General features: G+C 37.9%; 108 protein-coding genes and 1 riboswitch (1 of these 109 cut by a window edge). Of the genes, 49 read left to right on the top strand and 59 right to left on the bottom strand.

Features of this window, described 5'->3' with window-relative positions; translation table 11 throughout:
* Positions 1-30: 30 nt before the first annotated feature.
* Both P0077_RS19280 and P0077_RS19275 read left to right on the top strand, forming a co-directional pair.
* Positions 31-1542: a DEAD/DEAH box helicase gene (locus tag P0077_RS19280; RefSeq protein ID WP_276166828.1), complete on the top strand. Its 1512-nt coding sequence runs from the start codon at positions 31-33 to the stop codon at positions 1540-1542.
* Positions 1543-1583: 41 nt separating this feature from the next.
* Complete coding sequence (locus tag P0077_RS19275) at positions 1584-2834, top strand: glycosyltransferase (RefSeq protein ID WP_276166827.1); 1251 nt, start codon at positions 1584-1586, stop codon at positions 2832-2834.
* Positions 2835-2839: 5 nt separating this feature from the next.
* On the opposite strand, the gene P0077_RS19270 is transcribed toward P0077_RS19275, so the two are convergent.
* From P0077_RS19270 to P0077_RS19255, 4 genes are all read right to left on the bottom strand, one after another.
* Complete coding sequence (locus P0077_RS19270) at positions 2840-3250, bottom strand: response regulator (RefSeq protein ID WP_276166826.1); 411 nt, start codon at positions 3248-3250, stop codon at positions 2840-2842.
* Positions 3251-3256: 6 nt separating this feature from the next.
* Positions 3257-5881 carry a PAS domain S-box protein gene (locus tag P0077_RS19265; RefSeq protein WP_276166825.1) on the bottom strand — a complete coding sequence of 875 codons (2625 nt, stop codon included), beginning with the start codon at positions 5879-5881 and terminating at the stop codon, positions 3257-3259.
* A gap of 104 nt (positions 5882-5985) precedes the next feature.
* Positions 5986-6393: a response regulator gene (locus tag P0077_RS19260; RefSeq protein ID WP_276166824.1), complete on the bottom strand. Its 408-nt coding sequence runs from the start codon at positions 6391-6393 to the stop codon at positions 5986-5988.
* Positions 6394-6400: 7 nt separating this feature from the next.
* Positions 6401-9022: a PAS domain-containing sensor histidine kinase gene (locus P0077_RS19255; protein ID WP_276166823.1), complete on the bottom strand. Its 2622-nt coding sequence runs from the start codon at positions 9020-9022 to the stop codon at positions 6401-6403.
* Between the two features lie 330 nt (positions 9023-9352).
* Here P0077_RS19255 and P0077_RS19250 point away from each other — a divergent pair, with 330 nt between their 5' ends.
* Positions 9353-10195, top strand: a complete 843-nt coding sequence (locus tag P0077_RS19250; RefSeq protein WP_276166822.1) for a 1,4-dihydroxy-2-naphthoyl-CoA synthase — start codon at positions 9353-9355, stop codon at positions 10193-10195.
* Positions 10196-10445: 250 nt separating this feature from the next.
* Here the strand turns inward: P0077_RS19250 and P0077_RS19245 are convergent, their stop codons facing one another.
* Positions 10446-11774, bottom strand: coding sequence for a serine hydrolase domain-containing protein (locus P0077_RS19245; RefSeq protein ID WP_276166821.1), 1329 nt, complete (start codon positions 11772-11774; stop codon positions 10446-10448).
* A gap of 97 nt (positions 11775-11871) precedes the next feature.
* Here P0077_RS19245 and P0077_RS19240 point away from each other — a divergent pair, with 97 nt between their 5' ends.
* From P0077_RS19240 to P0077_RS19225, 4 genes are read left to right on the top strand one after another with little or no spacing between them, the layout of a single operon-like run.
* Entirely contained in the window at positions 11872-12831 is a 960-nt protein-coding gene (locus tag P0077_RS19240) for a 2-hydroxyacid dehydrogenase (protein WP_276166820.1), read from the top strand.
* A 32-nt stretch (positions 12832-12863) separates the two neighbouring features.
* Positions 12864-13277 (top strand): 3D domain-containing protein, encoded by a 414-nt coding sequence (locus tag P0077_RS19235; RefSeq protein WP_276166819.1) that lies wholly within the window; start codon positions 12864-12866, stop codon positions 13275-13277.
* Positions 13274-13972, top strand: coding sequence for an N-acetylmuramoyl-L-alanine amidase (locus tag P0077_RS19230; protein ID WP_276166818.1), 699 nt, complete (start codon positions 13274-13276; stop codon positions 13970-13972). Before P0077_RS19235 ends, P0077_RS19230 begins: the two co-directional genes overlap by 4 nt.
* Entirely contained in the window at positions 13969-15435 is a 1467-nt protein-coding gene (locus P0077_RS19225) for a M14 family metallopeptidase (RefSeq protein ID WP_276166817.1), read from the top strand. The genes P0077_RS19230 and P0077_RS19225 overlap by 4 nt, the downstream gene beginning before the upstream one ends.
* A 12-nt stretch (positions 15436-15447) precedes the next feature.
* Here P0077_RS19225 and P0077_RS19220 read toward each other — a convergent pair whose 3' ends face one another.
* From P0077_RS19220 to P0077_RS19210, 3 genes are all read right to left on the bottom strand, one after another.
* Positions 15448-15624 carry a hypothetical protein gene (locus tag P0077_RS19220; RefSeq protein ID WP_276166816.1) on the bottom strand — a complete coding sequence of 59 codons (177 nt, stop codon included), beginning with the start codon at positions 15622-15624 and terminating at the stop codon, positions 15448-15450.
* 218 nt (positions 15625-15842) lie between these two features.
* Entirely contained in the window at positions 15843-16670 is an 828-nt protein-coding gene (locus tag P0077_RS19215) for an OmpA/MotB family protein (RefSeq protein ID WP_194527385.1), read from the bottom strand.
* Between the two features lie 220 nt (positions 16671-16890).
* Positions 16891-17976, bottom strand: coding sequence for a vWA domain-containing protein (locus P0077_RS19210; RefSeq protein ID WP_276166815.1), 1086 nt, complete (start codon positions 17974-17976; stop codon positions 16891-16893).
* 323 nt (positions 17977-18299) lie between these two features.
* Here P0077_RS19210 and P0077_RS19205 point away from each other — a divergent pair, with 323 nt between their 5' ends.
* The 7 genes from P0077_RS19205 (at position 18300) to P0077_RS19175 (ending at position 24999) form a co-directional block, all read left to right on the top strand.
* Complete coding sequence (locus P0077_RS19205) at positions 18300-18761, top strand: (2Fe-2S)-binding protein (protein ID WP_276166814.1); 462 nt, start codon at positions 18300-18302, stop codon at positions 18759-18761.
* Positions 18762-18819: 58 nt separating this feature from the next.
* Positions 18820-21048, top strand: coding sequence for a xanthine dehydrogenase family protein molybdopterin-binding subunit (locus P0077_RS19200; protein ID WP_276166813.1), 2229 nt, complete (start codon positions 18820-18822; stop codon positions 21046-21048).
* A 50-nt stretch (positions 21049-21098) separates the two neighbouring features.
* Positions 21099-22109, top strand: coding sequence for an XdhC family protein (locus tag P0077_RS19195; RefSeq protein WP_276166812.1), 1011 nt, complete (start codon positions 21099-21101; stop codon positions 22107-22109).
* Positions 22109-22723, top strand: coding sequence for a nucleotidyltransferase family protein (locus tag P0077_RS19190; RefSeq protein WP_276166811.1), 615 nt, complete (start codon positions 22109-22111; stop codon positions 22721-22723). Before P0077_RS19195 ends, P0077_RS19190 begins: the two co-directional genes overlap by 1 nt.
* 297 nt (positions 22724-23020) lie before the next feature.
* Entirely contained in the window at positions 23021-24037 is a 1017-nt protein-coding gene (locus tag P0077_RS19185) for a M4 family metallopeptidase (RefSeq protein WP_276166810.1), read from the top strand.
* On the top strand, positions 24037-24303 hold the full coding sequence (locus tag P0077_RS19180) for a protealysin inhibitor emfourin (protein WP_276166809.1): 267 nt from the start codon (positions 24037-24039) through the stop codon (positions 24301-24303). The genes P0077_RS19185 and P0077_RS19180 overlap by 1 nt, the downstream gene beginning before the upstream one ends.
* Positions 24304-24327: 24 nt before the next feature.
* The gene (locus tag P0077_RS19175; RefSeq protein WP_276166808.1) at positions 24328-24999 is read left to right on the top strand and encodes a haloacid dehalogenase type II; all 672 of its coding nucleotides are present in this window, start codon (positions 24328-24330) and stop codon (positions 24997-24999) included.
* On the opposite strand, the gene P0077_RS19170 is transcribed toward P0077_RS19175, so the two are convergent.
* Positions 24996-25139 (bottom strand): hypothetical protein, encoded by a 144-nt coding sequence (locus P0077_RS19170; protein WP_276166807.1) that lies wholly within the window; start codon positions 25137-25139, stop codon positions 24996-24998. The two genes, P0077_RS19175 and P0077_RS19170, sit on opposite strands and share 4 nt — an antisense overlap.
* Positions 25140-25409: 270 nt before the next feature.
* Positions 25410-26036 (bottom strand): GntR family transcriptional regulator, encoded by a 627-nt coding sequence (locus P0077_RS19165; RefSeq protein WP_276166806.1) that lies wholly within the window; start codon positions 26034-26036, stop codon positions 25410-25412.
* 185 nt (positions 26037-26221) lie between these two features.
* Between P0077_RS19165 and P0077_RS19160 the strand changes: the two genes are divergently transcribed.
* A complete protein-coding gene (locus P0077_RS19160; protein WP_276166805.1) occupies positions 26222-27019 on the top strand; it encodes a hypothetical protein in 798 nt (265 codons plus the stop codon).
* A 72-nt stretch (positions 27020-27091) separates the two neighbouring features.
* Here P0077_RS19160 and P0077_RS19155 read toward each other — a convergent pair whose 3' ends face one another.
* Together P0077_RS19155 and P0077_RS19150 are read right to left on the bottom strand one after the other, a co-directional pair.
* Positions 27092-28210 carry a TlpA disulfide reductase family protein gene (locus P0077_RS19155; protein WP_276166804.1) on the bottom strand — a complete coding sequence of 373 codons (1119 nt, stop codon included), beginning with the start codon at positions 28208-28210 and terminating at the stop codon, positions 27092-27094.
* Positions 28211-28313: 103 nt separating this feature from the next.
* Positions 28314-28832, bottom strand: coding sequence for a hypothetical protein (locus P0077_RS19150; RefSeq protein ID WP_276166803.1), 519 nt, complete (start codon positions 28830-28832; stop codon positions 28314-28316).
* 87 nt (positions 28833-28919) lie between these two features.
* On the opposite strand from P0077_RS19150, the gene P0077_RS19145 reads away from it, so the two are divergent.
* Positions 28920-31829, top strand: coding sequence for an FAD-binding and (Fe-S)-binding domain-containing protein (locus P0077_RS19145; RefSeq protein ID WP_276166802.1), 2910 nt, complete (start codon positions 28920-28922; stop codon positions 31827-31829).
* 1 nt (position 31830) lies between these two features.
* Here the strand turns inward: P0077_RS19145 and P0077_RS19140 are convergent, their stop codons facing one another.
* Positions 31831-32694: a UDP-2,3-diacylglucosamine diphosphatase gene (locus P0077_RS19140; RefSeq protein WP_276166801.1), complete on the bottom strand. Its 864-nt coding sequence runs from the start codon at positions 32692-32694 to the stop codon at positions 31831-31833.
* Positions 32695-33063: 369 nt separating this feature from the next.
* On the opposite strand from P0077_RS19140, the gene aroC reads away from it, so the two are divergent.
* Both aroC and P0077_RS19130 read left to right on the top strand, forming a co-directional pair.
* A complete protein-coding gene (gene aroC / locus P0077_RS19135; protein ID WP_276166800.1) occupies positions 33064-34134 on the top strand; it encodes a chorismate synthase in 1071 nt (356 codons plus the stop codon).
* Between the two features lie 98 nt (positions 34135-34232).
* Complete coding sequence (locus tag P0077_RS19130) at positions 34233-35558, top strand: dicarboxylate/amino acid:cation symporter (RefSeq protein ID WP_276166799.1); 1326 nt, start codon at positions 34233-34235, stop codon at positions 35556-35558.
* A gap of 77 nt (positions 35559-35635) precedes the next feature.
* Here the strand turns inward: P0077_RS19130 and P0077_RS19125 are convergent, their stop codons facing one another.
* The 5 genes from P0077_RS19125 to P0077_RS19105 all read right to left on the bottom strand — a co-directional run bounded on the left by P0077_RS19125 (position 35636) and on the right by P0077_RS19105 (position 41161).
* Positions 35636-36748 carry a DUF748 domain-containing protein gene (locus tag P0077_RS19125; RefSeq protein ID WP_276166798.1) on the bottom strand — a complete coding sequence of 371 codons (1113 nt, stop codon included), beginning with the start codon at positions 36746-36748 and terminating at the stop codon, positions 35636-35638.
* 293 nt (positions 36749-37041) lie between these two features.
* The gene (locus P0077_RS19120; protein WP_276166797.1) at positions 37042-37827 is read right to left on the bottom strand and encodes a DUF1206 domain-containing protein; all 786 of its coding nucleotides are present in this window, start codon (positions 37825-37827) and stop codon (positions 37042-37044) included.
* 99 nt (positions 37828-37926) lie between these two features.
* Positions 37927-38334: a thiol-disulfide oxidoreductase DCC family protein gene (locus tag P0077_RS19115; protein WP_276166796.1), complete on the bottom strand. Its 408-nt coding sequence runs from the start codon at positions 38332-38334 to the stop codon at positions 37927-37929.
* Positions 38335-38395: 61 nt separating this feature from the next.
* A complete protein-coding gene (locus tag P0077_RS19110) occupies positions 38396-40570 on the bottom strand; it encodes an endonuclease MutS2 (protein WP_276166795.1) in 2175 nt (724 codons plus the stop codon).
* Positions 40571-40648: 78 nt separating this feature from the next.
* Positions 40649-41161, bottom strand: a complete 513-nt coding sequence (locus tag P0077_RS19105; RefSeq protein WP_276166794.1) for a DUF3124 domain-containing protein — start codon at positions 41159-41161, stop codon at positions 40649-40651.
* 159 nt (positions 41162-41320) lie between these two features.
* On the opposite strand from P0077_RS19105, the gene P0077_RS19100 reads away from it, so the two are divergent.
* A complete protein-coding gene (locus P0077_RS19100; protein ID WP_276166793.1) occupies positions 41321-41986 on the top strand; it encodes a uracil-DNA glycosylase in 666 nt (221 codons plus the stop codon).
* 189 nt (positions 41987-42175) lie between these two features.
* A complete protein-coding gene (locus P0077_RS19095; RefSeq protein WP_276166792.1) occupies positions 42176-42604 on the top strand; it encodes a response regulator in 429 nt (142 codons plus the stop codon).
* 1 nt (position 42605) lies between these two features.
* On the opposite strand, the gene P0077_RS19090 is transcribed toward P0077_RS19095, so the two are convergent.
* The 6 genes from P0077_RS19090 to P0077_RS19065 all read right to left on the bottom strand — a co-directional run bounded on the left by P0077_RS19090 (position 42606) and on the right by P0077_RS19065 (position 48851).
* Positions 42606-43451, bottom strand: coding sequence for a substrate-binding domain-containing protein (locus P0077_RS19090; RefSeq protein ID WP_276166791.1), 846 nt, complete (start codon positions 43449-43451; stop codon positions 42606-42608).
* Between the two features lie 73 nt (positions 43452-43524).
* Positions 43525-45582, bottom strand: coding sequence for a polyphosphate kinase 1 (ppk1, locus tag P0077_RS19085; protein WP_276166790.1), 2058 nt, complete (start codon positions 45580-45582; stop codon positions 43525-43527).
* A gap of 56 nt (positions 45583-45638) precedes the next feature.
* Entirely contained in the window at positions 45639-46511 is an 873-nt protein-coding gene (locus P0077_RS19080) for a nucleoside phosphorylase (protein ID WP_276166789.1), read from the bottom strand.
* Positions 46512-46515: 4 nt separating this feature from the next.
* Positions 46516-47448, bottom strand: coding sequence for a DUF1835 domain-containing protein (locus P0077_RS19075; protein ID WP_276166788.1), 933 nt, complete (start codon positions 47446-47448; stop codon positions 46516-46518).
* A 120-nt stretch (positions 47449-47568) separates the two neighbouring features.
* Positions 47569-47898 (bottom strand): translation initiation factor, encoded by a 330-nt coding sequence (locus tag P0077_RS19070; protein ID WP_276166787.1) that lies wholly within the window; start codon positions 47896-47898, stop codon positions 47569-47571.
* A gap of 2 nt (positions 47899-47900) precedes the next feature.
* Entirely contained in the window at positions 47901-48851 is a 951-nt protein-coding gene (locus P0077_RS19065; RefSeq protein ID WP_276166786.1) for an isopenicillin N synthase family dioxygenase, read from the bottom strand.
* Between the two features lie 129 nt (positions 48852-48980).
* Here P0077_RS19065 and P0077_RS19060 point away from each other — a divergent pair, with 129 nt between their 5' ends.
* The 11 genes from P0077_RS19060 (at position 48981) to P0077_RS19010 (ending at position 58661) form a co-directional block, all read left to right on the top strand.
* Positions 48981-50957 carry an alpha-ketoacid dehydrogenase subunit alpha/beta gene (locus P0077_RS19060; protein ID WP_276166785.1) on the top strand — a complete coding sequence of 659 codons (1977 nt, stop codon included), beginning with the start codon at positions 48981-48983 and terminating at the stop codon, positions 50955-50957.
* 142 nt (positions 50958-51099) lie between these two features.
* A complete protein-coding gene (locus P0077_RS19055) occupies positions 51100-51582 on the top strand; it encodes a lipocalin family protein (RefSeq protein WP_276166784.1) in 483 nt (160 codons plus the stop codon).
* Between the two features lie 11 nt (positions 51583-51593).
* Positions 51594-52289, top strand: coding sequence for a YiaD family glycine zipper/OmpA-like lipoprotein (locus P0077_RS19050; protein WP_276166783.1), 696 nt, complete (start codon positions 51594-51596; stop codon positions 52287-52289).
* Between the two features lie 86 nt (positions 52290-52375).
* A complete protein-coding gene (locus P0077_RS19045) occupies positions 52376-53503 on the top strand; it encodes an NAD(P)/FAD-dependent oxidoreductase (RefSeq protein ID WP_276166782.1) in 1128 nt (375 codons plus the stop codon).
* Positions 53500-54216 carry a methyltransferase domain-containing protein gene (locus P0077_RS19040; RefSeq protein ID WP_276166781.1) on the top strand — a complete coding sequence of 239 codons (717 nt, stop codon included), beginning with the start codon at positions 53500-53502 and terminating at the stop codon, positions 54214-54216. Before P0077_RS19045 ends, P0077_RS19040 begins: the two co-directional genes overlap by 4 nt.
* Before the next feature lie 4 nt (positions 54217-54220).
* The gene (locus tag P0077_RS19035; protein ID WP_276166780.1) at positions 54221-55276 is read left to right on the top strand and encodes a type III polyketide synthase; all 1056 of its coding nucleotides are present in this window, start codon (positions 54221-54223) and stop codon (positions 55274-55276) included.
* 22 nt (positions 55277-55298) lie between these two features.
* On the top strand, positions 55299-56078 hold the full coding sequence (locus tag P0077_RS19030) for an SDR family oxidoreductase (protein WP_276166779.1): 780 nt from the start codon (positions 55299-55301) through the stop codon (positions 56076-56078).
* Positions 56079-56235: 157 nt separating this feature from the next.
* Entirely contained in the window at positions 56236-56688 is a 453-nt protein-coding gene (locus P0077_RS19025) for a 3-hydroxyacyl-ACP dehydratase FabZ family protein (RefSeq protein ID WP_276166778.1), read from the top strand.
* Entirely contained in the window at positions 56681-57955 is a 1275-nt protein-coding gene (locus tag P0077_RS19020; RefSeq protein ID WP_276166777.1) for a beta-ketoacyl-[acyl-carrier-protein] synthase family protein, read from the top strand. Before P0077_RS19025 ends, P0077_RS19020 begins: the two co-directional genes overlap by 8 nt.
* Before the next feature lie 17 nt (positions 57956-57972).
* Positions 57973-58227 (top strand): acyl carrier protein, encoded by a 255-nt coding sequence (locus P0077_RS19015; RefSeq protein ID WP_276166776.1) that lies wholly within the window; start codon positions 57973-57975, stop codon positions 58225-58227.
* Positions 58227-58661, top strand: a complete 435-nt coding sequence (locus P0077_RS19010; RefSeq protein WP_276166775.1) for a hypothetical protein — start codon at positions 58227-58229, stop codon at positions 58659-58661. The genes P0077_RS19015 and P0077_RS19010 overlap by 1 nt, the downstream gene beginning before the upstream one ends.
* A gap of 8 nt (positions 58662-58669) precedes the next feature.
* On the opposite strand, the gene P0077_RS19005 is transcribed toward P0077_RS19010, so the two are convergent.
* Entirely contained in the window at positions 58670-59641 is a 972-nt protein-coding gene (locus P0077_RS19005) for a TerC family protein (protein ID WP_276166774.1), read from the bottom strand.
* Positions 59642-59740: 99 nt separating this feature from the next.
* On the bottom strand, positions 59741-60265 hold the full coding sequence (locus P0077_RS19000) for a YceI family protein (RefSeq protein ID WP_276166773.1): 525 nt from the start codon (positions 60263-60265) through the stop codon (positions 59741-59743).
* Between the two features lie 153 nt (positions 60266-60418).
* On the opposite strand from P0077_RS19000, the gene P0077_RS18995 reads away from it, so the two are divergent.
* The 3 genes from P0077_RS18995 to P0077_RS18985 all read left to right on the top strand — a co-directional run bounded on the left by P0077_RS18995 (position 60419) and on the right by P0077_RS18985 (position 61962).
* On the top strand, positions 60419-60745 hold the full coding sequence (locus tag P0077_RS18995) for a hypothetical protein (RefSeq protein ID WP_276166772.1): 327 nt from the start codon (positions 60419-60421) through the stop codon (positions 60743-60745).
* A 408-nt stretch (positions 60746-61153) separates the two neighbouring features.
* Complete coding sequence (locus tag P0077_RS18990; RefSeq protein WP_276166771.1) at positions 61154-61492, top strand: hypothetical protein; 339 nt, start codon at positions 61154-61156, stop codon at positions 61490-61492.
* Positions 61493-61626: 134 nt separating this feature from the next.
* Positions 61627-61962: a hypothetical protein gene (locus P0077_RS18985; RefSeq protein WP_276166770.1), complete on the top strand. Its 336-nt coding sequence runs from the start codon at positions 61627-61629 to the stop codon at positions 61960-61962.
* A gap of 15 nt (positions 61963-61977) precedes the next feature.
* On the opposite strand, the gene P0077_RS18980 is transcribed toward P0077_RS18985, so the two are convergent.
* Complete coding sequence (locus tag P0077_RS18980; RefSeq protein ID WP_276166769.1) at positions 61978-63357, bottom strand: glycoside hydrolase family 99 protein; 1380 nt, start codon at positions 63355-63357, stop codon at positions 61978-61980.
* A gap of 239 nt (positions 63358-63596) precedes the next feature.
* Here P0077_RS18980 and P0077_RS18975 point away from each other — a divergent pair, with 239 nt between their 5' ends.
* Entirely contained in the window at positions 63597-64067 is a 471-nt protein-coding gene (locus tag P0077_RS18975; RefSeq protein WP_276166768.1) for a lipocalin-like domain-containing protein, read from the top strand.
* A 711-nt stretch (positions 64068-64778) separates the two neighbouring features.
* Here the strand turns inward: P0077_RS18975 and P0077_RS18970 are convergent.
* The 4 genes from P0077_RS18970 to P0077_RS18955 form a co-directional block, all read right to left on the bottom strand.
* Positions 64779-65240, bottom strand: coding sequence for an RES family NAD+ phosphorylase (locus tag P0077_RS18970; RefSeq protein WP_276166767.1), 462 nt, complete (start codon positions 65238-65240; stop codon positions 64779-64781).
* On the bottom strand, positions 65237-65800 hold the full coding sequence (locus P0077_RS18965) for an Xre family toxin-antitoxin system antitoxin (protein WP_276166766.1): 564 nt from the start codon (positions 65798-65800) through the stop codon (positions 65237-65239). The genes P0077_RS18970 and P0077_RS18965 overlap by 4 nt, the downstream gene beginning before the upstream one ends.
* A 427-nt stretch (positions 65801-66227) precedes the next feature.
* The gene (locus tag P0077_RS18960; protein WP_276166765.1) at positions 66228-70598 is read right to left on the bottom strand and encodes a DUF7619 domain-containing protein; all 4371 of its coding nucleotides are present in this window, start codon (positions 70596-70598) and stop codon (positions 66228-66230) included.
* Positions 70599-70977: 379 nt separating this feature from the next.
* Positions 70978-71577, bottom strand: coding sequence for a DUF6642 family protein (locus tag P0077_RS18955; protein WP_276166764.1), 600 nt, complete (start codon positions 71575-71577; stop codon positions 70978-70980).
* Between the two features lie 362 nt (positions 71578-71939).
* On the opposite strand from P0077_RS18955, the gene P0077_RS18950 reads away from it, so the two are divergent.
* Complete coding sequence (locus P0077_RS18950; RefSeq protein ID WP_276166763.1) at positions 71940-75323, top strand: receptor L domain-containing protein; 3384 nt, start codon at positions 71940-71942, stop codon at positions 75321-75323.
* Between the two features lie 130 nt (positions 75324-75453).
* Here P0077_RS18950 and P0077_RS18945 read toward each other — a convergent pair whose 3' ends face one another.
* Together P0077_RS18945 and P0077_RS18940 are read right to left on the bottom strand one after the other, a co-directional pair.
* Complete coding sequence (locus tag P0077_RS18945) at positions 75454-75903, bottom strand: phage tail protein (protein ID WP_276166762.1); 450 nt, start codon at positions 75901-75903, stop codon at positions 75454-75456.
* Entirely contained in the window at positions 75903-76334 is a 432-nt protein-coding gene (locus P0077_RS18940) for a phage tail protein (protein ID WP_276166761.1), read from the bottom strand. Before P0077_RS18940 ends, P0077_RS18945 begins: the two co-directional genes overlap by 1 nt.
* Positions 76335-76988: 654 nt before the next feature.
* Between P0077_RS18940 and P0077_RS18935 the strand changes: the two genes are divergently transcribed.
* The 6 genes from P0077_RS18935 (at position 76989) to P0077_RS18910 (ending at position 83858) form a co-directional block, all read left to right on the top strand.
* Positions 76989-77849: a porin family protein gene (locus P0077_RS18935; protein ID WP_276166760.1), complete on the top strand. Its 861-nt coding sequence runs from the start codon at positions 76989-76991 to the stop codon at positions 77847-77849.
* 334 nt (positions 77850-78183) lie between these two features.
* A riboswitch (SAM-I-IV-variant riboswitch) is annotated at positions 78184-78279 on the top strand.
* A gap of 51 nt (positions 78280-78330) precedes the next feature.
* On the top strand, positions 78331-79650 hold the full coding sequence (locus P0077_RS18930; protein ID WP_276166758.1) for a Na+/H+ antiporter NhaC family protein: 1320 nt from the start codon (positions 78331-78333) through the stop codon (positions 79648-79650).
* Between the two features lie 152 nt (positions 79651-79802).
* A complete protein-coding gene (locus tag P0077_RS18925) occupies positions 79803-80180 on the top strand; it encodes a response regulator (protein WP_276166757.1) in 378 nt (125 codons plus the stop codon).
* A 275-nt stretch (positions 80181-80455) separates the two neighbouring features.
* Positions 80456-81019, top strand: a complete 564-nt coding sequence (locus P0077_RS18920; RefSeq protein ID WP_194527275.1) for a DUF4494 domain-containing protein — start codon at positions 80456-80458, stop codon at positions 81017-81019.
* Between the two features lie 262 nt (positions 81020-81281).
* Positions 81282-82142 (top strand): sigma-70 family RNA polymerase sigma factor, encoded by an 861-nt coding sequence (locus P0077_RS18915; protein WP_194527276.1) that lies wholly within the window; start codon positions 81282-81284, stop codon positions 82140-82142.
* A 192-nt stretch (positions 82143-82334) separates the two neighbouring features.
* On the top strand, positions 82335-83858 hold the full coding sequence (locus tag P0077_RS18910; protein WP_276166756.1) for a sulfatase family protein: 1524 nt from the start codon (positions 82335-82337) through the stop codon (positions 83856-83858).
* 139 nt (positions 83859-83997) lie between these two features.
* Here P0077_RS18910 and P0077_RS18905 read toward each other — a convergent pair whose 3' ends face one another.
* The gene (locus tag P0077_RS18905) at positions 83998-84798 is read right to left on the bottom strand and encodes a DUF6503 family protein (RefSeq protein WP_276166755.1); all 801 of its coding nucleotides are present in this window, start codon (positions 84796-84798) and stop codon (positions 83998-84000) included.
* A 239-nt stretch (positions 84799-85037) separates the two neighbouring features.
* Here P0077_RS18905 and P0077_RS18900 point away from each other — a divergent pair, with 239 nt between their 5' ends.
* Together P0077_RS18900 and P0077_RS18895 are read left to right on the top strand one after the other, a co-directional pair.
* The gene (locus P0077_RS18900; protein WP_276166754.1) at positions 85038-85730 is read left to right on the top strand and encodes a nitroreductase family protein; all 693 of its coding nucleotides are present in this window, start codon (positions 85038-85040) and stop codon (positions 85728-85730) included.
* A gap of 227 nt (positions 85731-85957) precedes the next feature.
* Positions 85958-86320, top strand: a complete 363-nt coding sequence (locus P0077_RS18895) for a hypothetical protein (RefSeq protein WP_276166753.1) — start codon at positions 85958-85960, stop codon at positions 86318-86320.
* 67 nt (positions 86321-86387) lie between these two features.
* On the opposite strand, the gene P0077_RS18890 is transcribed toward P0077_RS18895, so the two are convergent.
* The 6 genes from P0077_RS18890 to P0077_RS18865 form a co-directional block, all read right to left on the bottom strand.
* Entirely contained in the window at positions 86388-87644 is a 1257-nt protein-coding gene (locus P0077_RS18890) for an aryl-sulfate sulfotransferase (protein ID WP_276166752.1), read from the bottom strand.
* Positions 87645-87952: 308 nt separating this feature from the next.
* On the bottom strand, positions 87953-89428 hold the full coding sequence (locus P0077_RS18885; RefSeq protein WP_276166751.1) for a T9SS type A sorting domain-containing protein: 1476 nt from the start codon (positions 89426-89428) through the stop codon (positions 87953-87955).
* A 411-nt stretch (positions 89429-89839) separates the two neighbouring features.
* Entirely contained in the window at positions 89840-90490 is a 651-nt protein-coding gene (locus P0077_RS18880) for a dual OB domain-containing protein (RefSeq protein ID WP_276166750.1), read from the bottom strand.
* 6 nt (positions 90491-90496) lie between these two features.
* Complete coding sequence (locus tag P0077_RS18875) at positions 90497-90976, bottom strand: DUF488 domain-containing protein (protein WP_276166749.1); 480 nt, start codon at positions 90974-90976, stop codon at positions 90497-90499.
* A gap of 4 nt (positions 90977-90980) precedes the next feature.
* Positions 90981-91526, bottom strand: a complete 546-nt coding sequence (locus P0077_RS18870; RefSeq protein ID WP_276166748.1) for a DUF488 domain-containing protein — start codon at positions 91524-91526, stop codon at positions 90981-90983.
* A 194-nt stretch (positions 91527-91720) separates the two neighbouring features.
* Complete coding sequence (locus P0077_RS18865) at positions 91721-92935, bottom strand: patatin-like phospholipase family protein (protein ID WP_276166747.1); 1215 nt, start codon at positions 92933-92935, stop codon at positions 91721-91723.
* A gap of 312 nt (positions 92936-93247) precedes the next feature.
* On the opposite strand from P0077_RS18865, the gene P0077_RS18860 reads away from it, so the two are divergent.
* Together P0077_RS18860 and P0077_RS18855 are read left to right on the top strand one after the other, a co-directional pair.
* The gene (locus P0077_RS18860) at positions 93248-94150 is read left to right on the top strand and encodes a DMT family transporter (protein WP_276166746.1); all 903 of its coding nucleotides are present in this window, start codon (positions 93248-93250) and stop codon (positions 94148-94150) included.
* A gap of 171 nt (positions 94151-94321) precedes the next feature.
* Positions 94322-95359 (top strand): alpha/beta hydrolase family protein, encoded by a 1038-nt coding sequence (locus P0077_RS18855; protein ID WP_276166745.1) that lies wholly within the window; start codon positions 94322-94324, stop codon positions 95357-95359.
* 122 nt (positions 95360-95481) lie between these two features.
* On the opposite strand, the gene P0077_RS18850 is transcribed toward P0077_RS18855, so the two are convergent.
* The gene (locus tag P0077_RS18850; RefSeq protein WP_276166744.1) at positions 95482-96045 is read right to left on the bottom strand and encodes a PIN domain-containing protein; all 564 of its coding nucleotides are present in this window, start codon (positions 96043-96045) and stop codon (positions 95482-95484) included.
* Positions 96035-96490 carry a helix-turn-helix domain-containing protein gene (locus P0077_RS18845; protein ID WP_276166743.1) on the bottom strand — a complete coding sequence of 152 codons (456 nt, stop codon included), beginning with the start codon at positions 96488-96490 and terminating at the stop codon, positions 96035-96037. The genes P0077_RS18850 and P0077_RS18845 overlap by 11 nt, the downstream gene beginning before the upstream one ends.
* A 225-nt stretch (positions 96491-96715) precedes the next feature.
* Here P0077_RS18845 and P0077_RS18840 point away from each other — a divergent pair, with 225 nt between their 5' ends.
* Positions 96716-97327, top strand: coding sequence for a DEAD/DEAH box helicase (locus tag P0077_RS18840; protein WP_276166742.1), 612 nt, complete (start codon positions 96716-96718; stop codon positions 97325-97327).
* Positions 97328-97338: 11 nt separating this feature from the next.
* On the opposite strand, the gene P0077_RS18835 is transcribed toward P0077_RS18840, so the two are convergent.
* From P0077_RS18835 to P0077_RS18800, 8 genes are all read right to left on the bottom strand, one after another.
* Positions 97339-98889 (bottom strand): SDR family oxidoreductase, encoded by a 1551-nt coding sequence (locus tag P0077_RS18835; protein ID WP_276166741.1) that lies wholly within the window; start codon positions 98887-98889, stop codon positions 97339-97341.
* 217 nt (positions 98890-99106) lie between these two features.
* Complete coding sequence (locus tag P0077_RS18830) at positions 99107-99694, bottom strand: DUF6515 family protein (protein WP_276166740.1); 588 nt, start codon at positions 99692-99694, stop codon at positions 99107-99109.
* 235 nt (positions 99695-99929) lie between these two features.
* Positions 99930-100229: an EF-hand domain-containing protein gene (locus P0077_RS18825; protein ID WP_276166739.1), complete on the bottom strand. Its 300-nt coding sequence runs from the start codon at positions 100227-100229 to the stop codon at positions 99930-99932.
* Between the two features lie 223 nt (positions 100230-100452).
* Entirely contained in the window at positions 100453-100644 is a 192-nt protein-coding gene (locus P0077_RS18820; RefSeq protein WP_194527301.1) for a cold-shock protein, read from the bottom strand.
* A gap of 98 nt (positions 100645-100742) precedes the next feature.
* Entirely contained in the window at positions 100743-102056 is a 1314-nt protein-coding gene (locus P0077_RS18815) for a DEAD/DEAH box helicase (protein WP_276166738.1), read from the bottom strand.
* Between the two features lie 3 nt (positions 102057-102059).
* Positions 102060-103391: a DEAD/DEAH box helicase gene (locus P0077_RS18810; RefSeq protein ID WP_276166737.1), complete on the bottom strand. Its 1332-nt coding sequence runs from the start codon at positions 103389-103391 to the stop codon at positions 102060-102062.
* Between the two features lie 122 nt (positions 103392-103513).
* The gene (locus P0077_RS18805) at positions 103514-103963 is read right to left on the bottom strand and encodes a KTSC domain-containing protein (RefSeq protein WP_194530542.1); all 450 of its coding nucleotides are present in this window, start codon (positions 103961-103963) and stop codon (positions 103514-103516) included.
* Between the two features lie 83 nt (positions 103964-104046).
* The gene (locus P0077_RS18800) at positions 104047-104583 is read right to left on the bottom strand and encodes a GreA/GreB family elongation factor (protein ID WP_276166736.1); all 537 of its coding nucleotides are present in this window, start codon (positions 104581-104583) and stop codon (positions 104047-104049) included.
* 182 nt (positions 104584-104765) lie between these two features.
* Between P0077_RS18800 and P0077_RS18795 the strand changes: the two genes are divergently transcribed.
* On the top strand, positions 104766-105872 hold the full coding sequence (locus P0077_RS18795) for a Gfo/Idh/MocA family protein (RefSeq protein WP_276166735.1): 1107 nt from the start codon (positions 104766-104768) through the stop codon (positions 105870-105872).
* A gap of 22 nt (positions 105873-105894) precedes the next feature.
* On the opposite strand, the gene P0077_RS18790 is transcribed toward P0077_RS18795, so the two are convergent.
* The 7 genes from P0077_RS18790 to P0077_RS18760 all read right to left on the bottom strand — a co-directional run bounded on the left by P0077_RS18790 (position 105895) and on the right by P0077_RS18760 (position 113116).
* Complete coding sequence (locus tag P0077_RS18790; RefSeq protein ID WP_276166734.1) at positions 105895-106722, bottom strand: 3-keto-disaccharide hydrolase; 828 nt, start codon at positions 106720-106722, stop codon at positions 105895-105897.
* 78 nt (positions 106723-106800) lie between these two features.
* Complete coding sequence (locus P0077_RS18785; protein WP_276166733.1) at positions 106801-107544, bottom strand: LytR/AlgR family response regulator transcription factor; 744 nt, start codon at positions 107542-107544, stop codon at positions 106801-106803.
* A 1-nt stretch (position 107545) separates the two neighbouring features.
* Entirely contained in the window at positions 107546-108580 is a 1035-nt protein-coding gene (locus tag P0077_RS18780) for a sensor histidine kinase (protein ID WP_276166732.1), read from the bottom strand.
* Between the two features lie 6 nt (positions 108581-108586).
* Entirely contained in the window at positions 108587-109807 is a 1221-nt protein-coding gene (locus tag P0077_RS18775; RefSeq protein WP_276166731.1) for an ABC transporter permease, read from the bottom strand.
* A gap of 2 nt (positions 109808-109809) precedes the next feature.
* Positions 109810-110553 (bottom strand): ABC transporter ATP-binding protein, encoded by a 744-nt coding sequence (locus P0077_RS18770; protein WP_276166730.1) that lies wholly within the window; start codon positions 110551-110553, stop codon positions 109810-109812.
* A 5-nt stretch (positions 110554-110558) separates the two neighbouring features.
* A complete protein-coding gene (locus tag P0077_RS18765) occupies positions 110559-111776 on the bottom strand; it encodes an efflux RND transporter periplasmic adaptor subunit (protein WP_276166729.1) in 1218 nt (405 codons plus the stop codon).
* 5 nt (positions 111777-111781) lie between these two features.
* Complete coding sequence (locus P0077_RS18760; protein ID WP_276166728.1) at positions 111782-113116, bottom strand: TolC family protein; 1335 nt, start codon at positions 113114-113116, stop codon at positions 111782-111784.
* Between the two features lie 305 nt (positions 113117-113421).
* On the opposite strand from P0077_RS18760, the gene P0077_RS18755 reads away from it, so the two are divergent.
* The gene (locus tag P0077_RS18755; RefSeq protein WP_276166727.1) at positions 113422-113919 is read left to right on the top strand and encodes a hypothetical protein; all 498 of its coding nucleotides are present in this window, start codon (positions 113422-113424) and stop codon (positions 113917-113919) included.
* 163 nt (positions 113920-114082) lie between these two features.
* Here the strand turns inward: P0077_RS18755 and P0077_RS18750 are convergent, their stop codons facing one another.
* A complete protein-coding gene (locus P0077_RS18750; protein WP_276166726.1) occupies positions 114083-114763 on the bottom strand; it encodes a metal-dependent hydrolase in 681 nt (226 codons plus the stop codon).
* 139 nt (positions 114764-114902) lie between these two features.
* Positions 114903-115343, bottom strand: the end of a protein-coding gene (locus P0077_RS18745) for an NAD-dependent succinate-semialdehyde dehydrogenase (protein WP_276166725.1). Its footprint extends 954 nt past the window's final position; 441 of the gene's 1395 nt are visible here — the last part of the coding sequence; its start codon lies off the right edge, out of view — the gene reads right to left on this strand; its stop codon occupies positions 114903-114905.

The raw sequence follows: 115343 nt of genomic DNA, 5'->3' as shown, positions 1-115343 counted from the left end.
AATAATCGAACACTAAATTTTAGACCCTACTTGGAGTTAAAAAAAAATACTACCGAAAAGCAGCTGTACGACTATCAGATTGAAGATCTGAATACCATTTTTAAGCATCTTGAGGATCCTGAAGAGAAAGGAAACTTACTCTATCAATTACCTACGGGAGGCGGAAAAACGGTTGTTTTTTCTGAGATTGCCCGTCGTTATATTGAGAAAACGGGTAAAAAAGTGGTTGTACTTACACACCGTATAGAGCTAAGTACACAGACATCTAGAATGCTGAAAAGCTTTGGTGTTAAGAATAAGATCATTAATAGTGAGGTAAAGGAACTTACCGATCAAGATGAGTTCATGTGCTTTGTAGCCATGGTAGAAACCCTTAACAACAGGCTGCAAGAAGAGAAAGTAGAGATAAATGACATAGGCTTGGTTATTATAGATGAAGCCCATTACAATTCGTTTAGAAAGCTATTTAAGTTTTTTAAAAAATCTACGATTTTAGGAGTTACCGCCACACCTTTAAGTTCCAATATAAAACTACCCATGAAGGACAACTATCAAAAGTTGATCGTGGGGGAATCCATTGGAGCTTTGATCAAGAGAAATTTCTTGGCCAAGGGCAACATGTACAATTATGATGTAAGTCTGCAAAGTCTTAAATTGGGTATTAGTGGGGATTATACCGTTAAATCATCAGATGAGCTGTATAGCAACCAAAGTATGTTGGGCAAGCTGCTATCGGCATACAAGGAAATAGCTGAGGGTACAAAAACGTTAATATTTAACAATGGTATCAATACCTCCCGTTATGTGTATGAAACGTTTAAGAAGGCCGGTTATAATGTGCGTCATCTAGACAATAAAAATACCGCTTCTGAACGTAAAGAAATATTAGAGTGGTTTTCCAATACGCCAGATGCTATTTTAACTTCGGTTAGTATTCTTACTACGGGTTTTGATGAACCGTCCGTAGAGACCATTATTTTGAACAGGGCTACGCGTTCACTTACCTTGTATTTTCAGATGATTGGTCGTGGATCCCGTATTTTGGAGAATAAAAGTGAATTCACGGTTGTAGATCTAGGAAACAATGTGGCACGCTTTGGCCTGTGGGACGCTCCAATAGATTGGCAAGAAATTTTTCATTTTCCAGATTTCTATCTTGAGAACATTAAGAATGATGAAGAAATTGAGAAAGAGTTTGTTTATGAAATGCCAGCTGCACTTCGTGAAAAGTTTAAAAATTCTACCAATATTGAGTTTAATATAAAAGAGGAGTATAAAAAAGTTTTTGCACAAGGATTACGGTCTAAAATAGTACTAGAACGTAGTATTGACCAACATGCCCAAATTTGTGTAGAAAATTCCGAAGATGTTTTTGATGCACGTATTCTGGCGAAAGAACTCAAAGAAGAGATCAAGTATAGGGTGCGTCAATATTCGTATTGCATCATGAACAATACCAAGAATTACAAAGAGTGGCTAGAGGAGGATTATGAGCGTAAATTGCGGTCAAGTATTTCTCGTATGTTCGCTGCCAAGATGTAGTTAAAATTATTTTGGATAACCTAAACGTTTAAATAGGTCTAGTGAAGCAAAACGTACTTTTAGTTATTGGTTTTACTTGGCCGGAACCTGCTTCTACAGCTGCAGGAAACCGGATGCTCCAACTCCTGGTTTTTTTTAAAGTTGAAGGGTACCGTATAGTGTTTGCTAGTACAGCCTCGGAAACAGAACTTTCATTAAATCTTGATGCACTTCAGATAGAATCAAAGTCCATTGCATTGAACGATTCTGGTTTTGATACTTTACTAAAGAAAATAAACCCTGATGTTATCCTGTACGATCGTTTCTTGACCGAAGAACAATTTGGATGGCGAGTTACGGAGAATGCTCCACAGGCCATTAAAATATTGGACACGGAAGATTTACATTCTTTACGGAAAATAAGGGAGCAATCCCATAAAAAAGGAATTCCTTTCTCAGTGGAGGATTGGCTAACACATGACATCACCAAACGCGAAACTGCAAGTATCCTCCGTTGTGACCTTTCTTTAATGGTTTCAACATTTGAAATGCAATTGCTGACCCAAACGCTTAAGTTAGATGAAAACCTATTTTTACATCTTCCTTTTCTTTTGGATGAATTGACCGAGGAAGCTCAACAAAACTGGCCTAGTTTTATTGAAAGGGCAAATTTTGTGTGTATCGGGAACGGAAAGCATGCCCCTAATGTTGATGCCGTACTATGGTTGTATCAAGAAATCTGGCCATTGATTAGAAAAGCTGTGCCAGATGCCCAAGTTTCCGTTTACGGAGCATATTTGCCGCAACAAGTGACGCAGCTTCATAAACCAGAAATTGGATTTTTAATAAAAGGTTGGGCCCAAGATGCGAATGAGGTAATGGCAAGTGCACGTATAAACCTTGCTCCGTTGCGTTTTGGTGCAGGCATTAAGGGAAAACTTACCACAGCCATGCAAAATGGAACCCCAAGCGTTACTACACCTATAGGCGTAGAAGGAATGCAAGAAGGTTTACCGTGGAGTGGAGCCATTGCCCAAAAAGCACAGGATTTTGCACAAGAAGCCGTTCAATTGTACAGCGACGAAAAAGGTTGGTATGAAGCACAACAAAACGGTGTAGTTCTTATTAATGAGTTGTACAATGCGCAAAATTTAAAGGAACGATTATCCAAAAAAATAAAACACTTACATCTCAATCTTAAAGACTGTCGTGCTCAAAATTTTATTGGAAGTGTATTGCAACACCAAACCATGCAGAGTACAAAGTACCTTTCAAAATGGATAGAAGAAAAGAACAAAAAAAATGAGTGCTAATGGGTTTATGAACTCTCTTTTGTCTTTTCTATTAGCATTTGAAGCTTATCACTTTTTAAAGGCTTGGAAATGTAATCTACAACCGAAGGATAATTTTTTGCACGTTCAATGTCCTCTGGGTCTACGGATGAGGATACCATGTAAATAGCAATCTGTTTAGCTAGTGAAGCTTCAATCTTGCTATATTCTTTTAAAAATTGAAACCCGTCCATTATGGGCATATCAATATCCAACAAAATAAGATGGGGTAGTGCATCCGCATTGTTTTGGTTCTCGGTGATGAAGGTTAGGGCTTCTTCTCCATTAGGGAAGACAGAAGTTTTGTGCTCTATTTTTAAGAATTTTGCCGATTGAATAATAGTAAACCTATAAATATCATCGTCATCAACAATACAAAGGTGAAAGGGGTTTTTCATAATTTTCTAAATAAATTGAATACTAAAAGTAGTGCCTTCATTGACCTTACTTGATACTGATATGGTTCCTCCCATGGCTACTATCTGGGTTTTGGTCATGAATAGACCAATTCCTTTTGCTTCTGGGTGATTATGGAAAACTTTGTTTAATCCAAATATTTTATGACCGTGTCTTTTTAGGTCTATGCCCAAGCCGTTGTCTTTAAATTTTAAAATCACTTCGCCATTTTTCATTTCTGAAGTAACCTCTATTTGAGGGTTACGTTCCTCAGACCTATATTTTAAAGCGTTGCCTATAAGGTTTTGAAAAATACTTTCCATGTAAATTTTGTGGCAGATCATAGAATCTACCTGAGAGAAATCACTTTTGATTTCAGCCTTTGTCTGCAGAATTTCAGCAGCGAATATTTCCTCGGTTTTTGATAGCACTTCACTGAAGGATACTAAATTCTGTTCTTTTGAGGTGTCCGACTTTGTTGTAAGTGATTCTATAAGTGTATTGAGTGTAAGGGTAAGGTTGCCTATAACACTTTCAAATTTTTTGAAAAGTTCGCGACGCTCTTCTTCATCATCCGTCATATTGAAAATTTCGAGCAACGAGTTTAGGTTACTTACCGGGGCGCGTAAATTATGTGAGGTAATTTGCGTAAAATCTGCAAGTTGTTGATTCTGTTCTGTTAATTCTTGGGTAAGTACCTCAAGCTCTTCTTTAGCTTTTAAGATTTTAGTTTGGTAATCTTTTTCGGCAGTTATATCCCTAACTACTACGGATAAAAGAAAGCCTCCCTCTAACTGCAGTGGGCCAAGAGTCACCTCAACGGGAATTTCACTTTTCTGTTTATCGTACATATATAAATCCTCGCTGAAATTATATGTTTTAATTTCAGGATTGGCATAAAAGGAATCTCTTAAGGGAGCTCGTTTTTCATCATACCTGGAAGGAATTAAAAGGTCGATAGATTCACCTACTAGTTCTTGTGTAGTATAGCCAAACAGGCGTTCTGCCTGCAAATTGATCATTTGTATAATATTGTCCTTATCCAGAATAAGAGTAGCGTTAGGAGCGGTTTCCAGTAATGCTTTAAATTTCATTTCCTCTGCCCGTTGCTCACTAATATCCTGTAATGTGCCCAGCATTTCAATAGCCCTTCCAAATTCGTCAACAATAACGGTGCCTAACAATTCAACCGTTTTTATGGTACCATCTTTAAGGACAATGCGGTGCACAAGTCTTTCAAAAGATTTGTCTTTTAACAGAATTTCTACTTTTTCTGTAACCTTTGGTTTATCTTCTTCGTGAATGTAATCAAAATAAGTTTGAAAGGTTATTGGGGCATTTTCTTCATGCTCATAAATTCGGTACAGATTGGCAGACCATTTCACGTTGTTTGTACTTAGGTCCCACTGCCAATTTCCCATCTTGGTTATTTCCTCTGCATAGTCCAGTAATTTATTTTTGTTCAGCAGTTCATTTTGGGCTAGCTTGGACTTAGTGATATCTTGGCAAGTACCCATCATCATTTGTACTTCCCCTGTTTCGTTAAAAACGATTTCGGCCAAAAGTTGAATCCATTTAATGGAATTATCTTCAAGAACAATTCGATGGGTAATACTGTCAAAAGATTTTTTCTTAATTGAATCTTCAATATGTAACTTTACTATAGGTTGATCTTCAGGATGAACGCTATTAAAATAGGAACTAAATTGTAAATTTGAGTTGGGCTCTTTTTCAAAAATATGATACAGATGATCTGACCAGAATACCTGATCTGTAATGGTATTCCACTGCCAATGCCCAATTTGAGCTTTTTGTTCGGCAAAAGCCAAAAGCTCGTTCTTTTTTATTAATTCTGCTTGTATATTCTTGTAATTGCTAACATCTTGTGAAATGCCAATAATGTGGGTGATATTACCATTACTATCGGTATAGATATCACCAATGACTTCCGCTATGCGTTCCGAACCATCTGCACATATTATCCGATGGTAAAAGCTCTCAAAAGTCTTGTTGTTTATATTGGTTTCTATCTGCTCTTTTACGTACGCTAAATTATCAGAAGGTATATCCTTTAGTAAAGTTTCCAGGTTAAACTTGGCTCCTTCAGGAATACCAAGAACCTCACATAAAAATTTCGAACCGAGAAAATGGTTGTTTTGAAAATCCCAATACCAATGGGCAAGCTTCGCCTTTTGTCCGGCAAGATCAAACAATCTATTCTGGTGAAGTATGGCTTCTTGGGCACTTTTTTTATCTGAAATATCTTGAATAACCCCTAGGATTTCAGTGCACTTACCGTCTTTAAATTGACTGTTGCCCAAAACGTGTAGCCATATCGTATTTCCTTTTTCCGTGACAAATTCCAGTTCATGGTCAAAGGGCACGCCTTGTTCAATTGTCTTTTTCAGACCTGTTTCAACTTTTAGAACGGTATCTTCGGTTCTCTTAAAAGGCATTTTTTTTCCTCGCTGTAATACTGTAGTATGAGGTATTTGTAGTATGTCACAAGTAACGTTATCTATTGTGTATACACCGGTTTCAACGTTCAATTTCCACGAACCTATCTTTAGCCTTTCATGAATGGAATTCATGATACTTGGGCCAATAATATTTTTATTGTCTTTTGAACTCATTTTGTGCGCTTGAAACTAGTCTACCGTATAATTTGAATAAGTTAAGTATATGTATCTATATTTATACGGTAACAACAGCGTTTTTGTTTTTCATGATTCTAATTTTAGTTGGGTATTATCGTGTCGATTATAGTTTTAAGCTGCTCGCTTTTCAAGGGTTTTGAGATGTAATCTTTTACAGAGCTATAACTTTTAGCTAATTCAATATCTTTTGGGTCTACAGATGATGAAACCATATAAATAGTGATGTTTTTTGTTAAAGTGGGCTCTATATCATCGTAACTCTGTAGGAATTGAAAACCATCCATAACCGGCATATCAATATCTAACAAGATAAAGTGGGGTAGGGTTTCGGGATTATTTTGATTTGCCTGAATGTATTCTAGGGCATCTTGACCATTGGAAAAAACGGTTGTTCTATATTCCATATTCAATGTTTTTGCCGTTTGAAGGACTGTAAATCTGTATATATCATCATCGTCAACAATACAGAGGTGAAAGGGAGGTTTCATAATTTAATTAATTAAAATGAATACTAAAAGTTGTGCCTTCGTTGATTTTACTAGAAACAAATATTTTGCCGCCCATAGCCTCTATTTGAGTTTTTGTCATAAAAAGACCAATACCTTTTGCTTCGGGGTGGTTATGAAACACTTTGTTTAAACCGAATATTTTATGACCGTGTTTTTTGAGATCTATACCTAAACCATTATCCTTAAATTTTAAAATTACTTTGTTATCACTCATTTCTGAGGTAACCTCAATTTGAGGCGTTCGTTCCTTGGCTTTGTATTTTAAAGAGTTGCCAATCAAATTTTGAAAAATACTATCTAAATATATTTTGTGATATTTTAAAGTGTCTATTTGAGAAAAATCGCTTTTTATTACCGCCTTGGTTTTTGTGATTTCAGCAGTGAATATTTCCTGAGTTTTCATAAGGACTTCGCTAAAAGAAACTTCACTACGCTCTACCGAAGCATCATTTTTTGCACTCAATGCTTCTATGAGCGTATTAAGCGTTAGGGTAAGGTGAGAGATTACCGTTTCGAATTTTTCGAACAACGCATTACGTTCTTGTTCATCATCCATCATTTTATAGATGTCTACAAGCGAATTCAAATTACTTACAGGGGCACGTAAGTTGTGGGACGTTATCTGGGTAAAGTCCGCCAGTTGTAGATTTTGGGCTGTTAATTCCTCCGTAAGTACCTCTAGTTCTTCTTTAGCTTTTAAAATTTTATGCTGGTAGTTTTTTTCTGCAGTTATATCCCTTACAACTACGGATAAAAGAAAGCCTCCCTCTAGCTGTAGAGGGCCAAGAGTCACCTCAACAGGAATTTCATTCCTCTGTTTATCATACATATAAAAATCCTTACCAATATCATAGGTCTTAACTTCAGGATTGGCGTAAAAAGCATCTCTTAGTGGAGCTCGTATTTCATCATATCTGGAAGGAATAATAAGATCAATAGATTGGCCTACCAGTTCTTGGGAGGTATAGCCAAACAGGTGTTCTGCCTGTAAATTAATCATTTGTATAATGTTATCCTTACCAAGAATAAGAGTTGCGTTAGGGGCGGATTCCAATAAAGCTTTAAATTTCATTTCATCTGCCCGTTGCTCGCTTACGTCCTGCAGGGTACCCAACATTTCAATTATGTTGGCAGACCGATCAAGATTCACGGTTGCCAATAATTCTACTGTTTTTATCTTTCCGTTCTTTAATACAATCCGGTGTATGACTCCCTCAAAATTTTTGTGTTTTGATAGCGCATCAATTTTGGCAGTAACTCTTTCTGCATCATCTGGGTGTATAAAGTTGAAATAAGTATCAAATTTGATTGGCGTTCCTTCTTCAACTTCAAAAATGCGGTAAAGGTTGGTAGACCATTTTATATAGTTAGTGGAAAAATCCCATTGCCAGTGACCTATTTTTGAAATCTTTTCAGCAAATCCCAATAATTGATTGTTGCTTCTAAGCTCATTTTCAATAATTTTTTGATCGGTCACATCTTGGGAGACTCCAAGAATATTTACAATTTCCCCGTCAGAATCTGTTATGACCTTCCCTTGTACTTTAACATATATAAGTTGATTATCTATAACAACGCGATGCGAAAAACTGTTAAAATACTTCTGCTTAATAATTTGTTCCAAACTTGCTCGCACGTGGCTTACATCTTCTGGATGTACATCCTTTATTAATGTGTTTAGGGGAAATTCAACGTTTTCTTCCACTTTAAGGAGTTGGGCCATGTTTTGGGAACATATTACTGTATCCGTGTCAACTTCCCACTGCCAATACCCAAATTTTGCTCTCTGCTGAGCAACCTTAAAGAGTTGGTTTTTTTTCAACAGTTCCTCTTCAAATTGCTTTATTTTTGTAATATCCTGAGAGCTGCATATAAAACCTTTTAAAGTAGAATCTTCGTCTATGATGGGCTCTCCCAAAACTTGAATTATCCTTTCGGACCCGTCTTCTAATCGGAATCTGTGAAAAAGCGTTTCAAAAGTTTTAGTTTTAACCGCATTATTTAAATGCGATCTAACGTCTTCAATATCTTCTGGGTGTACGGAACCTGTTAACTTATGAACCGATATGCGTTTGCCATAGGGTACTTTAATGATGCGAGATATGTTTTTGGAACAGGTAACTAAATTAGTGCTAATGTCCCATTTCCAATGCCCTAAAGCAGCCTTGTTCTCCGTAAAATTTAAAAGTTCGTTCTTTTCGATTAGTTCGTTTTCCGATTCTTTTCGAGCGGTAATGTCCTGTATCATCCCTGACACTTTTATTCGCTGTTCTGTGGATGTAATACACTTGCCAATTAGCAACACCCAAATAGAATTTCCGCTTGGAACCTCTAATTCAACTTCATGGTTAAATGAAGAGTTCTGCTCAACCGCATTGTGTATAAGCTTTTTAATAAAGGTCCACTTCGTTTCATTTCTACAATAGGCAGTGCTCTTTTTGTCATGTAAATCGGTTCCATCCGGTAATTGTAGTATTTCATAGCTTACCCGATCTAGCTTGTATTCGCCTGTTTGAACATTGAAAATCCAATAACCTATTCTGGCTATAGCATTTAAATCTGCTATAACTTCATCTAAATCTTCAATTTGATAGTTTTCAATGTTCATTTGCTAAACTTATTGCCGCATTTTAACTAGGAAATAAAGGTTGTCTGTTTGATGGAATCTTAACTTTGAGATACTTGGTTTAGGAGTATCACAGTGTATCATAAAGCTAAATTAAGTTAATTTGAAATAATTTATTGCAAACTATTATAGTTATTCTCCTACAATTAATGAATTTTTTATCACTTCTTCTTACTTTTTATACGCTTTCTTAATCCTACAAGCTGAAAATGTATTTTACAGCACAATATCCTCCTTGTAATTTAGAAGAGCCTACAATGATAATTTGTTTTTTCAAATTGCTTTACTTTGCAAAAGTTTAAAAATTACCTCATGCAGAAACCAGATTGGAAAACGGCCAAAGAATTTGAAGATATTACCTATAAAAAAAGTAACGGGGTAGCTCGTATTGCTTTTAACCGTCCTAACGTACGAAATGCGTTTAGACCTAAAACTACAAGTGAATTGTATCAAGCTTTTTATGATGCCCAAGAAGACACTTCCATTGGTGTAGTATTACTTTCTGCTGAAGGCCCTTCTACGAAAGACGGAATATATTCATTCTGTAGCGGAGGAGACCAGAAGGCTAGGGGAGAGCAGGGCTATGTAGGTGAAGATGGGATGCACCGTTTGAATATTCTTGAAGTGCAACGCCAGATCCGTTTCATGCCAAAAGCGGTTATTGCGGTAGTACCTGGCTGGGCCGTTGGTGGCGGTCATAGTTTGCATGTGGTTTGTGATTTGACGCTAGCTAGTAAAGAACATGCTATTTTTAAACAGACCGATGCAGATGTAACGAGTTTTGATGCCGGTTACGGTTCTGCTTATCTTGCTAAAATGGTAGGGCAGAAAAAGGCACGTGAAATCTTTTTCTTGGGAAGAAACTATTCCGCACAAGAGGCTTATGAAATGGGCATGGTGAATGCCGTAATTCCACATGATGAATTGGAGGATACAGCCTACCAATGGGCGCAAGAGATTCTTGAAAAATCGCCAACCTCTATAAAAATGCTAAAATTCGCAATGAACCTTACGGATGATGGAATGGTAGGTCAACAGGTGTTTGCGGGTGAAGCTACACGTTTGGCATACGGTACGGAAGAAGCCAAGGAGGGTAGAAATGCATTTTTGGAAAAAAGGAAGCCCGATTTTGGTAAGAACAAGTGGATACCGTAAATGGTTTTAAGTTTAGCTACTTCTTAAAACCAGAAAAAGCCTTCCCTGTCCGGAAAAGGCTCTTTCATCGAGAACACTATATGAAAATGAAAAAATTTACTTTTTGTTTTTTTATTACACTGTAAACTTACATTGAAGCTTCATTTCCGCATAACTATTGTTGCGAGCTAAGCCAGAATTGTTGTGTAACTACAATAAAAAGATATTTAAGCTTTTTCTTACGTATTTCGCGAGCCTTAAAACGGCATACTTATTTGATTGCCGCAAGTATATTTTTCAAGAATTCATTAATATCAAAATCAGGAGCTTCGGCAAGACCGGTCCGTACTACCACTAAATCTTTAGAGGGAATTATAAAAACACGTTGCCCTTGGTAACCATTTGCAGAATAAAGGTCTCTGGGTACATCTGGGTATTTTCCGTTGGCATTAAGCCAAAAATGACCCCCATAAGTGCCATCGGAATGTAAAGTTGGTTCCGAAACATAGTCAACCCAAGATTCGTCAAAAAGTTGTTCTCCGTTCCAATTTCCTTTGTTAAGATATAACAGGCCGAATTTAGCCCAATCCCTTGTTGTGGCCCAAGCATAAGAGGAACCCACAAAATTCCCTTTCATATCGGTTTCAATGAGCATACTGTTCATTCCTATTTTATCGATCAGTTCTTCATATGGAAAGTTGATATAATCCTGGTGAGTTTCAAATTGTTTCCTTAGAACACCAGATAATAAATTAGTTGTTCCCGAAGAGTAGTTCCAAACTTCGGTGGGCGCAGCAATGGCCTCTTTTTTACCTTGCGACTTGGTCATATCGGCATCCATAAAGAGCATACGTGTTACATCTGAAATAGAGGTGTAATCTTCGTCCCATGCAAGTCCGCTTTGCATCCGTAGCAGATGGTTTAAAGTAATTTTTTTGCGATCGTCCTTATCCCAATCGTTTAAAAGTACAGGTTTATCAAGGTCTATTTTTCCTTGGTATTCTAGAATGCCATACAAAGTAGCCAGTACGCTTTTTGTCATACTCCATCCTAAAATAGGGGTGTCTTTAGTAAAGCCTTCCAAATATTTTTCGCCAATAATATGGTTTTTATGGGCAACTAAAACGGTTCGTGTCTTTTGAACTTCATTATTGGTGAAAGCGCTATGGATTCCTTTTTTCAATATATCATAATCCACATTGCTAAAAATAGTGTCTTTGGCTTCATTATCCCCGTAAGGGAAAACTAAATCATTGTTACTTTTAACACGCTGGGGTACGGGTATAGTAACATTTGGGTCATAATCCTTATTTACCAATGTGCAGCCCAGCCCCTCATGACATATTGCTTTTCGCTCCATGAGTCCGAATACCGATGCGGAAGCACTATTTCCGTCGGTCTCAACATCGGCAAGATTAATAAGGGGTACATCGTTATCATTTAATTTAACGGACTCAGCGCTACGGTCTGTTATAAAAACGGTAGAGGCCATATTTTTGGAAGCGTAACCAGAAATGAAATTGAGTTTGGGGAAATTAAAATAGACGGCCACGATGAGAATTACGAATAAAATTAAAAGTATGCGTTTGAGGATTTTCATGTAAATGGTGGGGTTTGAAAATGAAATATGCACCAAAAGATGCGTAAAAGTAAACCAATTTGTAAAACCGTAAGTAAGATTTTATAAATTGCTTGCTATGAAAGTACTCGTACCGCTAAACATACCGGACATTGGAATAGAAATGTTGAAAAAGGAGGGCCTTGAAGTCACCAAATGGACCAAGGGTCTACCCATGACCAAAGAAGAGCTTTATGAAGCAGCCGCTAAACACGATGCGCTTTTAAGTACAAGTAATTATAAGTTTGATGCTGAATTTTTAAACGCGAACAAGCATCTTAAGATTATTTCTCAATATGCAGCGGGTTACGATAATATAGATTTGTCCGAAGCTAAAAAGTTGGGTATTCCTATTGCGAACGCTCCCAATTCTATGACGGATGCCACGGCGGATATGGCTTTCATATTGATGTTAGCAGTATCAAGAAGAATGTTATACATGCACAAAACTATTGCCAAGGGCGAATGGAAACATTTTCGGCCACAAGCTCATTTGGGTATGGAATTAAAGAATAAGACCGTCGGCATTTTTGGTTTAGGGCGAATAGGGTTTGAATTTGCCCGTCGTTGTAAGGGGGCTTACGGAATGAATGTTCTCTACTGTAATCGCTCCAACAACCAAGAAGCAGAAGAGGAATTACAGGCTAAAAAGGTGAGCTTTGATGAGCTGTTGGCGCAGAGCGATGTAATTTCGGCTCATTGTGCGCTTACCGAAGACACAAAGTATACGTTTGATGCCGAAGCATTTCAAAAAATGAAACCGACCTCCATCTTTGTAAATACAGCGCGCGGTCAGGTTCATAAGGAGGCGGACTTGATTACTGCTTTACAAAATAAAGAAATATGGGGCGCAGGTCTTGATGTTACCGACCCAGAGCCTATGAAAAGTGACAATCCCTTACTCGCTATGGAGCAAGTAGCGGTTACGCCACATATTGGCTCGGCTACCATTGAGGCACGGAATCAAATGTCCGTATTTGCGGCAAGAAATATCATTGCCCTGCATAGGGGAGAACCCCTACCATATCTAGTTTCTTAAAATTATGTAGCTTTAAGGGAAACTCTTCAGTTATGTTCAATAAGATAACCGCATTTTTGTTGCTGGCTTTGTTTTATAATGCCTGTGCCAAAAAAAACGACTACGTCTGGAAAACAAAGGAGGTAAACGTTTCTGCATACAACTCCGTTCATTGGCAAACAGATGGTGAGCCTAGTGTAGCTGCCTGGGGCGATACCCTGAAGCCTGGGATGAAGATTATTGCTATTTCTCGAGATTTAATGAAACTAGGGTTTGAGCCGGGTACTCAAGTAAAAATACATGGGTTGGAAGGTATTTATGAAGTAAGGGATAAAATGCACAGTAGGTGGAGAAATAAAATTGATGTCTATATGGGCTCAGATGTGCAGAAAGCTAGGGAGTGGGGAATGAAAAAAGTAAAAATCGAATACCGCGTGAAGCGAGAAGATAATACTCAGAGTGAATGAATAACAATTTTAAAATACTCATAGTTCTTATTTGCTGCGCTGCCAATGTGAACTGTAAACCGGTAAAGGAAACCGTAAAACCCCCTGAAATAATTGATAAACCTATAGTTTTTGACATAACCCGAAAAGAACTTACTTTAGAATATCTCAAAAATAGATATGGAATTGAAAAACAATCACCTACCATAGATCCAAAAATGATTGTTTTGCATTGGACGGTCATCCCTACGATGGAGGAAACTTTTGATGCCTTCAACCCGGCTACCTTACCTAATTGGCGGCCAGATATTAAAGATATAAGCGGATTAAATGTTTCTTCACAATTTTTGGTGGACCGGGATGGAACCATTTACAGGTTATTACCTGAAACTACAATGGCGAGACATGTGATTGGATTGAACCATTGTGCCATTGGTATAGAAAATGTAGGAGGAACGGATGCTTTACCCTTAACGGATGAACAAGTAAAATCAAATATAGCATTGGTAAAATACTTGGCAAATAAGTATGCTATTGACTATCTAATTGGTCATTATGAGTATACGCTTTTTGATAACCATCCGCTTTGGTTAGAAAAAGACCAAGGCTACCGCACAACTAAAACAGATCCCGGTGAAGATTTTATGAAGAAGGTTAGACAAGCCACCAAAAATCTTAATTTTGAATCCTTACCCAATAAACCGATTACCCCATGAAAATACAGATTACCGCATTGTTTCTAGTTGCCAGTCTTTTTTGTGCCGCTCAGGAGAAAGATTTAACCACTATGCTTTACGATACCTATGAAACCTATAAAGAACCGGTGCTAAAGAAGAGGCGTATTAAACATGCCGATTTGCAACCGCTGGTTGAAGAATACCGTAAAAACGACAAGTTTAAGGTAAGGCAGGTAGGTACTTCAATAGAAGGGCGATCATTATCGTTAATGAGTATTGGTGAAGGCGAAACCGATGTTTTTTTATGGTCTCAAATGCACGGTGATGAACCTACGGCAACCCAAGCTATTTTTGATATTTTCAATTTTTTTGATAGTAGCGATTTTGCTTCTGAGAAACAGGAGATACTGGAAAACTGCACCCTGCATTTCTTACCTATGTTAAATCCAGATGGTGCGGAAGTATATCAGCGTAGGAACCGTTTGGGCGTTGATATTAACCGGGATGCCCTACGATTGCAATCCCCCGAAGGGCAAACATTGAAAAAAGTCCGTGATAGTCTAGATGCTGATTTTGGATTTAATTTACACGACCAAAGTACGTATTACAATTCGGAAAGAACCGGGAAGCCGGCTACCATCTCGTATTTGGCACCAGCGTACAATTACGAAAAGGAGATAAACGACCAACGGGGTAATGCCATGAAGGTCATTGTTTTTATGAATAGTATCATCCAAAAATATGCACCCGGACAAGTAGGGCGTTATAATGATGATTTTGAACCTAGAGCTTTTGGCGATAATATTCAAAAGTGGGGTACAAGCACTATTTTAATTGAGTCGGGTGGGAATTACAATGATGTAGAAAAACAGGAAATCAGAAAACTGAATTATGTTTCCATTTTATCCGCAATTTATTCCATTGCTACGGAAAACTATAAAGAAATTGCTCTGGAAGACTATGAAAATATACCTGAAAACGACCGAAAACTTTTCGATTTAAAAATAGAAAATGCCAATTATCCGCTACTGGGAAATAACTATATTTTAGATATAGGAATGAACCGTCTGGAAGTGGATAAAAAAGGCCATAACGATTTTTGGTACAGTAGTCGTATTCTTGATCAAGGAGACCTTTCTACATATTACGGGTACGAGACTTTGGATGCTGCCGGATATACGATTGCCCCGGGCAAGGTTTATCCAAAGCTGCTCACATCCATAGATGCGGCAGCTGCATTGGATATTAAATCTTTGTTGAAATCTGGGTATACCTATGTTCGTTTGGAAAATATTCCTTCAACAAAATTGGCTTCTCCATTGCCCATCCATATTATAGGGAAGCGCTATGAAGTGCCGGAGTTTTCTGTGGAAATAGGACTCAATCCAACCTTCCTTCTAAAAAAAGATGGGAATTTTACTCATGCAGTAATTAATGGTTTTCTTATCGACTTGAACAGTGAAAAGAAAACTAATTTTAAGAATGCGATGATCTATAGGTAACGGATTATGTTCCTAGTAACCGAATCTCATAGCCATTTCTGACATTTCAGAGGCGTGAATTGCGATTCTAAAATACATTGTAATTGCCACTATTGCTATGATAGTGAATAACGAAAGGGTTAAAGCCTGGTACCATTTAGGCATTCCGTTTAAAGCGGTGTTCTGAATAATAACTGTTAATACATCCATGTGTTCTAATTTTGCCATTTAGCATAGCATTTGTTCTCAGGATGTAGGTGTTCATTTTCGAATATGGGGTACTCGTGTTCTTTAGACAACGAAGTAGTGGAAAACCCTACTTAATATTATTTTAATTCGTTGAACGGTATAAAAAAAGGGAGAACGGTATGTTCTCCCTTTTTTCAATTGCTAAATTGATGTATTTAGCAGTTATTAGGTATTCATTCTTAAAGTGACTCGGCATCTAGAAGTGCAAAGAACTTGTTTAAGTTAGGAATGATGACGATTTTAGTACGTCTGTTCGTAGCTCTGTTCTCTCTTGTGTCATTATCTACCAAAGGTAAGTAGCTACTTCTTCCGGCAGCAATCATCTTAGTAGGATCAACATTGTATTTGTTCTGAAGAATATCTACAACGCTAGTAGCACGTTTAACACTCAAATCCCAGTTGTTACGGAACATTTCCGTGCTTATAGTTTTAGAATCTGTGTGACCTTCAACCATAACTTCCATACTTGGCTCAGAATTGATTACTTGTGCCAATTTTTCAAGAATTTTGTTGGCTTTGCTGCTTACACGGTAGCTACCACTGTTAAAAAGAAGCTTATCGGAAATATTGATCATAACAACAGTCTTGTCAATATTTACATCAACATCATCTTCATCATCAGAGATAGATTTTTTTAAGTTGTAGGATATAGCCAAGTTCATTGAATCTTGTAAAGTCTTAGCCTCAGCCAATTTGGTAGGGTCAACATTTGCAAGAGTAGCTCTCATTTTATCTTTAGTGTTGTTGCTCATTACGGCAACATCATCCACAGATGTCATTTGGCTATCGTTAATTTCTTTTAAAGAATTGATTTTAGAATTGTACTCAGCTACACGAGCCTCTATCTTCGTCATTTTTCCTTCAAGCTCTTCCTTTTCAACTTGTGTCTTGGTCAATGCGCTTTGAGTTTCAGATAAATTGTTCTCAAGAGCAACATATTTTTTCTTCGAAACACAAGATGCCATAAGGGTTACGGCAAGCGTACTTAGGATAATAGATTTTTTCATTTTTAAACGTTTTGTTATAAAGTATTTGATTACTAGTAATACGAGGTAGGTTTAATATTGGATGTTAAGGTCCTACTAACATTATCGATTAAGAGAGTGGTAAATACGATGAAAAAATATATAATCAATTGATTTTAAGAAGGTAATGAGGTGTAGTGCGATATAAAAAAAGACACCCAAAATAGGTGTCTTTTTTTTCTTTTTTTATGGGTTTTGCTAGCTATTCGCAGCCTCCGGTGAATCCGTCAGCATTAAATTTGGTCTGAACAGCGCCCTGTAAACTTCCTTTTTGAACTTGAATGGCCAAGTTATTATCACCACTCCTTTTAGGGCTGCAGTATTCAAAAAGATAAAAACTACTTGCTCTTTCAGAAACCAGATCAGAAATTTTATTAAATGTGTCTTCCAATTCTTCTTTGTTTGCAGCAAACTCACTAGAGGTTTTTCCAATAGCAGTTAATGCCTCTGTATCTATCTCAGATCCTAAACCAATTGTAAAAAAGGAGATGTTCGGGTCTGCAGTATCTACCTTTTTCTGAGCTGCATCTTTTGAATAACGAGAAGCTTGGTCTTTACCATCTGTAAATATAACAACGGACGCAGCGCCTATTTTTTCGCCTTGCGTACTTTCGTTTAATAGGTCGGTAGCTATATCGGTAGATTTTATGACGGCCCCATAAAGATCAGTAGAAACATCACCACTAATATCATTATCAATACTTGCAATAGCTTCGGTCAATTCTGATTTCACGGAAGTCAGCGGATTCAGTTCATGCAGCACATCCTCGCCATCAAACCAATAAATGGCCATTTTATAGGAATCTTGAGTAGTAGCCGGCATGACAGTATTAACAAAACTTGTACTAGCGGTCTTTAATTCCTCTAAGCTACTTTGTAAAACACTGTTACTTAAATCCAGTATTAGTAAGGTGTTACTTGAGAATATTTGCTCATTAGGCGAAATCCTTGCGTTAGATTCCGAGGTTGAGATGGTATTGAAGCAATCATCATTTCTACCTTGTTCATAAATGGTAAACTGGTCCGCAGTTAACCCTGATACCGGTGTGCCATCGCTATTGGAAACTTTAAAGAAAACAGAAACTTTTCCTGGGTCTTTGGTGAATTGGTCTTGTATGGATAGGGTCAAGTCATTTTCTCCAAGGTCAAGGCAGTCATCAACAACTTGTCCTTGCCCAAGTCCATCGCCTGTATTTAAAGCATAGTTTACATCGTCATCTGCATTTCCACAGGAAACGAATAAAGCAATAGATAGAAAAAACAAAATAAGTTTAAAGGAGGAATTCATTTTCGAGATTTTTACGTTCAACCATCACAACGTTGATTTTCGTTTTAAAGTATGAATGCATTAAAAAAATATGTTAATTATTGTTAAGGCCATAAAACAGGCAGTTTAATCCATTTAGTGAAAAGCATATTTCTTTTTTATAAATCAGGACGTTTTAAAGGAGTTTTATGCGAATTGTGTTTAGCCTATATGGATCGCAAGCTATTTTGGTGAAGCAAGAGTATGTTGTATTCAACTAAAGAAATTGTTAAATTGATATATAAAGGTGATAATTTTAATATCTTGTAATATTCTAACAGACAATCAAAACTAAAACGATATTTATGCCAACCTATCAACTAACGGTAAACGGAAAAGCTCATACGGTAGAAGCTAGTGAAGACACCCCATTATTATGGGTTTTACGAGATCATTTAGATATGGTCGGTACAAAATTTGGTTGTGGTATTGCACAATGTGGGGCCTGTACGGTTCATGTTGAAGGTAATGCTACTAGAAGTTGTTCCTTACCGGTAGCATCGGCGGAAGGAATGTCCATTACCACCATAGAAGGATTGTCCGAAGATGGCTCTCATCCGGTACAACAGGCGTGGAAAGAAGTAGATGTTCCACAGTGTGGGTATTGCCAAGCGGGCCAAATGATGACCGCATCTGCGTTTCTGGCTCAAAATCCAAATCCTTCAGAAGATGAGATTAAGAATGCAATGAACGGTAACATCTGTAGATGTGCCGCATACAACCGTATTAGAAAAGCGGTAAGCGTAGCTGCTGATATAATGGCTTAAAACATACTACTACGCTTTTAAAAAAAACTAAAAGCTGCAATTCTATAAAATACTGCTCATGTCAACACCATCCATACAATTTAGTAGAAGAAACTTTTTGCGCACGTCATCTTTGGCGAGCGGAGGCCTTTTGATAGGCTTTAACCTTTTTACCGCTTGTAAGTCGGACGTAAAGCTGCCTGTAGATTTAGCGGATTTGAATTATAACGACTTTAATGCCTTTATTAAAATAGCCAAAAACGGAGCGGTGACTATCTTTTCACCAAATCCGGAAATCGGTCAAGGTGTAAAAACCTCAATGCCCATGATTATCGCCGAAGAGCTAGATGTTTCTTGGGATAATGTATATGTGCAACAAGGGGTGCTAGATACCAAAAACTATACAAGACAAATCGCCGGTGGTAGCCAGTCCATTCGTTTTGGTTGGGACGCCCTTCGTCAAACAGGTGCCACGGCAAAACAAATGTTGGTAAATGCAGCAGCAGCTCGTTGGGGTGTAGAGGCATCCGAACTTTCGGTTAGTGATGGTGTAATTACGAACAAGGCAGGTGAAACTTTAAGTTATGGAGATGTTGTGGATGAGGCCGCTGTTTTGGAAGTGCCTGAAAACGTTACCCTAAAAGAACCTAAGGATTATAAGATTATTGGTACGGATAGGCGTAATGTAGATATTGATAAAATTGTAACAGGTCAACCGCTATTTGGTATTGATTATAAAGAGGAAGGAATGCTTTATGCTTCCGTACTTAGGCCCCCTGCTTTTGGTCAGGAATTGGTTTCATTTGATGCTACAGAGGCGAAAGCGATACCAGGCGTAGTTGATGTGATTCAAATTGGTGACATGGCCAAGGCGCTGTTGGGTGAAGAGAAAGTCAACTGGACGGCACAATTAAGTGGTAGCGGAAAAGTAGTGGTTTTGGCAAAGTCTACCTGGGAAGCTTTTAAAGGTAAAAAAGCGATTAAAGCGGTCTGGTCTGATGCTACTCCTTTGGAAAGTACTGAGTTTCATGATGAAAAGCTAAACGGACTATTGAATGGTAAGGATTTTGTTACCATGCGTAAAGATGGTGATGTAAATAAAGCGTTCGCACAAGCGGATAAAGTTTTGGAGCGCACCTATGAATCCCCTTTCTTGCCCCATAATTGTATGGAGCCCATGAATTTCTTCGCGAACGTTAGCGATGAAAAAATTCACTTGGTTGGTCCGGTCCAGACTCCGGAGGATGCTGCCAATACGGTTGCGGCACTTTTAGGGCGTGATGTTGAAGACATTCATTTAGAAATGACCCGTATGGGTGGTGGGTTCGGCAGAAGGCTTTATGGCGATTTTGTATACGAAGCAGCTGAGATTAGCGCCACAATTAAAAAACCGATAAAAATGGTCTCTTCTCGAGAGGATGATATGTCCACGGGGGTTTATAGACCAGCAATTAAATATAGGATTAAGGCAGCTATAAAGGATGGTCAGTTAACTGGTTATCAATTGAAAGAAGCAGCTATTAATAGTAATATGTACGGATTGATACCTAACTTTTTTCCAGCTGGCACTGTAGAAAACTATCAGGTTGATGTTGCTAATTACAAGAGTAATATTACCACAGGGGCATGGCGTGCTCCATATACCAACTTCTTGGCGTACGCAGAACAAAGTTTCTTTGATGAGCTTGCCGAGGAAATGGATGTGGATAAGATTAAAATGCGTTTAGACCTTTTGGAAAAAGTAAAAGGCACGGAGGATGAACGAATTCAGTATTCTCCAGAACGCATGCAAGAGGTTATAAAAATGGCCGTTGATAAGTCCGGTTGGGGCAATCAGCCAAAAGGTACGTATCAAGGATTTGTAGCGTATTACTGTCATAATACCCATGTTGCCGAAGTAGCGGATGTGCAAATTGAAAATGGTTTGCCTGTAGTTAAAAAGGTGACTTGCGTTGTGGATTGTGGTATTGTAATAAACCCAATGGGAGCCTTAAACCAAATTGAAGGCGGTGTTGTTGATGGTATTGGCCATAGTATGTATGGAAGTTTTGGGTTTGAAGATGGAAAACCAACAGCCAATAATTATGATAAATATCGTTTGGGCCGTATGAAAGAGGCAGCAATAGTCGAAACACATTTGGTGCAGAACGAACTTTCTCCAACAGGATTGGGAGAACCTACTTTGCCACCGGCCGGTGGAGCGGTAGCAAATGCGTTAAAGGCGGCTACGGGTAAAAGAGCATACAAGCAACCTTTTATTCAGCAAGAAGAGCTCTGGAAAGTTAAAGAAGAGGAAATATTGGGGTAATAGAGCAAAACCCTTCATTACATCATTTTCTTAATCGATTCCGATTGTATATGACGCATGAATTAAAAAACATAGTTAAGGCCTTTCAAGTCGCAAACGAAAAGAAGCAAAAGACCGTCCTCGCGACGGTCGTTGCTTTAGAGGGCTCTTCGTACCGTCGTCCGGGAGTCCGTATGCTTATTCGCGAAGACGGAAAAAGGGTAGGAGCGGTAAGTGGAGGTTGCGTAGAAAAAGAAATCGTTAGGCAGGCGCAAACCGTATTTTCCAATGATGTGCCCAAAATGATGATTTATGATGGTAGATATCGATTGGGTTGTGAAGGTATTTTATATATTTTGATAGAACCCTTTATTCCAAACCCGGCTTTTCTTGAGGCTTTTGATGAGATATTAAAAAACAGAGCTCAATTTGAGATAATTTCTTCATTTACAAAGCAAGAAGGCCCACATGCTGACCTAGTTTCTTTTTTAGTTTTTAAAGGCAAAAAATTTGCGGTACGACCTGATGTTGGATTGAGTCATGAAAGACTGTTATTTCAACAGCAAATGAAGCCATGTTTTAAGTTGATAATCATTGGTGCGGAGCATGACGCGGTACAGTTATCTTCTTTTGCTTCCCTAGCAGGTTGGGAAGTAACTATCGTAGCCGCGGCTGCAGAAGAAAAGAGTATAAATGACTTCCCTGGAGCGAGTCTTTTTCTAACGGAAGAACCAGAAATGTTATCCATAGATTCAATCGACAATCAGACTGCAATTGTTTTAATGACACATAGTTACGTTCGCGACTTAAAGTATTTGTTGGCCATAAAAGAGTCTCGCCCCGTGTATTTGGGATTATTGGGTCCTGCGCAACGCAGGGAGAAACTTTTAAACGAGTTTATGGAGCTTTACCCAGAAGTTTCAGATGCTTTTTTTGATGTTGTCCATGGTCCTGCAGGCTTGGATATTGGTGCTGAAACCGCTCAGGAAATCGCTTTAGCTATTCTTTCTGAAATACTTTCGGTCACAAGAAATAAAGAGCCCATAATGCTTAAAAATAAACAAGGGAGAATCCACACCTAATGAGAGATACACAGCACCGTATCGCTATTATAATATTGGCAGCGGGAGCTTCTTCAAGAATGGGGGAGCCAAAACAACTCCTTCCATGGAAGAACTCTACCTTGTTGGGGCATGTAGTTCAAACTGCACAATCTTCAAAAGCAATAGAAGTAGTAGCTATTTTAGGGGCTAACGCGGGCCGTATTAAAACCACTGTTAAGGAAGATGTGGTTTTTGTAGAAAACGCCCATTGGTCATCTGGGTTGGGGACTTCCATCGTTACGGGAGTGGAGTGGTTGTTAAATTCTGATATTGAATGGGAGGGTATATTGGTTATGCTTGCGGACCAGCCACTAATAGATGTAATGTATCTGAATAGTTTAATGGATATATCTGAAAATAATACTGAAAAGATTGTTGCATCGGCCTATAAGAATGCAGTAGGAGTACCGGCAATTTTTCCTAGGACTTATGTAAGTTCACTTTTAAAGTTAAATGAGGATTTTGGAGCGAAACACCTATTGCAACAAGAGCAGGATAACGTTATTACTGTTACTGCTGACCATCGCATAAGTGATATTGATACTAAAGAAGATTATGAACAGCTAATGTCTGGTCTTAAAATTGATAATTAAACCTGATTTTCTATTCAATTTGCGAATAGTCGTTACGCTATCTAAAAATGTATTTTTGAGAACGCTCTATGGTTAGTTTACTCGATAATCGAGATTAAATGCTCAGAGGCTTGCCTCGAAATCAAAGTGTATTTCTTTTAATGCCTCTTGGGCTTGCCCCGAGGTAGTTTACGTTGAAAAAAAATTCTTTAGCACGGATATTTCCATCCTAATTTTTAGTAAAAAGCTTAACGCTTTATTTTTGCAGGTAAGATGAAAACGTACGAAATTACATCGTGAACCCTAAATTTTGAACTTATGTGTACAAAAGCCCAATGTTATATCATCCCTCCATACTTACTTGAAAAACTCGCTAAACACGGTAATAGCAGTTGTAAGAGAGCTTTAAACGATACAGGGCGTATTGCCGAACGTAGACGCAGTAGTCTTAATAATTTGCTGCTCCGTAATGAGCCAGAAGGGAGCGGGAAACGTTTCGTATACGATTCTAAAAACCAATTTGAGCAGCGATTGGAGTTGGCAAGAGAAGAAGGACAAGATGCTACGGAGGATGAAACCGTTAATAATGCGTATGATACTTCGGGTTTTGTGCGGGATTATTTTCAAGAAACTTTTAATTTAAATTCTATTGATGGAAATGGTCTGGATATAATTTCCAATGTACATTATGGGGAGGCGTATAATAATGCATATTGGGACGGTGATGAAATGACCTACGGAGACGGAGATGGTAAAGAATTTAAGGATTTTGCTAGTGCCATTGATGTTGTTGCGCATGAATTGGCTCATGGTGTAACCCAGTTTTTCGCCAATTTAGAATATCAGAGTCAGCCTGGGGCACTTAATGAGCACTTTTCAGATGTTTTTGGTACTGTAATCAAGCAGAAATACTTACAACAAGATATTTCGGAAGCAGATTGGCTTATAGGAGATAGCGTTGTTACCGAAGAATTTCCTGGAGTGGCCATCCGTTCCATGAAAGCTCCCGGTACAGCAAACGATTTTGATACACAGCCCGATCATATGGATAATTATTTCAATGGTATGGGAGATAATCAAGGGGTGCATATCAATTCGGGTATTCCTAACAAGGCTTTTTATCTCTGTTGTCTTGAAATTGGTATTGATAATTGTGCATTAATATGGTTCGAAACATTAAAAGCACTTTGGCGTACGGCAGATTTTAATGATATGGTCGAAACTTTGGTGGGAACGGCCCAACGTTTAATTTCGGAAGGAAAAGTGTCCGATAAAGCGGTAGAAGCGATAAGTAGTAGCTTTTCGCAGGTAGGATTAACCCCAATTGTTGTATAATGAAATATGAAATTAATATAGAGGGTGGCTTTACAGGTATTTCCAAGAGATTTGAGGGAGAAGTAAAGCTGAACAAAAATGAAGAACAAGAGATGCTAGATGCGGTAAGTGTCAAGCAGGAAGATCATAGTCATTTGCGCGATGGTTTTACCTACACGGTAAAGCTAACCGATGAGGAAGGTGTTTATGAATCACAATTCAATGAATCTAATTTGCCTAAGAAAATCAGACATTTTATTACTGATATTCAAAAAGGAGGCAACTGAACTGCAATCAAAAAACAAGATAGAATGAAGAAACCCGAGTTGCTAATTTTTGATATCAACGAAACACTTTTAAACTTGGAACCGTTGACCCGTGCTATAAACGATGCATTAGGTTCAGAACATGCTTTTTCGCTGTGGTTCAGGACTTTATTGCACTATTCTTTAGCTGAAACTTTAACAGGTAATTATGAGGATTTTAGTGCAGTAGGTAAAGCTACCTTAAAAATGACTATGCAGAAGTTTGGGAAAAATCTGTCGGATGATACCTTGGATTCTATTTTAGGAAATATCAAAAAATTGCCAGCGCACGATGATGTAGAGGAAGGTTTGAAGATTTTGAAAGAAGCTGGTATTAAGTTGGTAGCACTTTCTAATAGCAATGCTAAACTATTGAACGAACAACTGCAATTTGCGGGTATCGCTTCTTATTTTGATGCTATCGTTTCCGTGGAAGAGGTGGCTAGTTATAAACCGGAAGCGGCTCCTTATAAAGCTGTTCTTGCCAAAATGAGCGTATCACCAGAAAGCACCATGATGGTTGCCGCTCATGGGTGGGATATTTTAGGGGCCAAGCGCGCAGGTTTACGGACTGCATTTGTTGCGCGTACTGGTCACGCCATTTATCCGTTAAACGGAACGCCGGACATGGAGGGCAAAACTATCCTAGAAGTAGCCCGAACAATTTTGGAAAACTAGCTATTAGCTTGTCCTTCCTTCTCGTTCAAATCACCATAATCTTGAAAAATACCACATGAGTATTCTTTCTTGATCAAAGATTTCTCTTCTTGTTTTCTTTTTTTGGCTAGAACTTCTATTTGAGGAGATAAGTAACCCATGTTTTCTATTTTTTTAGGTACCGTTAAAACGTCCTTGGTTAAAAATTGTTGTCTTTATTTTCGGTTTTTAGTCGAAATACAAGTCAAATGTAAATCCGTAATTTGAAACCGAATATAATTTTACAAAAACTTTGTGATTTGTTTACCTATAAGTTGAAAATGAGTTAGATAGAAGTGTTCAATGGTTTGGGTAATAACCGTGATAATAATGTTGAAGAAGGTTGAAAACGGTTAAAAAACAGAAAGGAATTAAGATATTCGTTGCAGAATCTATAATACTACAAGTTGCTTTTCTATGTAGCTTTTTACGAGCATTAAATTCATTTTAAGAACTAGTGCTGCAGAGGGAATATTATCGTCCTCAATGGCCGACACAATGGCATCATGTTGATCATTGGAATTGTAATGAAAGGAATCATTGGACATAAAAGCTCTTTCATAGAAAAAAACGCGGGTTTTTAAGTCTTTTAATATCTGTTGAAAAACCGGGTTTTTGTAGTTGCACGTCAGTAGTCTATGAAACTCCATATATGCGTTTACACGCTCCAATGCATTTACTGCATTGGCAATATCATTTCTTTGTTTTTTGAGTTTGGCTATTGCAGCTTCGCTAAAGGTAGATTCTTCTAGGGCCAGGACTTCTAAATGGGCGACCAATTCATAAAGGTTTTTAGCTTCTTCGGGATTTACAGCGGCAATTACAAATCCTCGGTTGGGTATCGCTCTAACTATATGGGCTTGTTGCAATTGGGTTAAAGCCTCTCTGATAGGGGTTACGCTTACTTTTAATTTTCTAGATAATGCAGCAAGATTAATACCTTGTCCGGGTTGTAAATCTCCCTTTTGCATTTGTCTCAAAAGATGTTCGCGTACCTTGTCTCGTAATATGATGCTCATTCCCATAGGGTAAATATAGTAATCGTATACGATTATACAATGTCTTTTTGGTAATAGTAAGCAATGATTTGTTTAAAAAATGGACCTCTGTTGAGCTAAAAAAAGTGTATTTCACCTGAAAAAAGGTGTGAACTATACTAAAAACCAGGGGCGGACGTTTTAGAGGAAAATCCAAAAATTTGATTATGAGCTACTTATTTAAAAAAATCAGTCCTTACTCTTTAGTTGTTTCCGCTGCACTTTTGACGTTCAGTTGTTCCAATGACGCTGAAGATGCTTTAAATAATGAACAAGACCAGAAAGTTGACCAAACTGAAATTAAAACTATTTTGGAAACAGATCAAATGTCAAGTTCTGCAGATATGGTCGTTCAGGATTTATTCAGTAATAGGGAGGCGGGTAAAACAGCCAAGGATACTTCTTGCTATACGGCGGAATATTCGGATACTGGTTTTACGGTTAGTTTTGATGATTGCTCCGCTGAAGAGAACGGAGAAATACTAAACGGTTCTTTAAGTGTAGTTTATGGTACGGATAATGATTCATTTGCTTACACAGTAATTTATGATGATTTAAAAGTAGGAGGGATAGGCTTAGATGGAACAAGGTCTTTTACATATAGTCAAAGCGAAAGTGGTTCCTTGCTTTTTGATGTAACTATTGATATGACCTTGACTTTAGAAGATGATAAGAAAATATCCGAAAAAGGGTCTAAAACTTTTGGGTTCGTATTTGAAGAGGAAAAGAATATGTTCACTATTGATGGTGATTGGGTACTTAAATCAGGGGATGATACGTATGAAGTAGATATTACTTCAGATTTAGAAACTGAATTTGCATGTGAGTACATTGGCAAAGGTACAATGGACTTATCTAAAAACGGTTTGGAAGTATCTGTAGATTTTGGAGATGGCACATGTGATGATACCGCTACCCTTATTTATCCGGATAGTACCGTTGAAACTATTTCTTTAAAAGAGTAATCTTTCATTGATATAAAATTGAAAAGCCCCGAACGGAAATCCGTTCGGGGCTTTTTTATTAGGTCGAGAACTCTATTGAAGAAGTTCGGCAACTTTTTGCTCCAAAGCTGGACCTCTAAGATTTTTAGCAATGATAATACCATTTTCATCTAATAAGAAAGCAGCAGGGATAGCATCTACATTATATAGCTTAGCAATAGGATCGTTAAAATAGGCCAAGTTGGAAACTTGGTTCCAAGTTAAGCCATCATCCGCAATTGCTTTCTTCCAGGCATCTCCCGTTTTATCCAAAGAAACACCAATGATGTTTAAACCTTTGTCATGGTACTTGTTATAAACATTTACAACATTAGGATTCTCCGCACGACAAGGCTTACACCAAGCAGCCCAAAAATCGATCAAAGTAACCTTGCCCAATGCATCGGCAAGAGCTAATTCTTTTCCGTCAGGAGTAGGAGCGGTAAAAGCAGGAGCTTTAGCACCTATAGCCGTACTCTTTTGGCTCTCTTCGGCTTTTTTCTGTGCCTCTAATTTTTCAAGAACAGATGTAGCAGCTTTGGTCTTCTGGATTTCAGGAGAAAGTCCGTCGTAAATAGCCTGGGCTTCTTCTCCAGTTACGGCGCGAGCTCCAATAGCCCTATCGATCAATAGAACAGATATAAGTGCGTCTGGATGCTCCTTTATATAAGTAAGCTCAAAGTTCTTGTATTCTTCTTGAAGTTCCATCATCTCATCACGAAGTGAATTTGCCGTAGCCTCATCGGCTCTTTGCATATCTTCCTGTATGGACTGTGCCTGTGCAGTAATTTTTTTGGACTGGTCCATATAATCCATGAACACTTCATTCTGCTTAGAACCTTTTACGGTAGCAAAACCTAAGCTGTCTTTCTGTGCTTTAAGTTCAATATCACCATTTTCCAAGATCACAGCAGTGTAGCCCATTAGCTTATCAACAAAAACATAATGCATTTCTGGGGTATCGGCAACACCGGTAAAAGTGAAGGTTCCGTTTTCTACAGTAGTTGTGTCCACATCTACAGGTTGGCCATTTTCGCCCATTGCCCTAAGAAATACTTTTGTTCCGTTTTCAACTTCGCCGGTAATATTTCCTTTAAAGTTATACCCTTCGGGCTTTTGGTTACAGGCAACTAAGCCTATTAAGATACAGATTGACAATACTATTTTTTTCATTCTTTATATTTAAGATTGAACAAATGTAGGTATATATCGGTACAAAAAAAAGCCCTTAACATTCTGAGTCAAGAGCTTAGGATTATATGGTTATTTAAAGGTTTTAGAACTGATAACGGATGCCCAAGGCAATATCAAAATTGAATTTATTATCAAAATTCTTAAAACCGATCAGACCTAGTTCCGGTCTAAAATCCAATGATACAACTATCGGTAGATCAGGATTGTACTCTACACCTACATCTCCTGCTAAAAATACAAATAGGCCGCCATCTGGGTCTTCAATAATGCTGGGGTTGTTTCTATTGGGGACCGGAGCAAAATCCACGCTTCCTAATCCGCCTCCTGCTCCATAGAACCAGTTGAACCCTTGATCAATTTCATATACCCATTGGTACACACCTGTAAGTTTAACGGCATCAAACTCACGGCTGTCTCGGTAGCCAAGGTCCAATTCCGCTCTAGTATAACGTCCAATAGATTTTTGATAGGATATTTCGGCTCCAAAACCATCACTGTCACCAAGGCGTAAACCTAATGCGTTGTCCGCTATTTCTTGGGCTTGCAGTGAAAGTGCAGTAAAGCAAAAGCAAATTAAAAATAAAACTTTCCATTTTTTCATATTCTTGTGATTTTTGATTCTAAAAAGGCATTTTTCACTCGCCTTTCAACCATAAAAACTTAATTTAGCAATCTAAATTGTTTACCGTTGAATAAAAATTTACTGCAAGAATTAGCTAATTCTCTACAAGGCCGCGTTTTATCGGATAGTTTAACAAAAACCCTATACGCCACGGATGCTTCGGTGTATAGAAAAATTCCTACAGCTGTTACTTTGCCTGAGACAATCCAAGATTTAAAAACTTTAGTTCATTTTGCCAATACACATAAAATTGGACTTATTCCACGTACCGCTGGCACCTCTTTGGCAGGACAAGTTGTTGGTGAGGGAATTGTTGTGGATACATCCAAGCACTTTACAAAAATCGTTAGTGTGGATGAAAAAAACAAACAGGTTACGGTTCAACCTGGGGTTATTCGCGATGAGCTAAATCAGTATCTTGAGCCTTATGGGCTATTTTTTGGTCCTAATACATCTACTGCAAATCGTTGTATGGTAGGGGGAATGGTGGGTAACAATTCATCCGGGACTACATCCATAAAATACGGGATTACCCGAGAAAAAATTATTTCGCTTAGAACGGTATTGTCCGATGGAAATGAAGTGGAATTCAAAGCGCTTACTACAAGTGAATTTGAAGAAAAAATGAGCTTAAACACTTTAGAGGGTACTATTTATAGGGAAATCTATAAAGAACTGTCCCCTAAAGAAGTGCAACAACACATTCTTGAGGAGTTTCCAAAACCGCAAATACATAGAAGAAACACAGGTTATGCAGTAGATGAACTGCTAAACACTAATGTATTTGGTGATACCGATGAAAAAATAAACGTTTGTAAATTACTAAGTGGTAGTGAGGGTACCTTGGCCTTTACTACGGAGATTACTTTTCAATTAGACGAGATTCCGCCCAAGCTCTCGGCGATGGTGGTAACTCACTATTACACTTTAGAGGACTGTTTGACGGATGTTGCGCCGGTTATGGAACACGATTTGCACCTTTGCGAAATGATGGATAGGGTGATTCTAGACTGTACCAAAAACAATAGGGAACAACTTAAAAATAGGTTTTTTGTTGAGGGAGACCCGGCCGCATTGTTAATGCTGGAGGTCAAAGCCCATACCGAAGAGGATTTAGAGCGTCAAATAAATGAGATTCTTGCAACGGTTAAATTATCGGGACTTAGTTATTCCGAAGCTATACTTAGAGGGGCCGATGTAAATAAAGCTGTTGTTCTCCGTAAAGCAGGTCTAGGGCTATTGGGTAACATGGTTGGTGACCGTAAAGCGGTAGCTTGTATTGAAGATACCGCAGTGGCCATAGAAGATTTAAAACCTTTTATTGGGGAATTCACCAAAATCATGGACGGCTATAAACAATCTGCTGTGTACTACGCGCATGCAGGTGCAGGGGAGTTGCATTTACGCCCTATATTGAACTTAAAGAAAAAAGATGATGTGGTGATGTTCAGGGATATCACTACGGATGTTGCCCATTTAACAAAAAAATACAAAGGTTCATTTAGTGGTGAACATGGTGATGGTATTGTTCGTGCGGAATTTATTCCCATAATGATCGGTGAGCAAAACTACCAATTACTAAGACGTATAAAATCTTATTTTGACCCTGAGGGTATTTTCAATCCTGGAAAGATTGTGGATGCCTATTCTATGGACGAATCGCTGCGATATGAGGTAGATCGAGACGAACCAGAGATTAAGACTTTACTCGACTTTTCCGACAGTGAGGGCATTCTAAAGGCTACCGAGAAGTGTAACGGTGGCGGTGATTGTAGAAAAACTGAAAATGCTGCGGGAGCCATGTGTCCTAGTTTTCATGCGACTAGAGATGAGAAGCACACCACACGTGGTAGAGCAAATGCATTACGAGAGTATTTAACGGTCGGGGAGCAAAAGAACAATTTTGTCCAAAAAGAATTAAAAGAAGTTTTTGACCTTTGTTTAAGCTGTAAAGCTTGTGCAACCGAATGTCCAAGTAATGTAGATGTAGCGACTTTAAAAGCCGAGTTTTTGTATCAATATCAAGAAGCGAACGGCTACCCTATGCGTAGTAAATTATTCGCCTATAACACCACACTGAATAAGTTGGGAAGCAAAATGCCGGGGCTTACAAATGCGGTATATGATTCTAAATTTTTTGGTGGGTTATTGAAAAAAACAGCTGGTGTAGCACCAGAAAGAAGCTTGCCTAAAGTTTCAAGCTTTAATTTTGATAACTACTTGCAATCTTTTAAAAATAAGCACGCTAGTACAAAACAAAAGTTAGCACTCTATATTGATGAATTCAGTCAGTATTTAGATATTGAGTTAGGGAAGGATGCTATTGAAGTATTAACTAAACTTGGGTATGACGTTCAACTCTTCTATGGAGAAAGTGGCAGAACCTACCTTTCCAAAGGGTTTTTAAAGCAAGCTAAAAAATTAGCTTTAACGAATATACCTAAGTTAAAAAAGTTTGTTGACGAAGGGATACCGGTAATTGGTCTAGAACCATCGGCAGTTTTAACGTTCAGGGATGAGTACAAACGCTTTTCGCAAGACGAAGAAACAACCAGTGCCATTGCATTGAATACATTTCTATTAGAAGAGTTTCTTGCTCTGGAAATACAGAAAAAAGAAATTTCGTCTGACTTATTTACCAAGGAGGCTAAAACAGTGAAGATTCACGCTCACTGTCATCAAAAGGCCTTGAGTAATCAAAAAGTCACTTTTGATGTGCTCAACCTTCCTGAAAACTATAAGGTTTCCATTATTAGCTCCGGTTGTTGTGGAATGGCCGGTTCTTTTGGGTATGAAAAAGAGCATTATGAGGTGAGCATGAAGGTTGGGGAGTTAAAACTTTTCCCATCCGTAAGAAAATCACCTGAAGACACCATTATTTCAGCAAATGGAACCAGTTGCAGGCATCAAATTTATGATGGTACTAAACGGGAGGCTCTGCATCCGGTGACGATTTTGAAAAATGCGCTAGTTTAGACTAGTTGTCAGTTGGAGTTTCGCCTTCTTTTTTAGGCTTTGCCTTTGCAATGGCAATAGAATTAATAAGGTCTTGCATATTCATGTTCTTCAGTTCTTCATCCATAAAAAAAGGGGAGAGTTTATCGTGATTATAGCGGTAGACTTTCCATCGTTTTAAGGAATATTCAAGTGCGGTCAGGTTTTCCACCCAATCCCCTGAATTCAAATAGGTACATGATCCTTTAGAAGTCTGGTGTAGGCTTTTTTTAGGTTGATGAATATGTCCGCAAACCACATAATCGTAACCGTTTTCAATCGCAATATCTGCAGCCGATTTTTCAAATTTACTCGTGACCTCCATACTTTTTTTACCGTTCTTCTTTATTGTATTGGATAAGGAGTATTTGTCTTTTCCTCTTTTTTTTAATGACCAATTGAACATTCTGTTCGCAATAAAAAGAAACGCATATCCAAAACTGCCTAATTTGGCGAACAATCGAGCATTTTTTATCGAAAAATCAAAAATATCACCGTGAAAAAACCAAGCTTTTTTACCATGCAGGTTTAGGACCAATTTGTTGACAATATGCAAATTTCCTAAAGAAATACCCGCAAACCTCCGCATCATATCATCATGGTTTCCTGTGATATAATAAACCTCGGTCCCTTTCATGGATAGTGTGATAATCTTGCGCAAAACCTTTGTATGTTTAGTAGGGAAGTAGCTTCGGTTAAAGCGTTTAATGTCTAGGATGTCACCATTTAAAATAAGGGTTTTAGGCGAAATGCTGCTTAAATAGGTGAGTAATTCATCTGCATGGCATTCATGAGTGCCTAAATGTGCATCTGAAATTACGGAGATATCTATTTTTCGTTTTTTCATATTCAATTGGTGTGTACTACTGTTTAGTATTCTGAGTCACTTAAAAAACGAAGAAATACAAGTGGGTGCACTTGTATTCCATTTTAAAAGAAGGGGATATACAAATTAATCACTTGCATGTAAAGTCTAAGTAAAATTGATACTATGATTAGATGTTGAAACCATTAAAAAAACTTTAAGGGCTATATGTGTGATGATATGATGAATTGGCAATGGCTAATTTTGTGGTCAATGATTTAAGATTTATCTTTACTGCTTGCTTAAACAGAAAACCAAAACCGCTGTAAACCGAGCCTGTTTATGTTCAATTACAGATTTTAAGGTTTTGGCAGTTTTGGATTGGGTAGTACTAACTTTTAATTTTTTAGAATGGCAGGAAATTCTTTTGGAAACCTATTTAAACTCTCCACTTTTGGGGAATCTCACGGTGCAGCAATAGGGGGTGTGTTAGATGGATGTCCTTCAGGAATTGAAATCGATTTTGATGCCGTTCAAAATGAACTGAACCGAAGAAAACCTGGACAGTCTGCAATTGTAACCCAAAGGAAAGAACCGGATACGGTTGAATTCTATTCGGGTATATTTGAAGGTAAGACTACAGGGACGCCCATTGGTTTTGCCATTCATAATACCAATCAGAAATCTCACGATTATACACATATCAAAGATTCCTATAGACCATCTCATGCAGATTATGTATACGACCAAAAATATGGTTTTAGAGATTACCGTGGGGGAGGGCGCAGTTCTGCACGCGAAACAGCCAGTAGGGTAGTAGCAGGCGCTATTGCCAAGCAATTTCTGTCCGAAATGAAAATCAATGCCTATGTTTCTCAGGTAGGCAACATGAAAATGGAAACTCCGTATCAAGAGTTGGATTTTTCATTAATTGAATCCAATCCTGTGCGTTGCCCTAATCCAGATATGGCAGCTAAAATGGAAACGTATATTAAAGAAGTGCGTGGAGAGGGAGATACAATTGGCGGCGTAATTACATGTGTGATACAAAATGTGCCTATTGGCCTTGGCGAACCTGCTTTTGATAAACTTCATGCAGAGTTGGGGAAGGCAATGCTATCCATCAATGCGGTAAAAGGTTTTGAATACGGCAGCGGATTTGCTGGAGTTGCCATGAAAGGCAGCGAGCACAACGATCAATTTAATCAAGATGGGACTACCAAAACAAACAATAGCGGTGGTATTCAAGGGGGAATCAGTAACGGAATGGATATCTACTTTAATGTAGCTTTTAAACCTGTTGCTACAATTATTCAACCGTATCAAACTATTGATAAAGACGGGAATTTCGTACAAACCAAAGGAAAAGGGCGTCATGATCCATGTGTAGTACCGCGTGCCGTACCTATAGTTGAGGCTATGGCCGCATTGGTAATGGCAGATTTTAGCTTGCTAAATCGTACTATTAAGGCAAATTCGTAATCAATTTATTGGTAATTTATTAATTCCATATGCGATTTGTAGGTTGTTTTTCTGCTTTCGGACCAAAAGCAGTATATTACTTCCTTAAACTTTGATGCATGCAAAAATTGGAATTACACTGGAGGATACTAATCGGAATGATCCTAGGTATTCTCTTTGGATTTGGAATGACTTATGTAGAATGGGGAAAGGACTTTGTCCTAGATTGGATAAACCCGTTGGGAACCATTTTCGTTAAACTTCTGAAGCTCATTGCAATTCCACTTATTTTAGCTTCGTTGATCAAGGGCATATCCGATTTAAAGGATATTTCAAAATTCAGGAATATTGGTTTACGAACCATTGGTATATATATTGGCACTACAGTTATAGCAATCTCCATAGGACTTGTTTTAGTAAACCTTCTCAAACCGGGTGAAGGAATATCAGAAGATACCATCACACAATTAACGGAAACTTACTCCAATGATAGTGGTGTTACTTCAAAATTGGAAGAGGCGCATAGACAGCAAGATAGTGGCCCGTTGCAGTTTTTAGAAGATATGGTTCCCGACAATGCCTTCAAGGCACTGGGAGATAATAGTCTAATGCTTCAGGTGATTTTCTTTACTATTTTTATGGGTATTTCTATGCTCTTGATAGGAGAGGAGAAAGCTAAGCCCTTAAAGGATTTCTTTGATTCGTTAAATGATGTAGTCCTAAAGATGGTAGATTTGATTATGCTTACTGCGCCAGTGGCGGTTTTCGCTCTATTGGCAAACGTAGTAGTTTCATCGGGAGATTCTGATTTACTGTTTGCACTGTTAAAATATGCAGGTGTAGTTGCTCTAGGGTTGATACTTATGATTGTCTTTTACAGTATTGTAGTAACCACATTTACACGATACAGTCCATGGAAATTCTTAAAGGAAATGAGTCCAGCCCAACTGTTGGCATTTTCCACCAGTTCTAGTGCCGCCACACTACCGGTGACTATGGAGCGTGTGGAAGAACATATTGGTGTGGATAAAGAAGTGTCTAGTTTTGTACTTCCTGTTGGTGCTACCATTAATATGGACGGAACAAGCCTTTACCAAGGTGTTGCCGCTGTTTTTATTGCCCAAGCCCTAAGTTTTGATATGCCTTTTTCTGCCCAACTAACAATTGTACTTACTGCTTTATTGGCTTCCATTGGTTCTGCGGCCGTTCCCGGAGCAGGAATGGTGATGCTTGTTATTGTACTTGAGGCGATTGGCTTCCCTCAGGATAAATTGGCAATAGGTCTCGCTCTTATATTTGCCGTAGATAGACCTTTGGATATGCTCCGTACCGTAGTAAATATTACAGGTGACGCCTGTGTTTCTATGTTGGTCGCTAAATCTGTAGGCAAACTGGGTAAACCCAAAGTGAAAAACTGGGATGACAACTACAATGAGGTCAAATAGACTATAAAATTATTCCCGTAAAATAGTAAAAGGCGTTTGTTCAAGTGAACAAACGCCTTTTACTCAATTCTCAATTCTCAATTCTTTTCACTGTCAGCTCCTTCTTCTGCATCTTTAAAAGTAATATCATCATCAATAACACCTTGGAATGCTTGAATCCATGCGTTTTTAAATATATTGGTAACGGTAGGCCAAAGTTTTGTGCCCACATTGTTCAGGTCGCCCTCTAGTGGAACTTTTGTAGCCAAAGTATCGTTCTTTTGGTTTTTTAGAAGGAATTTAAAGAAACCTACGAACCCTTCCCAAAGCGTTGACAAAAAGCCATCATCCTTTCCAACCAGTTTACCGTTTTTTATTATCGGTTTTAGGGAGCCTTTTAAGAATCCATCGGCAATGGCGACCTCCCCAAAAACTTCAAAGGTTCCACTGTCAAAATCAATTTCTGCATAATATTTTGTGAAATCATTTAAAGCTTTTACATCGGCATTCGTTATGGAGAAAGCAATATCCATATCCGGAATTTCTTTTACTAAATTCATTTTCCCATCTAATTCCATAGCTCCATTTCCAATAGATGTTGCTGTAGCGTGTATGTCCGAAGGCAAAGTACGTTCTTGCTGTACTACGTTTCTGAGGTTGGTCGCATTCAGGTTTATATTTTTAAGATTGAGGTCTATTGTTGGGTCAGCTTGAAGTTGTACAAAGGCAACCGTGCCCTCCGTTATTTTAAGGTTGTTGATTTCTATAGGAACCAAATCGGTGAGTGCCTCGCTCCAATCTTCCACCTCTGGTTCGTTAATACTGTCTTGCTGATCTTCAAAGACGTAAATTACTTTGGGGCGTAAAATTTCTATTTCACTAACAATTTTCCCATCCAAAAGGGCACTCCATTCCACAGAAATATCCGATCTTTCAAAATCCAAGAAAGGCACTTCTGAACCCGCTTCAACCTTGCTAAGAGATAGATTTTCAATTACATATGCCCCGCGGTATAAAGCAATATCAATACCATCAACATGCCCGTAGTATCCAGGGATATCCGCCAAAACACCATTCACATAATTCTTGACCAAAACCGGCATTAATAAACGTAGGCCAATTAGAAAAACAATAATTCCAATGGGAATCATGTATCTCTTTTTCTTAAATCCTCGTTTTGTCTTTTGGTTTTCCATACTTGAAGTATTCATCGTAAAAGTCGATTTTTTGAAAGATATTTAATGATACATTCCGATAAAAGCCTAGCTCATAAAGAGCTATGTGTAGAGATTTGATGATTTACTCGATAATCTAGACTAAATGCTCCAAGGCTTGCCTCGAAACCAAACTGCATTCCTTTTAGCACCTCGCGGGCTTGCCCCGAGGTAGTTTACTTGTTATAGTGAAAATAAGAATTATACTTTGATATTAGATTGATCACATCTAATTAATCGTATACGATACAAGTATTAAGTGTTGATGTATATATGTTGTAAACCATTGACTAATCATCAAACTGTCGGTATCTGGCCATAGTGAACATATAAACGCCATAACATACCAAACCTGCAGCAACCACACCCATCAACCAAGGACCAGATGAGTTTTGTTGAATAAATTGAAAAGCTTCAGAAGTTCCTTTCATCTCCGAGGAATCGCTGCCTGCTAGATTAAAACCAGCTTTCAAAAAGAAGTAAGCAATAATACTCGTCATAATCCCTCTGGCAATAAGTCCTATGTAACCCATATTCTTAATAAATTTTCTACGGGTAGCATTGGAAAGAGAGGAGAGATTAAATTTCTTTAAAAAATTACCTTTATACACTTTTATAAATTGATAAAGTCCTTTTCCTGCTAAAGCAGCTCCAATACCTATAAAGGCATAGGTTCTAATATCACCGGATAAAAAAGAGCTGGAGCTACCAGAACCGGAGTTAGGTTCATAAAAAATATCTACAATTGCAAATATTCCCAACGCAAGATAGATGAGACCACTTATAAAAAAGCTGATTCTTTTGACCATCGCTTTGCCATCGGACCCCATATTTTCCGGATCCTGAATGCTTTGGACAAAGCGCCATAAAGCGTAGCTAATCAAACCCAGGCCCAACGCGCCTAGAAGTACGTTACCAAAAGGTTGCTTTTCTAAAAATTCTATGACTTGAAATTTCCCTGCTTTTTGGCCTCCAAGATTAAAGGCTGCAAGAAATGCTAATATTCCCGTAATGGCGTAGACAGCTCCTTTGGCTGCAAAACCCACGTAGGCAACTTGTTTTATTTTATCGTTCATGGCAAATGAAGTTTGGTAATATTACTTCAAACTTCTGATTACCTATGTCCCTATTACGATAATAATTGAACGTAAAGAAAAGATGGTTCCTAAATTTTTCTAGGAAAGAAATTTATTCTGTAATTCTGGCGTAGGAATCATACATTGTTCCTTTTTGCCGTACCATTTGTATCGGTTTCGCGCTACAAAATCATATACGATATTACGTAAACTACTAGGTAACCAGGATAAAGCAGAAGAAATTTCCTTGTAACCTTTTAGATTCTTACCAATCTCCAATGCGGCATCGGATTTAATATAAAAAGCGACTCCCGGGTCAATTAAAATAATAGAATCAATAGTCTCGGAATCAATATTACGCTCTGAAATCAGCTTTTTTCCCAATTCACTTTGCAGTGGGGCAAAACGGAAAATATCATTTGTATCACGTTTAATGATAAACTGAATAGCGCCATTGCACAAGTTGCAAACGCCATCAAAAAGTACGATTTGTTTTGAATTTTCCACAGCATAAAATTAGTCTAGTGTAAGGTGATGTCCTAATGTTTACAAACAATTAAATGAATAATCACTTCTTAACCCGCTCCACAAGCTCCAATTGGTCTACGCTTACATTAGTCGTAAAAATACCATAGTTTACAATCGCCTTGTTTTTTTCAAGGGTATCTATAGACCCCACTGCTTTACCATCTTGCATACGCACGCGATCGCCCACCTTAAAAATAGGCCGTGGCTTGTTCTTTTCTTTGATAACCGCTTTTTTCTTTTCGACTATCTTCTTTTCACGAATAACCTTCACCTTTTCCTGAACTTCTTGAACCACTTTTGCTTTTTTGGCCCGTTCAGCCTTAGCTTGGTTCGCGGTTTTCTTCTTGCGCTTGCTGTTTTCGGTTTCTACGATGCGCAGTAATTCGGAAACCAACGGTCGCTTCTTCTTATCGCGGAAATATCGGTCTGCCGCTTTATCTATCTTGTTCCCCAGTTGCACCATGCGCTGGTCATGGTCATATAGTTCTTGGTAATTCTCCAATTTGCTTTTCACCTTAGCATTGAGCATTTCCAACCGAGAAGCCTCTTCACGTGCTTTAGACTCTTCTTCTTGAAGTCTGGAACCTGTTTTAGCCATTTTACTGCGTTCTTTCTGTAATTTGGCTATGGTGGCATCAAAACGGACTTTCCCTCGCTCTATCTTCTTCTTTGCTTTGTTAATCAAGCTATACGGTATGCCGTTCTTCTGGGCAACTTCAAAAGTAAATGAACTTCCTGCCTCACCCAACACCAACTGAAACGTGGGTTCTAGCGTTTTGCTATTAAAGACCATGTTGGCATTTGTGGTATGTGGCAATTCGTCCGCCAATGCTTTTAAGTTGGCATAGTGCGTTGTAATTACACCATACGCACCACGTTCGTAAAACACTTCTAAGAAAGCTTCCGCTAGAGCGCCACCTAATTCCGGGTCACTACCGGTACCAAATTCATCAATTAGAAAAAGGGTATCGTCATCACAAATCCGTAAAAAATTCTTCATGTTCTTTAACCGGTAGCTATATGTGCTCAGATGATTTTCTATGGATTGATTATCCCCAATATCAGTAAGTATTTTATCAAACAAACAAACAGAACTCCTTTCATGAACGGGAATTAGAAGCCCTGATTGAAGCATTACTTGAAGTAGGCCAATGGTCTTTAAAGTTATACTTTTTCCACCTGCATTTGGTCCACTGATTACAATTATCCGGTTTTCGGCATGTAATTCTATGGTTTGCGGATACGTTTTTGCTCCTTGTAATTTATTGCTCAAATACAGTAAAGGGTGAAAAGCATCACGTAAATAGAGTCGCTTTTCATCATTGATTTTAGGCAACAAGGAATTCGTATCACGGGCATATGCAGCTTTTGCGGCAGTAATATCAATATGTGTTAGATAGTCCTGATATTCCGCCAATAGCCATGCAAATGGCCTTATTTGGTTCGTAAGCTCGTTTAGTATACGCTGAATTTCTTCTTTCTCGTCATATTCCAGATTATTCAGCTCCCGGCTATATTTTAAAGTAGCTTCAGGTTCTATATAAACGATGCTCCCCGTTTTGGAGGTGCCCATGACGGTTCCTTTCACTTTACGTCGGTACATGGCCTTCACCGCCAAAACCCTGCGGTTTTCCACAACAGACTCCCGTATATCGTCTAAATAATCAGAACCGTGATAGGTATTTAATGCTGAAGCAAAACTTTGGCCAATTTTACCTTTCACCTGATTCATCTGACGGCGAATGTCGAAAAGCTTGTTGGATGCCCTGTCTTTCACCTCTCCAAAGCGGTCAATGACTACCTCAATTTCCTTAGGAATATCCGTATTCAGCTCAACTCTGGCTGAAACCTCAAAGAGTAGGGGGTAATACTCCTTGAATTTTTTAAGGAATTTTTTATGTGAGGCCACCGTTGTGCAGATGGTCCCGATTTTTTTAAAACTAGAGACTTCTAAAGTCGTATTTTCTATTCTAAGAAGTTGAAGCTCTTTGTTTATAGTGTCAAAACCATGAGGAGGAATTCGGTTTTCATTCTCAAAAGAGGATAAATACTCCGCCGTTTGCCCTAAAATTTCAACAACGGACTCCTTATCGGATATCGGAACGATTTCCAATGCGCTTTCTTTCCCCATTTCCGTTGAGCAGCGTGCAGAGACTTGCTCTAAAACAGTAGGGAATTCTAGGTCTTGTACGGTCTTAGCGTGAATATTTGCCATTCTTATTTAATTGCGACGGCAAAGGTAGGCATTGATAGTGAAATGTGAAACGGGTTGCGACACCAAGAAAGACAAACATTACTCAATACGTCTACCTACCGTGGTAAACGACAGTCCTTGTTGAGACATAGTGGAATTCATTACGCCTTCAAATAAAGGTTCCGGACACCCTTTAGGCACTTTCCATTCTATTAAAAAATTAGAACCGGTACCGCCTTCAATATCAACTTCATCAATAATAATTTCGGTGGTTTCCATGGGGGCTAAATAGATGGGGTGGTCAAAATATGTTCTAACCGATTTTCCATGGGTATCAAAGTATTCGGCCTTTGTTAAATAGATGGTGTCTTTATCACTTGTATTCCGTAAACTGGCCATCGCCGTTAAATTATGGGTCTTGTGCTCGGATATACTATAAATTTGAGAATATATGGAAAGATAGGTCTTGCCGTATTCCAGCGAGTCTTTGGCCGAAATTGAAACCTTTCGCTTTGCCCAATTTTCAGGATTTACAGAGCTTATTTCTTTTTCTTCAGGAATGCAGCTAAAAAGTAACGACACCATCAATAGGGATAAAACACACTTTTTCATTTTGTAAATATTTAAAGCAGACCTTTCTTAGCCAATGCACTATATATTTTAGGTAATTTTGAAATTGATACAAGAACCGGTTCCCTTAAAGAAGGTTTTTCTTTGACTAATACCAGTTTTTAGGCAATTACCCTTGCGTTACAAAAATGATAATAATAAATGACAGTACAAATACATAACAGTTGGTTAGGGCCACTTTCCGAAGAATTTGAAAAACCCTACTTTAAAGAATTGACTCATTTTGTAAAAAAGGAATACGAAGAACACATTTGCTACCCCAAGGGTAAAGACATTTTTGCCGCTTTTGACCATAGTCCGTTTAATAAAACAAAAGTGGTGATTATTGGTCAGGACCCCTACCATGGGCCAAATCAGGCAAACGGACTCTGTTTTTCCGTAAAGGACGGTATACCGCACCCACCTTCTTTGCAAAATATTTTTAAAGAGATTGAAACCGACTTAGGAATACCTTATCCCGTAAGCGGAAATCTAGAGCGTTGGGCGGAACAAGGTGTTTTACTTTTGAACGCTACATTAACCGTACGTGCACACGAAGCAGGAAGCCACCAGAAAAAAGGATGGGAAATTTTTACGGATACCGTAATCAGGAAGTTATCAGAAGAAAGAGAAGGCCTTGTTTTTTTACTATGGGGAGGGTTTGCAAAAAAGAAAGCAAAGCTTATTGATGGGAAAAAACATCATATTCTAACCTCTGGACATCCTTCTCCATTAAGTGCTAATCGTGGTTACTGGTTTGAAAATCATCACTTTAGTCAGGTTAATGAAATCCTTAAGAGAAAGGGGTTAGAGCAAATTACTTGGTGAATCAATAATTTTTAAGCAGATATAACATATTACCAAAGGTTTCTTTTAGCTTTTAAGCTAATATTTTGCGATTATGATAAAATACCTGACAAATTAACAATAAATACCTTACGTTTTAGGTTATTTATTTAATTTTAAATAAGATTTTTTATCTAAACACTAGACGCAGCACTAACCAACAAAGAAACCATGAAAAATTTAGAGCAATTAAATTCAATATTACTTATTGATGATGATGAAATAAACAACATCTTACATTCAGTTTTTATTAATAAATTAGATTTGGGTTTAGAAGTTAATACAGCGCTAAATGGTAAAGAGGGCCTTGACTTTATTTTGGGTGATGGCGAGGTAAAATTAGAATTGCCATGCATGGTAATGCTTGATTTAAAAATGCCGATTATGGACGGATGGGAGTTCATGAAATCATATGAAGAATCTGTTCCAAAAGAATTGAAGGATCAAATCACCATAGTTCTAGTAACTACAAGTGATAATCAAGAGGATAAGGATAGAGCGAAAAGCAATAAGTTTATTGATGATTTCTCTCAAAAACCTTTATCTGACGATACTTTTAGGCATTTGATTCAAAGTCATTTCAATCTAGTCGTTATTTAAGTTAATTTAAGATCTTTGATAGGGAAATAGGTTTATCAATTAGATTTAATTCCCTTAAGGTGTCTTGAACTTTTGTTAGTGTAGCTTCTGGAAGTTGCTTCTGGCTCCATTGCGTTATTCTTAACCACTCCTGAATATCCTCCAATTGCTGTTCGTATCTGTTGGCTAGACTGCGACCTATACTTGGTATTTGTTTAAATTCAGAAGTATAGTTGTTAATGACCTCTAAAATATGTCGTAAGATACTTTCTTCTTCATTAATGAATTTTTGAGTAGCTGCAACTACAAAACAAGGCCAAGGAGTAGGGCAGTCGCCCAACCTTCTAAAAACAACTTTGTCCACCAAAGGTTTTGTTGTGAAGTGTTCCCACATGAAATAATCGGCTGTACCTTCTGTTAAAGCGGTAACTGCTCCCTGAAGATTATTTATGATTTCAAATTGCAGCGTTTCTGTAGACCATCCTTCATTTTGCGCGTTTACAAAAGCCATTAGATGGCTTCCGCTGCCCATCCGGCTAATTGCAGCTTTGGTTCCTTTAAGGTCGGCTATGGATTGGTATTCGCTTTTGGCACCTACATGTATTCCCCATTGTAACGGCGTAGAAATATATTCTTGAACAATTTTAGATGGGTTGCCCTCCGTTATACTCTTTACGAGACCTTCAGTTAGAATTATGGCCAGATCTGTTTCATTGTCCTGAAGCATTTGGCACATTTTCCCCGTCCCTTCCGGAACCTCCGTCCATTCTAAATCAATACCTCTTTCTTCAAAAGCGCCTTCTTCTATGGCCATATGCCACGGAAGGTTAAAATGTTCTGGAACGCCTATAATTCTTACTTTTTTCATATGTATGCTGTGCTACTTAATGTTGTAAAATTAAGAAAAATCCATTGGAGGAGAAGTATCATAAACAATCCTTCTATTTGTCTACCGAAACTGCTCTGTAATTAGCATTGCGTTTTTGCTTCAGATACTCATAAATAGCATATTGAGAACGGATGGGATTTCCTTCTTCTGGTGACACCAGTGTATTGCTATCCTTTGCATCCTGCACACGGGCCTTTGCCGTATCGTTTAACTGAAGCTCTAGAATATCTTTTAATTCACTAAAAACATCGGTATCCAAAACAGGGGTGAGCACCTCAATCCTTCGGTCTAGATTTCGTGTCATCCAATCCGCAGAGCCAATATACATTTTTTCGTCTCCATTATCGTGAAACAAATAGATACGGCCATGCTCTAAATAACGGTCTACAATACTAGTTATAATAATGGGAGAACTGCCCGGCGGCAATTCCTCAATGGGTTTAGCAATTAAACAGCAAAACCCGCGAACAATTAGACGGACTTGTACACCTGCTTCACTAGCACGATATAGCGCATCTATCATGGTTTGATCTTCCAGGCTATTCATTTTTGCGGTAATCTTTGCAGGAAGGCCAGCTTTACTATTTTTTATTTCGGTTTCAATGGATTTTAAGAATACATTTCTGGTATTGAAAGGCGAAACAAGCAGGCGTTTTACTTTGGGGATAATCAAACGGCGTTTTAAAGTTGAAAAAACCTGATATAAATCGTCAGTTATTTGATTGTGAGCTGTAAAGAGTCCATGGTCGCAATAAATTCTTGAAGTGGTGGCGTTAAAGTTTCCAGTACCTATGTAAGCATATTTTTGAATAGAATCGTTTTCTATTCGTTCCACTAAGGCAATTTTGGAATGCACCTTAATATTAGGAACGCTAAAGTAAACCTGAGCTCCATTATCTTGGAACACCTTACCCCATTCAATATTGTTCTTTTCGTCAAAGCGCGCTTTTGCTTCTACAAAAATAGTTACTTTTTTTCCCTTTTTAAGCACCAGAAGTAGCGCGTCTGTTAACACCGAAGATTTTGCGATACGGTATAAGGTGATTTTAATATGTAGCACCTGATCATCTTTAGCGGCTGCAGCAATAAACTGTTCCACCACATCAAAACTTTGATACGGAAAATGCACCAATTGATCTTTCTCTTTTATGGATGAGAAAATATCTTGGGTTTGAGACAACACAGGATGCGGTAGCGGCTGTTGTGGCTTATAGACTAAATTAGGATTATCCGTAGGGTTTTTTAAGCTGAAAAAATCCGAAAGGTTATGATATCTCCCCCCTGGAAAAAGGTCAATTACGCCGATATCCAAGACTTCCCTGATAATTGTTAGAAACGCCTCAGGCATTTTAACATCGTACAGCAGCCGTGTGGGTTGTCCTGATTTTCTCTGATCTAAAGCATCGTAAATTTGATCCGCTAACGGCGTGTCCCCAAAATCATCTTCCAAATAAAGTTCAGCGTCTCTGGAGAGCTTTAAAGAATAACTGGCCTCAATTGTTCCTACTGGTAAAAGTTTATCCAGATTCAATTTTACCACATCGTCCAAAAACATAAAAGAATGGTCGTCGCCAGGAAGCTTAACAAAGCGCTCGTGGGTATTAGAAGGTATACTTACAAAATAACATTCACCATTGGTCTGAGCTACGAAAAAATAGAGTCCACCATCCTCCAGTTTTGGTTTCTCTTCCGCTTTAAATACATTACAATTTTCTGAAACACCCTTGAAAAAGGTGTCTAGAAACTGTTTTTGGTCAGGATTTAGTCCTTCATCCGTCAAAAAGCGAATATGCTCCTTAGCGAGTTCATCGAAGATTTCTTCCATGATGCTGCCAAACCGCTGTTGTTGTTCATCTACAATACCCAGAATTTTTTTCAAGGTTTTGTTTGAGCGTAAAACCAGTTTCTTTCGAAGGGATTTGTCAACGGATTTTAATTGTCGAAGTTGTGAAACACGCACTTGAAAGAATTCATCAAGATTTGATGAGAAAATGGCTAAGAATTTTAGCCGTTCCAAAAGAGGAGTGCTGGGATTGGCAGCTTCCAATAGTACTCTTTCATTAAAAGACAACCAATTTACATCTCGGTGTTTATACAATTTTCTGTCCATAGCTTACAAAAATAACCAATCATACACAGTTGAACCTAAAATTAGTGTTAACTGATTTATGGAGTTGTAAGCTTTTCTAAGGTATATTGAATCAGTTCTTCAACGGATTGGGTAGGGTTTTCACTAAACTCTCCGTTGGCTCTATTTGCTAAAATACAGTTCATGGAAACTGCACGGTGACCTAACAATTTGGAAAGCCCATAAATGCCCGAAGTCTCCATTTCTAGGTTGGTAACCTTTACATTTTTATAGTCAAAAGACGCTAATTTCTCTTGAAGATCAGCATCCCTGAGATTAAGCCTTAAAACTCTACTTTGCGGTCCGTAAAAGCCTATATTGGTAACAGTTGCCCCCAATCGTATACGATTTGAAAATAGCTTTTTGCCCAGACTTTCATCATATTTAACCACATATGGCACTGACTTATGAGGTGACCAATTTGTATGATTTACAAAAGCATCAGATACATCCAATTCTTGGACGGCCTCACTATCGTAGAAGTGTAAAAGGCCATCAAAACCCATTGCGTATTCGCTCATTAAAAAGGAGTCGATTGGGATATCTGACCTAATAGATCCGGATGTGCCAATCCTTACAATGTCCAATACGGTCTTATTTGGTTTTACCGTTCTTGTATCAAAATCAATATTGACCAATGCGTCAAGTTCGTTAAAAACTATGTCGATATTATCCGTTCCAATTCCAGTAGAAACCACCGAAATACGTTTCCCATTGAGTGTTCCCGTATGGGTATAAAACTCTCTTTTTCCTTTTTTTACCTCTATGGAATCAAAGAACTTGGAAACCGTAGCTACACGATCAGGGTCACCGACCGTAATTATAGTTTCCGCAATGTCTTCGGGTAATAAATTTAAATGATAAATGCTCTTATCGGCATTTAGGATAAGCTCAGAGGCGCTTAATTGCATGCAGTTACAGCTTTAGGATTCTGTTAGCTTCGGTATTATAAAGGAAATTATACTTTAAAGCACCACCTAGGTATACATTGTTATCTTGAATACAGGAATAGTAGCTTGTTTTGTTTTCTAAAATCTCTTTTCCTTTTCTAGTAAGTCTAACGGGGTTAAAAGAAGAAAACAAAGGTTTCAGCCTTCCTAAGGCACGGTCGTATTGCGTATCCGAAAATCCTAATAAACCTTGATTCTGAAGGATTTCAGTAACAAACGCTCCTTTTGAGGTGGGCTTTTTGTCTAGCGCAAGTCTTAAGATGTCATTTTCCATTTGATTAAGTCCGTTCTTAATACTTGGAAAACGATGTAAATGCGTACGAACCGCATCTCCTAAATAGTTAAACTGGAATTCGCCAAAATCCGATAAATTTTCTAAACGTATTGGGTTGTCACTGCAATACAATTGCCAAACATAGTCCGCATACTCAATATCATCTTGCGTCAGCTCTACTTTATTCTTATATAATTCCTGTAGCTGGTCATCGTTTAGATCGTTCAGACTGTACATTTTATCCGTACTGTCTTCCTTACCGCTACAGACCAAAGAAACTTGTGCATACTTGCGGTTGGTTTTTAGCCAACTTAGTACAGCTATCATATTTACCTGACAAAAAAGATCGTACTCAAACCAGAGTACGATCTCATCTTGTTGTTTATGATTACAAAGGGATCGGTATTCTTTTAAGGTTTTTTCAATAAACCATGATTTTGATACCTTGTAATTTTTATTTAAAAATTCAAAACGGGCTTTCCAAAAAGATTCACTCCCCACATTAGTGAGGGTTTTTCCTTCGCATAACATTTCACGCCACGTGATAATGTCACCCTTTATTTTTAGTGATTTTAATCTATCCGTAAAGCTATCTCCGTTAGTGATGTGCAAAAGGGAACTCATGTAGGGTGTATTATAAGGTTCAAGTGAATAAAAGTACTATTAATTAAAAAAAAAGCAAAAATAATTAACAGAATTAAGAAGTCTTCAAGCAAGCTTCGTTAAGTGCTGTTTTTAAAGGGTTTACCCTCCAACTCGCTTCACTGCAAAACCTTTTTCTTTCAATAAAGTCATAATTTTATCTCTATAATCGCCCTGAATAATGATTTGACCATTTTTAAAACTACCACCTACGCTTAATTTAGTCTTAAGCTCTTTTGCCAATTTTTTAAAATCACTTTCCGCACCGTTATAACCTTCTAAAATGGTAATAGGTTTCCCTTTTCGCTTTTCGTATTTACAAATAATAGGGTCGTCCTGTAACCAAATATCACTTTTCTCCTCTGCAGGAGTTTCTGTTTCTTCGGGTTCGTGGTCCGGAAAAAGGTTCTTTAATTGGTCTTGCAAATCCATATTTATCCTTTTATAAGTCCTAACTCAATCAAACGCTCATGCAGGAACTCGCCAGCTGTAATGTCTTCAAATTGCTTTGGATGGGCGTCATCTTCGCAGTTCTCTAAACAATTAAGGGGCATTTCGCTTATGGGATGCATAAAGAAAGGAATAGAATAACGAGAAGTTCCCCATAGTTCCTTAGGCGGATTCACAACTTGATGAATAGTAGACTTTAATTTGTTATTGGTAAGCCTAGAAAGCATATCGCCCACATTGATCATTAACTGATCAGGCCGTGCAATAGCATCTACCCATTCGCCTTCATGGTTTTTTACTTGCAGTCCGCGACCGTGAGCTCCCATTAATAAGGTTATAAGGTTAATATCACCATGTGCAGCTGCACGCACCGCATTTTTAGGTTCAGAGGTAATAGGAGGGTAATGAATAGGGCGTAATATAGAATTACCGTTCTTTATATAATCATCAAAATAAGTTTCTTCTAAATTAAGATGAAGTGCCAAGGCCCGCAGCACATACTTGGCCGTTTTCTCCAGCATCTGGTAAGTTTCTTTGCCAACCGCATTGAAGGTCGGTAACTCGTCCACCATAACGTTATCCGGATACTCCGCTTCCAATTTAGGGTTGTCTTGTACATATTGCCCAAAATGCCAGAATTCCTTTAGATCACCTTCTTTTTTACCTTTTGCGTGTTCCTTTCCAAAGGATGTATATCCGCGTTGACCACCTATTCCTTCTATTTCATAAGAATCTTTCACATCTTGGGGAAGGTCAAAAAATTTCTTTATTTCATCATAAAGACTTTTTACTAAATCATCCGATAGAAAATGACCGCTTAAGGCTACAAAGCCAATATTCTCAAAAGCGGAACCAATTTCTTTTATGAATTTCTCTTTTCTCTCGCTATTATCCGAAACAAAATCTTGTAAATCTACACTAGGTATTGCACTCATGACGTTGCTTTATAAATTTTATCAAAGTTAGTAAAATCTACTCAACTTTAATATGTAACAAAGACGGCGTCGGATGTGGTATTTTTGCTACTTTTATCTACCGAATTGGAAACACATCCCCGAAACTTTATGCAAAACGATAAAAAGAATATAGACGAAACTGTTTCACTAAAACTCTATAAAGACCTTCTACGTCCTAGGATGATTGAAGAAAAGATGTTGATTCTTTTACGTCAGGGAAAAATCTCCAAATGGTTTAGTGGTATTGGTCAAGAGGCTATTTCTGTAGGGGTGACGAACGCTTTGAACGATGATGAGTATATTTTGCCCATGCATCGGAATTTAGGAGTATTTACTACACGTGGTATTCCTTTAAACCGATTATTTTCTCAATGGCAAGGTAAAATGAACGGTTTTACAAAAGGTAGGGACCGTAGTTTTCACTTCGGCACTAAAGAATATAAAATTATAGGAATGATCAGTCACCTTGGTCCACAATTAGGTGTGGCCGACGGTATTGCTTTAGCCGAAAAACTTCAAAATAGAAATGCGGTTACCGCTGTTTTTACAGGAGAAGGTGGTACTAGTGAAGGGGATTTTCATGAGGCTTTAAACATTGCATCCGTATGGGACCTGCCTGTTATTTTTTGTATTGAAAACAACGGATATGGCCTCTCTACGCCAACAAAAGAACAGTATAACTGTGAGAATCTAGCGGATAGAGGTTTGGGGTATGGAATTGAATCGTATACGATTTATGGTAACGATATCATAGGGGTATACACCAAGGTGAAGGAGATTGCTGAAGATTTACGGGAAAATCCACGTCCGGTTTTAATTGAATTTCAAACGTTTCGAATGCGTGGTCATGAGGAAGCAAGCGGTACTAAATATGTTCCAGATGAACTGATGGCCGAATGGGCGGAGAAGGACCCTATTTCTAATTATGAAAAACAACTTCTAGAAGCTAATATGATATCCGTAGAAAAGATTGAAGCCCTTAGGGCTGAAATTGAAGAGGAAATTAATTATAATTTAAAATGGGCCTTTGACGAACCTGAAGTTGAACCGAATATGGATCAAGAGATTTTGGATGTATACGCACCTTTTGAATATATTGAGATTCAACCAGGAAGTGTTGTTGAACATATTAGGTTGGTAGATGCTATCTCAAAAGGATTACGGCAATCCATGGAAAAACATCCCGATCTGGTAATCATGGGGCAGGATATAGCGGATTACGGTGGAGTTTTCAAAATTACGGAAGGGTTTATGGATGCTTTCGGAAAGGAGCGCGTGCGAAATACACCTATCTGTGAATCGGGGATTGTTTCGACCGCTATGGGATTGTCGATCAAAGGAATGAAAGCCGTGGTGGAAATGCAGTTTGCGGATTTTGTGAGTAGCGGGTTCAATCCCGTAGTCAACTACCTTGCTAAATCTCATTACCGTTGGAACGAAAAAGCAGATGTTGTAATTCGCATGCCCTGCGGGGGCGATGTGGGCGCAGGCCCTTTTCATTCCCAAACCAATGAAGCGTGGTTCACCAAAACCCCAGGGCTCAAAGTAGCCTACCCTGCTTTTCCGTATGATGCGAAGGGGTTACTGGCTACTGCCATCAATGATCCAAATCCGGTTCTGTTCTTTGAGCACAAAGCTTTGTACCGCATTGTTTACCAAAATATACCTGCCGATTATTATACACTTCCTTTCGGGAAAGCGGCTTTATTGAAGGAAGGGCAGGATATAACTATTGTTTCTTATGGAGCAGGAGTGCATTGGGCTTTGGACACGTTAGAGAAACATCCGGATATTTCAGCAGACCTTATTGACTTGCGCACATTGGCTCCTTTGGATATAGCGTCCGTTTATAAATCGGTAGAAAAAACGGGGAAACTTATCATTCTTCAAGAGGACAGTATGTTCGGGGGTATTGCCAGTGATATTTCTGCCTTGGTCATGGAAAATAGATTCCAATATTTAGACGGACCTGTTAAACGTGTAGCTAGTATGGAAACGCCAATTCCTTTTTCAAAAAAGTTAGAAAATAATTATTTACCTAAAGAAAGATTCATTTTTGCACTTAAGGAACTTCTTGCTTATTAGTAATTGAGCAAACATCTTGTTCTTTCACACCGGTTTACATTTTAACAAAATGGCACCTTTGTTATATTAATAATTGTTTAACGGTCTCTTGGCAACTTTGACGCCAACTAAACCGTATCTATGCAAACTTTAATTCAAAATTATGATCAAAAATAGCGTATTGATGTTGGCTCTAGCAGTTGTAGTCTCATCATGTTCTCTTTCAAAAAATGTGCGTGAAGAACGCAAAACCATTAATGGTAACTGGGTTTTGGAAAATGTAGGATATGAGAGCAATGGTGGTTCCTTTAAATCCATGCTTTTTAACGATGCCAATGGTTTTTGCTTTGAAGGTAGTACCTGGTATTTCCTAGAAAATAATAGTACCGGCAGTTACACTATACCTACATCTAACAGTGTTTGCCCTGGTGGGGTTAGAAATATTAGATGGTCAGTTCTAGAGAATGAGAATGGCAATGACAAGCTGCAGTTCAAATATATTGACGAAAAGAAAAAAGATATTTACGGTAGAACCGGGTATCGTTTAGAGATTGTATCCTTATCTCCATCTCAGATGACATTAAAATCAGATGTAAATGTGGATGGCAGTCCAGTTTCGGTCGTTTATAAATTTTCAAAACAATAAAATAGAGTCACATGAAAAAAATAGCTTTAAAATCAATATATATCATCATGGCCATGACCATGGTTGTAGGTTGTAAAACGGTGCAAAATGCCAATAACAAACAAAAAGGTGCCGTAATAGGTGCTGGTAGCGGTGCTGCTATTGGTGGTGTAATCGGAAACAATGTTGGAAGTGGTAATAATACGGTATTAGGTGCAATCCTTGGTGCCGCTATTGGCGGTGTCGCTGGTGGATATATCGGAGATCGCATGGATCGTCAGGCAGAGCGTATTGAGGAAGAGATTCCGGGTGCAGAAGTAAGTAGGGTTGGTGAAGGTATCAATGTTACGTTTAACGAAGATGCAGGTGTTTATTTTGATACTAATAAATCCGATGTAAAAGGTACTTCTCAAACCACATTGAATAGTATGGCTCAAATCTTAAAAGATTATCCAAAATCTAATGTACTTGTAGAAGGTCATACGGATAGTGCTGGACCTGATGAGTATAATATGAACTTATCAAAACAAAGAGCTACTTCTGTAACTGACTATTTAATTTCTCAAGGCATTGACAAAAGCCGATTGGAGACAAGATGGTACGGCGAATCTCAGCCTGTAGGTGATAATACTACTACGGAAGGTAAAGCTAAAAACAGAAGGGTAGAATTGGCAATTGTAGCCAGTGAAGCATTAAAGCAAGAAGCAAAGCAACAAGTAAAAGGATAATTCTCTTTTTATAAATCAATAATTTTAAAAAAATACCGGCATTTTTTGTCGGTATTTTTTTTGTCCAAATTGACTATCTTTCCTTAGTGGAGCAATATGAGGTTATCATTGTAGGAGGTGGATTGGCAGGCTTAACGGCGGCTATCCATTTATCAAAGACTGGGCATAGGGTTTTGGTCTTTGAAAAAAACACATACCCGCACCATAAAGTTTGTGGCGAATATGTATCCAATGAAGTGCTCCCATATTTAAAAAAATTAGGAGTAAACTTAGACAAGTCTGGAGCTGTCCCAATCACTACGCTACGGTTTTCGACGGTTAAGGGAAGTGGTCTAAAGACTGAATTACCGCTTGGAGGAACAGGCATTAGTCGGTATGCCTTTGATTATCTGCTGTATGAGAAAGCGGTGGAATCAGGAGTGGACTTTATTTTTGACAGTGTAAATTCTATTGAATATAAAAATACTGTTTTTAAGGTAGTTACAATCGATAATCGAAAGTATACTTCAAGCATAGTCATTGGTGCTTATGGCAAGCGAAGTGTGCTAGACAAGCAGTTGAACCGTAGTTTTATCAAGGAGAAATCGTCTTGGCTGGCTGTAAAGAGTCATTACCGCTTGGCAGACTTTCCAGACCGTGAAGTAGGTCTCCATAATTTTAAAGGGGGGTATGGTGGACTATCAAAAACGGAATCGGGAGCGGTTAATTTTTGTTATCTAGCGTCCTATCAAAGTTTTCAAAAGGAAAAAGACGTTGAACGATTTCACAGGAATGTAGTTCAAGAAAATCCAATTCTAAAAGATTTTCTCTCCCGCGCAGAACCATTATTTGATTCCCCTTTGACCATAGCGCAAGTGTCTTTTGAAGCTAAGGCTCCTATAAAAGACCACGTCATTATGTGCGGAGACACAGCTGGTTTAATTCACCCTCTTTGTGGAAACGGTATGGCGATGGCCATTCATAGCGCTAAAATAGCCTCGGAATATATAGATGCTTTTTTATCTGGAGATAAAATGAACCGAAAAGATATGGAGCAGGGGTACATAAAAAAATGGAATCGTACCTTTAAAAGGCGCTTGTGGTTTGGCAGACAATTGCAGTCTCTGTTGCTTCACCCTAGTTGGTCCGCCTTCGGAATTTCACTCGTTGCAAGACAACCATGGCTTTTAAAACAACTGATTAAAAATACCCACGGGAAACCTATAAACGAATGAGCGATTTTTCAATACGAAGTACCGAACCCGAATTAATGGACGACTTGTCATTGGATGAAACGCATCTTAAACAGGTATTGTTGGATATTGATCGTTCCAATCGTTTTTTGAACGGGAACCATCTCACCATTCAAGCGATAAGTCGACTTATTTCTGGTAAAAATCACAAATCATATACGATTTTAGATATGGGGTGTGGCAACGGAAGTATGCTTAGGGCAGTAGTTTTATGGGCACGGAAGCAAAACATTAGCGTTTCCTGTATAGGCGTTGACCTAAACGAAAAAAGTTTGGAGATAGCACGTGAAGATTCACAAAATTATCCTGAAATCCAGTACTGGAAACAAGATATTTTACAACTAACTCCAGACAAGTTAAAGTGCGATATCCTTCTATGTACTCTTACAATGCACCATTTCCGGAATGAGCAGATTCCGCAATTCTTGAATCAATTTTCGAATTTGAGCCGAATCGGATTTATTATTAACGATTTACACAGAAGCACCATGGCTTATCATCTTTTTAAACTCTTTAGTACTATTTTTATACGAACCGATATTGCCAAAAAAGATGGCCTTATTTCCATAAAAAGTGGATTTAGCAAAGAGGACTTAACAGGTTTTTCTGATAAACTACCGGATATGAAGCATACGATTCAATGGAAATGGGCTTTTAGATACATATGGGTTGCCGAACAAAAACTCCCGATTTAAGTATATGAATGAAGTTCGAATCATAAAAACGGTGAAGCAATTACCAGCCTATTGCAAACCGACGAATGAAATTTTGCCGTTTGTGAACTTGTGGCTTTCTGGCCAAGAGGATCGCTTTAGGCGTAAGGTTATCAAGATATTTGAAGGTGCCGCCGTAGACAAGCGCTACAGCATTATGGCGCCCGAAGAGGTCTTTATAGCCACCTCCTTTGAAGAGAAAAATGTTATTTATGCACGGGAAGTCAAGAAACTAGGAAAACAGGTTTTAGAAAAAGCCTTAATTCAAAGTAATTGGCAAGCAGATTCCATAGATTTTATCATTACCGTTAGTTGCACAGGAATTCTAATTCCTTCTTTGGATGCTTATTTGATCAATGATTTAGGGTTACGGCAAGATGTAGTACGGCTTCCGGTTACGGAAATGGGCTGTGCGGCCGGCGTTTCCGGGTTGATTTATGCGCATAACTTCTTAAAATCCAATCCAGGAAAAAGAGCGGTGGTAGTAGCCGTAGAAAGTCCCACTGCTACATTTCAACTCAATGATTTTTCCATGGCCAATATGGTTAGTGCTGCCATTTTTGGTGATGGTGCTTCCTGTGTTCTTTTATCTTCGGAAGAAAATGCGGAAGGCCCTATGATAAAAGGCTCGGAAATGTATCACTTTACGGATAGTACACATATGATGGGTTTCGATTTAACCAACCACGGTCTTAAAATGATACTGGATATTTCCGTGCCTGAAACTATATCAGCACATTTCCCCAATATTGTACACCCTTTTTTGGACAAACATAATTCTTCCATAGAAATGGTGGACCATTTGATTTTTCACCCTGGTGGAAAAAAAATTGTCCAAACCGTGGAGTCCCTTTTTGGCGAAATGGGAAAAAATATAGATGACACCCGCGAAGTGTTACGCCAGTATGGGAACATGAGTAGTGCAACCGTGCTCTATGTATTGGAGCGTTTTATGGAAAAAGATATTAAAAAGGGAGAGCAGGGCCTTATTCTAAGTTTTGGTCCGGGTTTCTCTGCCCAAAGGGTTTTATTAGAATGGTAACATATGGAAGTGGTAAAATAGTATGAAAAAACAGTGGGCACTTATTCTTGGAGGGAGCAGCGGACTAGGTTTGGCAACCGCTAAAAAAATGGCGCGTCACGGATATCATCTCATAATTATACATAGAGATAGGAGGTCTGATTTAGAAGAGATTAACACCCATTTTAAAGAAATCACTTTAACAGGAGTGCAATTGTTGAGTTTCAATATAGACGCTGCCAATTCGGATAAAAGGAAACAAACCATTGAAGAAATAAAAACGACTTTAACAAATTCGGGAAAAATAAAAATGATGGTCCATAGCATCGCCAAAGGCAGCCTCAAACCTATGGTTTCCAATGAGGAAACCACCTTAAACCATCAAGACATAGAAATCACCTTAAACGCCATGGCATTAAGCTTTTATGATTGGGTGAAGGAAATATATGAGCAAAATTTATTTGATGAGGATGCGCGCGTAGTGGCTTTTACCAGTGAAGGTAGCAGTAGAGCCTGGGAGGGTTACGCAGCTGTTTCCGCAGCTAAGGCAACGTTGGAAGCGCTCACCCGAAGTATTGCACTAGAATACGCTTCAAAAGGGATTAAGGCTAATTGTATACAAGCGGGAACCACGGATACAAAAGCATTTCAGATAATTCCTAATAGCAAAGACTTAAAGAAAAAGGCTTTAGAGCGAAACCCGAATAAACGATTAACAACCCCAGAAGATGTAGCCAATACGGTCTATTTACTAAGTACCGATGAGGCCAAATGGATTACGGGTACGGTGATAAAAGTGGATGGTGGGGAGAGTTTGCGTTAAACCCTTCCTTCGACTGCGCTCAGGAAGGGTTTGTGTGGGACTGCGCTCAGGAAGGGTTTGGTGTGACTGCGCTCAAGAAGGGTCTGTGAAGGGGTTATGAGATTTGTGCCTGTGATTGCGCGCTGCGTAATATGACTTAACACAAAATATTTATAAAATGACGAAAACAGAACTTATAAATCAATTACCGTACGGCCCTCCGTTCTTGTTTGTTGACGACCTGCTTGAGGTGAATAGCGATGGGGTGGTTGGTACGTATTTGTTTTCCGAAGATTCGGATTTTTACAGGGGGCATTTTAAGGGGGCTCCGGTAACGCCTGGGGTGCTGTTGACGGAATGTTGCGCGCAGATTGGTGTGGTATGTTTGGGTATCTATTTGCTGACTGAAGAGGGTGGTTTTACTGTAAATAACATGCAAATCGGTATGAGCAGTTCTCAGATGGATTTCTTGCTGCCAGTACAACCGGACGAAAAAGTAACGGTGACCTCCAAGAAAATTTATTTCCGATTCAATAAGTTAAAATGTGCGGTAAAAATGCATAACTCCAAAGGGGAATTGGTATGTAAGGGTGAAATTTCAGGAATGTTTAAAAGTGATGCAAATGCGTAAACGAGTTGTAATTACGGGAATGGGTGTTTGTGCTCCTAACGGAATTGGTCGAACTAATTTTGCCGATGCCATGGCGCAGGGCAAAAGTGGCATTCAGTTTCAACCGCAGTTGAAAGAATTTGAATTCGGCTGTCAAATTGCAGGGAAACCTGAGTTGACCGATGAAATTCTAGCACCTTATTTTACGCCCTTGCAGTTACGGGGTCTTTCAGCAACTGGAATAATGTACGGCGTAATGGCGGGTACCGATGCGTGGAATGATGCTGGGCTACCCAAAGCCGGTCAAGAAAAACCGGATTGGGATAGCGGTATTCTCTTTGGTTCCGGCACTTTAGGGGTAGATAAGTTCTATGAGGCCATACATTTGGTAGATGCAAAGAAAGTCCGTCGTTTGGGCAGTACTACGGTTATTCAAACCATGGCGAGTGGCGTAAGTGCGTATTTAGGAGGTATTTTAGGGTGTGGAAATCAAGTGACGACCAATTCTTCGGCCTGTACCACGGGAACAGAAGGTGTTCTTATGGGGTATGAGCGAATTGCAAATGGCCAAGCAGAACGTATGTTGGTGGGCAGTTGTAGTGATAGTGGCCCATATGTGTGGTCCGGTTTTGATGCCATGCGAATTCTTCCTAGGAATTACAATGATAATCCGGAAGCGGCAAGCAGGCCCATGAGTGCTTCGGCAGCAGGGTTTGTTCCGGGAAGTGGGGCAGGGGCACTGGTTTTGGAATCTCTGGAAAGCGCTCGGGCACGTAACGCCAAAATTTATGCGGAGGTTTTAGGAGGCGCTATAAATAGTGGAGGACAGCGTGGAGATGGTACTATGACCGCACCCAATAGCGAAGCGGTGCAACGTTGTATTTCACAAGCGGTTCGGCAATCGGGGATTGAAAATTCGGATATCGATGTGATCAACGGGCATTTGACGGCAACCTCTAAAGATGCATTGGAAATAGAAAATTGGAGCACGGCCTTGAAACGTTCCGGCACCGATTTTCCATATATCAATTCTTTTAAGAGCCTTTTTGGACACTGTTTATCCGCTGCGGGAAGCATTGAATGTGTTGCTGCGGTACTTCAGTTTGAAAAATCACAAGTGTTCGGTAACATAAATTGTGAGGATGTACATCCTACAATTACAGAAATAATAGATGCCGACTGTATTCCACAAAAAACGATAACACATAAGCCTCATATTTTGGCAAAGGCTAGTTTTGGCTTTGGAGATGTCAATGCTTGTGTTATTTTTAAACGATATATGGATTAGAAAAGACTGAAATCAAAATGGATGAAAGCACTAAGTACAACACTTTAAAAAAGATTATTAAGGTGTATTTACCGGAAGATGTAGCTGTGGATGCAATTTCCTTGGATAGCAATCTTATAACCGAGCTTAATATAAATTCCGCACATCTGGTAGATATTGTTCTAGATGTGGAGGATGAGTTTGATATTCTTTTGGAGAACGAGGATATTGAAAAAATGAAAACCGTTCAAGATGCCTTAACCATTATTGATACCAAACTAGAAGCGAAGTAATGTGGACCGAATTCTGGAACTGGGCAAAACCTAAGTTATTTGTAGATAGCAGGTTAATCGCTGTTTATTGCATTGTTTATTTCACTTGGGGCATGGTAATGAATTGGTTTGGAGCTACCATGGAAATAGCCAAATTTACCTACTGGTGGCAAGTCATCAGCTGTTACATTTTATACATGGTACCGCTATCGCTCTTGCTACGAAAACTTCCTTTTCACACCCAGTACGCATACGGACTGGTTGCTATGGGGTTCTTAGAATTTGGAGGCTATTATTTTGAAACTTCCTATGCATACCCTAATAACCTTTTGGACCAAACCTTTGGCATCCGGAATTTCAGTTTGGGAATGGCCTTGTTTTTCGCTCTGTACTTCCCGTTGGGAAACTGGACCGTGAACAAAATCTATGAGAAGTTATTTCTGCAGAGGTATTAACGGGTAATTTATTCATCTTCCATATGTGGCAACTCATCTTTGTTTTCCTTTTCAGGAATGAGCAACGAAGCTGCTATACCCGCCGCCAACGCTACTGAAATAACCGCCAGTGACAACCATTCCGGCAATTCCACTTGATGGGAAAACAACATTTTAAGCCCTACAAAGGCCAGAATGACGACCAGACTATAATTGATATAACGGAATTTTTCCAGCATCCTTGAAATTAAAAAGTACATGGACCGTAGTCCAAGAATAGCTAAGATATTGGAGCTAAACACTATAAAAGGGTCAGCCGTAATGGCCAAAATAGCGGGAATACTATCTAAAGCGAAGAGTACATCTGTCAATTCAATAACCACCAAGGCTACAAACAGTGGAGTAGCGGCGTTCAGCCCTTTTTTCTTTACGAAGAAATCATGCCCGTGAATGTTGGATGTAATGGGATATACCTTTCGAATTTGTCTAAAAATCCAAGAATTTTTTGGGTCGAAGTTTTCTTCATCACTTTTAAGCATTTTATAGGCGGTCCATAACAAGAACACACCAAAAACATAAATGATCCATTCAAATTTGGTGATAAGTGCCACACCGAACAAAATCATTAATCCCCTAAAAACAATAGCTCCCAAAATACCCCAGAAAAGCACACGGTGTTGGTATAGCGCGGGTATTTTAAAGGAGGAAAAAATAACGGCAATAACAAAAACATTATCTATACTCAACGATAATTCTATAAGATAGCCCGTAATATATTTAAGTACGGCGTTATTGGGTGTTAGGTTGGTTGGATTTTCTACAAGCCCTTCCGCGAACAACCAATAAATAACGCCACTAAAGGCTAATGCCACGGAAACCCAAATAGAGGTCCAGATAGCGGCTTCCTTAGTTTTAATTACGTGTTCATCTTTATTGAACACACCCAAATCTAGAGCGAGAAAAACAATAATAAGAGCAATAAAAAGTATCCAAACCCACATACAACACAGTTTTTACGGCAGCGAAGATACTGTTTTTTGGTGTTCGTAAAGACGCATTAAAAAGAGTCTTTAACTCATTTAACACAGGGCGTTAACTTCTTAATTTTCAGCGTATATATGAAGTAAAATGGTAACCACAACTTTATTCTCCGCTCTCTCTTTTTGGATGGGAATTCCATAATCTGATGTAAACAGGGTAGTGGTCCCCACCAATTGGGATGGTTTTCTAATAAATTTGATGGTAATAGGCTTGGAAGTACCTTTTAAAGTCAAAGTTCCCGTAACCGAAAATCCATCTGCGGTCTCTTTTATTTCCGTACTTTCAAAATTGATTTTGGGATAGTCATCTGTATTGAAATACTTTTTGCTCTTTAAATGCCAATCCCTAAGAAAGTTACCGGTTTTAATCGTTTCTGCATCTACAGATCCTTTAAATTGAGAAGAACTGATAGCGGAAAGGTCAATTTTGGATTCCGACTCAAATCCCGATAAACTACCCTCTACATTTTTTGAAATAAAATGAAACGTAACCTTGGCTGAAGTTATGTTCGCGGGGTTCTGGGCAAGGACTAACATATTGCCACTGAACAGTAAAGCTGTGAATATTACTAAAATGGGTTTCATAAATGATGTGGAAATTCTGGTTACCTAAAGATAAGCGATTTAAAATTACCGATAACATGAACCCATTTATCGGTATATGTACAATCTAAACTGCAAACTAGCGGCGTTTTAGACAAATTAGTATCTTTATAACAGAACTAATATGAAGTAATTATGAAAAACCCCCTTTTTATGATCACTGCCTGTATTCTTATGGGCACATGTGGATTATCCGCTCAAGAAATAAAAGAAAAGAAATCCGAACTTACCAAGTACACGGTAATGGAACGATTTGAACCCAAAGTTATGCTGACTTTGGAAGAACGCACCCAACTTAGGGAAGAACGTATGGCGGAGACGCAAAGACGAAAGGAAATATTGGATACGTTAGATATTTCAGAAAGAAAAAGACAACGATTACTTCAAGATTTAATAACGGAACCGTTCTCGAATAGACTATCTAGAACCATGGCCGAAATTGAATTTGAGGACGAAGAATAAAGTATAAACCACCTAAACTTAAGATACTTCCATAGGGCAACCGCCTTTTGGAGGTATTTTTTTGCTGTAAAATTAGTGCTATAAAGTGGCTTTAAATCAGTTGAGCAGTGAATTAACGGCCTTAATTCAAAGTATACCGTTAAAAAAGAATTGAGATCCGATTTTTTGTAGGATGTTCTACTGACACCAAAAAAGCAGATTATTTTGTCTTACCACGTTTACGTTCAGTTAATTAGCTGTTGATAAGTTCTGTATAAAATTACTTCATTTTTCATGTGGCATAGTATAGTAAACAACATAAATTTAGTGTTAAAGTCTGATTATATGTAAGTTAAACACAAAATTGTAGGATTTTTTTTATAACTTAGAGGAACACTCTTTATCTCAACAACCCAAAATCCTGCACCTATGACAACAATTCAACGCCCATTATCAAGTGTAGAAGAAAACGACAAAAACGCCATTGTTGTTCGACTTCAAAGAAATCAAAAAGATTTGGTTCAATTACGAACAAAACTCAATTCGTACCGTTGTGAACCAAAAACCTATTCACTTTATGAACGAATAGAATCGCTGCGAAGTAAAATGGATTCATTAAGCCATTCTAACAGCGAAATTATCTCATCATTAAAGGACACCCGCAAAACGGTGAACGTTCATTTGGAACGTGCAAAGCGACATCTGACCGAGTTTAGAAGACTTAATGATGGAGTGGAAGACTACTTCAATATTTGCACCAGTCATTAACAATTTACTAACCTAAAATCCAATTGATTAGGTTTAATGTAAATGTAAGGTTAAACGTAAGATTTACCGTATTAACAGACCTATTATAGTGTATCTTTGGCGTCGAAAATCAAGAACACTATAGTAGGTTTTTTATGGAACAGATATTGACGGCTACATTTCCAAAACAAGAGGACATTCTGACCAGTGACATACAGCTGCAAAGGTTAGACCGTAACCTAAAGGATATTTCCCAATTATACGCCCAGTTATCTTCATATATAAGTGAACCAAAGACTTACGACCAATTTTTACAGTTGGACGAGCTCAAAGAAGACGCAAAAATCCTAAGGAACAATAACAGAAATATTAGCAGTAAGTTACGCCAAGAACCCAATATGGCCGCGCAATGTTACCGTCTGTTCTTAAACTATCTCATACGGTTTGAGAGTTTTGCGAACAAAGTTGACCGTTACCTGAACACCGTTTAGGCTACTATCCCATTTTTAAAAATGTCTATTGACTGCCTGTAAGAGAAGATCGGCTCGTTTTAGTTTGGACTTTTTAATGTATTGATAGCTGCGGTCTAAATAGTATTGCGCCTTTTTATTACCCGCATGTAATTTTCTGGAACGGTATAAATCTAAAGTGGTCTGCAAATCTTCCGGGGTATAGGTTACACCTGTGTATTGTTGTAAAATCTGAAGGTTAAAAAAACCGTATTCTTCTGTAGGCTCCAACATGGTACCCTCCCCAAAATCGTTCCAAGTGGCCAATTGAATAAAATCTGCCGCTTGGTGATGTGTATAGTTCAAGGTTTCCACAAATGTATTCCCGTTATTATGAGCAATGCTCCAATCATGGGTAAGACCCCAACCGCCTTCTTCATAAAAACTATTAAAGCCTGGGTAACAGCTACCCACCGTAACAAAATTGCTATTTAAATAGGTGTTGTAGTAATACTCATGAGCCAATAAATGGTCTGGTGCTACCCATAGAAATTCTCCGGAGGCATTTGCACCCACATTCTGATTCGCGGCCCAAAGTGTCAAAAAATGTGGTTTCTCGTTTTCAGGAAATATTGAAAATATAGTGTCCCACTCCGTAGCATTTGTTATGGTTCCAGGACCAAAAACAAACATTAGCTTTCTATCATCGTACGTAAAGAAGTTATCCTTTATAAAGTAATTGATTTTGATATAATTGAAATCGTCTTGTGCCGCATCGGTCGTTGATAAATGGATGCCCTGGTCTACCGAAGCTTGGGCTACACGGTCTTCGTACATAATGGAAAAGCTCAGCCCCAGATCATCTAACCGGCCCATGAACGATTCTGTTGCTTGCTTTATCAATTGGTAATCATATACGTCTTTACTCCCGTACCAATCAAAAATGACCCCATCTATACCTGCTAATTTCATCAGAAGCATATGGTATTCCTGTAAATCAGGATCATCAGATGCATAGGGACCGATAATGGGGTAGTAGTAGGAAGCAATTTCCCGTTGACCATTAATATCGATAATTTCGGGGTTTTTGTTGACCATCGTCCAATGTTGTCCCCAATAGCCATTATAATCTTTACTTTGAAACCATGGCATGTAATGAATGTAGACTTTTTTAGGATTCTCCTTTTCTACGACCATACCAGAAATGTCCACGATTCTTCCTGTTTCAATAAGCACTTTAATACTGTCTTCTTCCTGTAAAACTGCTTGTAGTTCAGCATCGGTAAACGTAGTATCTTGAACTACGGAAGGCAAAGCACTATTTTCTGAATGTATTTCTGGGGTATGATCATTGTCTTTCTGACAAGCCTGTATTAAAATTAGGGTCAAAAAAAATAACGTTGGTAATCCGTTTTTTGGTTGTAATCTAAAATTCATGGCGAATCTGTTTTAGTATCCGTTTTATATAACAGATTGTAAATCAGTATATTTAAAAGCTGCGAAATATTCGATAAAATGCTATAAAGGATTGATTTTAATCGTATTACAACGATGTATTCGTATGAATTTCGTTGAACTACACGGACAATGATATTTCAAAAATTTTCACTGGGCTGAGCAATAATTGGCTGAAATAATAGTATTAGTACTGTTACAAAACCAAAATTTATACCCCCATGAGAAAACAAAAATTATTCTTAGGACTGATGCTAGCCACAACCATGTTTATTTCTTGTTCCAGTGATGACAATGATACTGAAGAGGAGATGGAAACCCCGGATTACGCAGAACTTATTCTCGGAGAATGGAACTATGTATCACAAACCTTAAATGGTGAGGATTACCCGTTTGAAGACGAATGTCAGAAAGAGTTTGAATATCAGATTTTCACAAGTGACGGCATATACAACCAAACCGAGTTTGAAAACATTAGCGGCGATGGTTGTGAACAAGTAGAATCATCTACGGGTGTTTGGAGTATTGAAGATTCTATTTTGAACTTAATGCTCGATTATGAAGATAGTGAAAACTATGAGCTAACCATATTGGAATTGACCGAAGAAACTTTAAGTTATCAAATAGATATTGATATTGACGGTGATGAAGAAATTGATGATTACATCGTAACTTTATCCAGAAGAAATTAGTAGGAAAGACTTAGAAAAATAGAGAACAACGAAGCCCCTTGGAAACAAAGGGGCTTTTTTATTTGCAAGAATTACCCAATAGTGGAGTTCTTGAAATATTCTATTTTACATAATATAAATTATGATACAGATTGATATATAAGTATTTAAGGTTCAAACCTTTAGCTGTAAGTCATAATTCTATTATGTAAAATATCCCTCACGTTTATAGCTTTTATGAGAGTTACTAACAGGGTCATCAACCTGTTTAATTTACGTAGCTTCAAATTTTTCACACAGAATAAAATGTATTCGTAACTTCCAAATTCGTCAACCCTGTCAACAAACCTTTCGTCTGTACTCATAATTTGCCGTTATGTAAAATAGCCACTACCAAGCGCTCGATTGCTTTTTAAAAATTTAAATTCCTTATATGGCATTTATTTTTAAACACAATTATCCAACGCTTGGCCAGCGCCAAAAAAAGCAAAACCTTTTAGGTTTTTTGGAATATGCGATTTATAAGAAACTATCTGCCAATAAATTTTTCAAGAGATTCTCGGCAGATTGCCGCAACACCACAAAATTTTAGAAATAAAAATTTCTGTGCACTTGCTACCACTATCCTTTGTTTGAATCTTTTCTTTTGGTGTTTCTAATATTATATAAAATAGAATTATGACATAGTTCGAATAACTATTTACTTCTATCTTTTACTATTTGAATACCAATTTAAATACCAAATAATCTTGGGTCAAATTTAAATGGTTCTACTTTTTTTACTTTAACCTTGGAAAAATCTTTGTGTAGAGGATTTATAAGAATATTTGAATCTCCGGGAACAACTACTGATGGTGCTCTTAACACTAATCCTTTTAGGCCTAATAAGAAATCATCTCCCATATACTGAGTTATTGGAGAAGGCGGATTCGTTCGCCAATCAAAACCTGCTAATAATTTGAGATTAACTTCAAGAATTTTAGTATCTGGAACACTAATAGAGATTAGAAAATAGTCTGTTGGTAGTATCCCATAATCAACATGAACTGCAACTTCTGCCATAGCCAATGCTCTCGATGAGGCGGTATACAACATTTTGTTCCCTTTGTTATTCCATCTACCTCCATAGAGTTCTGCCCCTGTACCAGATAAATCATCTTTATATTTACCTTTTGAAATACGGTATACTATCATGCGAAGATACCGTGTTCAATTCGGCCAATGGCATCCTTAACCATACCAAAACCAACGGACGTATCAAGTAAGTTTTTGGGAATTACACCCCCTAAACCTATATTTTCTCGAATCAACCATGCATTAAAATTCGTAGTACTTCCAAAAACTTGTTCTCCGAATAACATCAATTGCTGAATCTCAATAATTTTTTCAGTTTGGGTGGGAGAAAATGTTTTATTGTCCTTTTTATATCTATCTAACGTTCTTGTTGTAGTATCTAAAATAACTGCCCAATCAGCTTCAACTAAAGGGGCTCTCTTGGCAACAACTTGAAATGTACTATAATTAATTCCTTCACGTATTACGGAAACCAACTCGTATCCTCGAGAATCATCATTCCAGTCAAAAGATACATAGGCTATTTCTTTTTTGACATTTTTAAATGTTACTTTAGGTTGAACAAGCATTGCTGTTGCTTCAGATTCTGAATAATCATACTTTTTTACCATGTCTAACCATTCAGAAATACTAGGTACCTTTGAAGTTGCGTCGCTTTTATCTTTTCTCTTTATAGTCATAATTTTGGATTCAGTTATTCAATTTACATAAAAATATTGACAAATGTCAAATATATAACGACAATTGTCTTAAGTTGTTGTTAAAATGCTCAAATCATGGTTTAAATTAAAAGTGCTCCTGTCCAAATAGGACTATAATTATGATTAAAATTTACTGTAGGTAAAAATGTTCTTTCTTTTTTTCTTGATAAAAAAAGAAACAAAAAAAATCAAGAATAACAGAGAACTTTGGAAACAATGTACGGGTCGGTAGCTAAATTTTAGGATCCATTGTAACACCAAAGACTGCTTTACTGTTAAAGAACCTGTTCAAATGTCGAGAAAAATTGTGACCAGCCCCCTAAAATTCTTAATGCTCCTCTCCCCTATTGTTTTACCAAAATTCTCTTAGAGCGATTACCCTCTCGACAACCAAGAAACCCTTAGGTTACTTTTTGATTATTTTTCTAGTGTACGTCTCGTTAGAAGTTTCGATTTTTAAGGAATACATTCCTGAGGAAAAACCGTCCATGTTGACTTTAACAATGCCGTTCACGGTTTTGACAGTTTTTCCCATGATTTGTCTTCCCCTCGATGTATATAGGGACAATTGGACATCCTTTATTGAAGAATCTTTTAGAATGATAGTTACATCACCTTTTTCAACAGGGTTGGGATAGACAGACAATCCAAGATGGGAAAAAAATATTTCTTCATAAACACTTTGACATTCCTTGTCCGTGCTTACGGTCAAATTATTTTCGATTTCCGATACTGGCAGGTGGATTTGGTTATCATCGGTGGTGTATATTGTGCCATTTAAATTTACTTCATAAATGATTCCTCCACTTAACTGTAAAACAACCGACTTACCAGAATCATCCATTTTGGAACTTACGGACAACAATTCAGGTTCGGTAATCTCAACAGAAAAGCATTGTTCAAAATCAGAATGTTCGGTAATTGTGATACAAATATCATAGGTTCCTGCAACTAAATTCTCAAAGTTCGCGAAATCGCCGAACGACTTTGATTCGTTAATCGAATTTCCCGTTAGGATTACATTATAGTTATATGGCAAAATTGCGCTAATATTAATACTTCCGTTATTGGCGTCGGGGCAAGATGCACCCGTAGTTTGGATGGTAAAATTATCATTTGGCAAAGAGAATACGAAACACCCATAGGTATCCACCGAACTTCCCAAAGGAGTTTCTGAACATTGGTCGTTTTCATTAGAAATACCGTCTCCATCAATGTCATCATCGCAAGAATCGCCAAGACCATCATTATCAAAATCAGGACTATTTGGTTCTGAAATGATTACCGGAACAGTTTGGTTGCAACCCATTGCATCTTTAGCAAAAACGTTATATGTTGCAGGTATCAGGTTGCTAAAATTGTTGTTCGTTGTATAGTTTGTGCCATCTAAACTGAATTGATAAGGCGCTGAACCGCCGTTGGCATCTACCTCAATACTTCCATTGTTTGCCCCTTTGCAGCTTACATTAGTTTTAATAGATGTAACTTGCAGTTCCCCAGGCTCGATTATTGTAAGGGTATTTGAGAAACTTTCATGTGGAGTATCATCAATTACTTTAACCATATAATTACCCGGAGCAAGATTTTCAAAAATGTTGCTAGATTGAGCTGGAATGAGGACGTTTGAACTATCATCCAACAATTCATATAAATATGGCGATTTACCACCACCTGCATCGGTTTGGATAACGGCATCATTAGAACCGTTACAGGAAACTGGAGAGATTAATGTTGAATTGGCGCCTAGTTCTTCCACACTATCGCAGGCATCACCAACGCCATCGCCATTTGAATCTTCTTGTAAAGGATTTGACGTAGTTGGACAATTATCATTCTCATTTAAAATATCATCACCGTCAATATCCTCATCACAGGCATCGTCTATTCCATCGCCATCTAAATCCGTCAGGTTTTCTTTTTCACCAACGGTTACCTGCCGATAAACAGTGCAGCCATTACCGTTCAACACTGCAATAACATGATTTCCTTCTGAAAGCCCATCAATTATATTAGATGATTGAAAACCTTGACCACTGAGACCATAACTATAAGGTCCATCGTCCCCTGTTGCCGTTATTTCAACAATACCATCAGCGGCACCATTGCAGCTAACACCCGTTACACTTGTTGTTACTTCAAAAATTTCAGGATTTTCAATATTTATGTAAGCGATGTGTTCATCACCATAATCATCAATTACTTTGGTGGTGTAAAATCCAGCTTTTATGTTTTCAAATAAATTGCTGGCCTGAGTGGTTGTTGGGTTTCCATAAGCATCCAACAATTGATAGAGGTATGGTTCTTTCCCACCTGTTGCCTGAACTTGGATAATACCATCACTTTGATATGGGCAAGAAATAGGTTGATATTCTACTATCATGGAACCCAAGGGTAGTGGATCTTCAATAAATTCTGTAATTGCAATGTTTGTAATTATGGGTGGGTTAAAATCAAAATGAATGTTGGCTAGACTTTCAACCTTATCGCCCACTGATACATTGTTTTTTGGTTTTATTTTGAAGGAAATGTAACCATGACTTTCAGGTTCGTTGGACAAACTATCGGGTAGAAAAATATTTTTAAAGAAAAATTCAACATCCTTGCCATTTGTTATGGTGGTAGTATTTTCATGGCTTGAGGATATGGGCGTAAATGTTTCCCAATCCAAATTTGCATCAAGTTCATGATTTACCTTAACATTTATTGCAGAAGCCGTACCGGTGTTTTGAAATCGAATGAGATAGTTTAAGTATTCATCAGAATCTTTCATAAAAATGGAATCACCTTCTATGATTCTAATATCATTAGGATCGTAGGAGCCAATAACAATTTCACGAAGTGTAAAATCATTATTTACCCATGTGGCATCACCATTTTTAGGATCAATACTGGCTTTGAATGTCAAAACATCGAATAGGTTGACCTCAGGAATTGTAGGTATGTTAAAATCCAAAACGACTTTTCTAGACTCCAATGGACGTAGTTGATTGTATAGAATAGTTAGAGTGTTTTGCGTTTGGGTTTCAATGGTTGTATCCGCTCCCAAAAATTGTAGTCGATCATCAAATTCAAAGTCTACAGATCCGTCTAGAATTGTTGTTCCGGCGTTTGCATAAATCAGTTCGTAAGAAACATCAAAACCAGGTCTTGGTTCGTTTAGCGGCACGATATTGACATTTAAATCATTTATGGTTTGGGTTTTTGTAAAGCAAAAGCCAATATTCTCCGTATTTCCTATACCTGTGAAATTAACCGTTCGACTTGTCGGATTAGGAGAAAACCAACCATTGTAGTAGGGTTCAACCGAAACTTCATAATTTCCTTCCTCTACAAAGAGTTGATAATAACCATTGCTCAAAGTATATGTCACGTAACTATGAACACCATTGGTGGCGATAACTTTATACTGTTCAATAGGTGTATCCGATGGACTACATCCGTTTTCATCAAAGTCTAGTTGCACCCTACCCTCTATTTCGTTTTTCTGCGGGCCTAAATTTTTGTGAAGTACTATGGAAGTATCATCTCGATAAAAACCGCTGTTTGCATGCACCGTAAGCATGTCATTAAGACCATCTCCGTTTACATCCCCAAAAGCAACAGCTTTTGGATGCTGGAACCTAATATTGTTTCCCCAGGTTTCATCTGTAAAGGATTCAATGAAATGATTTTGCATAAGCCCAAAATTGCCCAAGCCATCAAGATTTTCAAACCATGCATATCCGTAATCATAGGTGGTTTCTCCATTTTGAAAATCATACTTTTTGGTACTTCCATAAATATCTAAATCGCCATCACCATCTATATCAATAGCAACCGTGTTTTTAAATTCTGAAACGGCTTCATTCTCCGAAGCCTCAATATTTATTGAACTAAAATTTCCGATACCATCGTTTTTAAGCCAACCTATATTTCTGCCAGTTTTAAAAAGAATGTCCAAATCACCATCATTATCAATGTCTGGAGCTGTTAGGTTATATAATCTTGAATTAACACCGTAATAGGCACCAATATCGGATATGACAACATTGCCATCATTAAAGTTTCCCTGGCCATCTAAGTTTTCATACCATAAAAGCCTTTCATAGTTTAGGGAGCTAGGACTATCTGAAACTTCAACAATAGCCATCACATCTAAGTCGCCATCACCATCAAAATCTTCCAACAGTATGTTTGAATTGGAAATCATACTATCATCTATGATAATTTCTGAAATATTGTCTGGCGAATCAAAACCATCCGTGCTTTTTAACCAAGTAATTTCTATTGACGTATTACCACTATTCTGACCGCTAGCAGCCAACACATCAATATTCAAATCACCATCTATATCACCAACTGCGATCTTATAATATCGGGAAGAGGGCTTTTGAAATATAGTGTTTTGTTCAGAAAAACTATCAGAACCAGTTATGTTTTCGTACCAGAAAATAGTAGATCCGTTGACAAAGGGAGCTATCAAGTCTTTATCCCCATCTAAATCTAAATCTTCAAATAATAATGGATATCCACTAGTAAATTGAACTATTTCTTTTGAAGCGCCGAATGTGCCATTTCCATCAATATTTTCAAACCACACAACTGGTTTAAAATTGTCATTTTTTGAAGTAACTAAAATATCTAAATCTCCATCTGAATCAATATCTTCCAAGAAAGCACTGTGAAAATTTGTGCCAAAACTCTCCTTATTAAACAAAAGACCATCTTGAAATCCTATTTGTGCAGACAAGCTGAATGATATGAAAAAAAATAGAAGCGAAAACAGCAGGTTCTTCATAAGATTCGGGGTATTAAAATTTGGTATGTGTCAGGTAGGTTAATTGGCTTATTCTATGAAAACGAAAATGTTAAAAGTTTATTTTAAACCATTTAATCGCAGAGCGGCAATCTAAGTGGTAGTTTAAATACTAGAAGAGTTGTGAGAGGGGTATAGTAGCCATGATTCTATCACTAATATTATATCAAAAAGCCTGGTTCTAATTTTATCGAACAAGTATATCGGCTTATTGAGGGCGATGTACATTCGATAAGTTATAAGAAAAAAATCAAGAAACATTTGGACGACTGTAAGCAACTGATCCAAAAAATGAACGACGGCGACTTCGAGGATTATGAATATGGCAAAGGCGCAGAATTGGTTTTGTAAGCATTCAACCTCAATAATACATCCTAAAATCCAGTACTTTACAGGCATTATAATGTCTTTGGTGCAACTCTTCTACTACTTCCAGCATATCATCGTCTTCTTTAAATAGATTAAAGAACGCCTTGTCCAGATTTGAGCTACTTACGCCTTTAAATTCGTTTCCGTAGCCAGAAACCGCTTTTGCATTGGTAATATCCAAGAAATATTGTGCTTCTTCCTCATCTAAATTCAAAATTTTCGCGTTTGAAAAATGTAAAATCTTTCCTTTTAATTTTCCTTCAAAAATTTCCGCGATTTCCTGTAAACTGTAGTAGTAATCATTTAAGCAAATGCTATTGGGCTCCCCTGCCATAACAAGGTAGATGATTTCATAATCCTTAAAATTATGATCATCGAGCACTAATGCATTTAAGCTGTCTTCTAACCCTTCAATGGTGTCGCATGTTTTATAAATACTGGCAATACCATAATTCATGGCCAATTGCTCCAAATCTATTTGCGCTTGGGTAACCTTGTCTGTCGCTATCTCGTCCACCCCTTCTAAACAGTAGATGAAGTAGTCTTCATCTGTTAATTGTTCTTGGGGTAACTGATTTCTTTTTTCTAACAAGTCTTTGAGTTTAAAGATGATGAATGAAATACAAAATTAAAGTAACTGGACTATTATTTTGAGCGTTTTTAAATTATTTTCTATACCGCGTGCCATTGTTTCAAATACAAATGAATTCATTTGTATTAGTCGCTAATTGCACATTTATGACGGATACTGCAATCAGTTTGACTTCTAACGCCAATACCAAACCTATTCATTGCTTACCTGAATCAATCTATTTTATGCAAATACTCTATCCAATACTCATGTAAACGAAGTACTTACCGCAATATCTTAACATTTTTTAAGTTAAATACAAGCCATTTGGTTACCAAAAAAATAACATCCAACCAACTAATTTTAACTGAACCACCTTCCCCATGAAATACCTACTTACCCTAGTTGCCTTATTTGCAGTTCTCATTTCTTGTACTAATGACGACCATGAATTAGAAAAGGTCTCTATAGACCCAATTAAAAATGATACTATCGTTGTTGATACCACAAATGCGGATATCATAGCGAGTACCGACCTAGAATTTGCAGCAAAAAATTTCGGAAACGAACTAAGCGGTAATTTTATGGGTAAAATCACTGATATTGCCGGAACACCCTTAGAAAATGTCAAAATTACAATAGGAACTCAAACTACTTTAACGGATGTTTATGGTGTTTTTAGCTTAAATGAGGTTGCTGTACATGAGAAATTCGCATTTATTAAAGCTGAAAAAGAAACCTATATTTTAGGTTCTAGGACTATAGTTCCTTCTTCCCATGGTAGTAATATTGTAAACATAACCCTCCTTAAAAGGAATAGCATTGAGACGATAAATACCGGGGAAACATCAGAAGTGAGTTTACCAAATGGAGCCAAGATAAATTTTGGCGGTAGTTTTATTGATGCTTCTGGCTCTGAATATTCAGGAAAAGTTCAGGTTTCCATGCACTATTTGGAACCCAACCAAACGACTACATTTTCTCAAATGCCAGGTTCTCTGTTTGGTAAAAGAGAAAACAATGAGCCCTCCGTTATGGAAACTTATGGTATGTTAGCCATTGACTTATACGCTCCTACTGGAGAACTTTTAAATATATCAGAAGATACTCCTGCGGAATTACATTTTCCTGTTTCTACATCAACGCCAAATGCGCCTTCAACCATACCTCTTTGGTATTTTGATGAAACGGTCGGATATTGGAAAGAACAGGGAGTTGCCACAATTATGGATGGGATGTATGTTGCAGAAGTAACACATTTTACTTGGTGGAACTGTGATTTACCTATCAGCTCTGTTAGGGCATGTTTTGAATTGAAAAAAGACGTTGTTTTACCCAACACCCGTTTTAAGATTACAACATCATCAGATGACCAGCTTATATATACCGGTACTACAGACGAGCAGGGTTTAAACTGTGGTTTATTTCCGAAGAATGAAAAACTTACCATTACCCTTTTAGGAGATTGTGATACTGAAAAAACCGAAGCTTCTCTTGAATTTGGACCTTTTTCAGAGGATAGCCCATCTATTTCCATTAATGTTACCGAGTTGGCGGACTCCGCTATTACTACTTTGAGCAGTACTGTAACTAATTGTAGTAATGCACCTTTAACGAATGGATATGCTCTTTTGTATTCCACCAATAACAGCAATGATTCCAAAATTCTCCCCATACATAATGGTGAAATTGAACAACAGCTTGTGTATTGTAAAGAAAGGGACTATAACATGGTTGTAATAGACTTGGATACCAATGAAGTTTCTGATGAAATCACCCTAACTATTATTGAAAATGGTATTACCAATTTAGGACAATTACAAACGTGTCCTGGTGAAGCAAGCACTGTTTTTGAGGGGTCTATAACTTTAACTACCCAAGAAGAAGTAAATGCTTTTGGAGCTTTTGGATATATTGAGATTACCGGAGATATTAAACTGGATGGAAAAGAACACATTTTTTCTTTAGAAAGTTTAGCAACCTTAACAACTATTGGAGGAAACTTGTATTTAAAAACTGGAGTTCAGAACTTAATAGGTTTAGAAAAACTAGAAACCGTGGGTGGTGATTTTTCCATACTTCAAAACTCAAATCTTACTACTCTAAGGGCTCTTGAAAATTTAACTTCCGTGGGTGGTCTTTTATGGATTGACATTAACACAAATCTAACCACATTAACTGGTTTAGAAAGCCTAACTTCTGCCGGTAGTATTGTAATTAATAGTAATCAGAACCTTACCGCGTTAACGGGGTTAGAAAATTTGACCACTATTGATAAAAACTTATATGTCACTAACCATCAGAATTTAACTAACCTCCAAGGTTTACAGAATATAACATCAGTTGGGCTTGATTTAACTATTCAAAGTAATGATAAGCTATCGACAATTGTCGGATTAGAAAGCCTTAATTCCGTTGGAAGAAATTTTAGAATTCATGGCAACCCGTTACTTCCGACACTAACAGGTTTAGAAAATCTAAATTCAATTGGTGACATACTATTTATTGGTACTAGTTTTCGTCCTAACTCAAGTTTATCTAATTTTTGTGCTTTAAACAATTTAATTACCAATGGCACCCACGGTGAAGTTAGAATTTCAGATAACCAATACAACCCAACCTATAATGACCTTTATAATGGCGATTGTGAGGAACAGGCTCAAAGTGGCGGGATTTATGAAGGCTCTATTACGCTGACTACCCAAGCTGAAGTAGAAAATTTTGGAACCATTGGTTATACGGAAGTTACGGGTGATGTAATTATAGAGGATAGTGCTACGCCAACCATTACTACACTTGCAAGCTTAGATTATTTGACGAAAATTGGAGGGTCTTTGACAATTTCCAAAACCGCCATAACCAATTTACAAGGTTTGCAAAACCTTTCTTTCATTGGGAACCGTTTAACCATTTCAAACAACAACAACCTTAACGTGCTTACTGGATTGGATAATGTTACATCTATTGGAGGACATTACGTAACTATCACCAATAACGATGCACTAACTTCGTTGACAGGACTAGAAAATATAACTGAAATCCACGGCGAGTTGAGGGTTTCTTATAATAATATTACTACGCTTGCAGGTCTAGATAATATTACATCAATTGAACTTGCCCTAGTCATTACTCAAAATAGAAATCTTACCTCGTTAAGCGGGTTAGATAATCTTACTTCTATTGGTCATGGCCTTGTTTTATCAGGTAGTGCCTATAATACCGTTGGTCTGCAAATAGGGGCTAATCCTGAACTTACTACATTTAGTGGTCTAGACAATGTTACCGCCATAAAAGGTGATTTAGAAATTAGAAATAATGCAAAACTCATCTCTCTTGAAGGGTTAGAAAATATAACTGAGATTCAAGGTCACTTAAGTATTTCCAAAAACAGTCAACTTACCTCTGTAAAGGGTTTGAATAATACTACCTCGGTCCTATACAATGTGGCTATTTGGAACAATTCACGGCTTAACTCTATTATGGATTTGGAAAATATCACTACAATTGGCGCTGCTTTATCACTGCATGAAAACGGAATTACCTCATTAAATGGTTTAGAAAAACTTATCTCCGTAGGTGACAAAATTACAATTGGTGCATCGTATGATGAAGATTTTAACTTGATATATGGCGGAAACTATTCATTAACTGATTTTTGTAGTATAACAAACTTAATTAAGAATGGAACATATACTGAGGTTTTGATTGAGCAAAATGCATATAACCCCACTACTGGTGATATTTATTCTGGTAATTGCTCACAGTAGAAAAGGTGAGAACTATATCTAAAAACTTAACAAACTGTTTTTCCCGATAACCGAGATTAAACGCTCCGAGGCTTGCCTCGAAATCAAGGTGCATTTCTTTTAATGCCTCGCGGGTTTGCCCCGAGGTAGTTTACTTCGTTTTAGGTGAGATTTTTTTGCCCTTACTGTTTAAAATCTGAAAATAACTGTATTTAAATGTAATAGTTTCTATTAGTATTCTAGTGTCTTGCGCATGAAGCTCTTCAATATTCCAGCCTACAGGCAAAGCTTGCTCAATATCCCAAGCGCTAATAGTCTCATGTTTAGCATCTAACAACCTAATAGTGAAATTTTCATGGAGATATTTTTTATTATTGATAGTATCCATACACCAGGCAAGCAGTTTAGAGTTTGGTTCGTAAGCTCGCTTTAAAACAATGTCTTGAAACTGAGCTATGGGCTCTTTACGCATCTCATCTTTTACAAGCTTTACGCTAAGTCCGTCTACAGATTGAAATTTATGGTCTAAACCATATTCCTTACTATGGAAATCCACAGCAAAGTGTGTGTTTAACGGCGGATATTTATTTACAATAGCCATTATGTATGTTCAATACTTAAACCTTCATGAGCAAGCTCTAAACTCTCAATAGCTATTTCGCTATTCGTGCTATGCAGGTTTGTAGATTTAAGGGCTACGGGCCATGCCGATTTTACAAGCCATACTACTACGGGTTCATGACTTTCATTTAAAAGCGAGATGGTAATATCTCGTTTTTCTACAATATTCAATTGGGTGGTATTTAGCCATTCATAGTACTCGTTATCCGATTTAAAAACACCTCTCTTTAATATAATATTAGAATAACGACGTAAACCAGGGATTTTTATTGGAGCATATTCCGGACTAGCACCTTCACGGTATTCAAGAACCTCTTGTTCAATATCCAACCCAGTGACCTCTGTAAAACCGATTCGAGTACCTCCCCAATCAACTTTAAAATGAAAATTAACTAATAGATTTTCTGCCATAATTATTGTTTTAAGTTCTAATTAGCTTTTATAGGAATCTTTACATAATGGCTAGACAACAAAGAGATAGAAAATGGATTCCTGTTCTCGCCTATATAAAATCTATAAACCCCAGAAAATGAGTACATCAAAAATAAGCTTAACCTTTTCTTCTTAAATGAAATATGTATGTGTGGATTGAATTAGTGTATATATTGAACTTTGTAGCTAAATTCATTATACAACATTAACTTTCCTCCCCCATTAGAGCTAATGCAGATTTTCTTAAATGTAGAACAGCATAAAAATTAGAATTCTCTAACTTTTGCCCTCCTCCTACACTTAGGTAACGGTCATAACCCAATAATCAGATTCCATTTTCTTAAACGATGATTTTATGGAGCGAAAAGATAGCGGGCTTGATCCAGCAATTCAGCTTTTACAATAGGAAGCGGAGATGAAAATATAGAGTAACTTTTTGTAATTACAATCTGACATTTTATCGCGTCAATAATACTAATCAAAAGCGCTAATAATCGATTAAAACTTCATCGATCTTGCATAAAAGTGCTTAAAACAGGTAAATTTGACGCCAAAATTAATCAAGGCTTTTCATCAATTATGCTATGCCTTGTATGTCAATCATTTAATAAAATTTACAAGATATTATTCCTTATGAAACATTTATTTCTAATTGTCACTACGGTGCTTATTGGTAATTTAGCTAATGCACAACTTCAAGTTTCTGCAAGTTCTGGCTATGCCCTGGGAAGTGCTACTATGAAACTTGGAGAAAGGGTGAACGCTTCTGAAACGGAAAATACATATGGTAGTTATGGCGAGGGAGTCAATTTTCAAGTTAGGGGAACTTATTTTTTTGATGAATCCTTCGGTGTGGATTTAGGTATTGGATATTTGCACGGTACAGACCAAGATATCTCTATGGTAAATTTACCGGATACTGAAGTAGATGCTATTGCCAGAGCACGTGCTTTTGGTGCTTCGGCTTCCGTGGTATACAAGTTCACCAATAACATTTATGGTCGGTTTGGGGCCTTGATTAAATTAGGAGGGAAAACGGAAGGTGTGGTCTATCAAAAATCTGTTTTTTCCGAGGCTGAGGCGGATGCCTTGGGAGTTCCACAGGGTTCGTATTCAGAGACTAATTACAAAGAAGATTTTCACGGACATTTTCCTTTAGGTTTTGTGGGTGCACTCGGGTATCAATATGAACTAAATTCTAATTTTAGTGTTTTCGTAGAAGCGGAGTATTACGGTATCAGTCTGAAACGAAAAGACTCGGAACTATCTGCATTTCATACCGATGTTAAACTTCCCGATGGTTCGGTAGCTGTAAACGGACTATACACTTTAGAAAACCTACCTGACGGCGTTGTGAAAAAAACGGATTATGTAGATAATCTTTCAAATACCAATACTGACCCTTCCCAAGAACTATCTCAAAAAGTACCTTATTCTTCTTTTGGGCTGAATATTGGGGTTACCTATAAATTTAAGCGCACAGTTAAGCAATAACCATAGGCTTAACAGAAAAATTCTGAACTGACAACACCTATTAAAATCCTATTTTTAATAGGTGTTTTTATGTTGATTTACTTGAAAATCTTTTTCCATTTAAAAGCTAAATAGATAACTGCTCCCAATAGAAAAGAATCAAGAAAATAAGCCCCTGTTATCTGAAAAAATTCAAAATAGGTAAGCATGCTTATTAGAGAGCTTAATACCCAACTTATTAAAGCTGCAGGTTCTCATAAAGAGTGCTAAGTTCAAATACAGGGATTTAACTATGTTATAAAAAACAAAAATTGACCTCCCGTCTCTTTTAAGTTCACTAATTTTGCGCCCTTAAAATTAATATCAAGAATCTCAAATTGAGATAGCAACCTGCATTAACGAGCAAGGTGCTAAAATGATAAGCCAATACCTTGGAAAAAACGTTATATCCTTCCTATTGTATTTGCCATTGCTCTATTTGTTATTCTGCAAACATAAATTTATGACTCAGGTTAAGGCTGTGGTTGCAAACTACAAGGCACTATTTCCATTTTTAGTATTTGTTGCTGTCTTTTTAGGTGCGGGTATCTATCAAAATGATTTTTATGCCCTCCCCGCTCCTATTGCGGTAATTGCAGGAATCCTTGTGGCATTCATGATGTTCAGGCAGCCCATGAATTCTAAAATAGGTATTCTTCTAAAGGGATGTGGTGACGATAAAATACTCACCATGTGCCTAATTTATTTATTGGCGGGCGCCTTTGCCGCCATTACCAAAGCTATGGGTAGCGTTGATGCTATTGTTCATTTAGGATTGGATATTATTAGTCAGGAGTATATTTATGTGGGCGTATTCGTTATCGCCGCTTTTTTATCCATTTCTACCGGAACCTCCGTGGGTGCTATTGTTGCATTGGCCCCAATTGTTATCGGTTTCGCAGATACGGGAGACTTTGCGTTATCTATTTTATGTGGAGCATTGTTGGGGGGTGCAATGTTTGGGGATAACCTTTCCGTAATTTCAGATACGACCATTGCCGCTACCCAATCGCTAGAAGTTAAAATGAGCGATAAATTTAAAGCCAACATAAAAATAGCGTTACCAGCGGCCATAGTTAGTATGGCTATTCTTATCTATCAAGGCTTATCACTCAATAGCCAAGGCATGGAAATGGAAACTTTCACCTATTCCATTCTTAAAATAGCGCCCTATTTAATTGTAATTATTTTATCCGTAGTTGGTATCAATGTATTTGTTACCTTGGTATTGGGTGTGATCTCGGCTGGAATATTAGGTGTTCTTTATGGCGATTTCTCAATACTCGAATTCACGAGAATAGTCTATACCGGTTTTACGAATATGACCGAAATATTCTTATTATCCCTGTTAACAGGAGGTTTAGCTGCTTTAGTGACATATAACGGAGGAATTGAATTTATTCTTACCAAGATCAAAACATTCATTAAAAGTAAAAGAACAGCTCAATTTGGTATTGCAGCTTTAGTATCGAGTATCAATACAGCAATTGCGAACAATACCGTATCCATTATCATTTCTGGACCCATTGCTAAATCCATTACCGATGAATACTCCTTAGAAAACAAACAAACTGCCTCAATTTTAGATATTTACGCCTGTATAACCCAAGGACTGTTGCCTTACGGAGCCCAGGCTTTAATGATTTTGAGCTTTGCCAGTGGAAAAATCACCTATTTAGATTTGGTTGGCAATACGTGGTATTTATTACTATTGTTGGTGTCTAGTGTACTATTCATAGGCTTCAAGAAGGCTAGTAAAAGCATAAATTCCATCAAAATCTAAAAATAGTAGTAACTGTTTCGTTTACTCTTATTACGTAGAACTCATGAAGGTTGAAGTGTAATATGGACATGTAAAGATACTTTCACTCCTTTCGTCCAAATTAATTTTTCCTAATACTACAACGAGCTACTTTTCTAGCAAATTAGATATTTATGAAACTTGAAATAGTTATTGTGGACGATTCCGTTGTATGGTTGTCCTTAGCTGAAAAGCTTGCCAAAACCCATCCTTTAGTGCGCAGTGTAACTACTTTTGAAGATTCATATGATGCTTGGATACATATTCAAATTTCAAAACCACAGGTGGTATTATCGGATATAGAAATGCCAGGAATGGACGGACTGTCTTTTCTTGAAATGTTCGGTAACCGAATGCCTTTTATATCTAGTTCTACCAAACAAAGCTTTGAAGATATAGCAAGAGAACTTGGGTGTGTAGATTTTATTAGCAAACCCTATACAAAAAATGAATTTCACAAATCGATAGATTTGGTCTACAAACAGATACATGGGAGAACTGCCGCCTCCTAAAAATACATAATCCGCTTTTCTTTTAATACAGCTAATTAGCCCAACAATCACTTTATACATAGGGCTTCATTCGTATTTGTTTAAACACTTGTTTAGAGCCTCTTAATTTGGACAACAAACTTTTCGTTCAATTAAAATCAGGCACTACAAAAACCATAACTGACTTAGTATGTGACCAGTATATCTTTACATATGAAATTGTGAATATCTATTGCTAATTATGACTTCCCGCCCTAAAGCATAATCTTATATTTGGCACCCCTAAAACAATAGTTATGAGTGCAACGTGGTATGAATGCAAAGTAAAATATAGAAAGCTTGATGAAACATCGGGCACACAAAAAGTAAAAACAGAACCTTTTTTGGTAGATGCCATTTCGTATACCGAGGCGGAAAGTAGAATAACCGAAGAAATGTCCGTTTACTTAAGTGATACCGATGAAATTAAGATTACCAATATAAAAGTGGCAAACTACGCAGAGATCCACCCTTTTGAGAATTCTGACCGCTGGTTTAAGTCTAGAGTATCTTTAATCGCTTTTGATGAGGAAAGTGGTAAGGAGCGTAAAACGAATCAATACCTATTGGTACAGGCAAATGATGTAAAAGAAGCGTATGACAATACGGTTGGCGTTATGAAGGATACCATGGGCGAGTATACCATACCTGCCATTTCAGAATCCCCAATTATGGATGTATTCCCTTATTTTTCTGGTGAGGAAGATGAACTGGAGCGCTTGGAGAAATTCAATGCGTTAAAAGATTCTGTTCCCGTAAATCTTGAAATGGACGAAAAACTGGAAATGGCCGATGTGCTAGCAGAAAGTGAAGAAGAGTAGTTCTCTAAAAATACACATTAAAAAAGGCTGTCCAAACATCTGTTAGACAGCCTTTTTTATGTTTGGACATTTCGTTTTCATAGTTGATTTTCCTGTTTATACGCGTAAGTTGCCCTTTCTCTATTTTGGTTTCAATTTAAGTGGTCGAATCGATGTAAAATTGAAAATTCTTTGAAAAATTTTTAAACAATTCGGATAATCATTAGGATTATTGCAATAAATCCCGTATTATAAGATAACAAATTAAAAATAAAATAAATATATGAGGCAATTGAAAATCACGAAACAAATTACGAACAGAGACACTAAATCCTTAGAAAAGTACTTTCAAGAAATATCTAAAATTGATTTGATCACCCCAGAGGAAGAAGTGGAACTAACAAGAAAAATTCGTGAAGGAGATGATGTTGCCCTTAATAGATTAGTAAATGCCAATCTACGATTTGTAGTTTCTACGGCAAAACAATACCAAGGAAGCGGATTACGACTTTCTGACCTGATCAATGAAGGTAATATTGGGTTGGTAAAAGCAGCCAAACGTTTTGATGAAACCAGAGGGTTTAAATTTATCTCCTATGCCGTATGGTGGATCAGACAATCCATATTACAGGCCATTTCCAATCACTCGCGAATGGTACGGATACCGCTGAACAAAATAAGCGAAATCAGTAAAATCAATAAGGTGCATTCTTCTTTGGAACAAAGGCACCAAAGACCTCCTAGCGCCATAGAAATCGCCAAGGAATTAGATATGAATGCCGCTCAAGTGAAATTCGCTATGAAAAATTCTGGAAAGCATTTATCTATGGATGCCCCTTTTCAAGAAGGAGAATCTTCTAGTTTATATGACGTTATTCAATCTAAAGACGCAACTAGCCCTGATGCTAATATGATGGTCGATTCCCTTAGAACCGATCTAGACCATATTTTAAATACACTCCCGGACAGAGAAAGTGCCATCATTAAGTTATACTATGGCATTGGAGAACGCAGCCCAAGAAGTTTAAGTGAAATTGGTGAACTTTTTGATATTACAAGAGAACGGGTAAGACAAATAAGGGAGAAATCGATTCGTATGCTCAGAAATAGGTCTCAGAACGAAATTTTAAAAGCATATCTGTAAACATACAACTTTACATAATTACAAAAGCCGACTTTTAACGAGTCGGCTTTTGTTTTGTAAACATTGGGTGTACTGTTTTACCCATACCTAATCGGACAAGTATTACGTGTCTATTTTACAATTATTCTTTTTCAACGTACTTTGTGCCAACAAATTATATTACATTCGTGATTTAACCAACCACCATCACCCATGAATCACAGTCTGTACGTTTTATATATATCTTTTTTTTGTTTACCCATTCTACTATTCGGTCAGGAGGGAAAATCGGAAAACACAACTGCCCAAAAACCAAATATTGTTCTCATTATTGCCGATGATGTAAACTGGGATGATATTGGCCCTTATGGTAACAAAAATATCAGAACTACCAATTTGGACCAACTGGCAAAAGATGGAATGCTATTTACAGATGCCTTTTTAACTACAAGCTCCTGTAGCCCCAGTAGAACCAGTATTATTTCTGGTCTCTACCCCCATAACACCGATGCAGAACAGTTGGCATGGCCTCTGCCCGAGGAGAAAAGGACCTTTGTTCAGGAATTAAAAAACACAGGATATTGGACCGGTTTGGCCGGAAAATATCATCTAGGCGAAGCCGTTACCGACGATTTTGATGTGTTGTTGGAAATGCAATGGAACGATAATATTGGCCTAAAGGGATTGGATAGAAGATTAGTTGGCGACGGTAGTGGTTGTGATGAATGGATCAAACTCCTACAACAAAGACCAAAAGACACGCCCTTTTTTACGTGGTTAGCTTCTTATGATGCGCACAGGCCTTTTTACGAAGGTATAACGGATAATCCGCATGCGCCCGAAGATGTGATTTTACCCCCTTATGTACCAAATACGGACGGAGTTAAAAAGGACTTTGCTTTATACTATGACGAAATTTCTAGAATGGACGCGTACATTGGCAAAGTGGTCGCGGAACTGGAGGCTCAAAATGTGGCCGACAACACCATTATCCTCTTTATTTCGGATAACGGGAGAGCTTTCCCAAGAGATAAAACTACCTTATACGAAGGCGGTATAAAAACACCATGGATTATAAAATGGCCTGCAAAAATTAAAGGCGGACAAACCAATACGGAATTGGTGAGCTCCGTGGATATAGCACCAACTTTTATGCAAATGGCAGGATTAGAGCCTTTACAGGAGTTTGATGGCCTTAGCTTTATGCCATTATTGGAAAACAAAGAAGTAGCCATTCACGATGAAATATATGCGGAAGACCATTTTCATGATTTTGAAGATTATACCAGAGCAGTACGCACCAAGCAATATAAGTACATAAAGAATTACTATTCGGATTTGCCGAATACGCCTTCAGCGGATATTATAAGAGGGCTTGGCTGGCAAAGTATGCTTGAAGAAAAGAAAAAAGGAACTTTAAACGAGGCTCAGCTTAAATGTTTTACCACACCCAGAGATACAGATGAGCTTTTTGACATTGTCGCAGATTCGTACGAGCTGAACAATCTAGCAAGCAATCCTGAATACAGCAGTATACTGAAAGACATGAAATCTAGATTAGAAAAAATAAGAACCGCAACCAATGATGTGCTTCCTTCGGAAAGAACTCCGGATGATTTCTTTAGGGAAACAGGTTTGCCTACCAAATATCGCATACGTCCAAGACCTTCTAAAGCGGTATATATGAAAGCCCGAGCAGAAGGTGAAGTTTTGGTAAATCCTGATTTTATGGAGTAGTTCTATTATTTTGAATGCTCAGGTTGCAGAATTTTTTATGCCGTGAAAACGACTTATTACTGCCGGAAAGACAGAGAATTGACCCCATAAAAAAGCCCAATCATAGATTGGGCTTTTTACAATTTATATTGGTGTGATTCTATTTCAAAAGAAAATCTTCTTTCTTAAAACCATTATTGAATCTTATATCCGTCATAGTGTATTCACCACTTTTTACATAACCCCCTTCTTTATTGGGCATATAACTTTCACGTACCGTAGATAATAAAACACCATCTACTGTTTCGTAAGTCAAGGTCATTTTTAAAATGGGTTGGTTGATACCAAATGCGGGTAACGAAAAGAAAAACTGATCTACCAAATGTGTTTCTGGATTGAAATACAGAATATATTCATCGTTTTGCTCTTTTTTGGTCACATCGGCATTGTAAGTCAAGCTTACTTTGTCATAGGTAACATCACCCACTTTTTCGGTGCCAAGGTATTTATAGTTCGTACCTGGATTCGTCAATTTATACATCATTGCAAACCAGTAAAAATTCACCTTACGCAAGAAAACCGTTCCTCCAAGTGCTTTTGGGTCGGTAATACTTTTACCATCTAATGTTAGGGCCGGTTGGTTATCTACTAGCGATTGTACCGCTACTCCTTCTTGTTTGGGCAGTAAATTAATTTCATGTTGGTCATACGAACCCCAAGACTGTTCACCATTAAAAATATAACGTTCGGTGGAGACATCTTTACCTTTGTCAAAGTTGTCATACACATAGTGGTATTCCACATCTTTTTTAGCGGCCAAAGTTCCGTAACCCCCATTCACTTCTTCCAAAGCATCCAGTAACTCGGTTACTTTAGCCTCAGATTCCTGAGCATTTACCGTACCTACAGCTACAAAAGCCATTAAAGTTCCGGCTAATACGTTTTTAAGTTTTGAATTCATCTTTCTTTGTTAAGTATTGTGTTTTTAATTGAGCATTAGTCTGTGACATGTACAAACCTTACAGGAAATAGATTTTTTAATGCGAATCACCTCCATAACATCCTTATGGTGATGTTTCTGCCTAGAACCGAATCCAATTAAAAGCGCGTTGGTTTCGCTACTTTCTCCTTCAAAAACGGATTCACGAAAAAGCAATATCTTTGATATTCCTATTCCGTAACCAAATAGCACCCAAAACTATGGACACTAAACCGCATATTTTAGTCAACGGACACACACATGTACGCTACCAAGAGAACATACTGTCCCAAAAAGAATTACTGAAACAAAGCCAGGCGCTTTATTTTCATTTGAACAAAAGAAGATCCGTTCGGGAATACGCAGATACTCCTGTTCCCAAAGAAGTGATTGAAACCTTGATTAAAACGGCTTCTACGGCACCCTCGGGAGCACACAAACAACCTTGGACGTTCTGTGCGGTTTCCAACCCTGCATTAAAATCAAAAATAAGAGAGGCGGCCGAAGCTGAAGAAAAAGAGAGCTACGAAAGTAGAATGAGCGAAAGATGGAAAAAGGACCTAGAACCTCTGGGTACGGATATGCATAAACCTTTTCTAGAAATTGCCCCGTGGCTTATTATCGTGTTTAAAAAAGTTCATGATATAGATGAGAAGGGTGAAAAAACAAACAACTATTACGTAAATGAATCGGTAGGTATTGCTTGTGGCATGCTTATTACCGCAATACATAAAGCCGGTCTGGTTACATTGACCCACACCCCTAGCCCTATGAATTTTCTTGCCAAGTTATTGAACAGGCCCAGTAATGAACGGGCCTATTTACTGCTACCCGTAGGGTATCCAAAATCACCCACCTACGTTCCGGATATTAAAAGAAAGCCGTTAGATGAAGTTGCGGAGTTCTATGAGTAAACTACCTCGGGGCAAGCCCACGAGGCATTAAAAGGAATACACTTTGATTTCGAGGCAAGCCTCGGAGCATTTAATCTCGATTATCGAGTAATGTCTGAAGGTTCTATAAGCCGCTTGTAAAAGTGTCACTATTTTTACGGAATGAGCCCGCAGAAGTGGCAACGAACGTCTATTTTCCGTGATATCCATTAACAGCAAGTTTGGATACATCACCTTAAACCGGAAATATGACAAAAGACGATTTATTAGGAAAAGAGATGAGCAACCTCTACGCCATCGCAAAACAGGTCAACCACTATTTTAACGGGAGCGATATCAGCTTTCTCAAGACGAGAGTACAAAACCTACTGAGTAATTACGTAAAGTTTAGCTGTACGCATGAAGAACAGACCGCAGAAATGCTCAGAAATCTTCAGGTAAACCCTGGTAACACTATAGATTCCATTGTGAATGAAATGACCGAAAACTTGGATGAAATCGTCAAAAGCGACCTTAGTGATTCCGTAAAACAGTTGAGCTACGAACTATCTTTAAACCGACTAATTTCCTACCATAAAGCCAATATTGAAAATATTGAGCACTTATTGTAAACAAAAAAACTCCGATATTTCTATCGGAGCCGTTCAACATTAACCCGCTAAAGTCAAATAATTATTTTTACAATCCCAAGGCTGTTATAGCCTCATCGTCTACCGGAAAGGCATAAGCTCGCCATGGCCTTCTTATATCCGTCGTCTGCCATAGAACATCACCGTTATTGTTTACCTCCCAAATAGTACCATCACCTTCCGCTATTAAAGTATTGCCATTGCTCATACGTACGGCACCCCCAATAGATAAATTATATAGATCCGGGTCCGTGAACTCCCAAGTTACCGTAGGCTCGTTATCTTGCCCTGCAACTAGTTGGTAGGGCGGACTTAATTGATATTCCACCACTGCAGATTGCCCGTTATATAGGTTATTGGCAAAAACCAGCATTTTGTTGTCATCAAAAAGGTTCGGGTAATGTACCCGGTTTAACGTAACATCCCCAACGTTATCATACGCTAGCGGATTTCCAAAGCGATATACCAAATCCCCACCTAGATTATAATTGCCTCCTTCGCTCGTAGCCGCTTCTTCAGTAGTAGTACTATGGTCTATGACCCAAACTTCACTATAATAATTGACCGTTACATACAAAAGGTCATTGGTTTCGTCTAAAGTTAGCCCGTTAGCATGGGTAATATCACCGTCATTCTGAGTGCTATTATAATTGATGTCAATTTTATTCGGATAATCCGCCACAACTCCATAATTATCAAGATTGCTATCATAATCCTGAATTACATGATCGGTAAAATGCCATTCCCAAACCACTTCTTGGGTCAACGGATTCATTTCAATTACGGCATCAGGGTAAATATCAAAATTACCTGAAAAGCCCATTTGAGCGGCATCGTCCGAATCTACCTTTTCCCATATTAAGAAAATAATATTACCGTTGGAAAGGTAGTTTACATCATGGTGCGAAATATAGGAATCACTAGAATAGGTAAACTCCCAATCCGTGGTCTGATCCGCATTTATTTTTATGAATTTACCGCCATAACCCCCAAAATTAATCCGTGGGTTAGTAGCTGCTTGGATAGCCACCAGACTACCATCACTCTGCAATTCGGCATCATCTCCCAAGCCATTAATTGCCCATTCAAACAAAGTTTCGCCATCATGGTTGATCAATTCTACCCCATCATCTGGATCTACCGCTAATATGTATGAATTTGTGTCTATGCCACTGTTATCATCATCTATAATTTCTTCATCTTCCACTACACTTAAAGCGTCTATATCATCACTACTACAACTAGTTAAGACAATCAAAAATACATATGAAAATGATAAGCCAATTCTACTTTTTAATTTGTTCATGGTCAAAATTTTAGGAGTATATTAGATAACGGCCATAGCCCTATCGTTAGATACCGTTGTATTATTTGATGGTAAATATAGGGTGAGGTTACATTGTAAAATGGGGTAATCAGTGAAGGGATACTACTAATCAGTAAACAGGGGAATGTAAGCCGTAAGTGAATTTGCGGTCAGAAGAAAAAGTTGTTTTTTGGTAAAAATAAAAGGTAGTTATGCGACTTTTGGTGCAGGATGGTGGAGAAAACACCTTAAACCCCGACCCTAAAATTTAGGGTTTTAAGGTTCGCTTTTAGAAAGTTGATATCAGCTTAATCTACTTTTAGCACCTTTTCGGTGTGTACGGTGAACTTAGCAACATTTCGCACGGAAACCACATACATTCCTGCAGATAAACTACTCATATCAAAAGGATAAGAAGGCTCACTTGTAGTAATACTTTTAACCTGTTTTCCGTTCATATCGGTGATTTGAATGACCGATTCCGAAACCATTCCCTCAATATTAAGAATGTCAGAAGTGGGGTTCGGATACATAGTTACCTCTACATTTTCTAGGATTTCATTTTCGGAAATACTGCCATTGGTATTATAAACGGCCACAACTGGTGGTCTTGAGTAGGTACCTTGTTCCATGTCGCCACTTTGTATGGTCAAATAGAGGTTTCCGGTGCTAGGGTCAAAACTACCGCCACCAATACCTTTATTTCCGGTTTCTTGAAAAGGGGACTCAAAGAAGCCATGATCATAGGGCATTACCTCATATGCTTTTAACGTTCCGTTTTTTACGGCCATTAAATCGTTCATATCCCACAGCCAGTAGTATTGATACCTATCACTAGCCACAGGTGGGCAATAACCGCCACATAAGTTACCATTGTCTTGGGTACACTTGTAGCATACACCACTTTCGTGCCCGCCACTATTGCCTAGGGTCAAATACGTTCGGGTTCCGGGTACGATAAAACTGTAAGTGGCCCTGGATAGGTGCGTCCAGATATTGTTGGTTTTAGATTCGTTGCTCAAATCCTTGTTCAAGGGGTTGGATAAACTAAAGTCTAACAAAGTAGTGGTTTCTATGGATGTTACCGCGTTCAAAGCATCACTCATTTCAAAGGAAAATGCAGACGGTCCCACACTGGCCCTGGATATAATGGGGATTCCACTGGACTGACCCGTAATATGTGAACCTTCCAATGCTTTTTTCCATGCTTCCGGTACTGGGGAAATCCATCCAGAAGTATGGCCGGCACCGCCTTTAAAACTATAGTAACCACTAACTGGGGAAGTTTCAATGGCATTGGCATCCTCAATGATTACCGTAGTCATGGTATTATCTGCCGGGGCATCATAATATTCATAACCGTTCACGATAAGTTTGGCCTGTCCGCCATGGTTTACATAATACATCCCTCCTACACTATTGATTTTCTGAGGGTTTCCGTCATTTGTTTTCGTTAATACGGAACTAAAAACCTGAATGGGCGTTTCTACTATATTCAATTCTGAAAGGGTTTCGCTCTTTACGATTTCTGGAATCGCATATTCCGCTATGGCCTGGTGGTGCGAATGACCAACAATATAAAGGGAATGGTTTTCATAATTATAGGCAATGGGTCCTTGATTGTAGTTGAGGTTGGAAACACCATTGGAATGTGAACTGATACGAAATGCACCTTCATAGGTCAATTGAGGCATTGAAAATAAAGGAAGTTCTTCTGGACTTTGACCGAACATTGGGAAAACGGACATGACTAGGAACATCCAAATAATGGATAAAAACTTCATGGTAGGTTGTTTTTGGGGACGATATTTCAATTTACGTACATGCTTCAATAGAGCTTTAATCTAACGTAAACTTCAAGCAAATGTTGCTGTATAAATTTGATTTTGAATATAGTTTAGAAGGGATGCCCCAGAAGTCCGGTGGTATAAATTTACCCGAAAACCAACCGCAAAAAATAGTAGTGTAAATCTAAAAATAAAGGCATAGGCTTACATTTAGTATACCTAAAGCCAAGAATACCTCAAAAACAAGGTTTGTTGTTTTTGCCTTCTTGTTGTACGTAATGGGTTGATGCAGTGGAAGTTATTGAATTGTGGTGGAAGATTGACAGCATGAAGAAAATACCATAATATTTTAATAACGCTTCGTAATCAATTGTCAGATAAATAAAAGAAAATTATTACTATTCTTTTTTAGTACCAACCGGATATTTGAAGATAACAACCGTGAGGGGCATTGTATTTTTCAAGTTTATAGCGCGGAGGCCACCATTTAGCTAAAGAAACTCTAATTAGAGTGCCCTTAGGTATTAATTTTGGAGGTTTTTCAAAACCAACCCATTTTAAACTTTTTTCGGATTCAAAAATTCCTAGAGTTTTATATTTATAAAAGTATCTTTCCTTATGTAATATCAAATCTTTGTCACTAACCCAAAAACCAACACTATATTTTGGAAATTCATCTTGTGTTTCAGCCAAATACCCACTACCATTTTTTAACCAGCTTAAACAACCGTCAAACAATTTATCTATGTGACCTTCCCAAATTTCAACCCCTGATTCTTTTATAAAAGAATCAAGGTCATCTATTTGTTCAATTTTAGTTTTTTTACCAATAAAAACATCCTCTATATGAGGTGCTTTAGTGTAAGGTGATATTTTAATATCAATATCCCAAATATCACCAATGTTCAATGGTGTATCCAAAAATTGATACCATCCTTCAGGTTTCTTAATTCCCCCAGGATTGAGGAGCCTAACGAAACTTTTATTTTCCAAATTTAAGCCACCAACGCAAGCATGTTTTGAGCCATATCTTGTTTTTGAAGTAATTAAAATACGCATATTTACCTACAAATCAATGAATTCAAGTTTGTACTCATCTTCTATTTTTTGAGCAACCAAACTACGATGACAAGCCTTTGGACGTTCTTCAACACAAAACAGCACAATATTTTCTGCATTGTTAGTTTTCATTGAATCAAAAAATTTTAAAAAATTGAATCTACTTATAACTTCGGCTTTATAGTGACTCTTGAAAACGGGACCTAACTCTTCACGGTTTCTTTTAAATATATTATTTTTTATATCAGCTTCTTTTTGTTTGTCTCTTATTTCTTTTGTCGGAGCTAACTCTAATATATGCTGATAATTAATATTTAAGTCTTTTAGCCTTCTCTGTAATTTTATGCTATTGACAAATGAATATTTGGCCCCACGAACACCACGCCTTTGCCGAATATCACAAAACGTGTCAATGTTATTATTAATTAACTTGCCAAAAAATTCTTCCTCACTTGAATTGTAAACACCAATAGTATAAAAATTCATAGAACTAAAAATAAGTATTTCTCGAAGTAAAATCTTTTTCTCCGAAGAGGTCATTTGTTCCAAATCCTTGAGTAAGGATTTTAATAACTTCCTCCTGAGATTTTATTCCATTAGAAGTTATATGTTGAACAGATATTTCATGGTTTAATAGTTCCTGACCAATTAACTTGCACCTATGGCATTCTTCAGGTTTCGATTCACTACACATTAAGGCGATTCGCATTTTTTCTTTGTTCGCATCAACTAATAAACGAATACCTTCTTTAAAGAACTTTTTAGTCCTTATTTTGGCATAATCAACCTTTCCTTCTGTGTAACATGTTTTATCTTTAGGAAGCCCTCCGAGATGTTCCCCTAAAAATTCATATGTTATATTGTTTTCAGGCAAGTCTCTCTCAAGCCATGTTTTATTGAAATGAAAATTAAACCTAGACATAGGATTAGACCTTACATCTAAGAGAAATTCAATTTGATGTTTTTTTAGTTCATCTATTAAATCTTCAAATTTCTTATTGCCATGACCGATAGAATAAATTGTTGACTCCCTCATTTCTCAAATTTAGAATATTAAACTTAGCTGTCAAAACTCATTTGACATATATTCTAGACAATTAACACCACGAAAAAGAGAACTTTAAGTCTTAATTATTACGAGATAAAATTAAAAACTAAAATTCATATTTTTTTACAGTTTTCTGTAATCAGCATAAAAAAAAATATTACTGAACTCAGTTAAAATTAGATTTACTCCCCTATTTCCCAACTAACCCACCTATCCATCCCATCCTGATACCACCTATCCCCAGAAATAAACAACAAATCATTGTTTCTCTCGACCTCAAATTCTACGGGCTGGTTATAGATTTTTCCGGCTTTCCAAGCCTCAAAACATTGTAGAAGCAAGTCTATCTGTGCGTCTTTGGTCAGGTCCATATCCAGCTCATAGAGTTGTTTTATAAGCGGTACGGCATCCGTAGCAAGTTTGTCGTCATAATGAACAAGTGGGGATAACCGTATGAGGCTATCGTTCAAATCTTTGCCCGTAGCGGCTTTAAAGAACATCATGGCCATATAATTAGCAGTGTCCGGTGGTTGGTATAAAATGGTCTTGGCCTGGTTAAAAACGGTTTCCATAAAGAAACTGAGCTGCGGTTTAAATTTGTGGATAGCCCATTTCTTTCTTCGGTATTGTAGGGTGTCCAGTTTCCAATTCCAGAACTGTTCTTTTTTATCCGTAGACATTAAAGGGTTACTGGTCCCCAAGGAGACTATCTTAATGTCCTTTAGGGCAATACCTAATTTATAGGCCTCTATGATGCCGGCTAAAATAGGATTGTTAAAACCACCGAGGGCGCCATCCCAGAGTTCAAAAAACACCCCGCTTTCCTGCGCTTTAAACCGTGCCGGAAAATCAAAATACTGCACTGGCGCATTGGAAGAACCGTTAATGGCCTGGGTTAATCGCACCGAGTCATATCGCGAAGGCGTTAACGCATAGGATTTAAAAAACTTTGCTCGGTTGTTGAGTGCATCATAGGTACAGACCACAATTTTCAGCGATTCCTTGCCAATGATTTTTGGCAGTTCGTTCATCTGCACCTTATCCACTTCGGGAAACAGGTATTCAAAAGCCTCTTTTTTCTTGGTTGCGCTATATTTGGGTCCAAAGCCAATACCAACGAACCGTAGATAATCCACCGGAAAAAAGCGGTCCCAGAAGGCATTCTTACAAAATATGCGTTCTCGGTTTTCTTTCTCCTTGAACAGGCTAATGGCTTTATCAATGGAATAATTCTCTGCCAAGGCCGCCAAAACAATACTTCCCCCGGAATTGGCAATCACCAAGTCAAACTTACGGAGTACCTCATGGCCATCCATATTTCCGTAGCGGTCCCTAAGGGTAAGCAATTGAATTATGGCCCAACTGCCGCCACCGTCTAACGATAAGATTTTATACATGTTTGGTCAGGTTCTTTGAAGTACTGTCTTGGAGCTGCTAAATATATAAAATTTAATACGTAAACGATTACAGAAATACGTAATAGCCCCTAAGATCGTACGGGCAAACCTATGGCACCAAAACAGCATTTTAGACTGATGATATTTTACTCGATAATCGAGATTAAATGTTCCGAGGCTTGCCTCGAAATCCAAGTGTATTCCTTTTAATGCCTTGTGGGCTTGCCCCGAGGTAGTTTACTTTCCCTTTTGAGAAATACGGCTTTTTACATGCGGAACATACCCTAAAAAACCAATATCTTCGCGCCCGTTATGTGGATGTATCTTGGGCTTCTTGCCGCTTTATTCTTAGGGTTTCACAACCTGCTTAAAAAACATGCCGTTCAGGGCAACGAGGTGTTTCCGGTGCTTTTGGGCACCATTTCTTCGGGCTTTCTGTTGTTGCTGCCCTGTTATTTGGGTTCCCTTTGGTTTCCCACTAAAATGCTTGACTTGCAACTGTTCGTTACCGATATTCCCTTAAAGACTCACGGATACATATTTATAAAGTCCGCTATCATGGCGGCCTCTTGGTTATTGGCGTACCAAGCGCTAAAGCATCTGCCCATTACCATTGTGACGCCCATACGGTCTGCCGGTCCGTTTTTTACTTTTATCGGCGCCATTACCATTTACCAAGAAAAGCCCAACGGCTGGCAGTGGATAGGATTCTTTCTGATCATATTTTCGGTGCTGCTGTATTCCAGAATCGGCAAGAAAGAAGGTATTCATTTTAAAAGCAACAAATGGATATTCGCTATTATCGGAGCTACTTTTTTAGGGGCTTCCAGTGGACTGTACGATAAATTCCTGATCCAGAACCTTACGTTGAACCCACAGACGCTGCAATTCTGGTTTTGTTTCTATACCATTCTTATTCTGTTGGTAATCCTGAGCATCACCTGGTTTCCACATGCGGAGAAGCGCAAGGCGTTCAAGTGGCGCTGGTCCATTCCTCTAGTGGGTATGCTCCTGCAAATAGCCGATTACTTTTATTTTAAGGCCTTGCAAGACCCTGATGCGTTGATTATGCTGCTTTCCGCCATAAAACGCAGCCAGATTATCATTGCCGTAGTGGTAGGCGGACTCATCTTTAAAGAACAGAACAAACGCAAGAAGCTAGTACCGCTGGCCGGTATTTTAATCGGGGTGTTTTTGATTTTGTATTCGGAGTGAGGTTGTAATGAACAGGCAATCTATTAGCCTTTAGTATTTCCCATTTGCTGATTAGTTTGAACAGTATTTTCAAAAGGACCCAAACCCTTAAGGTAGAGAAAGGTCAAATTTTAAAATACTGTAACAAACGTCTGTTAGTTTCGTCTTTAAAGCGAAACGAATGACCAACTCATGAGAAATACACCACTACTTATCTTCATTGTACTTCTAATTACTTCTTGTAGTCCACAAAATGAAAAAACATATAGCATAGGTCAAAAATCAGTAACCTTTGTAGATCAATCTAGAGATAGACCTTTACCGGCTGAAATATGGTTCCCTACTTTAAATACTATAATTCATAAAGAGCCAAAAGAGAATCCAAAGGAACTTTTTAAGACCATAGAAACAGTTGCGAATGCCACTATTCCTGATGAAAAATTCCCGTTACTGATTATCTCTCACGGAACTGGAGGGAATCGGTTTTCACTGACTTGGTTCATAGCAGAAATGGTAAAAGAAGGCTACGTAGTCGTTTCACTGGACCACTACGGGAATTCTACTTTCAACAAAATACCCAGGGAATTCGTAAAATGGTGGGAAAGGGCCATAGATGTTCAATATGTGCTGACCGAAGTTCTAAAAGACACCGAAATCGGGACAAAAATAGATACGAGTAGAATTGGTGGCGTTGGTTTTTCCTTGGGTGGTTACACCAATATCGCTTTGGCAGGCGGCTATGTTGACAGAACCATAACCGCAGATGAAAAACCCGAAGAACGGGAAATGCCAGCGGAATTCCCGGACACGGATGAAATTATAGATTATGAAAATGATAGCCTTATTGTTTCGTCATACAACCAATACCGTAATCTAGTAAAAGATGATAGGATAAAGGCCTTTTTTGTAATGGCTCCGGCCATAGGATTCGGCTTTCATTCCAAAGAGCAGACCCATAAAATTACAGCTCCAATTTATATAGTTGCCGGAAAGGGAGATTCAGTAGCACCTGTAGGTACCAATGCCGAAAAGTACCATAAATTAATTAACACCAGTAAAATGTATCTTTTTGATGAAAACGTAGGACATTATGTGTTTTTAAATGAATCTACGACCTTAGGAAAGGATATAGTACCAGCAATAGCCGTTGACCACCCCAGTGTCAACAGAAAAAACATCCATGACAAAACATTGCAATTGGCATTGGGTTTTTTCAATAGTTCGTTGTGATGGTTTTAGTTATTTTTCACTTGATAGTGAAAAAATAATTACAAATTTCTCTAGATTTTATCTTAAAACGAAATGAATGGTAGTTTGATTACCCGTAGATTTTAAATGAACTTTATTATTAATCAAAGTTGTGAGTGCAAGAAGTCAGCAGTACCTTTCAAACCCCTATTTCTTAGAATATCTAAAACTTCAAATTCATCTAAATCAGGATTTCGTCGGTATAACACCATCTCCTTAAATGCTTTTGTCGCTTCCTCAGGATTTAAGTCAATAATATCCGTAAGAAAATCATCCGCGGTCTTAGCGGAAAGACCAAAAGAGGATAAATATTCTTTCGGAAAATCTTTTATATTATTCGTTACTATAATGTTAGCATTCGTCTTAATAGCTGCAGCAAGTACGTGACAATCTTTTTTGTCGGGTAATTCCAATCCCGAAATTAACCCCGAGTAGTTCGATACAAAAGCATCTGGAAATGCCAAATTAGCCCTGTTCATACGCTTTAAAATTTCTTCTTCAGAAACTCCTTTTCTTTTCATTACATCCGCCCATTCGTGAAAAATATGTTCACTCCATTTAGGAGTATATAAATCATAATGAGCAAACCAAAAAAGCAAATCCCTAATCTCAATAGGATAAATAACATTTGTATCTAAGACACAGATAAAGCGAACACTATGTATCATATAATCCAGTTTCCTCGTCCGCTTTCATAATTTGGATAATGTGGCTTTTCTGCGCTTCCTTCATTTTGCTTTTGTACCTCATTACATCCTCAAATTTTACTCTTCGATGCTTTCCAACCTTCGTGAAATCTATTTTTCCATTCTCTAAAAGCTTAACAAAGTGAGGTCTTGAACATCCTAAAATTTCAGCAGCTTTTTGAGTTGTAACTTCCGTAGCTATTGGCACTAACGAAAATGGCTTCCCTTTGCTCATTGCTTCTAGTATATCTCCTAAAAGTTTCAATGCACTTAATGGAATTTTTATTCTTTCCTGAGTTTCATCTATCTCAATTTCCGGGTTGTTGGACTTTAATTCCCTGATTACGGAAGATAGAGCGTCATATGATTGAATAGCAATCTTTTGCTCCTCTTTTGTGGCTTTATTAACGTTATTATATGTTTCCATTTGGTCTAACTGTTTTTTATGATACAATAATAAACGAAATAAACGAAACAATCTTGCATGTAAAACGTTAAATTTCAAAAGTAGTTGATTCATAATATTGAAGTTAACGCAAAACCACGCTAAAAATAAGTTCCTGCACAAATTTCACTTTCCCCAGTAGTTGTTCCTATCTTTGCATTTTAGGATCCGTTTGATTTAGAACCACAATTTTAGTAGAAACAGCATATGCCATTTAGAAAATTACACCCGCACTTATTAGAAAATTTAGAGCGTTTGGAAATAGAAACGCCAACGCCATTTCAAAAAAGTAGCATTCCGGTGATTAAGAGTGGTATCAATGTCTTTGCTTTTGCTAAAAAAGGAAGCGGAAAAACCACCGCGTTAGTCCTGACTACTTTACAGAAGCTAAAATGCGAAGCCGTGGGCGATGCGCCAAGAGCCGTAGTTCTAGTAGAAAATAAAGAAAGAGTTCTAGAACTCTACGATGCTTTTGCCGAATACACCAAATACAGTACGGTACGACTTTATGCCAGTTACGAACAACTGCATATAGACGTTCAGAAGTCCGAAATATACATGGGCGTAGATGTTTTGATCACCACACCTAAAACACTTCATAACTTATTTTTGACCAACGGCGTGAGTATTTCCGAATTAAAAATCGTTAGCGTAGACGATGCAGAATTCCTTTCCAACAAAAAGGAGTCTACAGGCCTTATTGCAATGGCAGCCAGTATAAAGAAGAGTCAGTTTGTACTTTATGCCGAAAAACCACACCCACAATTGGAGCGTCTAAAGAGTCATTTTATGGAGCACTCTAGAACTGTAAAAGCATAATTGTAAGCTTATTACCAAGAAATAGGGAAGTAATCCTTTAGGAACTTTCCACACCAGTGTTTTCCGGTATTGATACCATCAAAAAGCGGGTCCACTACCCTTGCGGCACCATCTACAATATCTAACGGTGGTTGAAAATCGTGAACTTCCTGTTTTCTTTTGGCCAGTTCTGCAGGGTCCTCATCCGTTACCCAGCCGGTATCCACCGCGTTCATGTATATGCCGTATTTCGCCAAATCGCCAGAAGCGGTATGCGTAAGCATATTCAAGGCCGCTTTTGCCATATTGGTATGCGGATGACGTGATTCTTTAAAAAACCGATGGAACTTGCCTTCCATGGCCGTTACGTTAATGATATGCTTCTGCCCCGTATTTTCCTTTTTCATGACTTCTGAAAGTCGGTTGCACAATACAAAGGGAGCCACGGAGTTTACGAGTTGTACTTCTACCATTTCGGTGGTTTCAATGGCACCGAGTTTTAAGCGCCAGCTGTTGGTTTTACGTAAATCTACTTGCTGCAAATCGGCATCCAACTGACTTTCAGGAAACACTTCCTGAGTAACCAGACTGGCATCAAAACTATAGGGAATCTGGGATAGTTTAGCCGAGGACCGTAACCCGATACCAGGTTCCGGACCGTGCCAAGAAACCGGCATATTCTTATTGGAGGATGCTGTGGATGTCAATGTGGTCAATTCTTCCAAACAGCTTCTATGATCCTTTAAAACCCCTTGGGCAAACTCAGGCAAGGACTCAAAAGACCTTTCCTCATTTGGCATGAGATGCGCATAAAAACCTGCGGGACGACGTACCGTTTGTGCTGCGTTATTGATGAGAATATCCAATTTCTCATAATTCTGCTCTATATAATTACAAAAAATCTCCACACTGGGAATATGCCGTAAATCCAGTCCGTGTATTTTAAGTCGGTGGCCCCATTCCATAAAATCTTCCTCTTGGGAAAAACGCAAAGCGGAATCCACAGGAAAACGTGTGGTAGCAATAACCGTTGCGCCACCACGCAATAACATGAGAGAAATATGATATCCGATTTTAAGTCGAGAACCCGTAATAACGGCCACTTGGCCTTTTACATCCGCAGTTTGGAAACGTTTGGCATAATTAAGGTCGCCACATTCCGTACACATGGTATCATAAAAATGGTGCAGCTTGGTAAATTTGGCCTTGCAAACATAGCAGTCACGAGGAGATTCCAGTTCCCCCATTTCCTTTTGAGCCAGGTCTGAAGCACCCAATAATTTTGGAGCTACGAATACCGAGGATTCACGTGCGTAGCGTATTCCCGTCTCGGCACGCGCACTTTTATCTTTGGCAGCCTGCTTTCGTTTTGCCGCTTTTTTAGCATCTTTTTTACGTCGAGAAAATTCTTCCCGGCTTGGTCTAGACAATTGTCCGGAAGCCTTTATTAAAGCGGTTCGTTGCGCTTTAGGAATTTCAAATATCTGATTGGTGTCCGCTACCAATCGCTCTAGAACAGCAATGGCTTGTTTTACCTCGTCTAAAGAAACCTCCTGATTATCATCCAATTCTTCACTCTTCATGCTGCCTATTTTTATCCGTAGTAAACCACGACCCGATCACATTTTATGCCGCGCGAAATTACACCTTTATTCGCTTTGCATTATGTAAATCTGTCGTTTTATTTCAATCTTGAACAGAAGGTTAATAAATGACTTTCATCCGAAAGCAAACCTATACCAAACAAAAAAGCGCTTACCAAAAATGGTAAACGCTTGCTTCTTGTGGAAATCTAAATTATTACATATCAATAATCCCAACTACTTCATACGCTCTAGTACCATCTACCTGCACTTTTTCATATAAAATATTAGCGTACTCGTAATACGTTTGACCGTCAATCGTTACTCTTTCATAATCATCTGGCAGTTCGTAGACTATAGTGCCTACTTCTGGTTCCACTACTTCATATTCATTACCGACTTCGGAATAAAAAATACCACCAAAATTGAAATACACATGATTGTTGAAACGAACTCTGTGATGCCCTGTTGGCAAAGTGCTAATTCTAAATCCGATTTTAGGAGCTATGGGAATATAACGGCCCCTAGAAGAGGTATAATATCTGTTATTTGCATAGTAATAATCCTGACCTTGGTATTTTACGACCCGCTTATTTGGAACCGTTCGTACGGAAACCACTTTCTTTCTAGGTGTTTTATAAACTACCTTTTTACTTGACACCCGGTTAGGCGTACTTTTCGTTACCGTTCGTGTTGTTGTAGTCGTTGTTTTTGTGGAACGCTTCCTAGTTTGGGCCGTACCCGCAAAAATGAATCCTATTAATAACAATGGTAACACAAAGTATGTTTTAGTATTTGTTTTCATGATTTCTAAATTTTAAAAGGTTAAACTTTCATTTATACTATCACTTCTTGGACTGCAATTTTCAAGCCTGGTTTAATGAAAAAGGCTGCTTTTCATCGAAAACTAGACGAGCAAATATTTTTTATCTACCAACTTGCAGATTTTATAGATGGAAAATTGCCCTATTTTAAGAGTTATGAGCAGCAAAAAAGGCGTACACCCAAGTGCACGCCTTTTATTTCCTAAAAACGGTGGTCTAGTTCAACAAGGCAAGTATACCTTGCAGTTCCGTAAGGTTAAGGTTTGAATCGTTATCCGTATCCAAGGTGTCAAAATTTTCAGAAACGGAACCAATGGCTTCTGTGGAGCTAATGGCGTCATTATTATTCGTATCCAACAAACTGAATAAGCTTGCTACTTGTTGAACCGTAGAATTTGAGCTCAATGACCCTAATAATGAGGCCGCTTGTGAAGCGGTGGAGGTATCCATATTTTTTACGCTGTTACAGCTTGCTAATGTTGCTACAAGAACGAATGATGCTACTACTTTTTTCATGGTTTTGTGTTTTATAAAATTTAAACGTAAAATTAATCTTAATCAGTGATTATTAGAAGGCTTATATACGAAAACAGCATATGCATCTATATACCAGTTGAAAGTATAGACGAAACCGATTATAAAACCGTAAAGCCATCCTATGAGTTATAAAATTTATTTTCCACAAAAAAAGCCCATCTAAATAGATGGGCTTCTTGTAAAACTTAAAGTATATATAGAATTATAATACTGTTACGTTTACTGCGTTTAGGCCTTTTTTACCTTCTTGTAGATCAAATTCAACTTCATCGCCTTCACGAATTTCGTCTACTAAACCTGAAACGTGTACAAAATGATCTTTCTCAACACCTTCTTCAGTGATAAAACCAAAACCTTTAGTATCGTTGAAAAACTTTACTGTTCCTTTACTCATTGTAATGTAATTAAAAATTTATAATGCTAATTGAGGGGCAAAGATGACTCCATTTTTTTGACATTCAACATTTTAATTGAATTATTTACAACGAATTTTTATAATACGCTTACACGAACTTTTTTATTCTTTAATCTAGAGTTGTTCAGCTTCTGTATCATTTGGTTCGCCAAGGACACCGGTACGGCCACAAAAGCACAATCTTGCTTGAGTTCAATGACGCCCAATTGGTCTCTTTTTAAACCACCTTGCTTAAAGAAGAGTCCCGCAATATCACCCTTTGAAATTTTATCCTTTCTCCCACCGGATATAAATAAAGTTTCCCAATACGGTGGTTTCCTCACCCCTTTTTGTGATATGTCTACCGGTTCTACATCTTTGATGAATTCAGGAACATATTCCGTTTTGGATTGTAGAACGTATGCCGTTCCTTTGGCATTGACCCGAGCTGTCCTCCCATTACGGTGGGTAAATTCTTCTACGGCCCTGGGCAGTTCATAATGAATAATATATTTCATTTCTGGAATATCGATTCCCCTGGCCGCTAAATCCGTTGCAATCATTACCTGACATGTGCCATTTCTGAACTTTATCAATGAACGCTCACGATCACGTTGCTCCATTCCCCCAGAAAAACAGGTGTGATCGATACGGTTTTTATCTAAAAAAGTACTCACGCGTTCTATGCTATCCTTATAATTACAAAAAATAATCCCTGGCTGGTTCCCAATATGGAACAATAAATCTACCAGCGTCTGTAGCTTATCCTTATCAGGAGAGATTACGGTTCTAATCGCTAATCTAGATTTCCTTTTCGTATCCAAATAATCAATAAAAGCTGGCTTATCCAACCGAACGAAATTAGGAATTTCAACCCCTTGAGTAGCGGAAGTAAGAATCCGCTTTTCAAGATTTGGCAACTGATTAATGATTTCACTCATTTCACCTTCAAAACCGGTTTCCAGCGATTTATCAAATTCATCGAGCACCAAGGTCTTGATATCAGATTTAGTAAAACGGTCACCTCCAAAATGATCCGCAATTCTACCGGGTGTACCGATTAAAATAGCGGGAGTATGTTTTAATTCTATTTTATCTTTGGAGATAGGTCTGCCGCCATACACTGCATTCACCTTAAAACCAGAACCCATCTCACGCACCACCTGTTCAATCTGAATGGCCAATTCTCGGGAAGGCACCAGAATCAATCCTTGCACTTCACTACACTCAGCATCCAGCGTTTCTAAAAGCGGTAATAAGAACGCCAAGGTTTTACCTGTACCCGTTGGAGAAAGTAGCACGGTATTTGCGTTTTTGCCAATAACTTCCAATGCTTCTTCTTGCATAGGGTTCAGTGCCTCAATGCCCATTTTCCGTAAAATATCCTCTTGTGTACGAATGTCGTTGGCCATGGCTTATTTCTTTTGTGGTTGTTCCGTTTTAGGTGCAGCTGGAGTGTTTTGCATGATATGGTCTGCCAGTACTTTTTCTATTAGTTCGTCTTTGGTCAAATGATGAAAAACCGTTTTTAGCTTCTCTTTGGTGTCTACGGAAACCGTACGGTTAGGCTTTGTCTTAAAAATACGTTTGGCCCAAAGTACAAGATTGGTTTCTTCCCTATTTTCAGCATCTTGCTTTTTCATTTCATTGAAAACCAACCCCAATTCCTCTTCAAATTCAGGAATATCGGCGCGTTCTTCTTCTTGTATAATGCTCAATGAAAGTCCGGTTGCCCCTGCCCTGGCCGTACGTCCACTACGGTGTACATACGCTTCATAGGTATCTGGCAAATGGTAATTTACCACATAAGAAACTTCTTTTACATCAATACCACGTGCCGCTAAATCCGTTGCCACAAGAATATCAATATATCCTTCTCTAAACTGTCCCATAATCCGGTCACGGATGCCCTGTGTTAAACTACCATGAATAGAGCCCGAAGAAAATTTATTGATGGCCAATTTCTTTGCCAGCTTATTAACGGCCGCTTTGGTCTTACAAAAGATAATACCACGCTCCCCTTCTTTGGAATTTAGAAAATGAAGTAAAACTTCGAGCTTTTCAATAGGCTCCACTACCATATATTTATGGTCAATACCTTTATGGCCCATTTGCGCCATATCCGCTTCTAGGTGCACCACATGCTTGGACATATAATTCTGTACCAATTGTTTTACGGTACCGGGCATGGTGGCGGTAAACAAAAGCGTTCTACGTGATTTTGGCATTTCCGCATCTAAGGTGTCCAAGTCGGCTTTTAGAGCTGTTACCATTTCATCGGCTTCGTCCAAAACCAAATATTTCAATTTTTTAATAGTGACCGCTTTTCGCTGAATCAAATCTATTAATCGTCCTGGAGTAGCAACAATAATGTGAGTAGGTTCCTTTAAACGCTCAATTTGAGGTTTTATAGGAATACCTCCACAAACCGAAGCAATGGAAATCTCAGGACTATGCGATGCAAAAGAAACCAAGTTCTCATAAATCTGCTGACCTAGTTCCCTCGTGGGAGATAATATGACTACCTGAACATCCGTATTTGTCGTATTGACCAACTGCAACAAGGGCAAACCAAAAGCAGCTGTTTTTCCTGTTCCCGTTTTTGCCAAGGCAACAACGTCATCTTTTTGGGATAATACAATTGGAATGGTCTTCTCCTGAATATCCGTGGGTACGGAAATTTTAAGGTCTGCTAAACTCTGTAGTAATTGTTCGTTGATTCCTAATGCGGAAAATGACTTGGACATAGAATAATTTTAAGCAAAGATAGGCACACGAAGCATGAGAGTCGTGTAAAATGAGATGCTAATTCCTTCAAAAGCGAGCAATTAGCCCTCGGTAAACCAGCATTATTATAAATAGGTGAAATTTAAGCTTCCTGTAGCGTACGTTTCGATTTTCTGTAGATATACTTAGGATAGATGCTACGTTTGGCAAAACGATTCAATTTATTGGAATTGACCATTTTAATGTAAACCGCTTTGGTAACGCCAAAATATTCATAGGTTGTACCATCCAAAAAAGTAATTTCCAAGAGCATACCTTTGTGTACATAGTCCGCTATACCAGAATTATTAATGGTTTCATTATAGGCGTCTAGATTGGCCGCAATAGTTTCAGGAGCAATACTCACTAAAAAATGATAGCCATCAATGATAGCACGGCTATTTACTTCCGCCTCCTCACGTTTAGGGTCTCCTTCTTGAAATTTATCTGGATGCCATTCTTTTACCAAATTCCGGTAGGTGGATTTAAGCGATTTCAATTCAATTTCCTTCTCAATTCCGAATAACTTCTTGTACTGACTAATACGTTTCATAGACCCAATTTTTGAAGCGGCGAAGCTACGTCTTTATTTTGAACGACTTAGGTTAATTTTTACGTTTTTCGTTTTATTAATATTTAGTCAATATTCAAAGGGTAAATAGATGGTTTCGCTGTATAACTTATCGCAACAATTTTAAATGTACGGTCTGTTTTTCCAATTTTAAGCACGGCAACCTCATTTACTTTTTTGCCAATTAGCACTCTTGCAATGGGTGAAAGAAAAGAAATTTTATCATCTGCAATATTAGCCTCATCTACCCCTACAATTTGAAACTCTTTAGGTGTTTTGGCATCACCAATTAATAAAGAGACTATAGCGCCAAACCGAACTTCGTTTAGCGGTTGGTCTTTTAGGTTTACAACTTTTGCCGAAGAAATACGCTCATTCAATAGTTGTAATTTCGCATTTATTAAATTGATGGCAATGCGTTGTTCTTTTTCATTATCTTGATGGGACAATTCTTTATCCTTTATCAGTCTGTCCTTCTCACTTACTAATTTATGTAAACCTGTTTCGGTTACATAGTTGGTGGCGCCTAATGGCAAGTCTGCCCTTGGTGGTACCATTGGTATTTCTTCCTGATCCTCTTCTTTTACAAATCCTCTGCTCATCGAAATAATTTTAACATGCAATTTACTGGATGTCTCCCTTCTTAATTGATGACATACAACACATCTTTGTCTCAAAAAAGAGATATTCTTTACATATCAAGAATCCATTGTCAATTGTAATTTTAAAAGATGTAGTTTCATTATATTTAAGTACTTATAAATCATAAAACAACAATTTACTCATGAGTTCAAGAAGAAATTTTATAGAAAAGCTATCCATAACCGCGGTAGGTCTACCGTTATTGCATAGTCCCGCTCAATTGTTCGCAAATTCCACAGATCCATACGACGGACCCATTTTAAAAGTTGCCATAATGGGATTGGGTAGCTATGGTACCCGTGTTGCCAAGGCAATGGAAGATTGTAAAAGGGCAAAACTGGTTGGTGTCATCAGCGGAACACCTTCTAAGATTAAAAAATGGCAATCAAAATATAATATACCAGATAAAAACTGCTACAACTACGAGAATTTTGATGCTATTAAGGACAATCCGGATATTGATGCCGTTTATGTAATTACACCCAACGGATTGCATAAAGATCAGTCTATACGAGTCGCCAAAGCGGGTAAACATGTTATCTGTGAAAAACCAATGGGCGTTAATGCAGAAGAAGGTCAAGCCATGGTAGATGCCTGTAAAGCTGCAAATGTAAAATTACTGATAGGGTATCGAATGCATTTTGAACCCAAAACGGTTGCAGTAATACAGATGCGAAAAGACGGTGCTTTTGGTGAAACAAAATTTTTTCAAGGTCAATCTGGTTTCACTATTGGCGACCCAACACAATGGCGCTTAAACAAAGAACTTTCAGGTGGCGGTGCAATGATGGATATTGGTATCTATTCAATTAATGGTGCACGTTATATGTTGGGTGAAGAACCTGTTTGGGTTACCGCTCAAGAAACGAAAACCAATCCTGAGAAGTTTAAAGAAGGTATTGATGAAACCATACAATTTCAAATGGGTTTTCCTAGTGGTGCCGTTGCAAATTGTTTATCCACCTATAATATGAGTAATTTAGATCGATTTTTTATGACTGGTTCTAAAGGTTTTGTTGAAATGCAACCTTCAACAGGATATGGACCCATTGAAGGCAGAACACATAAAGGAAAACTGACCCAGCCCCATGTAACCCATCAAACTTTACAAATGGATGGTATGGCAGCTTTAATATTTGAAGGAGTTCAACCCATTGTTTCCGTTGATGGCGAAGAAGGTGTTAAGGACATGAAAATTATCGATGCCATATTCTTAGCGGCAAAAACAGGAGATAAAGTGATGTTATAAATTGAACCGATAATTGTTGGAACTAAAATTCAATTAGTTCAATACTTTTAAAATCTATTGGGTGGCTATTGGACTGTAAGGAAACATAGCCACCTTTTACCTTGGTATCATCGCCATCCATTAGTTTTTTTGCCATTTCGTTTGCTGGGTTGTATGTGGGATTTGAATAGGTTAGAATTTTTTCCCCGTTTACAAAATGTGTAATAACCCCGTTTTTAATTTCAATTTCGGCAGTAACCCATTGGTCGCCATGAAATGTTCTTGCAATATCAGCGGCAATACACGTGGTTGTATTCTTTTCACCATTATATTCAATGAACATACCGTTCGTACAGGCAGCACCTAAAGGGCGCTCGTCCGTTCCATTACCACCATGAAAATTGTATTCTAAACATACCGGAAAAGCTTGATCTATTTTTTGCGTAACCGGTGGTTGTCCGTGGAATTGGATGCCACTATCACGATAACCCCAAGTAGGTGCCCCAGGTGCCGTTTCGCCAACAAATCTGTAAACAACTTTTAGCCGGTAATTAGTTAAATATTTATCAAAATAAACGGTGCCGAATCGGTCTTTAAATTCCGATCCGTATGCATCATATCGTATTTTTAAAATACTATCCTCAACCCGTAAGGTATTTCCAAAATTTTCACCTAACTCATGTCCCGGAATTTTTATGGTCCATCCGGTTAAATCTTTCCCGTTAAAGATGGAAGTCCATTTAGGCTCGGTACTAACTGCTGCCTGCTCCGTAGTTTGCGCAGTATTTTTTCTTGCTTTTTTATTTCCACAGGAATAAGAAGTAAAGAACAGTATAGCAACTATTGCCGGAGTACTAATAAGTCTTTTCATAAATAGGACAAGTTTGTGATGTCAGTCCTAAATGTACAGAAAATTAAAAGGTGATGGTATAAAATTACCTTCGGGCTTTTAAGAATTCAAAGAGTTGTCATTAATGTATTCTAGAAATTGGGCCTTGTACTGTTCAGAGACCGTAATACGTTGTTTGTTGATGATAATCTGGCTACGTTCAATCACTTCAACATATTTTAGGGCAACTATAAAAGATCTATGTACGCGCATAAACTGCGAAGAAGGTAAATCTTCCTCTAGGCTTTTTAGACTCATTAATGTTAGAATTGGCTTCGGGTTGTCTTTCAACCAAATTTTAATATAATCTTTTAAACCCTCAAAATAGAGTACATCTGCCAATTTAATGCGTAATTGTTTGTATTCGGATTTTACGAAAAGAAACTCCTTTTCTTGAGGTATTTCTTGACTTTGAGCGGTTTTATTTCCTCTCACTAATGAAAACCACTCTAAAGCTTTATTAGAAGCCGTTAAGAATTCAGCATAATCAAAAGGTTTAAGTAGATAATCTAAAGCCTCTACTTTAAAGCCTTCTATCGCATATTGATCAAAAGCAGTAGTGAAGATGACCTTAGAATTTTTCGGTAGCATTTTAGAAAACTCAATTCCTGTTAAATCTGGCATCTGAATATCAAGAAAAAGAAGGTCAACCTGTTCTGTATTTAAAAACTGCATAGCTTCGATTGCGCTATTACATTTCTTTTTAAGTTTTAAATACGGAGTTTTCTCCACATAACTTTTTACTAGATTCACCGCCATAGGTTCATCGTCTACAATTATACAAGTAATCTGAACTGCTTCCATACTAGGTTATAATTTTCAGGTAAACCGAATAAATACCATCTTTGGTTTCTTGTGTGAACTGGTGTTTATTGGGGTATAGTAATTGTAATCTCTTTTCTAAGTTAGGTAGCCCAATACCAGAACCGCTTTTATCTGTATGCTCTTTAGGAAAGTTATAATTTTCTATTTGAAATATTACACTATTATCTTGGGTAACCATATCAATGGAAATTACACTTTCTTTATTGGCAGAAACACCATGTTTAAAAGCATTTTCAATTAATGAAATAAACAGCAAAGGGGCAATTTTAATTTGCGGCTCACTTAGTGGAAAACTAGACTCTACCGTGGTTTTATCCGTTAGGCGCAACTTCATCAATTCGATATACTTTCTCATGAATTCAATTTCCTTTGAAAGTGTCACTAATTCTGTATTTGTTTCATAAAGTAAATACCGCATTAGTTTACCTAAACTATGTATGGTAGATTTAGCCTTATCCGGTGAAATATCAACTAATGAATATATGTTATTTAAAGAGTTGAAAAAGAAATGTGGTTGAAGTTGATATCTTAGATGTTGTAATTCTGTTTGTAACTTAAAATTATCAGCTTCTTTTCGTTCTGCTTCTGTCTTCACCCATTTTTTAGTCGATTTAATAGCTATGGACAGTAATACAGGAGCCGCATAGGATAACATTTGCACATATATGAACAATTTAAACGGTGGTCCTTCCCTATTTGCATTTGGGGGTCTATTATTAATTAGTTCGCTAAAATAATTATCTTCAATAAACTCTTTCAATAAAATAAAGAAACCGATTAAGACTAAATTGACGATGGCAAAAATCAGTGTTTTCTTAGAGAAAAGAAACCTGTCTATGAGTACAAAAAAATTTAAATAAAATATCACTGCATAGAATAGCATAGGAATCAAGAAATGGGCTACCAATCTATTGGTATCCAATTCTTGTCCGTATGATAGAACGAAGGGCATGCTGAACAGCACCAACCAAATAAGAAGGTGCTGTACTAGTAGTATTTTTTTGTTTTTATACATAGTTACTTATTCATAGCGTAATGCTGTAATAGGATCTAACGCCGCAGCTTTTTTTGCAGGGTACCATCCAAAGAAAATACCGGTAATCGCACACACGGCAAATGACACAAAAATGGAATACATGGCTACACTTGTAGGCCAATGTAAGAACTTTTCTATGAAAACGGTAGCGCTTAAACCTAAGATTACACCTAAGAGTCCGCCCGTAATACTGATCAGTATAGCTTCAATCAAGAATTGTAATAGAATATCAGAGCCTTTTCCTCCAACTGCCATACGTAGTCCAATTTCCTTGGTACGTTCTTTTACAGACACATACATAATGTTCATAATACCGATACCACCGATTAATAAAGATATACTTGCTACTGCAACCAATAGTATGGTGAGCATTTCACTGGTTGAACTAAAAGTTGAAATTAATTCTTCCATAGAACGCACAGAAAAATCATCCTCTTCATTATCTAACAACTTGTGTTCTGAGCGTAATATATCGGTAACCTCAATAACGGCATCAGGTGCATCATCTTCACTAACGGCAGAAGCCATAATCTGATTCAAATAATTAATGGCCAAAATTCTTTTTTGTACTGTCGTATAAGGCGCTATTACAATATCATCTTGATCTTGTCCAAAGGTATTTTCTCCTTTTTCCTCCAAAACGCCAATTACCTTAAAAGGAATATTATCAAAACGTATCATTTGACCTACGGGATCTTGACCATCTGGAAAAACATTTTCGACCACAGTTTGACCAAGTACTACGACTTTAGAAGCTGACTTTACCTCTGCATCGGTAAACATGCTACCACTTTGTAGGCCAACTACTTTAATCTCTAAATACTCAGGATTGACACCGTAAATGGTACTGGGCCAGTTGTTGGCTCCGCTAATTACTTGTCCGCCGCCATTCACCACTGGTGTAATGTAACTCAATAGCGTAGATTTTTCTTTGATAACCTCATAATTGTCTAGCGTTAAGGTCTGAACATCACCACCGCTACCTCTCGCCGGACCCCTATCATCGGTACCAGGTCTTATGGTGATCATATTAGACCCCATGCTAGAAATGGTACTTCTTATACTCTCTTTTGAACCTTCCCCTATTGCTAACATGGCAATTACCGATGCTACACCTATTATTATACCTAACATGGTCAACAGGGTTCTCATTTTATTGAGAACTATGGCTTTGTATGCTATTTTAAGTAGATTTAATATTCTCATAATCAATGGTCTTCTTGAGGCAATTTTGCCAATTCTTTTGCTGCAGACTGTATATTTTCATTCTTATAGTCTTGAATAATATTCCCATCTTTTAAAACAATGGTTCTGTTACTAAAGGTGGCAATATCAGGCTCATGCGTAACAAATGTGATGGTAATACCTTGACTGTTCAGATCCTGGAACAAAGACATTATTTCATACGATGTTCTTGTATCTAAATTACCGGTGGCCTCATCTGCTAAAATCATAACAGGATTATTTACCAATGATCGGGCAATGGCAACACGCTGTTGTTGCCCCCCAGATAGCTGAGATGGGGTGTGATGTAACCTATCGCCTAAACCGACCATTTCCAATGCTTTTACGGCACGTTCTCTACGCTCATCATTACCTACGGTACTATTATAAAGTAACGGTAGTTCAACATTTTCTATAGCAGATGTTCTTGCCAATAAATTGTATGATTGAAAGATGAACCCTATTTTCTCATTTCGGATGGTTGCCAATTGATTACGGCTCAAATCTTTCATACCAACACCATCTATCTCGTACGAACCAGATGTTGGTTGGTCTAAACATCCTAAAATATTCAACATTGTACTTTTACCAGAGCCACTAGATCCCATAATGGTTACAAACTCACCCTCGTGTATGGTAAATGAAATTCCACGTAGGGCATGAACTGTTTCATTGCCCATGGTAAATTCACGTGTAAGGTCTTTTATCTTTATTATTTCTTTACTCATGATTTTTATTTTTTACCTCCCGGTGGTTTTGGCATGAACGGACTCTCTTCAGAACCGCCCGCTGGTGGTCCAGATATTCCGGTTTCAGACTTTAAACTGTAGACCAACTTGTCTCCTTCGTTTATACCACTGAGAATTTGAACATTAACTCCGTCACTCGCACCTAAAGTCACTTCTTTTGGGGAAATAGCTCCGTTAGATTCCATCACCCAAACCTTAGTAGATTCTTCATCATTGTTCATAGGTCCGCCTTCTGGACGTTCAACGGTTAAATTTTCTTGCTCATTATAAGCCATCATTTCCGGAGGGGTAGGTTTAAAATTGATAGCCTTTGCCTCTACCGATAACACATCCTTTAACTCTAATGTGTAAATAGATATCGTTGCTGTTAGTCCGGGTTTCAATCTCAAATCAGGATTGTCGGCTTTTATAACCACAGTATACGTAACTACATTTGAGGTTACTGTAGGATCTAACCTAACCTGAGTGACTTCTCCTTCAAATTCTTGACCTTGGTATGCATCAACCGTAAAACTTACTCGCTGACCTTGTTTTACAACACCTATATCTGCCTCATCAACATCGGCTTCTACCTGCATCTCCTTTAAATCTTGAGCTATGGTAAATAGCGTTGGTGTGCTATAGCTTGCGGCTACCGTTTGTCCCTCTTCAATATCTCTAGATAGCACTACACCATCAATTGGAGAATAGATATTGGCGTAACCTAAGTTGGTTCTCGCTTGCTGTAGATCAGATAAACGCTGCGTTACAGTACCCTTTGCGGTTTCGTAATTGTAAAGAGCATCGTCATAATCAGATTTACTTATAACCTGGTTGTCATATAATGTTTTTTGCCTTTCATAAATCGTCTGTAGATAATTTCGGTTGCTTACCGCATTATCATATGAGGCTTGTGCTTGTACTGTTGCAGCTTTTAGATTGGTCTTATCCAACTCTGCAATAAGCTGCCCTTCTTTAACAACGCTATTATAGTCCACATATATTTTTTCAACTACACCGGATACCTGTGTACCAACATCTACTTGGTTTATAGGCTCTATGGTTCCTGTAGCAGTGACCATGGTAGTGACGTCTCCTTTTTTGGCGACTATAGTTTTAGCTTCAATGGTGGTATTTTCATCCCCTTTCATAAAGCTATAGGCTGCAAAGGCTACGATTACCAATGCAATACCGCCTAATATGATTTTGTTTTTATTTTTCATTTTAGTTAAAGTTTAATTTCGTTTCCTTGATAGAATTGTAATAATTGGTGGTACAGAATATTTAGATATTTAGACTGTAGGTAATTTTGTTGGGCATTGGTATATGTGTTCTGACTTATAACTAGATCAGTTGTACTTAAATCGCCCAACTCGTATTTTTTCTGTGCTAGATTATATGATTGCTCGGCAGCTTCTTTAGAAACTTCGGCGGCAATCAATTGTTCTTGTGATGAAAGCGCATTTTGGTAAGCGGTTTCAACCTTTTTAATGACTTCTTTTTCTACAGTTTGTTTTTGTATCTCAGCTTTTTCTATATTAAAAGATGCGGTCTGCACGGCAGCCTTAGTCTGATTCCTGTTAAAAATGGGTATGGTTAAGCTCAACCCCAATTTCTGGTTGAAATTCACATCCAGCTGATCAGAAAATGTATTGTCGTTTATACTGGTATACCCAGAACCAACGCTTCCTATAAGCGACAATGTGGGCAGGTAACCACCTTTGGCGATATCCAATTCCTTTTCATTCACGGAAATGTTGGTCTTACTTGCTTCCACCTCAGGCAAATAGTTTAAGGCATTCGTATAAATTGCTTCTTTATTGAGTTCCAGGTTCAATAGATCCATGTTCTGATCAATAGTTTCGATTTCTAGATTTTCTAAAGGCGATAATTCTAACAATTGTTTTAAAGTGATGATATTCTGTTCGTACTCATTTTTTGCGGTAATAACATTGTATTTGTTGGTCGCAGCCTGACTCTGAGCTTCGGTGTAATCGGTTAGGGCTATAGAACCGGCATCGAGTCGAGATTTTGCACGTAGTACCTCTTTTTCGGATGCGTCTAAATTGCTTTCAGCAATAGCAATTCCTTCTTTACTAAATAAAGTTTGCAAGTAGCTTTCTAAAATACTGATGACAATGCTGTTTTTAGCTTCTTCCGCCAGCAGACTATTTTGTTCTAGTAAAAGTTTATTTTGTTTAATTTGATTTGAAAGTTGATTCCCCTGAAAAAGAGTCATTGAACTGTTAATTCCAAGATTGGTACTATGAATTTGATCCGAAACATAATCACTGGTAATAGGATCAATAGAAGTACCACTTGAAAAATTCTGAGATGCACTACCGAAAAGGTTTGGTAGCCGAGCTGATTTTGATTTGCTATAATCTACTTCTGAAATACTTGCGTTCAACGTCGCATCTTTAACTGTGATGTTATTTTCAATAGCGTACGCAATACAATCTTCTAAGGACCATATTTTTGAAGCTGTAGTTGTTTCGGCTTCTTGTGAAAAAGCAAGTTGTGCAAATAAAATGCTTGTTACTATGATTATGTATTGTTTCATTTAAAGCGTGTTTTTAATTAACACCCCAAAAGTGAAACATTCAACTTCTTTATTAAAAGGGAATAGAAGTCTACCGTTATCATCTATACAAAAGCCTCCATTTTATCGACGAGATTTTTACAAAAGAGAAGATGCTCATCTCTATAGATATGTATAACAACCTCCCTACGCCTTAAATCACATCCATTACTTCAAATTCTGAATATTGACAATGCTGTTAAACTTCTACCAAAAAGAAGTATATGGCTAAACATACCGTAATCTATTTCCTATTTTTAATAACGAAAAGTGTTTAAAATAACCCAATGAAACAATTTCTATATGTAATTTCCAGTTTATACTTCTCTTCTTACATACAAGCGCAAATCCCACAAAAGGAATATCTCTCATTAGACTCTTTGCTCATTACCAATTTATCTCAATACCGTATTGAAACTCCTGTGAGCTTAAATGGCGAAGTGTTTACCAACGGAGCTTTCGACTACAAAGTATCAGATAAAATAAGTGTAGGATTAGAAAGGGATTACGCAAAATTTGGAACCCATGAGCGCATAAGTCCGTCCGTTGTGTTTACTTACGATGTAAATGAAAAGAAGTACGTATTCTTCCGTGGCGGACCAACCTATGACATTAACCAAGTTACAGGAAAGGCCGAAGGAAATCTTATCAATGTTAATCTGGGTATTGGGTATAGAATAAAGAAAAAGATGAAATTGGAAATAGGTGTGCAACTTGGAAGGACTATCATACCTGACCTACCCCCTACTAACCAATTTTTATTATCTGTACGGTTTAGATTTTAAAACTGATTTAGTTTTACTTTTTTACTTTGGTCCTAAGACTTTCTGTTTTAGTACTATTTAAAGTTTTTCAACTATTGACAGGCATATACAAAACAAAGTCCATCTAATACAAAAACCTGAAAGCAAACACTTTCAGGCCTTTTAGCTTATATTAATTTTCCTGTTAGACGCTCATAGTCTCCCCAACCTCTAGCAAAATCAGCTCTTTTCCTACTTTTTTAAATGTTTGCTTTGCTTCTTCATGATTGATTTTTGTAAAGGGCAAAGCATCATAATGAACACCGAGTACGCGGTTACAACCCACAAAATCACTGGCAAGAACGGCATCATTTATGCCCATTGTTACCACATCGCCTATGGGCAGTATTGCCAAATCTATTTCAAATTGCAGCGGTAACAATTTCATATCCATCGTAAGTGCAGTGTCTCCGGATATATAAATAGTTTTACCTTCTGCTGAAAACACAAATCCGCCAGGATTACCCCCATAACTTCCATCTGGAAAGCTACTGGTATGTATCGCATTTACATACTTTACTTTACCAAAATCAAAAGTGCGAGAACCTCCATGATTCATCGGCATGGCGTCCAGACCTTTCTCATCATAATACTTGTAAATCTCAAAATTGCTGACAATGGTGGCTCCTGTATTTTTAGCAATGGCCTCCGCATCTAAGATATGGTCAAAATGGGCGTGGGTCAGAAAAATATAATCTGCCTTTAATTGCATGATGTCTACCTTATCTTTTGAAAGTTCGTTCTGTGTGATAAATGGGTCTACAATTATAGTTTGGCTTCCTATCTCTATAGATAAGCTATTTTGTCCGTAATGCGTGATTTTCATTTTTATTTGTTTTAGATTGATATACATTGAGAAAATAAAAAAAATACATTTTCTATTGAAATTCTTGAAATGAAAAAGGGGCCTATGTTCACAAACATTTGAACATAGACCCCTTTTTTACTAAAAAGTTTGAAAAATATTAGTCCATATTCACTTTCATCACGGACTTCACATTTACGAATTCCCGTATTCCAAAACCACCGTGTTCCCTACCGTGACCCGAATTTTTAACACCTCCGAAAGGCATATTTGGTTGTGCCAATCCAAATGAATTGATAAACACCATTCCGGTATCAAAATACTTTTTGGCCAACTCAAAGGCTTTATCCTCATCTTTTGAGAAAATACCCCCACCTAAACCAAATCTGCTATCATTTGCTATACGCATGGCGTCTTCATTATCTTTTGCTCTAATAAGCGATGCGACCGGTCCAAAAAGCTCATCATCATATGCGGGCTGCCCGGGTTCTAGATTCTCTAGAATTGTTGCGGGATAAAAGTATCCGGCGCCACTTGGCATTTCACCACCAATAAGTACTTTAGCGCCTTTCTCCACACTCTTCTGCACCTGCTTATGAAG

It is taken from the genome of Zobellia alginiliquefaciens (assembly GCF_029323795.1).
Lineage (GTDB): Bacteria > Bacteroidota > Bacteroidia > Flavobacteriales > Flavobacteriaceae > Zobellia > Zobellia alginiliquefaciens.
The sequence above is the reverse complement of the archived record's forward strand: the minus strand, read 5'-3'. Positions and strand labels throughout refer to the sequence as shown.

What these genes read in the sequence shown, in the direction of transcription:
- P0077_RS19065 (WP_276166786.1), bottom strand. Translation starts at nt 48,851, where the DNA reads ATGAGTGCAATACCTAGTGTAGATTTACAAGATTTTGTTTCGGATAAT.
- P0077_RS18915 (WP_194527276.1), top strand. Translation starts at nt 81,282, where the DNA reads ATGAGGCAATTGAAAATCACGAAACAAATTACGAACAGAGACACTAAA.
- P0077_RS18945 (WP_276166762.1), bottom strand. Translation starts at nt 75,903, where the DNA reads ATGGCTATTGTAAATAAATATCCGCCGTTAAACACACACTTTGCTGTG.
- P0077_RS19010 (WP_276166775.1), top strand. Translation starts at nt 58,227, where the DNA reads ATGTGGACCGAATTCTGGAACTGGGCAAAACCTAAGTTATTTGTAGAT.
- P0077_RS18840 (WP_276166742.1), top strand. Translation starts at nt 96,716, where the DNA reads ATGCCATTTAGAAAATTACACCCGCACTTATTAGAAAATTTAGAGCGT.
- P0077_RS18760 (WP_276166728.1), bottom strand. Translation starts at nt 113,116, where the DNA reads ATGAAACAATACATAATCATAGTAACAAGCATTTTATTTGCACAACTT.
- P0077_RS19125 (WP_276166798.1), bottom strand. Translation starts at nt 36,748, where the DNA reads ATGAATACTTCAAGTATGGAAAACCAAAAGACAAAACGAGGATTTAAG.
- P0077_RS18960 (WP_276166765.1), bottom strand. Translation starts at nt 70,598, where the DNA reads ATGAAGAACCTGCTGTTTTCGCTTCTATTTTTTTTCATATCATTCAGC.
- P0077_RS19155 (WP_276166804.1), bottom strand. Translation starts at nt 28,210, where the DNA reads ATGAAAAAAATAGTATTGTCAATCTGTATCTTAATAGGCTTAGTTGCC.
- P0077_RS19050 (WP_276166783.1), top strand. Translation starts at nt 51,594, where the DNA reads ATGAAAAAAATAGCTTTAAAATCAATATATATCATCATGGCCATGACC.
- P0077_RS19190 (WP_276166811.1), top strand. Translation starts at nt 22,109, where the DNA reads ATGAGAGATACACAGCACCGTATCGCTATTATAATATTGGCAGCGGGA.
- ppk1 (WP_276166790.1), bottom strand. Translation starts at nt 45,582, where the DNA reads ATGGACAGAAAATTGTATAAACACCGAGATGTAAATTGGTTGTCTTTT.
- P0077_RS18995 (WP_276166772.1), top strand. Translation starts at nt 60,419, where the DNA reads ATGAAAAACCCCCTTTTTATGATCACTGCCTGTATTCTTATGGGCACA.
- P0077_RS18970 (WP_276166767.1), bottom strand. Translation starts at nt 65,240, where the DNA reads ATGATAGTATACCGTATTTCAAAAGGTAAATATAAAGATGATTTATCT.
- P0077_RS19120 (WP_276166797.1), bottom strand. Translation starts at nt 37,827, where the DNA reads ATGAACGATAAAATAAAACAAGTTGCCTACGTGGGTTTTGCAGCCAAA.
- P0077_RS18775 (WP_276166731.1), bottom strand. Translation starts at nt 109,807, where the DNA reads ATGAGAATATTAAATCTACTTAAAATAGCATACAAAGCCATAGTTCTC.
- P0077_RS18935 (WP_276166760.1), top strand. Translation starts at nt 76,989, where the DNA reads ATGAAACATTTATTTCTAATTGTCACTACGGTGCTTATTGGTAATTTA.
- P0077_RS19100 (WP_276166793.1), top strand. Translation starts at nt 41,321, where the DNA reads ATGACAGTACAAATACATAACAGTTGGTTAGGGCCACTTTCCGAAGAA.
- P0077_RS18885 (WP_276166751.1), bottom strand. Translation starts at nt 89,428, where the DNA reads ATGAAGTTTTTATCCATTATTTGGATGTTCCTAGTCATGTCCGTTTTC.
- P0077_RS18750 (WP_276166726.1), bottom strand. Translation starts at nt 114,763, where the DNA reads ATGAAAATCACGCATTACGGACAAAATAGCTTATCTATAGAGATAGGA.
- P0077_RS18830 (WP_276166740.1), bottom strand. Translation starts at nt 99,694, where the DNA reads ATGAAAACAAATACTAAAACATACTTTGTGTTACCATTGTTATTAATA.
- P0077_RS18765 (WP_276166729.1), bottom strand. Translation starts at nt 111,776, where the DNA reads ATGAAAAATAAAAACAAAATCATATTAGGCGGTATTGCATTGGTAATC.
- P0077_RS19240 (WP_276166820.1), top strand. Translation starts at nt 11,872, where the DNA reads ATGAAAGTACTCGTACCGCTAAACATACCGGACATTGGAATAGAAATG.
- P0077_RS18940 (WP_276166761.1), bottom strand. Translation starts at nt 76,334, where the DNA reads ATGGCAGAAAATCTATTAGTTAATTTTCATTTTAAAGTTGATTGGGGA.
- P0077_RS18980 (WP_276166769.1), bottom strand. Translation starts at nt 63,357, where the DNA reads ATGAATTTTAGATTACAACCAAAAAACGGATTACCAACGTTATTTTTT.
- P0077_RS18870 (WP_276166748.1), bottom strand. Translation starts at nt 91,526, where the DNA reads ATGAGGGAGTCAACAATTTATTCTATCGGTCATGGCAATAAGAAATTT.
- P0077_RS19110 (WP_276166795.1), bottom strand. Translation starts at nt 40,570, where the DNA reads ATGGCAAATATTCACGCTAAGACCGTACAAGACCTAGAATTCCCTACT.
- P0077_RS19215 (WP_194527385.1), bottom strand. Translation starts at nt 16,670, where the DNA reads ATGAAAAAATCTATTATCCTAAGTACGCTTGCCGTAACCCTTATGGCA.
- P0077_RS19210 (WP_276166815.1), bottom strand. Translation starts at nt 17,976, where the DNA reads ATGAATTCCTCCTTTAAACTTATTTTGTTTTTTCTATCTATTGCTTTA.
- P0077_RS18900 (WP_276166754.1), top strand. Translation starts at nt 85,038, where the DNA reads ATGGACACTAAACCGCATATTTTAGTCAACGGACACACACATGTACGC.
- P0077_RS19055 (WP_276166784.1), top strand. Translation starts at nt 51,100, where the DNA reads ATGATCAAAAATAGCGTATTGATGTTGGCTCTAGCAGTTGTAGTCTCA.
- P0077_RS19200 (WP_276166813.1), top strand. Translation starts at nt 18,820, where the DNA reads ATGTCAACACCATCCATACAATTTAGTAGAAGAAACTTTTTGCGCACG.
- P0077_RS19235 (WP_276166819.1), top strand. Translation starts at nt 12,864, where the DNA reads ATGTTCAATAAGATAACCGCATTTTTGTTGCTGGCTTTGTTTTATAAT.
- P0077_RS18905 (WP_276166755.1), bottom strand. Translation starts at nt 84,798, where the DNA reads ATGAATTCAAAACTTAAAAACGTATTAGCCGGAACTTTAATGGCTTTT.
- P0077_RS18850 (WP_276166744.1), bottom strand. Translation starts at nt 96,045, where the DNA reads ATGATACATAGTGTTCGCTTTATCTGTGTCTTAGATACAAATGTTATT.
- aroC (WP_276166800.1), top strand. Translation starts at nt 33,064, where the DNA reads ATGGCAGGAAATTCTTTTGGAAACCTATTTAAACTCTCCACTTTTGGG.
- P0077_RS19250 (WP_276166822.1), top strand. Translation starts at nt 9,353, where the DNA reads ATGCAGAAACCAGATTGGAAAACGGCCAAAGAATTTGAAGATATTACC.
- P0077_RS19130 (WP_276166799.1), top strand. Translation starts at nt 34,233, where the DNA reads ATGCAAAAATTGGAATTACACTGGAGGATACTAATCGGAATGATCCTA.
- P0077_RS18800 (WP_276166736.1), bottom strand. Translation starts at nt 104,583, where the DNA reads ATGAGCAGAGGATTTGTAAAAGAAGAGGATCAGGAAGAAATACCAATG.
- P0077_RS18965 (WP_276166766.1), bottom strand. Translation starts at nt 65,800, where the DNA reads ATGACTATAAAGAGAAAAGATAAAAGCGACGCAACTTCAAAGGTACCT.
- P0077_RS19255 (WP_276166823.1), bottom strand. Translation starts at nt 9,022, where the DNA reads ATGAACATTGAAAACTATCAAATTGAAGATTTAGATGAAGTTATAGCA.
- P0077_RS18975 (WP_276166768.1), top strand. Translation starts at nt 63,597, where the DNA reads ATGAGAAAACAAAAATTATTCTTAGGACTGATGCTAGCCACAACCATG.
- P0077_RS19175 (WP_276166808.1), top strand. Translation starts at nt 24,328, where the DNA reads ATGAAGAAACCCGAGTTGCTAATTTTTGATATCAACGAAACACTTTTA.
- P0077_RS19230 (WP_276166818.1), top strand. Translation starts at nt 13,274, where the DNA reads ATGAATAACAATTTTAAAATACTCATAGTTCTTATTTGCTGCGCTGCC.
- P0077_RS18875 (WP_276166749.1), bottom strand. Translation starts at nt 90,976, where the DNA reads ATGAATTTTTATACTATTGGTGTTTACAATTCAAGTGAGGAAGAATTT.
- P0077_RS19245 (WP_276166821.1), bottom strand. Translation starts at nt 11,774, where the DNA reads ATGAAAATCCTCAAACGCATACTTTTAATTTTATTCGTAATTCTCATC.
- P0077_RS18845 (WP_276166743.1), bottom strand. Translation starts at nt 96,490, where the DNA reads ATGGAAACATATAATAACGTTAATAAAGCCACAAAAGAGGAGCAAAAG.
- P0077_RS18985 (WP_276166770.1), top strand. Translation starts at nt 61,627, where the DNA reads ATGGAACAGATATTGACGGCTACATTTCCAAAACAAGAGGACATTCTG.
- P0077_RS19180 (WP_276166809.1), top strand. Translation starts at nt 24,037, where the DNA reads ATGAAATATGAAATTAATATAGAGGGTGGCTTTACAGGTATTTCCAAG.
- P0077_RS18825 (WP_276166739.1), bottom strand. Translation starts at nt 100,229, where the DNA reads ATGAAAAAAGTAGTAGCATCATTCGTTCTTGTAGCAACATTAGCAAGC.
- P0077_RS19160 (WP_276166805.1), top strand. Translation starts at nt 26,222, where the DNA reads ATGAGCTACTTATTTAAAAAAATCAGTCCTTACTCTTTAGTTGTTTCC.
- P0077_RS19170 (WP_276166807.1), bottom strand. Translation starts at nt 25,139, where the DNA reads ATGGGTTACTTATCTCCTCAAATAGAAGTTCTAGCCAAAAAAAGAAAA.
- P0077_RS18815 (WP_276166738.1), bottom strand. Translation starts at nt 102,056, where the DNA reads ATGGCCAACGACATTCGTACACAAGAGGATATTTTACGGAAAATGGGC.
- P0077_RS18795 (WP_276166735.1), top strand. Translation starts at nt 104,766, where the DNA reads ATGAGTTCAAGAAGAAATTTTATAGAAAAGCTATCCATAACCGCGGTA.
- P0077_RS19005 (WP_276166774.1), bottom strand. Translation starts at nt 59,641, where the DNA reads ATGTGGGTTTGGATACTTTTTATTGCTCTTATTATTGTTTTTCTCGCT.
- P0077_RS18805 (WP_194530542.1), bottom strand. Translation starts at nt 103,963, where the DNA reads ATGAAACGTATTAGTCAGTACAAGAAGTTATTCGGAATTGAGAAGGAA.
- P0077_RS18990 (WP_276166771.1), top strand. Translation starts at nt 61,154, where the DNA reads ATGACAACAATTCAACGCCCATTATCAAGTGTAGAAGAAAACGACAAA.
- P0077_RS19270 (WP_276166826.1), bottom strand. Translation starts at nt 3,250, where the DNA reads ATGAAAAACCCCTTTCACCTTTGTATTGTTGATGACGATGATATTTAT.
- P0077_RS19165 (WP_276166806.1), bottom strand. Translation starts at nt 26,036, where the DNA reads ATGAGCATCATATTACGAGACAAGGTACGCGAACATCTTTTGAGACAA.
- P0077_RS19040 (WP_276166781.1), top strand. Translation starts at nt 53,500, where the DNA reads ATGAGCGATTTTTCAATACGAAGTACCGAACCCGAATTAATGGACGAC.
- P0077_RS19260 (WP_276166824.1), bottom strand. Translation starts at nt 6,393, where the DNA reads ATGAAACCTCCCTTTCACCTCTGTATTGTTGACGATGATGATATATAC.
- P0077_RS19070 (WP_276166787.1), bottom strand. Translation starts at nt 47,898, where the DNA reads ATGGATTTGCAAGACCAATTAAAGAACCTTTTTCCGGACCACGAACCC.
- P0077_RS19035 (WP_276166780.1), top strand. Translation starts at nt 54,221, where the DNA reads ATGAATGAAGTTCGAATCATAAAAACGGTGAAGCAATTACCAGCCTAT.
- P0077_RS18820 (WP_194527301.1), bottom strand. Translation starts at nt 100,644, where the DNA reads ATGAGTAAAGGAACAGTAAAGTTTTTCAACGATACTAAAGGTTTTGGT.
- P0077_RS19075 (WP_276166788.1), bottom strand. Translation starts at nt 47,448, where the DNA reads ATGAGTTCCCTTTTGCACATCACTAACGGAGATAGCTTTACGGATAGA.
- P0077_RS19195 (WP_276166812.1), top strand. Translation starts at nt 21,099, where the DNA reads ATGACGCATGAATTAAAAAACATAGTTAAGGCCTTTCAAGTCGCAAAC.
- P0077_RS18930 (WP_276166758.1), top strand. Translation starts at nt 78,331, where the DNA reads ATGACTCAGGTTAAGGCTGTGGTTGCAAACTACAAGGCACTATTTCCA.
- P0077_RS18770 (WP_276166730.1), bottom strand. Translation starts at nt 110,553, where the DNA reads ATGAGTAAAGAAATAATAAAGATAAAAGACCTTACACGTGAATTTACC.
- P0077_RS19185 (WP_276166810.1), top strand. Translation starts at nt 23,021, where the DNA reads ATGTGTACAAAAGCCCAATGTTATATCATCCCTCCATACTTACTTGAA.
- P0077_RS18860 (WP_276166746.1), top strand. Translation starts at nt 93,248, where the DNA reads ATGTGGATGTATCTTGGGCTTCTTGCCGCTTTATTCTTAGGGTTTCAC.
- P0077_RS18865 (WP_276166747.1), bottom strand. Translation starts at nt 92,935, where the DNA reads ATGTATAAAATCTTATCGTTAGACGGTGGCGGCAGTTGGGCCATAATT.
- P0077_RS18785 (WP_276166733.1), bottom strand. Translation starts at nt 107,544, where the DNA reads ATGGAAGCAGTTCAGATTACTTGTATAATTGTAGACGATGAACCTATG.
- P0077_RS18890 (WP_276166752.1), bottom strand. Translation starts at nt 87,644, where the DNA reads ATGAACAAATTAAAAAGTAGAATTGGCTTATCATTTTCATATGTATTT.
- P0077_RS18790 (WP_276166734.1), bottom strand. Translation starts at nt 106,722, where the DNA reads ATGAAAAGACTTATTAGTACTCCGGCAATAGTTGCTATACTGTTCTTT.
- P0077_RS19150 (WP_276166803.1), bottom strand. Translation starts at nt 28,832, where the DNA reads ATGAAAAAATGGAAAGTTTTATTTTTAATTTGCTTTTGCTTTACTGCA.
- P0077_RS18910 (WP_276166756.1), top strand. Translation starts at nt 82,335, where the DNA reads ATGAATCACAGTCTGTACGTTTTATATATATCTTTTTTTTGTTTACCC.
- P0077_RS19025 (WP_276166778.1), top strand. Translation starts at nt 56,236, where the DNA reads ATGACGAAAACAGAACTTATAAATCAATTACCGTACGGCCCTCCGTTC.
- P0077_RS19020 (WP_276166777.1), top strand. Translation starts at nt 56,681, where the DNA reads ATGCGTAAACGAGTTGTAATTACGGGAATGGGTGTTTGTGCTCCTAAC.
- P0077_RS19000 (WP_276166773.1), bottom strand. Translation starts at nt 60,265, where the DNA reads ATGAAACCCATTTTAGTAATATTCACAGCTTTACTGTTCAGTGGCAAT.
- P0077_RS19205 (WP_276166814.1), top strand. Translation starts at nt 18,300, where the DNA reads ATGCCAACCTATCAACTAACGGTAAACGGAAAAGCTCATACGGTAGAA.
- P0077_RS19265 (WP_276166825.1), bottom strand. Translation starts at nt 5,881, where the DNA reads ATGAGTTCAAAAGACAATAAAAATATTATTGGCCCAAGTATCATGAAT.
- P0077_RS19095 (WP_276166792.1), top strand. Translation starts at nt 42,176, where the DNA reads ATGAAAAATTTAGAGCAATTAAATTCAATATTACTTATTGATGATGAT.
- P0077_RS18855 (WP_276166745.1), top strand. Translation starts at nt 94,322, where the DNA reads ATGAGAAATACACCACTACTTATCTTCATTGTACTTCTAATTACTTCT.
- P0077_RS18925 (WP_276166757.1), top strand. Translation starts at nt 79,803, where the DNA reads ATGAAACTTGAAATAGTTATTGTGGACGATTCCGTTGTATGGTTGTCC.
- P0077_RS18895 (WP_276166753.1), top strand. Translation starts at nt 85,958, where the DNA reads ATGACAAAAGACGATTTATTAGGAAAAGAGATGAGCAACCTCTACGCC.
- P0077_RS19225 (WP_276166817.1), top strand. Translation starts at nt 13,969, where the DNA reads ATGAAAATACAGATTACCGCATTGTTTCTAGTTGCCAGTCTTTTTTGT.
- P0077_RS19105 (WP_276166794.1), bottom strand. Translation starts at nt 41,161, where the DNA reads ATGAAAAAGTGTGTTTTATCCCTATTGATGGTGTCGTTACTTTTTAGC.
- P0077_RS19090 (WP_276166791.1), bottom strand. Translation starts at nt 43,451, where the DNA reads ATGAAAAAAGTAAGAATTATAGGCGTTCCAGAACATTTTAACCTTCCG.
- P0077_RS18810 (WP_276166737.1), bottom strand. Translation starts at nt 103,391, where the DNA reads ATGTCCAAGTCATTTTCCGCATTAGGAATCAACGAACAATTACTACAG.
- P0077_RS18755 (WP_276166727.1), top strand. Translation starts at nt 113,422, where the DNA reads ATGAAACAATTTCTATATGTAATTTCCAGTTTATACTTCTCTTCTTAC.
- P0077_RS19030 (WP_276166779.1), top strand. Translation starts at nt 55,299, where the DNA reads ATGAAAAAACAGTGGGCACTTATTCTTGGAGGGAGCAGCGGACTAGGT.
- P0077_RS18780 (WP_276166732.1), bottom strand. Translation starts at nt 108,580, where the DNA reads ATGTATAAAAACAAAAAAATACTACTAGTACAGCACCTTCTTATTTGG.
- P0077_RS19080 (WP_276166789.1), bottom strand. Translation starts at nt 46,511, where the DNA reads ATGCAATTAAGCGCCTCTGAGCTTATCCTAAATGCCGATAAGAGCATT.
- P0077_RS19140 (WP_276166801.1), bottom strand. Translation starts at nt 32,694, where the DNA reads ATGAAAAAACGAAAAATAGATATCTCCGTAATTTCAGATGCACATTTA.
- P0077_RS18835 (WP_276166741.1), bottom strand. Translation starts at nt 98,889, where the DNA reads ATGAAGAGTGAAGAATTGGATGATAATCAGGAGGTTTCTTTAGACGAG.
- P0077_RS18920 (WP_194527275.1), top strand. Translation starts at nt 80,456, where the DNA reads ATGAGTGCAACGTGGTATGAATGCAAAGTAAAATATAGAAAGCTTGAT.
- P0077_RS19060 (WP_276166785.1), top strand. Translation starts at nt 48,981, where the DNA reads ATGCAAAACGATAAAAAGAATATAGACGAAACTGTTTCACTAAAACTC.
- P0077_RS19015 (WP_276166776.1), top strand. Translation starts at nt 57,973, where the DNA reads ATGGATGAAAGCACTAAGTACAACACTTTAAAAAAGATTATTAAGGTG.
- P0077_RS19220 (WP_276166816.1), bottom strand. Translation starts at nt 15,624, where the DNA reads ATGGATGTATTAACAGTTATTATTCAGAACACCGCTTTAAACGGAATG.
- P0077_RS18950 (WP_276166763.1), top strand. Translation starts at nt 71,940, where the DNA reads ATGAAATACCTACTTACCCTAGTTGCCTTATTTGCAGTTCTCATTTCT.
- P0077_RS18880 (WP_276166750.1), bottom strand. Translation starts at nt 90,490, where the DNA reads ATGCGTATTTTAATTACTTCAAAAACAAGATATGGCTCAAAACATGCT.